Consider the following 105,690-nt stretch of genomic DNA (forward strand, 5'->3'; position numbering starts at 1 on the left):
GCCGCTCACGCGCGGCACCTCGGCAGGCACGAGCGTACCGACGAACGCCGGAACGTTCGCCGCTGACAGTTTCCGGCTCCTCGATCCCGAGGACGCGCAGCGGGTCGATACGCCGAACACCTTCTACTCGATCATGCAGGGGACCGGGACCTCGAAGACACTCTACGAGCACCCGCTGATCAACGACGCGGGAGACGGCATCGGTTTCAACAAGCTACCCGGTTTCGCCGATGTCGGCGCGCTGCTCGGGGTTGCCAGCATATTTCCCGACATCGGCAGCGCGCTGCAGATTCCATCAACTGACGGTCTGCCGCTGAAGGGCGATGGCTTCACCAGAACCTACACCTGGGGGCCGGGCGCCAGCCCGCCCACGGCGGCACCGCCCGATCGCGCTGTTCTGGATATCGCCATCGTTCACCTGGTTCTCTCCTACAGCAAGTTCAAGGGCACGTTGACCCTCGACGCGAGCACCACTCCAACGAATTGGTCGCTTACGCTGGAGAACCTGGCTTTCATCGGCAACGTCGACGGCTTCGGCACGCTTCTGACGATCACTGGCGGCTTCCAGGCCGGCTCTACGATATCGCCCGGCTTCACCAACTTGAATGTCGTCTACGGTCCCTCGCTGGATCCGATACAGGCGATCCTCACCGGGCTCAGCGGTATCGCCAAGAGCCTGGGGGGCGATGCCGAGCTTGATGTGGGATTCTCCGGAAACACGCTCACGGTGCAGCAGGGATTCACGCTGCCGACAATTCCACTCGGCTTCGGCGAGATCACCGATCTCGGCCTCGATCTCGGATTCAGCGCGACCATCCCGAGCGACCTCTCGTTCAGTGTGGGGATCGGCAGCAAGCAGGACCCGTTCCAATGGGTGGTCTCGCCGCTGGCCGGAACGGGCGCCATCGTGCTGGGCGTGCAGGGCGGCGGCCTCGATGTCTATCTGGAGGCCGGCCTCGGGCTTGGACTGTCGATCAGCGTCGCGGTGGCGTCGGGAAGCGCATCGATCGTCGTCAGCCTGAGTCTCGACATCGGAACCACGCAGATCCAGATCGCGGCTGCACTGACCGGCAACGCGCAGGTGGATGTGCTTGGTGGCCTCGCCAGTGCGTCGCTGACGCTCACCGCGGCGATCGTGATCACCCTGCCGGCTCCGCTCCCGCCCAGCGAAGCCGATCTGTCGGCACAGGTCTCGGTCGGAATCCACATCAGCATCTGCTGGGTCATCAACGTCTCGTTCGACGGGTCGTGGGGATTCAGCGAGACGATTTCAATCTAGTGGAGGTGCCTGATGGCCGACGCACTTCGCCTCGCACTCACCACCTTCCCACAGCACTGGGATGGCAAGGGCACGCTCACGCTCAACGTCGTGGTGATTCCGGCCGTCGACCCTCTGCCCGGCTCGCTGATCGGACCGTCATCGCCGTCCTTTGCGAACGGCGCTCCGACCTTCACAGTGATCGTCAACAAGGGGCTCGGCGCCTTGCCCGTCTCGACCGGCGCGAATGCGATCGCGCTCAGCCCGACGATCCTGTCCGCGCCGGCATCCCCGGCGGCGACCTTCGCGCTGTTGCAGAGTTCCGTGACAGCGAGCGGCGCCACGCTGGGGACTCAACCCATCCTCGCAATTCCGCGCATTCGCAAGTCGCTGCCGCCCTCCTATCTGGCAGTCGGAGGCGGCCCGCCGGACGGTAATCTCACCACCACCGATGACGAGTTTGGCTGCGCGGTCCGCGGAAACCCGGCAAAGCCGATCCCGGCGGCACCATTAAAAACGGTGAGCTGGGGTCAGGTCATCTCCTACGCGCTCCGCCAGCCGATTCTGGCGGAAAAGCTCGGCCTGATTTACCAGCTTTCGATTACGCTGCCGGCGAACGACGCCGACGCGTTTGTGGCTGGTGGATACGTCTTCGTCGCGCTCGCCGCGAGCGATCCATGGGCGGTTGCCGGGGCCGCGGTTGCCGGATCGATCCGCACTCATGCCGCACGAATCCCACCACTCTCCGCGGCCGCCCGCGCGCTGTTTGCCCCTGTCGAGTTCCCGGTCGATGGCGCGGGTGGCGCTCCCTCCGATTCTGCGTTCCAGGTGGCCGACGTGTATGCGGACGGCTTCGCGAAGCTCGTCCACTGCGCGCAGCCGGCGAACTCTGCGGCGGCAGTGGGTGATGGCCTGCTCGCACCGGGCAACGACCTCGGCATCGAGCTCGGCTGGGACGACGAGCAGGTGGTCCGGTGGCACAATGATCAGCTCGCGCTGCTCAGCGCACGCACCGGCGGGACGCTTGGCAGCGCGACCCAGACACCGCTCGGCGTTCAAGGCTATCGCGTCGACGTTGCTGACGTAACGCCCGCAGTGCAAGGCGGGCCATTCAAGACGCCGCTGTGGCAATCGCTCTGCAAGGTTACGACGAAGCTCCCCTCCTCGCTTGGAACCTTCACGGGCGAGCTGTGCGTCGAGCCGGCTCCGACCCAACCCTTTTCCACCACGCCCGCTGACGCGTGGCTGCCGCGCTATTTCGCGAACTGGCGCGGCGGCTCGTTGTGCGAGCCGGACCCCATTCCGCAAGCGCTCACCACCCGCACGGCGCCCGGGATACCGACGCGGACGGCGGTCGACCTGACGACGCTGTTGTCCTATGGGCACATCTACTCGTTCCGCGTTCGGCTCGGCGATCTGAGCAGCGGCGGGCCGGGCGTCAGCGACGCGGCGATCAATCCGGGCCCGGCATCGATTGCAACGCTGCCTTTCCAGCGTCTGGTCCCTCCCAAGGCACCACTCGTTCAACAGCTCGACAGCAACGGCAAGCCGATTGTCCCCGCACCGGGCGCCGCGAGCGCTCCGGCGTCGCTCTTGGTCAAGCGGCCGAACATCATCTATCCGGAAGCGCTCTACACCCACCTTGGCGATCAGCCGGCGTCGCGCGACACCATCCGCGCGACCCTCGTGACAACGGCGAAAACTACCAAAGGCATCGCCGGACTCCCCGATCCCGATGTGACCGCGGTATCCATCGAGGTGGCGATACGCCATCCGCTTCACGACACGGGCACCGAGGACGGCCCCTATGTGACGCTGTACACGACGTCGCGGGCGCTCAATCCCACGACTGGCTCGCCGCCGCTTGCTAGCGACCCCGGAACAAAGATTTCCGTCATTTTCATCGATGAGCCGTCGATCGTGAACTGGTCGCCGATCGGCCAGCCGGTCACTGGAGCGCTGCTTATCCCGCGCGGCCGCGACGTGCGGATTACGTTGCGCGGCATGCTGCGCACCGACGAACCTGGCTATTTCGGTCCGCAGGCCGCGCAGGCGATGGCGACGACGATCCAGGTACGCGTCGGGCCGACCGCCGAGCCGGTCCTGTTGGGCCAGGCGGATGCGGACGAACCGATCACCGCCTATTTGTTTCGGCGGCCCGCCGACGTGGCCGCGCCTTCGCTCGTCTCGCAGCTTGCCGAACAGCTTGGCGTGATGGCCAACGGCAACTCACTTTCCGCGCCACCCGGTACGCGCATCGTATTTGGTGGATCGCGCGCGCTGCGCGCGATCATCTCGGCCGACGGTGAGACACTGACATTCGGCTCGACAAGCGAACTGTTGCGCTTCTGGATTGTGGCCATCATCCTCGATCTGGAGCGCGACTGGACTTGGGACGGCCTCACCGACGCGGGCCTGACGATCCTGCGCGGCGGACCGGCTGACGGCGAAGCTGCCGCGGTCGCAGTCGGCACGGTGGCTATTCCGCGCGTGCTTGGAACTGCGGCGACGGCGCAGCCGAGCGCGCTGGCGCGCTCGCGTACCAGGTTGATTTTCTTCGACGCTATTGACCCCCATGAGCCGGTCTCGGGAGGTTTCCCGCAATCGCTGCAGCATCGCTGGTTCGTCAAGCCGAACCGGATCGCTGCCGGACCGCCACTTCCACCTTCGCCGCCTACACCGGTCTTTACGACGCCGCCTCCACCGCTGCCCACCACCGAGTTTGCCGATGCGCCACTCGACCTGCGTCTGCCGATCGCAATCCCGCCCAAGCAGGTTCCGGCGATCGCGTCGGTCGGGCTCGCGCTCTCGCCCTACGTGGCCGGGGCACTTTACGCATCGACGGTGGCGCGGCAGCGATCTCTCTGGATTGAGCTGACCGAGCCGATCGCCAATGCCGATGGCGATGCGCTGTTTGCGCGGGTGCTCAACCACGGCGCCGATCCACTGCTTTACGACGCCAAACCGCAGGTCGTTGCCGACAGCAATCCGCCGTTGCCGCTCGATCCCGAACTGGTGCGCGTCATCATCCCCGACGACACCGACGACCGCGCGGGGCTCAACGCCATGACAGAGCTCGTCGCAGCGCCAGGCTCCAACGTTCATTTCCTGCTTCCGCTTCCGAATGGCATGGACCCAGACGATCCCGAGCTCTTCGGCTTCTGGACCTACGAATTGCGGATCGGCCACGCTGGAAAGCCAGGCGATCTGCGTTGGTGGTCGACGGCGAATGCACGGTTCGGCTCGCCAATGAGAGTGGTCGGCGTGCAACATCCGTCGCCAGCCCTCGTCTGTCATGCGGGGCGCGTCAACCTTCCTGCAGGCTCCGCTGCCGCAGTCCTGTCCGCCATGACGGCAGCCGCTTGTCCATTTCAACTCCAGCAGATCATGCCGCCACTGGTACCGCCGGTCACGGCGAGCAAGGGAACACCGAGCCTGGTCGTCGCGACCGCGCCCTACGCAACGCCGATGCTCAACGGAAGTTTCCTTGTCACGCCCAGGCAACCGCCGCACACCTCGATGTGGTTCCTGCTCTATGCGCAGGCCGTTCAGGCGGACGGCGCCTCGATGCGGAACGTCCTGATCGCGTCGGAACCAGGCGTGTTTGTCAACAGGGCGCTCGACACAATCGACCCCGCACTCAGGCCCTACTTCACGACGTTGGTAGCAAGCTCGCTGAAATCGAAAACGCCGAACCGGACCGCGGTGGTCGCCTTCCATCAGGCCCAGATTGAAGCCATCCTGGCGTCGGTTCATCTGCCAACCAGTTCGTCGCTGAGCATAATCGCGGTGGAAATGCTTCCCGGAGGCACCAGCAGCGTGACCCAGGACTTTGCCGGAGTGGCAACGGATACCATCGCCGCAAGGGGCAATGCGAGCTTCCCGTTTGGTCGCATCCTGCGCGCCTCGCCACTCGCTCCGATCGCGCCGTTCTGTTGAGCCTGGCGTCTGGGCGAGGATTTCCAACACTGCGAAGGGCCGCGGCATGTCCGCTTTTCGACAATGCTCGCTCAGCCGTTCTGTGAAAATCAACAACGGAGCGCGGGTCGACAGGCGGCATGCTGTGGCTGCCGGAAGCCAGCTACAATTCGCCGTCGCCTCTGGCCTCTTTGATGCCGGGAGATGTCCGCACATTGCCTACGTCAAATTCTTAACAGTAGGCCCCGTGACGGACATCCCCTCCTCTATGCGACGTTGATTTCGTTGCGCTCGGTGGCGATCATCCGAAAAGCTACGGTTGGAATCCACGGTACTCGGGCAAATCAGGATCGTGTGGGGTTCGGCTGGCTGAGCAGATCGACGACATTTGACGTGTCCCAAAAGTAGCGCCGTCAGTGGTACCCGGCCGCATACATCGACCGACAGGCGTCGAGATAGGTGGTGAGGTGCCCGTGCGCCCTGATCAGGCCCGCAACGTCAATGTCCGTGCCAGCGAACTCGATCCCTTTCCGGTTGGAAGGGTAGCGATACCGGTCCCCCTCCGGATCGACTTCGTGAATATGAGCCACTAGTTCTCGGCACTTGATACCCCAATCGTCATTCGGCGGGGAGCCATACCGGTCCATGACCTTGTAAAGCTCGTCCCAGAGGTCGAGAAGCCGGTGCCCGACCAACTGTGGGGCGTTGTCGTCCACCTGGGCGAAGTCGGCTATGGTCGCCTTCAGCGCCAGCTCAATCGAGTGCCTCGCCAGGAAAAACAGAGGCTCAATGAGGTGCATACCCCTTGCCCCGTCCTCGTACGCCCTCCTCGCTAGCCGTTCGAAGGCCCGTTCATACGAGAACGCGAAATAAGCCCAGGTCCCGTCCCATCGCTCCCCAAATTCCCGCGGATGGATAAACTTCGAGACGGCCGAGTCCAGGTTTTCTATCTCGTTATAGAAGTCCTCAAACGGGTCACTCATGCGTCAATCCCCGGACGGTCGTGAAATCCCGTCGCGACAAATCCGCGATGCACCAACTTCTCGGTAAGGATGCGTATGATCGGATCAATCTCTTGCTCGACGCCAGGCTCCTTTGACTTCAGAAGCGCGATGCCGTCACGGCGCGAGTAGTATGCGATGAGGTCCGCGAGCTGGATTGCGCGGCAGGCCACTATGTTCGCCGGACCCAACACGATAGCCATCAAACTTGGAAATTACCTGTAGGGCACGGCCGAAGGGCCGCTGGGTATAGGAGCGCTGCTGATAATTGTGTTCTGCATCTTAGTGATCGTCTTGATGACTCGCCGGGCATGAACCCGCGCAGCGTGAATTCTCGCACCGCGCAGCAAGCTCGAGCGGCTCGCCGACGTCGGCCCGTCCGGGGCGCGTGGGATGGGGGTCATTTGTCCCGCCTTCGCGCTAACATCCCAGCACCCATGAATGCAGTTATGCGGGCAGCCATTCCAAGGGCGTCGTGACGGATGGCCGATGGCGGCATACCGAAGGCAGTATGTGCCAGATAGGCCGCGGCAAAGGCGGTAACGCCAGCAACGACCAACATGGAACTTCTCGAAGCAGGATTATTCATGCGCCGAATATGCGCCCCACGCCGCACATTTTCCAGTCGCGGACCTTGCAAGGGCGCCAGAATGCCCCCCGCCACTCTGGCGAGGCTGCTCGCGCGCGGTTCGCCCAGCGGGCGGATGTGCCCGGTCGATTGGCGCGAGCAAATGGGGCGGCCAAGCTGGCCCAATGAAACCATTTTCCCAGACCGCGAAGTCGTCCCGCAACAGATCGGGGTTTAGCATTGATGGTGTCGAACAACGGGGTTCGGCCATTGTAATCTAGCTCACACGCACCACGAGCAGTCTGAGCTAGACAAGTGGTCAGATCCTCATCATGAGGCGACGCCGATGCTCTCAGAGAAATTCATTGTTCTGCTGGAAGCCGTTATCAGATCCCCAAGGACATGTTTATCCGGACGGAAGCCCGCGGGTGGTGAGCAGCTCTCCGCATGTCCCTGTGAAGCTGCCTGCAAAGTAGCGCACGAAGCAGGCCCGGCAACAAACCGGGCATCACCTCCTGTCATTAGACAAAGGGGATTCGGCTATGTCTGAAGATCTTCATTTTGAGGATTTAGCAGATGTCTTGAAAGACGCTCACCTTCGACGATCCGCTGATTTGGGCAGGTGGTTGAGGGAGTTTTTCCATTGGCGGCGCGAGGAGCGAATGGCCCGCGATGAACAGCGAGCGCGCGCCTTGCCGCAATCACAGCGAGGGCTGGCGACGTAGGTTTCGCCCGCCTCTGTGATGCCGGCGCGCATGTGATGCTCAAGGCTAAGGGCGCATAGAACCTTTACTTGTTGGCCTTGGCGAGCTCCTCCAGCTCCTGCGCGATCTGGCGCAACTCTTCCATTTGAAAAGGTCTCTAGGGCCTTTCCGACCCGCTCTCGCAATTGCTCGATCTCCTTTTCGTCATCCTGCGTCATCGCCGGCCCCCGCGCCTGAATGCAGGACAAATACGCGCCAGAATCGGAAGGGTTCGGCCCAAAACAGTATTTCAAGGCCCGCCCCCAAATTGACATAGCTCAAACTTGGAACGCGCCGGCCTGGGCCTCGCCAAGCCGCTCCACCCAGGAGATTTAGGCCTGAATTGACTCGCAATCCTGCCTACGTGAGCGCCTAGTGCTTGATATGGCTCAGCCGACGCCTCCGGAAGCACCGTTCGCCTCACTCATCGTGTGTCCGGTGTGCAGCATCGAAATGCGGTTATTGGGGATTGAGTCTGAGACCGCTACCCGCGACCTGTATACCTTCGAATGCAGGAAATGCGGGCGGCTTGAAGCGCGCGGAATCAGCACGATCTAGGTAAGGTGCATCGCAGTTTCGTGAACTGGATTGCTCATGAACGAGCATCGAGGAACGTCACGTCATCGCGTCCTCAAGGCCGGAACCATTGAGTTCGGCGGCGGCGCGATCGATTGCATGGTCAGGAACATTTCAGAGACCGGCGCAGCGCTTGAGGTTGTGACGCCGCTTTCCATCCCGGACAAGTTCACGCTCTATGTGCCCAGCGATCAGCTCAAGCGGCAATGCCGCATCGTTTGGCGAAAGGAAAAACGGATCGGCGTCACGTTTGAATAAGACCGCTCAGTCGCCGCCCTCTGTAATTCTACTGTCATGAACATAGCCGTCGGCGGCGCATCGTTTTGGGACTAGCGGGACAAGCCGGCGGGCGTGTGCAGCCAGGCCGCTACCGGTTGTCCGGTGCGAGCGTTTGCGGCGCTGTGTCAGCCGAGACGGTCGCCCCGTGCAGGTGCCTGCACGCGACCCTCGGGGCAAAGAAAACCCGCCGGCGTGAACCGGCGGGGCCTTCATCAATCCGTGGTTAGCCCGCGCTTAGAGCTCGGCGGACTTCGACGGCAAGCTCCGCCGATGGGCGTCCGCGGCGTGCTGATCTACTGCGCCGACTACAAATGTAGCCATTCGATTGCGCTGATGGCCGACCGCTGGGATGACGACGTGAGGCTATCCCACCTCGAACCTCGCTTCGTCTGTGGCGCCTGCGGCAATCGTGGCGCAGACATGCGGCCAAACTTCAACTGGAACGCCAAGGGACCGATCGGCGGCATGGGATATCGGGTGCTCTCAAGTGCCTGAGTCCGAGGGGTGTGTTTCCTGCCACGCCGTGGAGTGCTCAGCAATCCACTTAACCGCGTCGTGTTCGGTAACAAACCCCTTAACGACTTCCGTTTCCCCGTCGGGCCACAGGATATCGATTCCCCAACCGGTACCGGGATTTTTTCGGGCTATGAACGTTGGCTGCTGTTCCAGCATTAGTTGAGTATGAGCCTGCGGCGGCCAGGTTCAAGCCAGCAATGCTGCCATAGCCACAGGCTGCCGCAGAGAAATGGTTCGAGGAGGCACAGGTATCCTGCATTGACGGCCGTGATCGCCGGTGTCCATCATCCCCCTTTGGTCGGTGGTCCCTGGGAGGGTAGCCATGGTCGAACTAATGGAGAAGATAACGGTTTCGGACAAGCCGTCCGAAACTATGAAGAACATCGTCGCCGGACTTGTCGCAGTGGCTTTGATTGTACTCGGTTCGCTTAGCTTCGCCCAAAAGCACCACCAGTGCAGGCAGGGGTGGGTGTTCAAACATTGGCACGCGCACGCGCTCAAAAAAAACCATGAGTCCTGCGGATCGGTCACCCCTTCAATTTAGCCCACTGGCCGCGCCGTATCGAGCGCTCTAGCCCTCAATGCGATGGCAGCGTTGTGGAGTCGGAACAACCTGTTAGAGTGGCAAAATAAATCGTTGATCAGTGGTTGCTTACATCTCGATAGAACCCAAGGGCTTTGCCATGCCCACGCTGGAAGAATTCCGCGAAGAAGTTGAGGCTCAAATATCTCGGGCGTCCAAGCAGGGGCGCTCACATGTGGAAATCAACGCCGGGGAAATCCACCGGATCGTCAGCCCCGATGAGAACCGGCACCCGTTGGTGTGCAACGCGATGCGCCAGCTTATGGGGCCTTCTGACGGGGTAATTCACGCCCCGCCAGCCGGAGACGGTCCTTCGTTCACCGTTCGATACGCGCTACCTCGGTGACCCAGGTTCACCGGCGAGACGAGGATCGCAGCCGGCGTGCCCACCCCACATGCTCCTGAACCATATGCCCACCGGGACGAAAGCTGCGGGTGAGCGAGGGCATCGTCCATATGGAACGCCCAGCAAGGTCCGCCTGTGCGTGTGGTAGGGTGCGGGCATAGCGCCAGCTGGCGCCACGCATTAGCCCCCCGCCCCCGAAGCAATAGAGCTATTTGAGCTGATGAAATGAAAATCTGGATCTATACGGATACGAGCAAGATTGTCGGCGACCCAGAGCACCTGAAGGTCTTCGCGGCCAACAACACGGCGCGTGATTGGTTTGAGCAGAACGACCCCGAGGGTCGAGCATTCGCTTACGAGATCATTTTAGGGCGACGCTACTTGGCTAAGACGCTCCTGGTGCTTTCCGTCCTGCTTCTCGGAGTCGCCGACCTCTACACAACGAACACGATTCTGAACCTCGGCCTCGGCGAGCTGAACCCGTTCATGCACGTCGCTCAGACATGGCTCGGTCCTTTGTGGCTGATCCCCAAGCTCGGCTTGACCTATTTCATGATGTGGCTGCTTTGGCGCAGCAACAATCCTTACAATATCGCTATCGTGGCGGCGTTCTGCTGTACGCCTGTTCTAAATAATCTTCTGATCATCGCCGGCACGAACTAAATCGCGCAGCCCGCGGCCGTCCTGAGCATGTCCAGTGACCATGCAATCTCCAAAACAGTCCTTGCCGTATTCTAGCGGCCAAACTCTCGCGCTAGTTTGGCGTCAGCAATCTTTCCCTTGCCGTCGCAGGCCGTACATTTGGCAGGATAGACTTTGTGGCCCGGCCGCACCGTCTGCATCACCCGTTGGAGGCCCGTTCCATTGCAGGCCGGGCAGTTATGTTCTTTGATCTTCGGCGTCATGTTGAGCCTTTCAGAGGGACCGCCACTCACCTGCGCGCCAACGGCGCGAGAAACCACATTGGCGCAGCGCGCCCCGTAAGGGCGTGCGCCCTCCAAAAAGAAGCCCCGCCGTGAGGGTTCTACGTCGAGGCCAAAGTAAGCGCTTTCACTTCCGCCCTGATCACGCGAACAGCTGCAGCGCGGAGCTGGCGGCGTAGGCGCCGGAGCCGTCCCGTCTCATGGCGCTCCCTCCGAGCGCGATCCACTCTATCGGGAAAGCGTGGCAAAAAGAGACGTCATCCCGAGGTACCCCATTCTGGTATATGTGTCGCCCTTCCGTAGTTGTCCGGTCGTGAACACGGCTCGAGTTGCGGCGACCATGCCGGCATGGCTGGGAAGGGTTGGCGGCGAGTTTGACGATGTAATCGAGTTGCCGGATGGGCGCACGCTCGTCACGCTGCACGATGCTGCGACCTACATCACAGAGCTACCGAAGAAGGAAGCCGCGGCGCCTGAGTGGCAGACCCGGTCTACGTGTTCCGGGCCAAGCGTGCGGACCGGATCAAGCTAATCTTCTGGGATGGTACGGGTCTGTGCCTGTTAAGACATCAGGCGATGGCACCTGCCCGACGCCCAAGCCGCCAGAAACCCTCTGAATGTTCTCAGGAACATGAGCGTCCTCGCTGCACTAAGCTGCGGAAGTTGGTTGGTCGCCCGAACTAACAGAGCGTCTCGCTGGCCGTGGCCTAGACCGTAGCTTTTTGAGGGTAGATCTGGAAAACGCGAATAGATTCAGAAGGATTGACAGGACACCTCTTCCGCCATTTCCCATTGAAAGTGTTAAATAAAAGCGAGTTTTCGATTTTTCTACCCACAACCGGTCCCACTCGCGGATTCGGTCGGACTTCGATTTTCGTGAGACGTCCAGACGGCTGCAAGTCATGCGCCGCATGCATTTCTCGCCCAGAATTTTCCACACCCGCGACGGCGGGTAGCCCGGCGCCGTTCTGATCCCCCACAGGGCCAGATGCCGACATGCCGAGTGTGACAGCCATACGACCTAAACTCGCGTTTCACTTTCCGGGACGCCCTGTGCTTCGCGACGCCACACGCCCGGGCTCACGCCAACCAGGGTCGAAAATACTCGCGTAAAGTGGCTTTGACTGGCAAACCCGGCCGAAATTGCGATGTCAGCAAGTGGCAGGTCACGGACGGGACCGTGCCCGCTCCGGACGGCGGTCCCTATCAGGAGTATGTGCTGACCGAAAAGGGCCGCGGCTTGTTTCCCCTTCTGGTCGCGGTTCGGCAATGGGGCGAGGACTTCTTCTTCGAGCCTGATGAAGCGCATGTGCTGCTCGTCGACAAGAAAGCCGGCCTGCCGGTGCGACGGTTGGAGCTTCGTGCGCAGGACGGACGCATCGTCGGTGCAGAGGATACTTTCGTGCGTTTGCCGCCGACATCGCCTGAGACGGAATAGCGTTGAGGCTGACCACGGCGCGCGTTTCCGGTCGGCAACCAAATATTAACCCTCACTGCCGCACCCTCCGGCCGTGGAGGGTTCGACCAATGCAGACATTCCGGATTTCGCTGAGTGATGGAACGCGGAAATTCCACACGGTGATTCAGGCTCCCGATTCCGCGTCCGCGCACATCAAGGCCACCTACTTCTTCGATACGTCGAAGTGGCGGATTTTGAGTGTGGCGCTCACCGGAGCGGTGGCGGCGTAGCCGAAGCTCGACGCACGACCTGCTGGCAGTCCAGAGCGACCGGCCATACGTTTCTCATCATACCCGTGTTCGCAATCGTCGCCTGCAAGGCGCGCGAATCATTGCGGCTGGAACGGCAGACGGACACCAACGGCATTGTCGAGCGCGGCTGGAACAGGAACCTGCTGCTCAACTTGTGAGCATGCTGCGGTTCCCTTGCACGCAGCCTACGCTGACGTATAGCGGCTCCTACCCGGTTTGAGCTACAATGGCCGCAGGTGCGGAGGTGTGGCGATGGCGAAAGCGGGAATCACCGGCCACGACGAATGGGTGGTCACTGAGGCGTTGGCGACGGCGCTGGTTGCCCTCGAGCAGCTCCCGTCCAAACATCAACCGCGCGCGCATATGGAGGATGTCCTGAAGCTGCTGACCGCCAAATGCAAATCCGGCGCGGTCACACTGCATCTTGCGCAAGCCAAATGCAGATTGTTTCCCGACACCGATCCGCTGGCGATCTACGAGCAATACGGCCTCAAGGACGGACAAGGCTAGCGGGCTGCGTTCATCAGGTGCCTGAACCCGCGGTCTCGCTGAAGAACTTCTCGAATTTGCCATCCACGCCCTGGAAGTCGTCGGCATCCGCAGGCGGCTCCTTCCGGTCGGAGATGTTCGGCCAGATTCCGGCGAATTTGGCGTTGAGCGCGAGCCAGGTCTCGAGCCCCTGCTCGGTGTCCGGCTTGATTGCGTCAGCCGGACATTCGGGCTCGCACACGCCGCAGTCGATGCATTCCTCGGGATGGATCACGAGCATGTTCTCCCCCTCGTAGAAGCAATCGACCGGACACACCTCGACGCAGTCGGTGTATTTGCACTTCACGCAGGCTTCGGTGACGACGTAGGTCATCTCAGGCGCCTGCCCTCGCCTTCCCAGCCGCGATCTGCTGCAACGCCCAACGCGCGTTCTTGCGCACTTCGGGGTCGCTGTCGCCTACGACCAGGGCGAGGTACGGCTCGCCGGCGGGATCGGCGATCTCGCCAAGGGCTGCCGCCGCCTCCTTGCGCAGATTGGCCTGCTCATGGGTGATGCAGCCGCCGATCGGCCGCACGGCGCGGTCGACTTTCATCTTGCCGAGGCTGCGGATCGATTTCAGCCGCACCTGCCAAAACCCGTCGGCAAGGGCCTCGATCAGCTGGTCTGTGGCAACCGAACCATTGGCATTGAGCCCCAATGTCTCGGCGGCCATCTCGCGCACCATCCAGTCGTCGTCCTTGAGGGCACGAGTGATCGACTCGGCCGCGGATTTCATCTGCGAGAAGGCCAGCGCGCTGACGGCCGCGCGCCGGACATGCGAGTCGGAGTCGTTGATCGACGCGGTCAGCGCCGGAATCGACTCTTCCAGCTTGAGGAAGCCGATCACGCCGATCGCCTGGACGCGCACGGCGGCGTCGCTGTCTTGTAGTGCTTCGAGCGCGGGTTTCAGCGTGTCCTTGCGTCGCAGTTCCTTTAGGCTGCGCAGCGCGCCCATCCGGACGAAGGCATGGCTGTGCCTGACCAGCGGCAGGATTGCATCCGCACAGGCCGCGTCCTTCAACTCGGCCAGGCTGTCGGCGGCGGCAGACGCCACGATTCTTTCCGGGTCGACCAGCAACTGCACCAGCGCGATCGCACTCTCCGGCCCGTCGAATTCGCCGAGCGCCATCGCCACCTGTTGGCGCACGCCGGCATCGGGATCGGAGACCATGCCGGCAAGATGCGCGACAGCCGCCGGATCCCCGGAATGGCCGAGCGCGATGATTGCGACGCGGCGCTCGGCCGGGTCCGCGGCCTGCAGCCGCTCGTCGGCGTCGTCGAGGTCGTCATAGGATTCGAACGGGCTCGACATGATCACCTCAACAGATAGGGAATGTTGACGGTCACGGCGCCGGTCGGGCAATCCGCTTCGCAGGGCATGCAGTACCAGCACTCGTCATAGGCCATGTAGGCCTTGCCGGTCATGTCGCTGATGCGGAGCACGTCGAGCGGGCAGACGTCGACGCACACAGTGCAGCCCTTGTCGGCAATGCACTTGGCGTCGTCCACGACGACGGGCACCGAGGTCTGGTAGGTCGCGAGGGGCATCGTTCAATCTCCTGTCAGTTATGGCTGGCATCACGCGGTGGCGCGGATGCGCTGCTTGTCGTAGAGGTCCTTCTCGTCGTCTGCGATCGGAACGACATAGGGCTGCACCTCACGCTTCTCGCTGGTCATCCGGCCGTCCTTCTTGCTCAGCAGCGTGTGGCAGAACCAGTTCTCGTTGTCTTTCTCCGGGAAATCCGTGCGCAGGTGATAGAGGCCCCAGCGGCTCTCCTCGCGGTAAAGCGAGGAATGGGCTGCCATGTCGGCACAATCGAGGATCGACTGGGTCTCCAGCGCGCGCAGAAGTTCGTGGGAGTTGCGCGCGATCATGCGCTGCTCCATGTCCTCGCGCACTTCGGCGAGGCGCCGCTGGCCGAGCTCGAACTTGCGGGTGACCTTCGGCGGCTGCAGATAATCATTCACCAGGCGGCGCGCCTTGTACTCGATCTGGTTCGGCGGGATGCCGTCGTCGCGCTTGGTCGGTGCCATCACGCGATCGCGCTCCTTCGCGACTTCGGCAGCATCGAAATCCGCAAAATCGTGATTGTCGGCGAACTCCATCGCATCGGTGCCGGCAACCGCGCCGTTGGTGAAGGCGCCCAGCATGTAATTGTGCGGCACGCTCGCCATGTCGCCGGCGGCATAAAGGCCCGGCACGGTGGTGCGGGCGAAATCATCGACGAAGACGCCGGAGGCACTGTGGCCCGAACAGAAGCCGATTTCGGAGATGTGCATCTCGATCGATTCGGTGCGGTAGTCGTTGCCACGTCCCTTCTGGAACAGGCCCCGCGTCGGCCGCTCGACCTTGTGCAACGTCGACTCAATCTCCTCGATCGTCTTCTCGTGGAGATGCTTGAGCTGCAGGAACACCGGTCCCTTGCCGGACAACAGCTCGTTGTAGAATTCGAGCATCATCTGGCCCGACCAGTAATCGCACTCGATAAAGCGCGAGCCTTCATTGTTGGCGGTATAGGCGCCGAAAGGGCCGGCCACATAGGCGCAGGCCGGGCCGTTGTAGTCCTTGATCAGCGGATTGATCTGGAAGCATTCGAGGTTCGCGAGTGCTGCACCCGCATGATAGGCCATCGCGTAGCCGTCACCGGAATTCGCTGCGTTCTCGTAGGTGCCGAACATGTAGCCCGACGTCGGCAGGCCGAGACGGCCCGCCGCGCCCATGCAGAGGATCACGGCCTTGGCCTTGATCACCAGCAATTCGGCGGTCCGCGTGTTGACGCTGATCGCGCCGGCGACGCGGCCGTCGCTTCCCGTCAAAAGGCGCGTCGCCATGTAGCGGTTGGAGATCAGGATGCGGGCGCGGCGGAGCTGGCGGTAGAGTGCCTTCTTCACCGTGTCGCCGTTCGGCATCGGCAGCACATAGGTGCCGATGTGATGCACCTTCTTGACCGCGTAATCGCCGTTCTCGTTCTTGAGGAAACGGATGCCGAAGCTGTCGAGCTCCTCGATGATCCCGTAGCAGTTCTGCGCGTATTTATAGACCGCCTTCTGGTCGACGATGCCGTCGTTGGCGATGGTGATTTCCTTGGTGTACTGCTCGGGCGTCGCGTAGCCGGGAATGACGGCGTTGTTCAAGCCGTCCATGCCCATCGAGATCGCGCCGGAGCGCTTGACGTTGGCCTTCTCCAGCAGAACGACGTTGGCCTTGGGATTCCTGAGCTTCGCCTTCAACGCCGCCATCGGGCCAGCGGTACCGCCGCCGATCACCAGCACGTCGCAGGACACCTCCGACATTCCATCGACTATCTCGTCCATTGCCATCATCAGCTCCTGGTTCGCAACGTGGCGGCAGCTTTGTTCAGCGCCATCACGCGCGATAGCAATTAGTTGTCATGGACGAGAGAATGATGAGGTTTGGCCCAATTGATCAAATCGGAGTCAGCCGGTTGAGCAACAAAGCAGCAAACGCAGTTCGCGTGTTCGATGCGCCCAAGGCGAATCTATCCTTCGCGTCATCAATCCCATGGCTTGTCGTTCTCCAAGGCTGGAGGATTGCAACCGAGTCATTGCTATTTGCGCCTTGCGTGCAATTAGTTGCTATCGCAGCGACCGTTCCTCTCCTATTTTACGCGCGAGGAGATGGTCGTGATGACGATGACGGTTGCACCGACTGTGACGGGGTATGACGTCAGTCCTGGTCAGGACTCGTTGTCGATGGCCACATCCCTCGGCGACAACATTACGCTGTCGGCCGAAAAGTTACGGACGGCCTGCAAGTGCGCGCATTGTCTCCGTGCCCGTTATGACGATCGCTTCCCCGCGGGTTTTCCGGGCCTCGCCATCGTCGAGGTGGCCGATCTCGGCTACGGATTGAACATCGCTTTCTCCGATGGCCATAACCGTGGAATCTATCCGAAGAGCTACCTTCTGGATCTCGCCAGCCATTGATTTTGCTGGCCTTTCAGTCACGTTTCGAACTTGCTTCGCGGCGGTTCGCCGTCCTTCGTCTGGCATGAAGCTTGCTGCTTTTTGGATCAGTTCCAGATGATCCGGAGGCAGGTCATGTTGCTCCATGCGGCCAATGCTATCAGCGGCAGCGTGACTCCCGGCGCCGCCAAGACGCCCGGCGGCACCTCGCTGCTGCTCACCGAGAATCAGCAGGCGATCGGCGGCCCGCCGCCACTGATGGACAAGCTGACGCCGCGCGAACGCGACCTCGTGCTCAAGTCGGGCCGCCGCAAGGTGCTCAACCGCGGACAGACCTTGTTCAGCCAGGGCGCCAAGCATGACGGCATCTATCTGATTGAGAGCGGCCGCGTCCGCGTATTCTATATCTCGCCGCTCGGTCGCGAGATCACGCTGGCCTATTGGCACGTCGGCAATTTCGTCGGCGGACCGGAAGTGTTCGAGGGCGGCACGCATCAATGGTCCGGCGTTGCCGCCAGCAATTGCGCTGTCGTGCAGCTTCCGGGACGCGAGCTGCGGACGCTCGCCACCGAAATCCCCAATCTGGCAATCGGCCTGATCGAGGGACTGACCTTCAAGGGCAAATGCTATTCCGCGCTTGCCCAGATGCTTGGAACACGTTCGATCACCCAGCGCCTGGCGCACCTCCTGCTGCACCTGATGGATCTCTATGGCGTCGAGGATCCCGACGGCACGCTGATCGCGGCGGCCTTCACGCATGCGGATATCGCACACATGGTCGGCGCCACCAGGCAATGGGTGACGATCAGCCTGAAGCGGATGCAGGACAAGCAGGTCGTGCTGACCAAGCGTTCCCAAATCGTGGTCTGCCGGCCCGACCTGCTGGAGGAGATGCGTGGCCAGGCGGCAGATTAATTCCTGTGCTCATCGAATTGGCGCCCCGCAGCAAATCTGCCCAACCGGTGTGCATCGGCCCTTTCCCGGCAACTAATCGACCGTGAGGACAAGTCCGCGTTTGCGGGGATCACCGGGTCAACCAATCATGGCAGCATCGGCATATCCAACCGAACGAGGATGAGAATGCTCCGCCATCTACCAGCACGCGCGTTCGCGCTGTCGGCGACGGCCCTGGCCCTGATGCTTGCCGGCCCCGTGGCCGCGGAGACCGTCACCGTCGGGATCGGCACCCAGGACACCACGACCAACACGGTGACCACGGGCGTCGTGATCCGACAGTTGCATCTGCTCGAGAAGTACCTGCCGACGTCAGGCAAATACGCCAACATCAAGTTCGAGCTCGAATGGCAGAACTTCACCTCCGGTCCACCCGTCACCAACGGCATGATGGCCGACAAGCTGCAATTCGGCGCGATGGGTGACTATCCGCTCGTCGTCAACGGTTTCACCTTCGAGAACAATCCCGAGAGCAAGAGTCGCCTGATCGCGGTCGCCGCCTACAGCATGTCGGGGTCGGGCAACGGCATCGTCGTCCACAAGGACTCGCCCTATTACGAACTCGCCGATCTGAAGGGCAAGCTGGTCAGCGTTCCCTTCGGCTCGGCCGCGCATGGCATGGTGCTGAAGGCGATGCAGGACCGCGGCTATCCCTCCGACTTCTTCCAGCTCGTCAGCCAGAGTCCCGAGGTCGGCTCGACCAATCTGCAGGAGAAGAAGATCGACGCGCATGCCGACTTCGTCCCGTTCGCAGAGCTGCTGCCGTTCCGCGGCTTCGCGCGAAAAATCTTTGACGGCGTCGAGACCAACCTGCCGACCTGGCACGGCGTCGTCGTGCGCTCCGACTTCGCCGAGAAATATCCGGAAGTCGTAATCGCCTACATCAAGGCGATCATCGCGGCCGATCAGTGGCTGCGCGCAGACCCGAAACAGGCCGCCGAGAAGATCCAGGAGTGGACCGGCATCAGCAAGGAAGTGGTCTACATCTTCCTCGGTCCAAGCGGCAACATGACGACCGATCCAACCATCAAGCCGGCCCTGATCGATGCCGCGGCGACCGACGTGAAGGTGCTGCAGAATCTCGGGCGCATGAAGGAGTTCGATCCGAAAAAATGGGTCGACGATTCCTACATCCGCAAAGCCTATGCCGAGATGAAGCTCGACTATGACGTACAGCTTGCCAGCACGGAGAACTACGAGATTTCAGGTGAAGATACGTTCTGCAAGAAGCCGATCACCGAGTGGCGCAAATCCGGCGAGGTCTGGGTCGACGGCGAAGGCATCCTGCCGTTCTCCAGCGCCATTTGCACGCTTGGCGCCTATGCCGACTTCAAGGCCAAGGGCAAGAAGATCAATGTCGCCTATGTCTTCGACACCACGCGCGGGATCAAGCTGTTCGCCGACCAGGCCTTCTTCGCGGTCGGCGGCGGCGACATTGCACCTTTCCTGCTGAAGAAGGACGCCGAAGCCTATGCCGCCAAGAGCGGCGGCAAGGTCTCTGGCTTCAAGGTCTTGGGCTTCGAGGACGCGGTGAAGTCGGCGGTCGGAGGAGGCAAGACGTGAGCAGCAGCCCCGCACTTGTCCGTCACGAGGAGGCTGCCGTGGTGACCGCGACCGAGCCGCGGGCCCCGGCGTCCGTTGCCACCCCGGCCGGCATCGGCGTTCTTGCCGGCCGGTGGTACCGGCTCAACCAGGACCGGATCCGCGCGATGCTGATCGGCATCGCGTCGCTCGTCGTGTTCCTCCTGGTCTGGCATCTTCTGACCAAATACCGCGTCGTGTTCTTCGTCCGCTTCACCAACGTGCCCTCGCCGCTCGCGGTCTATGACAGTTTTGCCAGAGCGATCCACGACCCCAAATTCCTGATGCACATCGTGCTGAGTTGCGGCCGCATCCTGCTCGGCTTCTCGCTGGCGGCGCTCGTCGGGGTCCCGCTTGGCCTGGTGATGGGCCGCTTCAAGCTGGTTCATGAGGTGATCTTCCCAGTCTCGGAAGTGTTGCGTCCGATTCCGGCAATCGCCTGGGTGCCGATGGCGATCATGCTGTGGCCGACCAACGAGCAGAGCATCGTCTTCATCACGTTCCTCGGCTCGTTCTTTCCGATCCTGGTCAACACGCTGCACGGCATGACGCTGGTCGATCCGGTGCTGGTGCGGGCCGCGCGCTGTCTCGGCGCCAGGGAAACCTCGATCTTCCGGGAGGTCTATTTCCCCGCCTCGCTGCCGCACATCTTCACCGGGCTGACGATCGGCATGGGCGTCGCGTGGGTCTCGCTGATCGCCGCCGAGATGATCTCCGGCCAATACGGCATCGGCTACTTCACTTGGGAGGCGTATTCGCTGGTCCAGTATCCCGATATCGCACTCGGCATGATCGCGATCGGCGTGCTTGGGCTCGCATCGAGCCTGCTGATCCGGGCCGTTGGACGGCTCGCTATGCCTTGGGGGCGCGCATGAGCGTGGTTGAGACCAGACCCGTCCGTGGTCGCATCGAGGTCAAGAACTTTGCGCTGAGCTACGAGACCATCGACGGCTCGGTCGCGGCGGTCACCAACACGGACATCCATGTCAATCCCGGCGAGTTCGTCTCGATCGTGGGGCCGTCTGGCTGCGGGAAGTCGACGTTCCTGAACGCGGTCGCAGGTTTCCTGAAGCCGACCGAAGGCACCATCACGGTCGATGGCGAGCCGGTCAAGGGACCGAGCGCGGAACGCGGCATGGTGTTCCAGCAATATTCGCTGTTCCCGTGGAAGACGGTGCGGGAGAACGTCGAGTTCGGCCTCAAGATGCGCGGCATGGCACGGTCGCAGCGCGAGCGCGCGGCGCGCACGCTGCTCGGGCTTGCCGGCCTTGAAGCGTTCGAGAAGCACTATCCGGAACGGCTGTCCGGCGGCATGAAGCAGCGCGTCGGCATCGTCCGCGCGCTCGCAACCGGCCCCAAGGTGCTGCTGCTCGACGAGCCGTTCGGTGCGCTCGACGCGCAGACGCGCGTCATCATGCAGCAGATCCTCACCAACATGTGGCAGCGGCTGAAGATCTCGGTCCTGTTCGTCACTCACGATATCGACGAGGCGATCTTCCTGTCCGACCGCGTCTACTGCATGACGGCGCGTCCAGGCTCGATCAAGGCCGAGATTCCGATTCCGCTGGAACGGCCGCGACAGCAGTCAATGATGATGTCTTCGGAATTCCTCGCCCTGCGACGCGGGCTGATGTCACTGATCCGCGAGGAGAGCCTGAAGGCGATGGGCGGCGAGATCAGCGATCTCGGCATGCAGGGCCTCAACATCGAGCTGCATGGCCAATCGCTGGCGGACGTGATCTAGCGATCGGCGAAGGCGTCAGCGGTTAGTCGTGGCTGATGCGCCAGATCGTCCCGTTGCCGTCTTCGGAGACAAGCAGCGCGCCATCGCGTGTCACGGTGACGCCGACCGGGCGCCCCCAGACCTCATTGTCGGCGACGACAAAGCCGGTGACGAAATCCTCATATTCACCGGTCGGCACTCCGTCCTTCAGGCGGATGCGGACGACCTTGTAACCCGTCCGCTTGGATCGATTCCACGAACCGTGCTCGGCTGCGAAGGCATCGCCGCGATAGTCAGGCGGAAAATTGTTGCCGGTGTAGAAGGTCAGACCGAGCGAAGCCGAGTGTGGCTGCAGCAGGACGTCGGGGATCGTCACCTTGTCCTTCAAGTCCGGCCGTTCGCCGGCATGCGCGGGATCTTCGTTGGCGCCGATGTAGTACCACGGCCATCCGTAGAACGCGCCCTCGCGCACGCGCGTCACATAATCAGGCACGAGGTTGTCGCCGCGGCCGTCGCGCTCATTGGTCGAACACCACGGCGTGCCGCTTCCGGGCTGGATCGCCAGCCCCACGCAATTGCGGATTCCGGTCGCGAACAGCTTTTGATTCTTGCCGTCGGGATCGAAGCCGAGCACGGCGGCGCGATCGGTTTCAGAACCCCAGGCGGCGCCGAGCGCGCGATCGCGGCTCCAGGCCTCGATGCCTTCCGATGGCCGGCCAAGCCCCTCGCCCGCGTTGCCGGCAGAGCCGACCGACACCAGCATCCGCTTGCCGTCGGATGTGAACACGATGTCGCGCGTGGAATGGCCGTAGCCGTGTGGAAGATTGGCAACGATCGTCTCCGGCTTCCCCGAAGCCTTGAGGTCGCCGCTTCGGTACGCAAATCGAACGACGCCGTCCGTATTGGCGACATAGAGCCATTGCGGATTAACTCCGCTTGGGAAGAACGCGATGCCGAACGGCTTGTTCAGGCCGCTGGCGTAGATCTCGTTGGTTGCGGGTTTCGTGGCACCGTCGGCGCTGCGCAGGATGCGGATGCGGCCGGGGCCGGTTTCGACGACGAAGATATCGCCATTGGGCGCGGTCCGCATGATCCGCGGGCCGCTCAGCCCCTCAGCAAACAGCTCGATCTTGAACCCTGCCGGTACCTGCGGAACGGCGGACGCAGGCCTCGGCACGATGCGGGACGCGTTGCTGCTGGACGCCGTCGCGCCGGGCTTGGGCAAATCCAGCGGCGTGATCAATCTGACGGTGCCGGGCTTGTCGCGCTGCCAGTCACCAAAGGCGTCTGCGCCCTTCAATACCGGCTCGGCACTCGATCGCCCGATGGTCAGCGCGGCGATGGCGAGGGCGAAAATGCTCGTGCCGGCAAAGTTCAGTCCTGGCATGCGGTTCCTCGCGCGATTGCGTCGTCGTTGCGGCAGGTGGTAGCGCAGATTGGCCGCAAGCTCCGATCACGATCTCGTCTTTGGCTTCAATGTGAGTTCGTGCACGCGCGGACGATGGCAATCGCCCTTTGGTTAACCGCTAGGTCCCACGCTCAGCTACGGCTCAATGAAGTTACTAGAGCGTTTTCGAGCGAAGTGGATACCGGTTCGCGTGAAGAAAACGCGTCAAAACAAGAATCTAGAGCTCTGTTCCGATTCCATCGGAACGGAAAAAGCTCTAGACCGCCCTCGAGGTCAGCACAGGCCGCCGCTCAGGTGTCGCCAGATCGCGATAGGTCGCGCCTTCCGGCATACTGGTCTTGAGAGGAACGGTCAGGCGGCAGATCAGACCTTCAGTTCGCCAATCGAAATCCGCCTGTCCGCCAAGCTGAGTCTCGATGCTCGCGATGACGCTTCGTGTGCCGAAGCCCTTTTGCGTCGGCTTGGTCACCTTGGGTCCACGAGATTCCACCCAGACCAGGATCAGGGTCTCGTCCTGCACTTCCCAGGTGATCGCGAGCCGGCCCGGCAATGCCGACAGGCTGCCATATTTGGCGGAGTTGGTGACGAGTTCATGCAGCGCCAAGGCCAGCGTTTGCGCGGTCGCGGGCTGCAACTGCACCTCGCCGCCCTCGATCTGGATTTGCCCGGCCTCGGAGTAAGGTGCGATTTCCTCGTTCACCAGCCGCCGGATCTCGGCGCCCTGCCAGCTCGACAGCGACAGCACCGTGTGGACTCGCGCCAGCGCGGTGATGCGCCCCTCGACCGCCCGCACATACGCGTTCATGTTCTGCGCGCGGGTCAGCCGCACGATCGATTGCGCCAGCGCGAGTGCGTTCTTGGCGCGATGATCGACTTCCCGGGTCAGGAGGGTCTGGCGCTCTTCGGCGCGCTTACGCTCGGTGATGTCGACGGTGACGCCGCTCACCCGGACCACCTTGCCGTTCCTGTCGCTGGTGGCCGCGGCCGTCCCGACGCACCAACGGACCTCGCCGTCCGGCCGCATCACCCGGAATTCGGCTTCATATGACGTCTTGCCGTTGCCGAAGCCGGCCCAGGCCTGCCGCAATTCGTCAACGTCCTCGGGGTGAAACAGCCCCTCGATATTGTCTGAGGTCAGCGTGAAGGATTTGGGGTCGACCCCGAATATCTTGTACTGGCCCTCGTCCCACATCCAGTCGCCGTTGACCCAATCCCAGTCCCACGATCCCATCTTGCCGGCCGCGATCGCCATGCTGCGACGGGCCTCGCTCTCGACCAGGCGCGTGGTCGATTGCTCGAGCTCGGCGGTACGCGCACGCACGCGATCCTCCAGCTCTGCGTTGAGACGCTCCAGTTGTCGGGTCTTGCGGTAGAGTTCGGCGAACACGCGGATCTTTGCGCGCAGCACTTCGGGCACAACCGGCACCGGCACATAATCGACGGCGCCCATCTCGTAGCCGCGAAGCCGGTCGATGTCGCTGACCTGGATCGCCGAGATGAAGATCATCGCGGTCTTCTGAAAGCGCGGATGCTCGCGGATCATCGCGGCGAGCTCAAAGCCGTCGAGCTCGGGCATGCAGACGTCGACCAGGATAACCGCGACTTCGTTCTTGAGAAGGAATTCCAGCGCTTCGCGGCCCGACGTTGCTGCGACGAGGGTTTCGCCGAGCTCTTTCAGGATGACCTCATAGGCCAGCAGCTTGGCCGGTTGATCATCGACCAATAGAATGTTTATCTTTTCGTGATCCATCATTTTCGATCGCCGATCAGCGGTGTAGCCACATGCGGATGGCGAGCAGCAGTTGCTCGGTGTTGACGGGTTTCGCCAAATAGTCGGACGCGCCTGCCTCCAGGCATTTCTCGCGGTCGCCCTTCATCGCCTTGGCCGTCAGCGCAATGATCGGCAGCCGCGCGAATGTCGGGTTCTGCCTGATCGCGCCCATGGTCTGGTAACCGTCCATCTGCGGCATCATGATGTCCATCAGGACGATCGCGATCTTCGGATTGGACTCGACCAGCGCGATCGCCTCGTGACCGGTTGTCGCAGTCAGCACCTTCATGCCGCGCCGTTCCAGCACGCTGGAGAGCGCGAAGATGTTGCGGGCGTCGTCGTCGACCAAGAGCGCTGTCTTGCCAATGAGGTCATCGTCGGAACTATTGAGCTTCTCCAGCATCCTCTGTTTTTCGACGGGCAATTCCGTGATCACACGGTGTAGGAACAGTGACGTTTCATCGAGCAGCCGTTCCGGCGATTCCACACCCTTGACGACGATGCTTCGCGCCATGGTGTGAAGTTCCGCATCCTCCTCGGCCGAAAGTTCCCGCCCCGTGAACACGACTACGGGAACATTCGAGAGCGTATCGTCCTTGCGGATATGGTCGAGCACCTCAAAACCGCTCATATCGGGCAGACGCAGGTCGAGCACGACGCAATCACAGGGATGATCGCGCAGAGTCGACAATGCCCCTGCCCCGGTGTCGCTGGTGACGATCTCGATGTCCTCGTGCCCGAGCAATTCCCGGATGCTGAGCTGCTCCGCCGCATTGTCTTCGACGATCAACAGGCGCTTGCGGCGCGGCCTGGCGTATTCCTTGATCTGCGAGAGCGCCGCGCTGACGCCTTCGGTCGTGGTTGGCTTGTTGACGAACGAGAAGGCGCCGCGAGCCAGCGCATGCTGCCGGTCTTCGTCGAGGGTGATGATCTGGACCGGAATGTGGCGGGTCAGCGGATTGTGCTTGAGCTGACTCAGCACCGTCCAGCCGAGCATGTCAGGCAGGAACACGTCGAGCGAGACCGCACTCGGCTGGAATTGCTTGGCGAGGTCGAGCGCCTCGGCGCCACGGTTTGCGACCAGAACTTTGAAGCCCTTGTCGCGCGCCAGATCGATCAGCACCCGCGCGTAGTGCGGGTCGTCCTCGACGATCAGCAGGATCGTGTCGCCGGGTTCGAGATTGAGCCGGTCGTCCGGAAGCTGCTCGATCACGCGCTCCTGCGGGGACGCCTGCAGCGTCGGGGCGGACGTGTTTTGCATCGGTACTGCCTGAGCCTGGGGACGAAGCGCCACCGTCGGTCCGGAATATTTCAGTGGCAGATAGAGCGTGAAGGTAGATCCCTTGCCCGGCGCACTGCGCAGATGGATCTCGCCGCCAAGCAGGCTCGCGAGTTCACGGCTGATGGCAAGGCCGAGGCCGGTGCCGCCGTATTTGCGGCTGGTGCCGGCGTCTGCCTGCTGAAACGCCTCGAAGATCAGTTTCTGCTTGTCCTGGGGAATGCCAATACCGGTATCGGACACTTCGAAGGCAACGACCGCCGGTGCCGTGTTGAGGATCGGATGCTCGGCGCTCCAGCCGCCGACGGCGGCCGTGACAGTCATCTTCACGCCGCCTTCGGCTGTGAACTTAAACGCGTTCGACAGCAGATTCTTGAGGACCTGCTGCAACCGCTTGGAGTCCGTGACCATGCTTCGCGCGAGATTATTGTCGACCTCGATGCCGAACGCGAGATGGCGGTTGTCCGCTTCGTGCCGGAACGGACGCCCGACGGTTTCGAGCAGGCTGGATGTAAGGATCTCTTCGGCGTCGACCGTCACCGTGCCGGACTCGATCTTGGAGAGATCGAGGATGTCGCTGATCAAATTGAGTAGGTCGGTGCCGGCGCCGTGAATGGTGCGGGCAAATTCGACCTGCTTGCCGGTCAGATTGCCGTCCGGGTTTTCCGTGAGCTGCTGGCCGAGGATCAGGATCGAATTCAGCGGCGTTCGCAGTTCGTGCGACATGTTGGCGAGGAATTCGGACTTGTACTTCGAGGTCAACGACAGCTCGGTCGCCTTTTCTTCCAGCGCGCGCCGCGCCTGTTCGATTTCCTGGTTCTTGCGTTCGACGTCGACGTTGCGCTCGGCAAGCTGCTGGGCCTTCTGCTCGAGCTGATCGTTGGTCTGCTGCAGCTCCTTCTGCTGGGTCTGAAGTTCGCCCGCAAGCTGCTGCGACTGTTTGAGCAGAGCCTCGGTCTGCATCGTCGCCTCGATGCTGTTGAGCACAATGCCGATGCTGTCGGTCAATTGTTCGAGGAAGGTGATCTGTGACGTCGTGAAGGACGAGATCGTCGACAGCTCGATGACGGCCTTGACCTGGGTCTCGAATAGCACCGGAAACACGACCAGGTTCTTTGGCATGACCCGTATCAGCGCCGAATTGATCGGCACCGCATCGCCGGGAATGTCCGAGACGAAGCGTTGGCGCTTGTCGAGCGCGCATTGCCCGATCAGCCCCTCGCCGAACTGCACGATCTGCGGATGCGGATTGGAGCTGTCATTGGCATAGGCCGACAGCAGGCGCAGCTGCGGGACCTCCGGATTTTCGACCTGGTAGATCACGCCCATATGGGCGTTGATCAGCGGCGCAAGCTCGGACAACAGCAACCGGCCGACGGTCGCGAGGTCGCGCTGGCCTTGCAGCATGTTGGTGAAGCGCGCCAGATTGGTCTTCAGCCAGTCCTGCTCGGTGTTGCGCTCCGTGGTGAGACGGAGGTTGCCGATCATGGTGTTGATGTTGTCCTTCAGCTCGGCCACCTCGCCGCGGACGTCGACCTGGATCGATCGCGTCAGGTCGCCCTTGGTCACGGCGGTCGCCACTTCCGCGATCGCACGCACTTGAGATGTCAGGTTGGCGGCGAGCAGGTTGACGTTGCCGGTCAGGTCTTTCCAGGTCCCGGCCGCGCCGGGCACGTTGGCCTGACCGCCCAGCCGTCCCTCGACGCCAACTTCGCGCGCCACGCTGGTCACCTGGTCTGCGAAGGTCGCAAGCGTCTCCGTCATGTTGTTGATGGTGTCGGCGAGCGCGGCGACCTCGCCCTTCGATTTCACCGTCAGGTTCTGCTTCAGGTCGCCGTCGGCAACCGCGGTCACCACCTTGACGATGCCGCGCACCTGCTCGGTCAGGTTCGCCGCCATCACGTTCACGGTATCGGTCAGGTCCTTCCAAGTGCCGGCGACGCCGGGCACTTCGGCCTGTCCCCCGAGCTTGCCCTCGGTGCCGACCTCGCGCGCCACGCGCGTCACCTCGCCGGCGAAGGCGTTGAGCTGGTCCACCATGGTGTTGATGGTGTTCTTCAGTTCGAGGATCTCGCCCTTCACGTCGACGGTGATCTTGCGCGACAGGTCGCCGCGCGCCACGGCCGTGGTGACTTCGGCGATGTTGCGGACCTGCGTGGTGAGGTTCGCAGCGAGCAGGTTCACGTTATCGGTGAGATCCTTCCAGGTGCCGCCGACGCCGGGCACCACGGCCTGGCCGCCCAGCCGGCCCTCGGTACCAACCTCGCGCGCCACGCGGGTCACTTCGGCCGCGAACGAGCGAAGCTGCTCGACCATCGTATTCAGGGTGTCCTTGAGCAGCAGGATCTCGCCACGCACGTCCACCGTGATCTTCTTCGACAGGTCGCCGCCGGCGATCGCGGTCGCCACCTCGGCGATGTTGCGGACCTGCGCCGTCAGGTTCGACGCCATGAAGTTGACGTTGTCGGTCAGATCTTTCCAGGTGCCGGCGACGCCGGGCACCTCGGCCTGGCCGCCGAGCTTGCCTTCGGTGCCGACCTCGCGTGCGACACGCGTCACTTCGCCGGCGAAGCCGTTGAGCTGGTCCACCATGGTGTTGATGGTGTTCTTCAGCTCGAGGATTTCACCCTTCACATCGACGGTGATCTTGCGCGACAGGTCGCCGCGCGCGACGGCGGTCGTGACTTCGGCGATGTTGCGGACCTGGGCGGTCAAGTTGCCCGCCATTGAGTTCACGGAATCCGTTAAGTCCTTCCACGTTCCGGCGACGCCGGGCACGTTGGCTTGTCCGCCGAGACGGCCTTCGGTGCCAACCTCGCGCGCCACGCGCGTCACCTCGCCCGCGAAGCGATTGAGCTGGTCGACCATCGTGTTCAGCGTTTCCTTCAGCTGAAGGATTTCGCCGCGGACGTCGACGGTGATCTTGCGCGACAGGTCGCCGCCGGCGATCGCGGTCGCCACCTCGGCGATGTTGCGAACCTGCGCCGTCAGGTTACCTGCCATCGAGTTGACGCTGTCGGTCAAGTCTTTCCAGGTGCCGGCGACGCCGGTGACCTGGGCCTGGCCACCGAGCTTGCCGTCAGTGCCGACCTCGCGCGCCACGCGCGTCACTTCGCCGGCAAACGCGTTGAGCTGATCGACCATCGTATTGAGCGTTTCCTTCAGCTGAAGGATTTCGCCCGACACGTTCACCGTGATCTTCTTCGACAGGTCGCCCTTGGCGACCGCGGTCGCGACCTCGGCGATGTTGCGCACCTGCCCCGTGAGGTTCGAGGCCATCGAGTTGACGCTGTCGGTCAAATCCTTCCAGGTACCGGCGACGCCCCGCACCAGCGCCTGGCCGCCGAGCTTGCCTTCGGTGCCAACCTCGCGCGCCACGCGTGTCACCTCGCCCGCGAACGCATTAAGCTGGTCCACCATCGTGTTGATGGTGTCCTTCAGCTCGAGGATTTCGCCGCGGACGTCGACCGTGATCTTCTTCGACAAGTCGCCGCCGGCGACCGCCGTCGTCACCTCGGCGATGTTGCGGACCTGCGCGGTCAGGTTCGAGGCCATCGAGTTGACGCTCTCGGTCAGGTCCTTCCACGTGCCGGCGACCCCGAGCACGTTGGCCTGGCCGCCGAGCTTGCCTTCGGTACCGACTTCGCGCGCCACGCGCGTCACTTCGGAGGCGAAGGCGTTGAGCTGGTCGACCATCGTGTTGAGCGTTTCCTTCAGCTGAAGGATTTCGCCCGACACGTTCACCGTGATTTTCTTGGACAGATCGCCGCCAGCGATCGCGGTTGCGACGTCGGCGATGTTGCGGACTTGCGCCGTCAGGTTCGACGCCATGAAGTTGACGTTGTCGGTCAGGTCCTTCCAGGTGCCGGCGACACCGGGCACCTGCGCCTGGCCACCGAGCTTGCCTTCGGTGCCGACCTCGCGCGCTACGCGCGTCACTTCCGAAGCGAACGAATTGAGCTGGTCCACCATGGTGTTGATGGTGTCTTTCAGCTCGAGGATTTCGCCGCGCACGTCGACAGTGATCTTGCGCGACAGGTCGCCACGCGCCACGGCGGTGGTCACGTTGGCGATGTTGCGGACCTGCGCGGTCAAATTGCCGCACATCGCGTTCACGGAGTCGGTCAGGTCCTTCCAGGTACCGGCGACGCCGGGAACGATCGCCTGGCCACCGAGCTTACCGTCGGTACCGACTTCGCGGGCCACGCGCGTCACTTCCGAGGCGAAGGAGCGCAGCTGATCGACCATCGTGTTGATGGCCTCCTTCAGCTGCAGGATTTCGCCGCGGACGTCGACTGTGATCTTCTTGGACAGGTCGCCATTGGCGACCGCGATCGTCACTTCCGCGATGTTGCGGACTTGGCCGGTCAGATTGTTGGCCATCGAGTTGACGCTTTCGGTCAGGTCCTTCCAGACGCCGGTCACCTCCGGCACCTGAGCCTGGCCGCCGAGCTTGCCCTCGGTGCCGACCTCGCGTGCCACGCGCGTCACTTCCGAGGTGAACACCGAGAGCTGCTTGATCATCGTGTTGACGATGTTGGCCGACTGCAGGAATTCGCCGCGCAGCGGCCTGCCCTCGACATCGAGCTGCACGGTCTGCAGCAAATCGCCTTGCGCCACCGCGGCGACCGCGCGAGTGACTTCGCGGGTCGGCCACAGCAGATCGTCAATCAGCGTGTTGACCGAGCTTTCCATGTCGGCCCAGGAGCCGCTGGCGAGCCCGAAATTGACGCGCTGGCGGGTCTGTCCCTCGCGGCCGACGACCTGGCCGACGCGCGCGAGCTGCTGGGCCATCCGCTCGTTGGCGGCGGCGATCTCGTTAAACGCGTCAGCGATTTTGCCCTCGACGCCGAGGTAGTCGCCCCGCATGCGAACCGAGAAATCGCCCGCGCGCATCGCCTGCAGCGACTGCAGCAGATCCTGCGAAGAATCGACGGTCCCGTTGTTTCCGTTTGGTGGTTTGGCGCGGCGACCTTCGGCACGAGAGCGTGGTGCGGAACCGAGATCGGTCATGGAAATTCCCCTGCACACCGGAGGCGAATCTGCAGACTCGCGCGAACCGGCGAAACTATAAGAGTGACTGCCCCTGATCTAATCAAGCGAGAAATCAGCGACGACCATCTCTGCAATGAGACCGAGCAAGTTAATCGCGCTCGCAAAATAAGGTTCCCGCGGCACGGAACTTTTCTCGCTTGCGGCGGCAACTAGCTCTGAGCCGGCCAGGTCCGCCGGATCAAGAGCACCCGCTCGATCCGGCCGCACTCCCCGCAGCGGTACTGAAGGATCTCCTTACCCTGACTGTCGGGAGAGCAGGTCTCGAGCCGCATGGTGATGTTACAGCTGACGCAGGACATCAGCGTCAGGAGCGGACTGCGATCGTCATTCATCGATGCCCGCGTTGAAGCGGTCGGATCGGCGATCATGGCGTTGGACAATGCAACGGAAATTGGGCGGCTCACCCCGAGGCAATGCCGATCCCGCGCCGCGGTTCCCGATCAGAAACCGCGCTGACGCCGGCTGAGGCGATATGGCGCAACTCTTAAATTGCAGTCCGTGCGATCAGGGCCGGATGGTGACGCGGCCCGACCCGGACTTGCCCTTGTCCGGCTTCGTCAAGGGACGCTCTGCATGGCTTCGGGTCAGGCGCTCGCGGACGGTCGGCAGCCGATCGCCGCCGCCGGCGGCCTTCCAGCGGCCGATCAGTTCCGCCACCACGGCCCGCATTGCTAACAGCCGATAGGACGCCTCGCTGCAGTCGAGATCGCGATTGACCTGATCCCGGATTGCAGCCTCGACCAAGGTCATTTCGGCCCGCAAAGCGCTGATCTTGCGTCGAATTTCGTTGATCTTGTTGTCCATGGCTTGTTAGAACAAAAATAGAACATATTGTCAAGTCAGCATACGACGATGAGGTCAAACATGAGCATGGCAGCGGTGAAATTCGGCGGGGTCGCGGAGCGTCTCGGCGGGCAAATGACCCGGGCGCAGGCCGCCCGATTGAGGAGCCTTGCCGAGGAAGCCTATCAGCCCAGGCAGTACGCAGGTGACCTGACGTTCGAGGAGGCCGAGCGGCGGATCGGCGCCCTGAAAGCGGAGATCGCACTGGCGGACTCGTTCTGAAGCGCCTACGCCACGGCGGCCGGAAGCGGCCTGTTCCTTTCGGTTACCGTCTGCCCCGGGGGAACCTCACGTGCTGGAACTGGAGAAGCGGTCGCCGCTCGCGTTTTCGATCGCCCTGAAGGGTGGGCGGACGCTTGAGACTGTCGGCGACGCTGCAGACTACCTGTCCAAGCTGAATGCGGACCAGCGCGAGCGCTCGCACTGGAAGACCGCAATCATGATGTTCAACAACGCGATGCGCGAAGCACGCTACCTCAAGATCGCAACCATGAATCTGCGGTCGGCGTTGCTCTACGATCGGCTGCTCGACGACGCCGGCGCCTGACTGTGGTGTCGGCGCTACAGCCGAATCGATCGCCGTTTCGTAAGGGCGTTTTCGTTATGGCCGCAAACAAGGTAACGGCGGTACACATCGCGGCTAGAGGCTGATTGCGCTTCAGCCGCCATCTTGGGGCCGCCTCGGAGGGCCAAGGCGGCCCATTTCTTTGTCGAAGCAGTTCAGAGCAGCTTGGCGCGGACGAACAGCATGCGTAGCGCGCTGGTCGCCTGCACCGTCAGCATGGCGTTGCCAGCCGCCTTTTCGAGCGCGCTGACGGCATCTCCGTGCAAGGTCCGGAATTCCATCCACTCGACCGCGCTGAGATTGGTGATGAAGCGATAGGCCTGGCCAACGGTCGCAAGCGTCACCGTCTCGCCGTTCAGCCGCAATTTAAACGTCGCCTTCAGCGGCGTGTCGGAAGTGGATACGTCACCCATGGCGCGGTTGTGCAGCGCGCGGCGTTAATGTCAATCTAATTTCTTGACCACGCGCCGGCGCGTCAGTCCCAATCGGCGTGATGTCTGTTAGCGTCAGGCAGGGGTGATTCGTGCCTGATATTGCCAACACAGCCTATCTGGATGCGCTCAATCCCGAGCAACGCCGCGCGGTCGAGCACGGCGTCGGGATCGACGGAACCATCGGTGCGCCGCTGCTGGTGATCGCAGGTGCCGGCTCGGGCAAGACCAACACGCTGGCCCACCGTGTCGCGCATCTGATCGTCGCCGGTGCTGATCCACGCCGCATCGTGTTGATGACCTTTTCCCGCCGCGCCGCCGCCGAAATGGCAGGCCGCGTCGAACGCATCGCGCGCCGCGTGCTGGGCGACAAGGCTTCTGTGATGACGGACGCGCTGAACTGGTCCGGCACGTTTCACGGCATCGGCGCGCGGCTGTTGCGCGAATTCTCCGAGCGCATCGGGCTCGATCCGGCCTTCACGATCCACGATCGCGAGGATTCCGCCGATCTGATGAACCTGGTCCGCCACGACCTCGGATTCTCCAGGACCGAAAGCCGGTTTCCGACCAAGGGCACCTGCCTCGCGATCTATTCGCGTTGCGTGAACGCGGAGATGGGAATCGAAGCGGTGCTGGGTCAGTTTTTCCCCTGGTGCGCGGGCTGGGCCAACGAACTGAAACAATTGTTTGCGGCCTATGTCGAGACCAAGCAGCAGCAGAACGTGCTCGATTACGACGACCTGCTGCTCTACTGGGCGCAGATGGTCACCGATGCCAGCCTCGCAGACGAGATCGGCGGCCGCTTCGATCATGTGATGGTCGACGAATATCAGGACACCAACCGCCTGCAGTCCTCGATCCTGCTTGCACTCAAGCCCGCCGGCCGCGGGCTCACCGTGGTCGGCGACGACGCGCAGTCGATCTATTCCTTCCGCGCTGCGAGCGTGCGCAACATCCTCGATTTTCCAAACCAGTTCAGCCCGGCGGCGGAGATCATCACGCTCGACCGCAACTATCGTTCGACCGAGCCGATCCTGTCGGCCGCCAACGGCGTGATCTCGCTTGCCAAGGAGCGCTTCACCAAGAACCTGTGGACCGATCGGACCTCGACCCGCAAGCCGCTTCTCGTCGCAATCCGTGACGAGGCCGATCAGGCCCGCTACGTCGTCGAGCAGGTGTTGGCCAACCGCGAGGAAGGCGCGTTGCTGAAGCACCAGGCCGTGCTGTTTCGTACCTCCTCGCACTCAGGACCGCTCGAGGTCGAGTTGACCTGCCGCAACATTCCGTTCGTGAAATTCGGCGGCCTGAAATTCCTCGATGCTTCCCACGTCAAGGACGTGCTGTCGCTCTTACGCTTCGTCGCCAATCCGCGCGACCGGGTCGCCGGTTTTCGCATCCTGCATCTGTTGCCGGGGGTCGGGCCGGCCTCGGCGCAGCGCGTGCTCGACCGCATGGCGGAGGCCGCCGATCCGATCGCCGCGCTGACATCCCTCTCCGGACCGCCGCGGGCCGGCGAGGACTGGCGGCTGTTCGTGCAGGCGATCAAAAACCTCCGCTACTCGGAATGGCCCGTCGACATCGAACGCGCGCGGCTGTGGTACGAGCCGCATCTCGACCGCATCCACGAGGACAGCGAAGTCCGCCGCGCCGACCTGATCCAACTCGAGCAGATTGCTGCGGGCTATCCCTCGCGCGAGCGCTTCCTCACCGAGCTCACGCTCGATCCGCCGGACGCGACCAGTGACCAGGCCGGCGTGCCGCTGCTGGACGAAGACTATCTCATCCTGTCGACGATCCATTCCGCCAAGGGCCAGGAATGGAAGTCGGTCTACGTGCTCAATGTCGTCGACGGCTGCATGCCGTCCGATCTCGGCGCCGGGACGTCGGCGGAACTCGAAGAGGAGCGCCGCCTGCTCTATGTCGCCATGACCCGCGCCAAGGACGATCTGCACCTGCTGGTGCCGCAGCGCTTCTTTGTCCACGGCCAGGCCGCCAAGGGCGATCGCCACATGTACGCCTCGCGCACCCGCTTCATCCCGGACCGTCTGCTGCCGACGTTCGAGCGCACCACCTGGCCGCGCGCGGCCGCCGAGCCCCCCTCGTCAGCCAACCGCGCACCGCCGATCGACATCCGCGCCAGGATGCGCGGTATGTGGCGCTGACACCTTCTCGAAAATTTTCAGGGTGCCGGAACGAACCTGCCGTCGCCGCGTTGAGGCGATGTTCGTAATCGGCAAACGACCATCCCAGACGGCTTCGGCGCGTAGTCCCCGCACAACGGCTTCGCCTTTGTCGCTGGAGGACGCGCCGGAGCCGTCTTTTTGCGTTGCGTCAAATCACGCAGAAAACAACGTGACCGGTTCGGCAAAGCCCTTCAACGCATAATCGGAGCCGGTTGCAGAGATCATGTCCCGGGTTCGATCCCGCACAGCCGCCGTGACGAGGATCTCGCCCGATTTCGCAGCCGCCTGGACCCGGGCGGCACGATTGACGACGGTACCAACCGCTGTCAGATCCCGATGGGTCTGACCGAACTCACCGAAATTGGTATCGCCGCTGTCGATCCCGATGCCAATGCCGATCTCGACATCGCCCGCACCGATGGCCTGCACCAGTTCGTCGCGTCTGCGGCGGAAGCTCTCCTGGATTTCGCGAGCGGCCAGCAAGGCCTGCGCGGCATGATCCTGCTGCCGAACCGGAAAATTGAAAATCGCCAATACGGCATCGCCGATTGTCTTGTTGAGGATGCCGTCATAGCGCCAGATCGCGGCAGCGCAGTCATCGTAGAACGCGTCCAACAGCATCGTCAGTCCGTTCTGTGCAATGATTTGCGTCAGTGTGGTGTAGCCACGCAGGTCAGCGAACATGATGGTGGCGTCGATGGTCACGGCGCGCGCCTTCATGACCTTCGAGAACGCCATCTCGCAGATCGTGCATGTGTTCGGGTTCATCCGGCTCGGCTTGATGCCGAACAGCCGGAATGGCACTGACAATGGCCCGCGCAGCGGGATCGGCACGTGCAGATTTTGCCAGCAGCCGAGACAGATCGTTGCAGATTCCGGAGTCATTGACGCACCCTGCTGTTCCAGCAGCGAAACCGGGGCAGCCTAGCACTGTTCCCGGCGCCCGGCAGAGATTTGCGCGCTCACGCGGCATCCACGAAACTGACGCCGACCCGGGTCTTCTTGGTCCAGATCACCCGGCACTCGTAGACTTCAGAGGCATCATTCGCCATCACCAGGCGGAAGCGGTGCGGCACGAAAGCGGGGTTCTCGACTTCGATCGCTGCCCCTTCAGCTGATATGTTCACGATCACGCAATGCATGACCGAACCGCCCGACGAGACATAGCCGGGTTCATTGACCTCGGTTCGCGGATGCTTGCGCTTCTCGTCCATCCGGCTCGGCCTCGAACATCTTGACGCAGGCTTGGCGTCTCGCCCCGGATTAGTCAACGGTTCGGACCTATCGCATCGGGCTTTCGCACCGCGATTTGTGCGCAAAAGCGAACCTTCGCGTGCATCGACTGGGCGCAGGTGAGCCCCGCGCAAGCCTGGGCTTGTGGTTCTCGACGCCGGAAGGATAGCCTCGGTCGATCGGCGGTGCGGCGGCGCGACGCCCGCTCTGGACAAAAATGAACAGGCGCCCAGGGGAGACGCCATGTTCGAGATTCTCGATCGCCGGACCAGTCTGACCGGCAACCAGATCAAGATCCTCGTTGCCGCCATCATGGGCGACGCGCTGGAATTCTTCGACTACTTCCTGATCGGCTTCGTGCTCGCGTTCCTGATCGGGCCCTGGAAACTCACATTCGGTCAGTCTGCCACGGTGCTGATGAGTTCCGGCGTCGGCGCCATCCTCGGCGCCTTTCTCTGGGGCTGGCTCGCCGACCGGATCGGCCGCCGGATCGTGTTCATGGGCACAGTGCTGAACTTCTCGATCGCGACCGGCCTGCTCTATTTCACCCCCGACAATGGCTGGGTCTATCTGACCGTCCTGCGCTTCTTCGTCGGCACCGGGGTCGGAGGGCTCTATTGCGTGGACCTGCCGCTGGTCCAGGAGTTCATGCCCTCGCACAAGCGCGGCTGGGTCGGCGGGCTTGTCACCTGCGTGATCCCGCTTGGCGTCGGACTCGGCGCCGTACTCGGCGGGACGATCGGGAGCGACCAATGGCGGCTGCTGTTCGCAATCGGCGTGTTGCCGTCGCTGCTGGTGCTGCTGGTTCGCCTGTGGGTCCCGGAGTCGCCGCGCTGGCTGTGCCGCCAGGGACGCTATGAGGAGGCCCGCAAGTCGCTCGCCTGGGCGCTGCAGATGCAGCCCTCCGAACTGCCGCTGCCGAGCGCGGCCGATGCCGGTCCGATCGTCAAGTCGAACTGGCTCGATCTGTTCAAACATCCCCGCAGCCTGATCGTCTCCTGGCTGGGCAATGCCGGCGCGCAGACCGGTGTCTACGGCATCACGCTGTGGGCTCCCTCGCTGTTCGTGCTGCTCTTGAAGGTTTCGCCCCAGGAAGCCTCCAGAATGATGGTCCTGCTCAGCGTCTCCGGCTTTGTCGGGCGCATCTCCTTCTCTTATTTCTCGGAACTGTTGGGGCGGCGCACCGCCGGCGGCCTGCTCGGCTTCGGCGCCGGCGCACTGACCATCATCGCCGGCTATCACTACGACTCGACGCTGTTCGGCATGTCCGCGTTCTGGCTGTTGCTGGCCGCGGCGTTCTTCTTCGCCGATGGCGGGTTTGCCATCGTCGGCCCCTATGCGGCCGAGGTCTGGCCCTCGCATCTGCGCACCTCGGGCATGGGCTCGGCCTATGGCTTCGGCGGCATCGGCAAGATCATCGGGCCGCTCGGCCTCGCTTTGATCGTCGGCTCCAACAATTACCTCAAGCCGGACGTGCCACTGACGCAGATTCCGACCGCTTTCGTCTATCTCGGCTGCTGGTTCCTGATGGCGGGCGCCGTCTATTACTTCTTCGGCCTTGAGACCCGGGGCAAGTCGATCGAGCAGATCGACAAGGAGCTGACCGGGTCCGTTGAGGTGGCGGCTCCCGCGACGGTCCGGCAAGCCTAAGCAATTGCAAGGCCGGCTCAGCCATTTCGAAACCGTCGGTGCCCGGATGCTAGGCGCCGACGCGGACCTCAGCTTCGTCATGGCCGGGTACGGGCTTGCGCCGCCGGGTTCCCGACAAGGCCCCGACTCGGCCATCACTCGGGCGCGATCCGGTCCGCTTTTCTTCAACATTGAATGACGATCTAGCCGGGCCGCGCCGCTGCGGCAGAATAGCCGGGTGCCGCGCCTTCAACCTACCCCAGGGCCTGGTGGCCCGGCTATTCGTCCCCATTTCGTCGTCAGTGGATCCTCAATCGAGGCCGCGCTCGTGGCTGAGGCGGACCATTTCATTGATGAATATCTGTTTCTGTTTGTCGTCGAGGCTCGCATATAACGGCTCGGCTGCGTCGGATACGTTGCGCTGATCGACCGCGCGGTCGTTGAGGAATTGGGCCTCATTGCGCATCTGCTCGATGATGTCGTCGGGCGGATCGCGCTGCGCGCGCGCGATACGCAGGTTGAGGCGGTCAGCGCCGTTGTGGCCGAGATAGTGCATCGCGCTGTTGAATCCGGCCCACTGTTTCTCCTGATCCGGCGTCAGGTTCAGCTCCTTCTTGATCCGCTCGATATTGGCGTCGCTGTTGGCGACCATCTGCTCGGCCGTGAGCTGTGGCGCCCCCTCCTGGGTCAGCACGGCAGCCTGCTTGGCGCCCTTGTCCTTGCCAGCGTCCTTGGCAGATTTGGCCGACTTGGTGCCCTTGGCGCCTTGCTTGTCGCCGGGCGCCGCCGGCTGGGACTGCGGGTTCTTGCCGTTGGCAGCGTTGCTGTTGGGGGTGTTTGCGTTGTTGCCGGTGAACACGCTGGTCACGCCGGTCACCACCCCGACCACGCCGCCGATGGCGCCGCCCAGGACTCCGCCGACCGGTCCTGCCGCCTTGTTGCCTTCACGCGCCCCCTTCTCGACGCCCTGCGCGATTTGCGCATCGACGATGTGGGGGGCCGCGACCAGCATCACGGTGGCGGCTCCAAGCGCGACGCACAGTTTCCACCGCACACGCATCTTCGCTACCGGGCTACGCATTATCGGCTCTCCATGATCGATCGTGGGTTTGAGGATGGTTGAATCCATGCGGGGCAAAAGTGCGCGTCAGCGAATCCGGACTTTATCGTTTCCAGCTTCACCGAGTCTATCGGCTGATTGGCAAGACGACAAAACGCCCGTCGTTGAGACAGCTTGCCCCGTTCGCGGGGAACCTGCGACGCAACCGCGCACGATACGCGACGGAGATCATAATCTCGCCAGCGTGCGGCGCAGCATGAGCGTGAAAGATGCTGCAAACGGCGCAAGTGTGGCCGCGCCAACCGCGCTGCCCGAGATTTGACCACAACGTTAGTTCTACGCGCGGAAGCATCTGGTTTCTCGACAGGGGCCGGCAATTCTGTTCTGATCGGCATCGATGAAATCTCATGACGCCGCGCAAACGCGACGCACAAAAACATAACAACGAGATTTCCGAAGCCTTTTGTCCGTTGGCTCACCAGGGAGGGAACGCCATGTTACGGAGGAAGCTTTCACGCCGACAATTCGTTGCTGCGACAGCGCTGTCATCGGCCGCGCTGATATCAGCGCCATACGTCCGCGGTGCCTATGCTGCCGGAAAGCTCTCGATCGGCTTCTGGGATCACTGGGTGCCGGGTGCCAACGACGCGTCGAAAGCCCTCGTCAAGGAATGGGCCGAGAAGGAAAAGGTCGACGTCGAGATCGATTATGTCACCAGCCAGGGCAACAAGAATTTGGTGACGATCGCCGCCGAAGCGCAGGCCCGATCCGGCCACGACATTTTCGCTATGCCAACCTGGTGGTGCCACTCCAATTCCGAGCAGCTAGAGCCGGTCAACGACATCATGGGACCGATCGTTGCCGAGAACGGCGAGGTCAACGGCACGGTCAAATATCTCGGACAGCTCGATGGCAAGTGGCTCGGCGTCCCGGCCTGCTGCGGCAGCCAGATCAAGGGTCCCTGCTCGCGCATCGACCTGATGAAGAAGCATGCCAACATCGACGTGCAGGAAATGTACCCGGCCGGCAGTCCGCCGAAGGCCGACAACTGGACGCTCGACACATTCCTCAAGGCGGCGGAAGCCTGCCAGAAGGGCGGCTTCCCGTTCGGCATCGGCCTTGGCGAGACCAGCGACAGCGTCGACACGGCGGGTGCGATCTTCCAGTCGTTCGGTGCCCAGCTCGTCGATGCCAAGGGCAACCTGACCGTCAAGACCGACGCGGTGCGGCAGGCCCTCGACTATTACAAGAGGCTGATCGCCTTCCTTCCGCCTGACGTGTCGGCATGGGATGACGCCTCCAACAACAAATGGCTGGTCTCCGGCAGAGGCGCCCTCATCATGAATCCGCCGAGCGCCTGGGCAGTTGCCAAGCGCGACGCACCGCAAGTCGCCGAGCAATGCTGGACGCACGGCTTCCCCGCCGGGCCTAAGGGACGTTTCGCGCCTTATCTGCCCTATTTCTGGAGTATCTGGAACTTCTCGAAGAACAAGGAAGCGGCCAGGAGCCTCCTTATCCATCTGTCGAAGCCGGCTTCAATCGAGAAGCTGGTGGTCGCGAGCGGTGGCTACGACCTGCCGGCTTACGAGAAGCTCACGACCTTGAAGGTCTGGCAGGAGGAAGGGCCGCCGAAGGGCACGCTCTTCCACTACCCGAACCCCTACAATCACCAGATATTGTCGATCGCGGCCTCGCCGGCGCCGCCCAAGATCGCCCAGCAGATCTACTTCCAGGCCACGCTGACCAAAATGTGCCTGAGATACTATCAAGGCGAGAAATTGGAGACGACGCTCACCTGGGCCGAGGGCGAGTGCGAAGGCTTCATGCGAAGCTGAGGAACCTGCGCTCCCGCGCGGCGCCGCATTCAGGTGGCCGCGCGGGGTATTGCCTTCATCGCGGCGTCCATCCGGCGCACCGGCACGTTCGACCAACCCGCGCGAGGAACCTGCGTCATGGTTGATGTCACCTTCCAGCCCAACGGAGTTGCAGCAGCGCGGACTGCGCGTAAGCGTGGCGGCCTTCGCAACGCACTGAGGCGCAAGTCGACTTCGGCATTCCTGATGACACTGCCGCTGATCGTTCTCATCGCAGTCCTCGTGATCTACCCCGCCTTTTATTCATTGCACCTGGCGACGCTGAACAAGTCGATGTCGAGATTCGTCGGCTTCGGCAATTTCGAGTTCCTGTTCAAGCGCGAGACCTTCTGGCTGGTGGTCAAGCAGTCCTGTATCTTTGCGATATCGGCGGTGCTGTTCAAAGCGCTGATCGGCTTCATTGTCGCGCATTTCGTGCACAACGTGCCTGCCAACAAGCAGCGCAAATGGCGCGGCATGCTGCTGGTGCCATGGGTGATTCCGCCGGCGATGTCGACGCTCGCCTGGCTGTGGCTGTTCGATCCGTCCTACAGCGCCTTCAACTACACGCTCTCGTTCTTCGGCATCGGGCCGATCCCGTGGACAGGCGACGCCGTGTGGGCGCGCTTCTCGGTCATCCTGGTCAACGTCTGGTACGGCGCGCCGTTCTTCATGATCATGTATCTGGCGGCGCTGAAGTCGGTGCCCGAGCAACTCTATGAAGCGGCGGCGATCGACGGCGCCAATTGGTGGCAGCGGATCTGGTATGTGACGCTGCCGATGATGCGAAACATCATCGCGATCACGACACTGTTCTCGCTGATCGTCACCTTCGCCAATTTCGACATCGTGCGCATTCTCACCGCAGGTGGTCCGCTCGATCATACCCACATCTTCGCCACCTGGGCGTTCCGCGTCGGCATCGAGGGCAGCGACATTCCGCTGGGCGCCAGCGTTTCGCTCTTCATGGTACCGATCCTCGCCGTCGCGGCCGTCTTCATCCTCCGTGATATCAACAAACGCGGGAACGAAGCCTGATGAGCACGCTCGCAATCGACAAGTCCGGACCGACCCGCAATGTCAAATATGGCAGCATGAGCCGTGACCGCACCTGGGCGCTGCGCTGGTCGTATTTTTTCCTCACCCTGTTTGCGATCTTCTCGCTGGTGCCACCGCTCTACATGCTGATCACGTCATTGAAAGGCAGCGCGGAGATTTCGGCGGCGACAAATCCGTGGTGGATCTATCACCCGACACTCGAGAACTACGTTCAGCTATTGACCTCGAACCAGTTCCTGCGCTTCTTCTGGAATTCGGCGTGGGTCTCGATCATCGTCGTGACGATCACCATGCTGATCAGCGTACCCGCGGCGTTCGCGCTGGCGCGGATGAAGTTCTGGGGCTCTGCGACGCTGGCGACCGGTGTGTTCCTGACCTACCTCATTCCCGACACGCTGCTGTTCATCCCGCTGTTCAAGATGTTTGCGACGATCGGCGACTGGACCGGCATCCAGCTGATCAACCGTTGGTACGTCCTGCTCTTCATCTATCCGACACTGACGGTGCCGTTCTGCACCTGGATCATGATCGGATATTTCGCGTCGATCCCGAAGGAGCTGGATGAGGCCGCCATCATCGACGGTGCGAGCTGGTTCCAGACGCTAACGCGTATCTTCATTCCGGTGGCACTGCCCGGCCTGATCGCCGCGACGATCTTCGCCTTCACCGTCTCATGGGCCCAGTTCCTCTATCCCCTCGTGTTCACGACCTCGACCGATCAGCTCGTGCTGCCGGTCGGCATCATTACGACCCTGATCAAGGGCGACGTGTTCAACTGGGGCCAGATCATGACGGGTGCCCTGCTCGGCGCCGCGCCGCCGCTGATCATCTACGCCTTCCTGATGGACTATTACATTGCCGGCCTGACCGCCGGTGCGACAAAGGGTTGAACACGACAAAGGGTTGAACTCATGGCTGACGTTACGTTGCGCAAGGTGGTGAAGCGTTACGACGACGTCGAGGCGGTGCGCGGCATCGATCTCGACATCGCCGACCATGAGTTCGTAGTGCTGGTCGGGCCAAGCGGTTGCGGCAAGTCGACGACGCTGCGGATGATCGCCGGGCTCGAGGACATTTCGGATGGCGATATCATGATCGGCGGCGATGTCGTCAACGACGTGCCGCCAAAGGATCGTGACATTGCGATGGTGTTCCAGAATTATGCGCTCTACCCCCACATGACCGTCGCCGAGAACATGTCGTTCGGGCTGCGGCTGAAGCACTATCCGAAGGCCGAGATCAAGAGCCGGGTTGCCGAAGCGGCCCGCATGCTCGACATCACCGAGCTGGTCGATCGCAAGCCGAAACAGCTCTCGGGCGGCCAGCGCCAGCGCGTCGCGATGGGCCGTGCCATCGTGCGCAATCCGAAGGTGTTCCTGTTCGACGAGCCGCTGTCGAATCTCGACGCCAAGCTGCGGGTGCAGATGCGGATCGAGATCAAGAAGGTGCACCAGAAGGTCCGCACCACAACCGTCTACGTCACCCACGACCAGGTCGAGGCGATGACGCTGGCCGACCGCGTTGTGGTGATGAACCACGGCCGCATCGAGCAGATCGGCACGCCCAACGAACTCTATCACCACCCGGCGACCCGGTTCGTCGCGAGCTTCATCGGGTCGCCCGCGATGAATTTCCTGCCGTGCCGCCTCGAGGATACCGCAGGTCAGCTGTCTGTGAGGCTGACCGACCGCATCGCCTTCCCGCTGCCGCCGCAGCGCGCGGCGCGCTACCAGGCGGTGCCGCGCACCGACAAATTGCTGCTCGGCATCCGGCCCGAGCATGTCACGGAGTCCAAACCGCATGTCGAGCCGGGCGTCGAGCCGTTCGATGCCGTCCTCGACGTCACCGAGCCGATGGGCATGGAGACGCTGGTTTATTCCACCCTTGAAGGCACCCAGATCTGCGGCCGGGTCAACCCCAATGCCGGCGCGCGGGATGGCGGCCCGCTCCGAATGGCTGTGGACCTCAACAATATGCATTTGCTAAACGAGGTGACCGGCGCCGTCCTTTGACGGCCGACAAGAACTCAAGGGCAGGAAATGGCGACCAACAAGAAGAAGATTTTCATCACCCAGACCTTCTCCCCGGGCGCACGGGCTCTGCTCAACGAACGGGACGATGTTGAAATCGTCGAATTTCCGAACATGATTTCCGCCGAGGCCTTCCAGACCATGCTGGCGCAGCATGCGCCGGTTCATGGCGTCGCGCTCGGCGCGACCCGCTTCGGCGAGCCAGAGCTCGAAGCCTCCGGGGATATGCAGGTGGTGACGCGGATCGGTGTCGGTTATGACGCGGTCGACGTGCCGGCGCTGTCGCGCCGCAAGGTGCCGCTGATGGTCGCGGGCACCGCCAACTCGCCGTCGGTCGCCGAACAGGCGCTGTTCATGATGCTGACGCTGGCCAAGCGCGCGCGGGAAATGCACGCGATGGTGAAAGATGGCACCTGGGCGAAACGGCTCGGCGTACTGCCGTTCGACCTCTACGGCAAGACGGTGCTGATCGTGGGCTTCGGCCGGATCGGCACCCGCACCGCCAAGCGCTGCCTCGCGATGGAAATGCAGGTGCTGGTGTACGATCCCTACAAGCCGGCCAGCGAAATCACCGCGGCCGGCTGCGAAGCGGTGCCGGACCTCGATGGAGCCCTGTCGCGTTCGGATTTCGTCACCATTCATTGCCCGAAGACGCCCGAAACCGTCGGCCTGTTCAACGCTGACAGGCTCAAGCACATGAAGCCGGCGGCCTACCTGATCAACACCGCGCGTGGCGGCATCGTCGACGAGAAGGCACTGCATGACGCACTGGTATCGGGCAAGCTCGCCGGCGCCGGCCTTGATGTGTTCGAGGTCGAGCCGCCGCCGGTCGGCCAGCCCCTGCACAGCCTGCCGAACGTGATCATGGCGCCGCACGTTGCCGGCGTCACCGTTGAAGCGGTCGATCGGATGAGTGAGCAGACGGCCCGGAATATCCTGAGCGTGCTGGACGGCAGTCCGTTGCGCCAGAACGTGATCAACCAGGACGTTCTCGGCTGAACTTTCGGCCTTAGTCATTCACGCCGGGACTGAACCTCAAGATCGGTCCGGCGATGCGGGAGCATGCAAATGGGTTTCAAGGAATTCGGCAATTATGATGCGGTCGGTCTCGCCGAGCTCGTCCGCAAGAAAGACGTAACGGCGAAAGAGCTGCTCGACGAGGCCATCGCCCGCACGGCGAAGGTCGATCCGCCGATCAACGCTGTTGTCGTCAAGCACTATGATTATGCCGAGCGGCAGATCGCCAAGAGCTTGCCCGACGGCCCCTTCACCGGCGTGCCGTTCCTGCTCAAGGACCTCGATTTGCTCGCAGGCACGCGCACCACGTCAGGCGCGAGCCTGCTGAAGGACTTCGTCGCCGACCACAACGGCACGCTGGCCCAGCGCTTCCTCGATTCCGGCTTCACGATCTTCGGCAAGAGCGCGAGCCCGGAATTCGGATTGATGCCGACCACGGAATCCCGCCTGTTCGGCCCGACTCGCAATCCCTGGAACCTCGAGCATTCGTCGGGCGGCTCGTCCGGCGGTGCTGGCGCCGCGGTTGCCGCGCGCATTCTCCCCGTCGCGCATGCGAGCGACGGCGGCGGCTCGATCCGCATCCCGGCATCCGCGTCCGGCGTATTTGGCATGAAGCCGACGCGGGCGCGCAACCCGCTCGGTCCTGACCGCGGCGAAGGCTGGGGCGGCTTTTCGGTTGGCCATGTGCTCAGCATCAGTGTCCGCGACAGTGCCGTGATGATGGACGCGATCCACGGCGCGGAGCCGTCGAGCCCCTATGTCGCGCCGCCGCCGGAACGGCCGTTCTCGCAGGAGGTCGGCCGCGACCCCGGCCGGCTCCGCATCAGCTTCACCGACAAGTCACCCTATGGCGATGCCATCGATCCCGAGATCGCCCAGGCGGTCCGCGACATCGCCAAGCTTCTGGCGGGCCTCGGCCATCATGTCGAGGAGCGCGCGCCGCCGCTGGCGGCCGATCCTGGTCCGCTGATGACGACGATCGTCGGCGGCAACACGGCGTTGACGGTGCGATTGCTCGAGCAGCGTGTCGGCCGCAAATTGACCTCGGACGATGTCGAGCGCCTGACGCTGGCCAGTGCGGAGAATTCGCTGAAGCTGACGCCGGCGGATTATGTCGCTGCACAGCTCGCCGCGTTCCAGATTTCGCGCGGGCTCGCGACCTTCTTCGAGGCTTGCGACATCTTCCTCAGCCCGACGCTGTGCACGCCGCCGCTCCGTCTCGGCGAGCTGAACACGATGTCCGAGGATCTGAGCCACATCGCACCAGTCCTGCGCCGCTACATGCCGGGCACCTCGATGTTCAACATGTCCGGACAGCCGGCGATGTCGGTGCCGCTGGCCTGGAACAACGCCGGACTGCCGCTCGGCATGATGTTTGCGGCCAAGCTTGGCCAGGAGGGACTCCTGTTTCGCCTCGCCGGCCAACTCGAGCAGGCCCACCCCTGGAAGGACAAACGCCCCCCGGTCTGCGCATAGGCTGACAAACTCCAGCCGCATCAGGTAGATAGGGAGTCGTATCGACGCCACGGGCTGGCGTCCTGTCTGGAGATCGAAACCGTGAGTAAAAACGACCCGACCGACAATGCGCTCGCGGCCATCGCGAGCATTCTCGATCAGACGATCTCGCCGCCCGAGCCGGCTAAATCGGTAGACAGGGAATTCGCCCCGGTGGAGGAGCCACCGGTGGCAATGCCGCCGTCTTTGCCGCAGTCGATCGCAGCGGAGCAAGTCGAACCGGAGCATGTCGAACCGGAGCATCGAGAGCCGGAACCGAGCGAACCGCCGCCGATCCAGCCGATCGAGGCCAACGGCTATTCCAAGGCCGGTCCCGGCCCGATGGCCGCGCTGCGCTTTCGATGGACGGTGCGCGAGGACGACGGCCGTTACTACGTCGACGAGACCGTCGGCGAAGGATCGACCCCGCTCGTCAACGGCCCGATGGACAAGGACTCCGCGATCAAGTTCGTCGACGACCGCGAGGCTGCGGCACGGCAGCGCTTCGAGCATTTCAAGCACGAGATGATCAGCCGCACTGAAGTCGCCAGCCTCGCGCCCAGGGATAGCGACGAAAACTAGCCTTAAGCCTGCGGCGGCCGCGGTGGTCCCAGAAAGTCCTTCTTCGCGAGATTGACGCCGGCATGGCGCAGGATGTCGTAGGCGGTGGCGACATGGAAGAAGAACTGCGGCACGCTGAAGGTCAGGATCAGCGATTGGCCGGTAAAGGACCTGGTGGCGCCGCTGCGGAACGTGAACACGACCTCCTTGTCGGCAGCCGCATCGATGGCAGCCGGCAGCAGGCATTGCGCGAAATCGATCGTGGCCAAGATCCGGGATTTCAGCTCGGCGATATCTGGCTCGGCACCGGGCAATACCAACGGCTCACGGCCTGCCAGCAACGCGCAACTGAGGATGGCGTGGCGGAGCGCCTCTCCGACCTGCTGGCGAAGGCTGTACATGTTTGGTGAGAGCCGCATCGCCAGCAGCACCTCCGGATCGATCTTGCGAACCTTGGCATGAGCGTCGGCGTGATCAAGCAGCGCCGAAAGATTGCGGAGATACGGCACATAGACGCCGATGGATGCGTCGTGGAGTGAGATGGTCACTTCGGCTCCCGGTGGTCTGGCTCAATTGCGCCATCTGGTCTAAATGCTGGACAACGACATGTCATCGGAATTGACGGAGAAATTGATGTTTCGCGCTTTGGCCGCCCTTGCTTTGGCATTCCTCGTGTCCTTGGCGCACGCCCAGCAGGCCCAAGCCCCGTCGCGCCTCGACGAGATCGTCAAGCGCGGTACGCTGCGAGTCGGCATGACCGGCGACTATTTGCCCTTCACCTCTCTCGACAAGGAGGCGAAGACGTTCCGCGGTTTCGATGTCGACATGGCGCAAGCGCTCGGCAAGGCGCTCGGCGTCAAGGTCGAGTTCGTGCCGACGGCATGGCCGCAAATGATGAAGGACTTCGAGGCCGACAGCTTTGACATCGCGATGGGCGGCGTCTCCATCACCTTCGACCGGCAGAAGAAGGGCCTATTCTCGACGCCGATTATGCGCGAGGGCAAGACCCCGATCGCGCGCTGCGCCGACAACGGCAAGTACGACACCATCGCCGAGATCGACAAGCCCGGCACTCGTGTCATCGTCAATCCCGGCGGCACCAACGAGCGCTTCGCCCGCGCCAATGTGAAGAGTGCGGACATTCGCGTGTTCAACGACAACACCAAAATCTTCGACGAGATCGCCAAGGGCGACGCCGACCTGATGATGACCGACTCGTCCGAGACGCGCTACCAGCAGAAGCTGCATCCCGGCGTGCTCTGCGCGGTACATCCCGACACCCCGTTCGATTTCGCGGAAAAGGCCTACTGGATGCAGCGCGATGTGGCGCTGAAGGCCTTCGTCGACCAATGGCTGCACATCGCGATGGAAGACGGCAGCTACAAGAAGATCTACGCCGCATGGTTTGAATAGGCCGCGGCAAACGCGCCTGCTTCCGTGCGGAAAATTGACCGCCTGGCGGTCCGAAACTAGACTGCGGTCCAGTGATTGAACCAAAGCCGCTACTCCACGACTTATGATTTGAAAGTGACCTGGGTCACGCTCCGCAGAGCTACCGCCGGATAGTTTGGGGACGGTATTCCCTGCACTGGAGGTCGAGATGAAGAAGCTTCTGGCTATCGCTGCGCTTTTGTTGGCGAGCACGGCCGCTGCGCAGGCGCAATACAGCTTCGATTATGGCGGCCGCACCATCCGGATCGATCCGGATCGCGGAACGGTCTCGATCCCCGGCGTCTACGACAATAGCGGCCACCGAACCCGGCGCGCCAAGGGCGACGACGCCGACCGGAAACGCAAGCCGGCCGCGCCGCAGGAGGCCAAGACGGACACCAAGACCGATCCGCAGGCACCGCCGAGCGAAGCCCCTGCTGCGGCAGCATCGCCGGCACCCGCTCCAGCCGATCAGGCTACCGTTCCGGCGGCGCCTGCCCTGACTGCAACGGAGCCCGCCAACACGACCGTGGCGGTCGCGCCATCAGATACGGCAGCGACCACGCCGCCTCCGCCCGCCCCACCACCCGTGCAACAGCAGGCTGCGCCGCCGGCGCCGGCTGCCGTTGCCGCGATTCCGCCCCCGCTGGCTGCCGCACCCAAGCCGGCTCCGAACGCCGTGCAGGCGGCGAATTCGCCGCTGGGCGTCTGGTTGACGGAAGAGAAGGAAGGCAGGGTCCGCATCGAGCAATGCGGCGCCAATCTCTGCGGCTACGCCGTCGACAAAAAGTCGAGCGAGAACGGCGAGCAGGTCCTGATCAACATGAAGCCCGCCAAGGACAAATGGAGCGGCCGGATCCTCGATCCGAACACCGGGAGCACCTACGATTCCACTATCGCGCTGAAGGGCTCCGACACCCTGCGGGTGCAAGGCTGCGCGTTCGGCGGCATGTTCTGCGGCGGCCAGACCTGGACGCGGTCGAACTAAGCGCTCTCACCGGGAATCAAAAAGCCCCGCTGTGTGCGGGGCTTTTCGTTTGGGTATCAGCTACGGCCCTACCCGAGATTGCCGCCGTATTCCTCGTCGGTGACGTGCTCCATCCAGGTCGAATAGACACCGTCAAGCGCCTCCTGCATGGCGATGTGGGTCATGCTGTTGCCCGGGGACGCGCCGTGCCAGTGCTTCTCGTTCGGCGGGATCCAGACGGTGTCGCCGGGCCGGATTTCCCTGATCGGGCCGCCCTTGGCCTGCACGCGGCCGACGCCTGAGATCACGTAAAGCGTCTGGCCGAGCGGATGGGTGTGCCAGGCGGTACGCGCGCCGGGCTCGAACGAGACACGCGAGGCGTTCAGCCGCGCCGGCGCAGGCGCCATGTTGATGGGGTCCTGCAGCACCGATCCGGTAAAGTTCTCCTGCGGCGCGCGGCGGGTCGGCCGCGAGCCGGAAACGTGGATATCCATGGACTTACCTCGGTTTGTTGAAGTTATTTCTTGCTTGCGGCGTAGCGTGCCTTGGTCTCTGCGTTCATCGGGTAGAGGCCGGGCAATGGGGCGCCATTGTTCACCTCGTTGACGATCCACGCTTCCATCCGTTCCTGCTCCGGCCCTTCCGCCAGGATCAAGTCGACGAAGGCCTGCGGGATCAGCACGGCGCCGTCCTGGTCAGCGACCACCACGTCGTTCGGAAACACCGCAACGCCGCCGCAACCGATCGGCTCACCCCAGCCGACAAACGTCAGCCCCGCGACCGACGGTGGCGCGGCATAGCCGTCGCACCACACCGGCAAACCGGTCCCGAGCACGCCCTCGAGGTCGCGCACCACGCCGTCGGTGATCAGCGCCGCCACCCCGCGCTTGACCATGCGCGCGCAGAGGATGTCGCCGAAGATGCCGGCGTCGGTGATGCCCATCGAATCGACCACAGCGATGGAGCCTTCCGGCATCGCCTCGATCGCGGTGCGGGTCGAAATCGGCGACGACCAGGATTCCGGCGTCGCCAGATCTTCACGCGCCGGCACGAAGCGCAGCGTGAAGGCGGGCCCAACCAGCCGCTTCTGCCCGGGCTTCAGCGGCTTGGTGCCGCGCATCCAGACGTTACGCAGTCCCTTCTTGAGCAGGACCGTGGTGATGGTGGCGGTGGACACGTGCGACAGCGTCGCGATCGCTTCGGCGGACAGGGACATCTGGGAGGATAGCTCCAGTGGGAGGAATGAGACGGGGCGCATCTTGCGGGGCCAGCCCCTCGCGTCAAGGGCTGCGCGCGAATTCTGCGATCACCAGATCTTATCGCTTGCATGCCGATTAATTTATTGAAGTTGCTGCATCATTTTGCACGAAGCGAATTCCACTCGGTGCCGAAACACGCTAGCTTGATGCACCAAGAGTCCGCTCAATCCGATGCCCGAAACCTTAAACCCTCCCCGCCTTTTGCCGAGTGGCGACAGCGCCATCACGGTGGAATTCAGCCGCACCATCGACGAGGCCGCCAACCGGCGGGTGCTGGCGCTCGACCGCTTCATCGCCGCCGAACCGATCGCTGGCATCACCGAGACGGTGCCGACCTATCGGTCGCTGCTCGTCCACTACGATCCCGTGCAGATCGATTTCGGCACGCTTGGCGAGCAATTGCTTGCGCGCGCGGAACAGGCGCTGCCGACTGCGGCCGGCACGCGGCGCTGGCGCATTCCCGTCGCCTATGGCGGCGAGCACGGCGCCGATCTCGAGGACGTGGCGAAGACGCTCAACACGACGCCCGACGACATCGTCGCGCGCCATGTTGCGGGCGACTATCGCGTCGCCATGATCGGCTTCACGCCCGGCTGGTCCTATCTCAGCGGACTGGAGACATTCCTGCACATGCCACGCCGCCAGAATCCGCGTCTGCTGACGCCGGCCGGCACCGTCTCGATCGGCGGCATTCAGACCGGCGTGCAATGCCTCGCCGGCCCCAGCGGCTGGCACCTGCTCGGCCGTACCGCTGTGCGAACCTACCAGCTGCATCGCGACCCGATCTTCCTGCTGGAGCCGGGCGACGCCATCACCTTCACGGCGATCGATGCCAAGACCTTTGCCGACCAGGACCGCGCGGCCGAGGCCGGCGCGTTCATCGCCGAACTGGTGACGCCATGAGCAAGCTTATCGTCACCTCGATCGGCCCGGCGAGTTCGGTGCAGGACGGTGGGCGCCCGGGATCGCAGCGCTACGGCCTGACGTCGAGCGGCGCGATGGACCGGCTGGCGCTGGCCGCCGCCAACACGCTGGTCGCCAACGACCTGTTTGCGGCAGCCGTCGAGATCGGTCCGTTCGGCGCCAGCTTCACGGCGCATGGCGGCGCGGTGCGCGTGGCGCTCGCCGGTGCGCCCCGCAACGCCGACATCGGCGGGCGCGCGGTTGCCTTCGACAGCTCGGTAACGCTCGCCGACGGCGAAACGCTCACTCTCGGCTTTGCCCGCGGTGGCTCGTTCAGCTATCTGGCGATCGAGCATGGCATTGCAGGCGAGCCGATGTTCGGCAGCCTCGCGGTCAACGCCCGCGCCGGGCTCGGCAGCCCCTATCCGCGCCCGCTGCAGAGTGGCGACGAGTTGAAGACGCAAGCCGCGAGCGGCGCGGCCGAGCGCCGGATCGAGCTACCGGCGACTCCAGAAGCGCCGATCCGAATCCTGTTCGGGCCGCAGGACGACGAGTTTTCCGACGAGAACAAGAAGCTGTTCGTGGACAGCGAGTGGAAGATTTCCGCCACCAGCGACCGCATGGGCTACCGGCTCGAAGGTCCGCAGATCAAGCATCTGCACGGCCACAACATCGTTTCCGACGGCACCGTGAACGGCAGCATCCAGGTGCCCGGCAACGGCCAGCCGATCGCGCTGATGCCGGACCGCGGCACCAGCGGCGGCTACCCGAAGATCGCGACCGTGATATCGGCCGATTTCGGCCGCTTCGCCCAGATCTCCGCCGGCCGCCCGTTCCGCTTCAAGGCGGTGACCATGGCGGAAGCGCAGGCGGAGACCAAGACGTTCCGCGACCTGCTGCGGTCCCTGCCCGATCGCCTTCGCGGGATCGAGGAGTTCGGGCTCAACATCGAGGCGCTGCGAGATGCTAACGTCGCTGGCCAGGCGGTCAGCGCCACCGACGCCGCGACGTGGCAGGTTGCCGCAGCCGGCTAGATCAAGATCAACAACAACGGACCTGTTGTCATGACCACAACCATCGACCTCAATTGCGATCTCGGCGAGAGCTTCGGCCCCTGGGAAATGGGCAATGATGCCGCGATGATCGAGCTTGCGACCTCGGTCAACGTCGCCTGCGGCTACCACGCCGGCGATGCCGACATCATGCGCCACACGGTCGAACTGGCGAAGGCCCGCGGCGTCAGCGTCGGCGCGCATCCTGGTTATCGCGACCTGCACGGCTTCGGTCGCCGCCCGATGCCAGGACTGACCTCGTCGGAGATCGAGAACCTCATCGCCTACCAGATCGGCGCGCTGCAGGCGATCGCGACCGCGGCCAGCCACAAGGTCACCCATGTCAAGGCGCATGGCGCGATTTCCAACGTCGCCTGTGAAGACGACATGACCGCAAAGGCGATTGCCAATGCGATCAAGGCGGTCGATCGCAACCTGATTTTCGTGGTGCTCGCCAATTCGAAACTGGTGCGCGCCGGCGAAGCCGCCAATCTGCGGATGGCGCATGAAGTGTTCGCCGACCGCGCCTATGAGGACAACGGCAATCTGGTCTCGCGCAAGAAGCCCGGCGCGGTCCTGCACGATCCCAAGCAGATCGCCGATCGCGTCGTGCGGATGGTGCAGGATGGCGCCGTCGTCTCCGTCACCGGCAAGGTGATCAAGATGCAGACCGACACCGTCTGCATCCATGGCGACACGCGTGGGGCCGTCGAGATCGCGCGCGGCCTGCGCCAGGCGCTGAAGGATGCGGGCATCGCGGTTGCGCCGTTCAAGACGGCGCATTGAGAGGAGCGGTTGACGGCCCGCCGGCGACGCTGCCGGCCCTTTAGATTCTGTTAAGAGTCTTCTTAAACCCAAACTTGCCGATTGGTTGCTAGGTGCAGTTTCCGAGCCTTGTCCTCTCAGGAAATTGGGTACGAAGCATGTTCCGCACCTCCATCTCGCTTGCCATTGCCGCGATTGCCACGGCCGCCTTCACCAGCGCGGCGTCCGCCGGCTGCTCCAGCTGCTACACGCCGCCGCCCCAGCCCTGCACGACCTGCTATCAAGTACAATCGGTGCCGCCGCAGTACCGCACGGTGCAGGAAACCGTGATGGTGTCGCCGGGCCGCGTCGTCGCGCATCGCACGCCGGCGCAATATCGCACCGTGATGGTGCCGAGGACCGTGATGGTCGCGCCCGAGGGCGTCGCCTATGAGCGCATCGCGCCGCAATATGCCATGCAGGAGCGCACGCAGATGGTCTCGCCGGGCTATTCCTACTATGCGCCGGTCCAGCCGACCTGCAACACCTGCGGCGGCGGATACAGCTACGGGTATTAATGCGTAGGGTGGGCAAAGGAGCGCAAGCGACGTGCCCACCATCCTTGCCGTGCACGTGAAGCTGGGCACGCTTCGCTTTGCCCACCCTACGGATTCGCAAAACAAAAGCCGCCGCCTGAGAATATCAGACGGCGGCTTTTTCAATGTCTCGAAACGTCAGAACGGGTGGATGGACAGCGTGCCGAACACAATGGCCGCGATCACCGCAAAGGCGCTGTACAGCGCCACGGTATGAACTCCGCTTCCGGTCTTCCGGGAAAGATTTCGCGCGTGAAGGTGCAGGCGGGCTTCCGCCGATAGTTCGCGCATGGTCGATCTCCAACGCCCCATTAGACGACATATGGAATATCGTTCGCGTGCGGATTCAAGCGCGTGGCAAAAATAGCGATGCCACCTCCTTCGAGGACTTGGTTCCCAGTGAAAAATTCTTCGCCACGGGCCGGCGCGAGAATTTCATTCGCTCGAATTTGAGGCGCCGGGAACCGGCCTAATACACGTCCTGCTGGAGCCGGCCCTTCTTCTTCAGGTCGGCGACGAAGCTGATCGCCTCGTCCGTGGTGCGCGCACCATGCTGGGCGACGATGTCGACCATTGCGCGCTCGACGTCTTTTGCCATCCGCTTGGCGTCGCCGCAGATATAGACGTTGGCGCCTTCGGCGAGCCACGTCCACAGTTCGCGGCCGACTTCGCGCATGCGGTCCTGCACATAGAATTTCTTCTCGCCGTCGCGCGACCATGCCAGCGACAGCCGCGTCAGCAGACCTGCGGTCTTCAATGCGTTGAGTTCGTCGGCATAGAAGAAATCGCAGTCCGAGCGCTGGTGGCCGAAGAACAGCCAGTTCTTGCCGGGTGCGCCGGTGGCGCGGCGATCGAGCAGGAAGGCGCGGAACGGCGCAATGCCGGTGCCCGGCCCGATCATAATGATCGGAATCTTCGGATCCTGCGGCAGCGCAAACCCGTGCGCCTTCTGCACATAGACCTTCAGCTCATCGCCGGGATTGATCCGTTCGGCGAGGAAGGTCGAGGCCAGCCCAAGCCGCCTGCGCTTGTTGACGAGGTAACGGACGCAATCGACGGTCAGCGACAATTTTCCGGGCGTCGCATTGTGCGACGACGAGATCGAATAGAGCCGCGGCTGTAGCGGCTCCAGCGCCTCGACGAAGGCCTCCGGATGCGGCCGCACCTTCGGGAATTTCTGCAGCACCGCCATCACGTCGAGCGTTGCGGCATCGCCATCGGGGTCTTCGCCCTGCGCCATCGCGCGCGCCTTCTCGCGCTGTGCGCCACCGGTCAGGTACGACAGCAGTTCGAATAGCGAATCCGGTGCCGGTGACAACGAGACGTCATCCTGCAACACCTCGCGCAACGTCTTGCCGCGGACCTCGGTGGTGTGCGAGGCGCCGAGCAGCGCGATGATCTGGTCGACGAGGCCGAGATCATTGCGCGCAAAAATGCCGAAGGAGTCGCCGACGACATAGTCGAGGCCGCAGACCGCGAGATCGAACTCGATATGCCAGGTCTCCTTCTCCGAGCCCTGCTTGTTGAGCAACCGGCGCGACAGGAATTTTGCTGCAATCGGATTGTCGCGGGAGCGGCCGGGGTCGCCGAGCGGCGGCGCCGCCGCGGCCGGTTCGGCTGCCGCTGGCGTCGAGGCTGGCGCCGGCGCCTTGTCGATATCTTCATAAAGCGACTTCAGCATCCGCGCGGTTTCCTTGCCGCCGGGAACACAGAGGTTGAGCCGCGCCTCGCTCTTGCCCGCGATGGCCTCCGAATAGTCGTGGCAATTGTAGCCGCACTGGCCGCAATCCTGCTGCGCCATCGCCGCCATCATGCGTCGCCGCAATGGGCGGCCCTCGGCGAGCTTCATGCGATCCGATATCGGCATGGTCTGGTCGTGCCACGGCGCTTCGCCATCATCGCCGCCGTCGGCACCTTGCATGATGCCAGCGCCCTGCTCGGCTGACAGCGGTGTCGGTGCATCCGACAGCAGACCTGCAAAGAAACCGTTGAGCCAGGAGCGTTGCGCCTCGGAGAACGGCGCGCTGGCGGGAATGATGTCGATCTTCGGCGGAGGAGCGATCTGGTTCATGCGGAGACCTCGGCATCGGCGAGCTTGCGCAGCGTTTCGCCGTCATGGCGGCGCGCAAATGTGAGAAAAGTTTCGTCGGGCGAAGCGCGATTGTTGACGTAGGCCTTCAGCAGCCGCTCGACATAGCGAGGAGCGTCCTCCGCCGTGACGTCGTGAAACACCTCCTGCCCGACATCGGCGTCCGGACCGAAGCCGCCGCCGGTGAAGACATGAAAGCCATCGACCGTGTCGTCAGTATCGCCGACCGGGATCCGCGCGCCGATCATGCCGATATCGCTGATGTAATGCTGCGCGCAGGAATGGTGGCAGCCGGTGAGATGGATGTTGATCGGCGTCTCGATCGGCACCCGCGGATCGCACCAGTCTGCAATCCTGGCGGCGTTAAGCTTGGTATCGGCAAGGCCAAATTTGCAACCGGCGCGGCCAGTGCAGGCGATCAGCCCAGCGCGCAGTTCAGAGGTTTTGATCGCAAGTCCGATCGCCTCGATCGCGGCGGTGGCCAGCGCGAGTTTGGCGTCGGGCACGCCCGATATAAGCAGGTTCTGCCATACCGTGAGGCGGATATCGCCGTCGCCGAGATCGCGCGCGATTTTGGCAAGGCCACGCATCTGCTCACAGCTCACCTTGCCGAGCGGCAGTGCCACGCCGATCCAGTTCAGGCCGGTCTGCTTCTGCCGGTGCACGCCGATATGGGCGGTGCGCTCGAATGCCGGCCGCGGCGCCATCGCTTCGGCGGGTACGCGCGTGAAGGGCTGGCCGAGCCGTTCCTCGACGAGGGCCAGGAACTTTTCCATCCCCATGCCGTCGATGACGTATTTCAGACGCGCCTTGAGCCGGTTGGTGCGGTCGCCGAGATCGATGAAGACACGAACGATGGCATCAGACACTTTTGTGGCATCGGCCGGCTTGACGATGATGTCGGAGTATTTGGCAAAATCCCGGTGTCCGGTGATGCCGCCGATGCCGAGCCGGAACCAGACGCCGGGCTCGACGCCAAAGCCCTCCTTCACCTCGACCGCGCTGAATGCGATATCGTTGGTCTCTTCCAGCACCGCGATCTTTCCGGCGCCGTCGAAGGCGACGTTGAACTTGCGCGGCAGGCCGTACAGCGAGCGGTCGTTGAGGATGTGGTAGTGCCACTCCCGGGCATATGGTCTGGTATCGAGCAATTCCTGCGGATCGATACCCGCGGTCGGCGTGCCCGTGACGTTGCGGATGTTGTCGGCGCCGGAGCCGCGCGAACAAAGCCCGAGATCCTGGATGCCCTCGATCAACGCCACCGCGTTCTTCGGCGGAATCTCGCGCACCTGGATGTTGGCGCGCGTGGTGACATGGCAGAATGGTCCGCAAAGCTCTTCCGTGAGATCGGCAAGACCCGCAAACTGCCAGTGCTTCAGGATTCCATTCGGGATGCGCAGCCGGCACATATAGGAATCCTGCGCGGGCGCGACATAAAAGATGCCGAAATAGCGCCAGCGGAAATTGTCCGCGGGCGTCGGCGGCGCATTATCAAGCGCCTGCTGCTTCAGGCGCGGATAAGCGTCGAACGGATGCTCCTCGCGCTTGAACTTCTCCTGGTCGGCGAGCTTCTTGCCCGATGCGGTGACCTTGTCCTGCGCCTTGATGTGCGCAGCGTCGGGGCCGACAGGTTCGGCGCTGGCCTTGCCTGCACCGCCGCCAAGGCCGCGGCCGACGCGGCTGATCTGCAGGCCGGTGGTAAAGCCTTCCAGATAGCGCTTCTGCTCGTCGGTGAAGTCGACTGAGACTGGCTCGATTTTCATGATTGAGACGAAGCTCCTGCGGCCACCTTGCGGGTGGGCTCAACGAAACGGGTTTGACCATTGAGGGCGCGAATTCGGCGCTGCCGCCGGTTCGTTCCCAAAACGGTCCGAACAGCCTCGTTGCTGCGGAAATCCATCTTGGATATTGCCAGCCGCCTTCGGCGACGGGTGGCTGCACTGCAACATACAAGTCGCGTGCCACACCGAGTCGCGGAGAATATCCAGACATTTCAGTGAGTTAGAAAATGGCTCAGAACGGCCCAATCCGGCGATGGCCACGGAATCTGGGCATCCCGCTCAGAAAATGAGCTAAAACAACCAAGTGCCCAGAAGAGCGTCACCCCTGATTCAGGGCTTCCAGCGTCCGATCTTGAAGGCCGCCAGATGGCCGGGGACATCATTCGGATCGAAGGGCGGGCCTGCGAAGGCGCCGATGGCATTGGAGGTGCTGGCGAGCCGTCCGGAGGCTGCGTCGTAGAGGTCGGGCCTGAACACCGCCATTGCGGCCTTCAGCGCGTCGGGTCGGAACGGCGTCTGGCCCCAGCGGACCATCTGCGCATAGAGCCAGGCCGCCTGCACCGGGTCAGGCCTCGCCGCCGCCTCCCGCCCGACTAACAAATAGCGGTTGCTTTCGCGCATGGTGCCGTCGGGCGAGATCTTCAACCGGCCATCCAGCGTGCGCTGGATGACGTTGGCGTCGACGCCGATCCGCTCGGGTGAGCTGAGGATGCGCGCCACCTCGGGCCGATTGTTCGGCTCCTCAATAAACTCGGCAGCGCGCAGATGCGCACGCACCAGCGCCGCCACAACATCCGGGTGCTTCTCCGACCAGTTCTGGCGCAACGCCAGCACCTTCTCGACCGCGCTGAGCAGGATATCGGCGACGAAATGCAGGATGTGGCCGATACCGAGATCGACCGCGATCGAATTCCAGGGGGCGCCGACGCAGAACGCATCAATGTGCCCATTGGCCAGGCTGTCCACCATGTAAGGCGGCGGCAGCACCACGAGCTGGACGTCCTCGTCGGGATCGACGCCGCCGGCGGCCATCCAGAATCGCAGTTGGTAATTGTGGGTCGAGAACGGGAAGGTCATGCCAAAGGTCAACGGCTCCGCCCCACTCTTTCGCCGCTTCGCCACCACGCGGGCGAGCGCGCGCGACGTCGCCATCGGATCGAAACGATCGCCGTCGATCTCCTCCATCAAGGCCGCGTGCAGCGCCGGCGACACCGTGATGGCGTTACCGTTGAGCCCGAGATTGAACGGGGCTGCGATCGGCACTTTGACGTGGCCGAGCCCGAGGCTCGAGGCGATCGCGACCGGGGCCAGCAGATGGGCGGCATCGAACAGCCCGATATTGAGCTTGTCGCGAACGTTCGACCACGACACTTCCCGCACCAGCGTGACGTCGAGGCCTTCGGTCGCGGTAAATCCCTGGTCGACGGCAACGATCAGCGCGGCAGCGTCGACCAGCGGAATGAACCCGATGCGCAATGGTGTGGTCATTTGAGTAGCTCCGACGCCGTCAGGATCGATTGCGCGATCTCGCCGATCTTCTTTTTCTCGCGCATCGCTGTCGAGCGCATCAGCACATAGGCCTCGTCCTCGGTCAGCCCCTTCACTTTCATCAGGATACCCTTGGCGCGGTCGATCACCTTGCGCTCCTCAAGCGCATGCTTGGTGCGGTCGAGCTCGTCCTGCAGCTTGGAGAAGGCGTTGAAGCGGGAGACGCAGAGATCGAGCAGCGGCTTGATGCGCTCCTTCTTCAGCCCGTCGACGATATAGGCGGAAACGCCCGCCTCCACCGAGGCCTGGATCGAAGCGGCGTCACTCTGGTCGACGAACATCGCGATCGGCCTGCGGACGGCGCGGCTGACCTGGAACATCTGTTCCAGCACGTCGCGGCTCGGGTTCTCGAGGTCGATGACGATGATATCCGGGTCGAGCGCATAGATCCGCGAAAGCAGGCTCTGCATCTCGCTGATGTGGACGACGTCGGTGTAGCCCGCCTCCCGCAGTCCCTCCTGGAGGATGGCCGCGCGGATCGGGCTCTCGTCGACGATCACGATCTTGGGAGACGACTCAGCGCTCATCAGCCACTCGCAGGACCCGGCAAGACGCATCCATAACACGCCATTCGGCCCGGCAAAGGGTTGTAATTGTCGGCAATTGGGACTAGCTCCTGCCTATCCATCAGGCAGATTCAGATATGCAAGAGGCCGCCGCGCCGAAAGTGAGTTTTGTGTCCTTGGGGTGCCCCAAGGCGCTGGTCGATTCCGAGCGCATCATCACCAGGCTACGCGCGGAAGGCTATGAGCTCGCGCGCAAGCATGACGGCGCCGATATCGTGATCGTCAATACCTGCGGCTTCCTCGACAGCGCCAAGCAGGAATCGCTCTCGGCGATCGGCGAGGCCATGGCGGAGAACGGCAAGGTCATCGTCACCGGCTGCATGGGCGCCGAACCCGAGCAGATCGAGGCGGCCTATCCCGGCGTGCTGTCGATCACGGGTCCGCAGCAGTATGAAAGCGTGCTGGAAGCGGTGCACCGCGCGCTGCCGCCGGCGCACAATCCGCATCTCGACCTGGTGCCGCCGCAGGGCGTCAAGCTGACGCCTCGGCACTATGCTTATTTGAAGATTTCCGAAGGCTGCAACAACCGCTGCAGCTTCTGCATCATCCCGAAGCTGCGCGGCGATCTGGTGTCGCGCCCGGCCAATGATGTGCTCCGCGAGGCCGAGCGGCTGGTCAAGGCCGGCGTCAAGGAACTGCTTGTGATCTCGCAGGACACCTCGGCCTACGGCGTCGACATCAAATACGCCGAAAGCCCGTGGCAGGACCGCAGCGTCCGCGCAAAATTCTTCGACCTCGCCAAGGAGCTTGGCGAGTTCGGGGCCTGGGTCCGCCTGCAATATGTCTACCCCTACCCCCATGTCGACGAGGTCATCGGCCTGATGACCGAAGGCAAGGTGCTGCCCTATCTCGACATCCCGTTCCAGCATGCGAGCCCGGACGTGCTGCGCGCCATGAAGCGCCCGGCCGCGCAGGAGAAGACGCTGGCGCGAATCCAGAAGTGGCGCGAACACTGCCCCGATCTGACGCTGCGCTCGACCTTCATCGTCGGCTTCCCCGGCGAAACCGATGCCGATTTCGCCTATTTGCTCGACTGGCTCGATGACGCCGAGATCGACCGCCTCGGCTGCTTCAAATACGAGCCGGTGGCCGGCGCTCCGGCGAATGCGATCGGCAATGTGGTGCCCGACGAGATCAAGCAGGAGCGCTGGAACGCGCTGATGGCGCGGCAGCAGAAGATTTCCGCCAGGCGCCTGAAGCGCAAGGTCGGCACGCGGCAACAGGTGATCATCGACGAGGTCGGGCCGACTGTTGCCAAGGGCCGGTCAAAGGCCGATGCACCTGAGATCGACGGCGCGGTCTATCTCACGAGCCGCCGCCCGCTTAAGGTCGGCGAGATCGTCACAGCGAAGATCGAACGCTCCGACCAGTACGACCTGCACGGCAGCGTCGCGGGATTCTAAGCCGCGAGCGCCGGGTCCAGCGTGCGAAGCACGCGATGGATTTGCACGGAGCTGCGGATGCCGGCATTGCGCACATAGGCATCGATAACCTCTTCGCTCTCGACCACGACGAGCCCGAACAGTTTGCGGTCAGCAGTCGCATAGGTGCACAGCCAGTGCATCTTCCCCTGGGTCGCGACGATGGCATCCAGCGCAATCCGCGCATGACGCGCCGCCTGGGCGTCATCAGTCACATTGAAATTTTCCGGAAGATCTCGTTCGATCAAAAGCTTTATCACGGCGCCACCTCCAGGATTATCCGGTCGCGGAACGACGACAGCCTAGCATCATCTACGCCCCAATGTGCGCTGTGACGGTCAACTCCCGCTTGACATCTCCGGCCGATCAGCTGTATGGCCCTCCGCCATGAACCTGAACCGGACCAACCGCCGCGCCATCAGCCGTCGTCGCACCCGCGACGATGATGGGCCGCGCCGTGTCCGACGCCAGCGCTGATTAGATAGATCAGCCAAGGTTTTCGAGAAGGCCGCGCCCCAAAGCGCGGCCTTTCTCGTTGTTCGGCCTGCCCATTCCCCACACTGACCTCAGAGGAGACTGACATGACCAACGCCGCCCATCCGTTCGATGCGCTGATGGACATCACCGCCCGCCCAGAGGTCGTGTTCGTGCGCGGCGCGGGCTCGTATCTGTGGGACGATAACCGCAACCGCTATCTCGATTTCGTGCAGGGTTGGGCCGTCAACCCGCTCGGCCATTCGCCGCCTGCGGTGGCGGAAGCGCTGGCCGCACAGGCCAAGCGGCTGCTGACGCCGAGTCCGGCATTCTACAATGAGCCGAGCCTCAAGCTCGCAAAGGCGCTGGCCGAGCAGAGCTGCTTCGACCAGGTGTTCTTCGCCAATTCCGGCGCAGAGGCCAATGAGGGCGCCATCAAGCTCGCGCGCAAATTCGGCGCGAAGTACAAGAACGGCGCGCACGAGATCATCACCTTCGAAGGTGGTTTTCACGGCCGGACGCTCGCGACCATGTCGGCGTCGGGCAAGAAGGCGTTCGAGCCGCTGTTCGAGCCAAAGGTCTCCGGTTTCCGCAAGGCGAAGCTGAACGACATCGAATCGGTGCGGCGGCTGATCTCACCGTCGACGGTGGCCGTGATGCTGGAACCGATCCAGGGAGAAGCCGGCGTATGGCCCGCGACCGACGCATTCATGCAGGAATTGCGGGTGCTAACCCAGCAGCGCGGGCTGCTGCTGATCGTCGACGAGATCCAGACCGGCATGGGCCGGATCGGAAAACTGTTCGCCTACCAGCATGCCGGAATCGAGCCCGACATCATGACGCTCGGCAAGGGCATCGGCGGCGGCGTGCCGCTCGCCGCTCTGCTCGCGACCGAACATGCCTCGTGCTTCGATCACGGTGACCAGGGCGGCACGTTCAACGGCAATCCCTTGATGTGCGCTGCTGGACTTGTCGTGCTCGATCAGATCGGCCAGCCCGATTTCCTGAAATCGGTCGTCGATGCCGGCCTGGTCCTCGAGCGTGAATTGCAGCGGCTGTCGGCGCGGCATGGGCTCGGCGATATCAGAGGCCGCGGCCTGCTGCTCGCGCTCGACCTCAAGATGCCGATTGGCGCCGCGATCGTCGCCGAGGCTTTCGCGGCCGGTGTGCTCGTCAACTCGCCGCAACCGGATGCGTTGCGCTTCATGCCGGCGCTCAACGTCACGCGAGAGGAGATCGCCGAGATGGTGGATTGCATGGATACGGTGCTGACGAAGGTGGGCGCGGCACGGCGCGTGGCGTAGTGGTCACCGTCATTGCGAGGAGCGAAGCGACGAATCAATCCATCTATCCCCCGGGTGGAGAAGTGGATTGCTTCGCTTCGCTCGCAATGACGGGGTGAGACCTACGGCCGCAAAATCGCCGCGCCCGTGGTCGCCCGGCTCTCCAGGTCGATATGCGCCTTGGCGACGTCCTTCAGTGCATAGGCGTGGTTGATCGGCACGTGCAGCTTGCCGTTGATGACGGCCGCGAACAGCGTGTCGGCGCCCTCGAGCAGTTCCTTGCGGGTGCCGACATAGTCGTTGAGCTTCGGCCGGGTCGCAAACAGCGAGCCGTGGGTGTTGAGGTCGGCGAGCGCGAACGGCGGCACCGGACCCGAGGCATTACCGAACGAGACGAACAGGCCGCGCGGCCGCAAGCACGACAGCGATCCCGGGAACGTGGTCTTGCCGACGCCGTCATAGACGACGTCGCACAGCTCACCGCGGCTGATCTGTTTGACGCGCTCGACGAAATTCTCTTCGTTGTAGAGGATGACATGGTCACAGCCATTGGCGAGCGCGATGTCGGCCTTTGCCTTCGAGCCGACGGTGCCGATGACATGCGCGCCGAGCGCCTTCGCCCATTGGCAGGCCAAGAGCCCGATGCCGCCGGCCGCGGCGTGGATCAGCACGCGATGGCCGGGCTCGACCTTGAAGGTCTTGTGCAGCAGGTACCAGACCGTGAGGCCTTTCAGCATCAGCACGGCGCCCTGCTCATAGGTGATGTGGTCGGGCAGTTTGACGAGTTTGTCGGCCGGGATCACACGCTCCGACGCATAGCCGCCGAGATTGAAATAGTACGCGACGCGGTCTCCCGGATGGAAGTTGGTCACCCCCGGGCCGACAGCCACCACCTCGCCCGCAGCCTCGTTGCCGGCGATGAACGGCAGGCCGGGCGCCTTGTAGAGGCCGGTGCGGAAATAGACGTCGATGAAGTTCAGCCCGACCGCATGCTGGCGGATGCGCACCTCGCCGGCGCCGGGCGCCGGCACCTCGACGTCCTCATAGGTCAGGACTTCCGGGCCCCCCACCTTGTGCACGCGCACAGCCTTGGTCATGTCAGTCGCTCCCCTTGGGTCTCACGTGACGCGAGCGAATGCCATCGGGGCCGCCTTGTCAACAGAGCGGCCCGGAACCAGTCTATCGCACTGCCTTTTTGCGGTTGCGCCGCGCCAGCACGTTGAACATCTCGACCGCGGCCGAGAACGCGATGGCGAAATAGATGTAGCCGCGCGGGATATGGAAACTGAATCCGTCCGCCACCAGCGCCACGCCGATCAGCACCAGGAACGCCAGCGCCAGCATCTTGGTGGTCGGATGCTCCGCGACAAATCGCGCCACCGGCCCAGACGAGACGTACATGATGACGCAGGCGATCACGACCGCCGCGATCATGATCTCGATATCCTGCGCCATGCCGATCGCGGTGATGATCGAATCCAGCGAGAATACCAGGTCGATGATGATGATCTGCACGATCACCCAGAAGAACGCACTGGCGTTCGGCCCGGCCGTTTCATCGGCCTCGCGTGCCTCAACCTCGCCGTGGATCTCGTGGGTCGCCTTCGCGATCAGGAACAGGCCGCCGCCGATCAGGATGAGGTCGCGCCAGGACAGCGCGATGCTCTTGATGGTGATGACGGGCTCCGTCAACCCGATCAGCCAGACCAGGATGCTGAGCAGCAGGATACGAAACACCAGCGCCAGCAACAGCCCGATCTGCCGCGCGCGCTTGGCCTGCGCGGGCGGGATCCGCGACACGATCACCGAAAGGAAGATCACGTTGTCGATGCCGAGCACGATCTCCAGCGCGGTCAACGTCAGCAGTGCAGCCCAGGCTTCCGGGCTGGCGATCAATTCCATCATGCCTTGAATGCTCTCAATCTGCGGATCACGCTGTCGCTGCCGACGATGTAGGCGGCGATGACGCAAAGCCCGAATGTAATCGGCGCGCCGACCATGAAGTCGTGTGCCAGGGTGTAGGCGGCAAGCACGGCCCAGGCGCCGAGCAGCCAGAGCGTCAGCCAGCGTAGCCGCACCACACGGAGCGGGTGCACCACGTGAAACGGCGCGAACGTCAGCGCGATCAGGACCGCGACCAGCAGCGTCGACATGACAGGCGGCAGATGCAGCAGGAACAGATAGAACGCCGCGGCATTCCACAGCGCCGGAAAACCGCGGAAATGGTTGTCGTCGGATTTCATCCGGCGATCGGCGAAATACAGCGCACTCGAGACCACGATGCCGATGCCGAGGATTGGCGCCGCCACCGGCAGCAGCAACCCGCTCGCGGTGATCGCATAGGCCGGCACGAACACATAGGTGACGAAATCGACCACCAGATCGAGCACCTCGCCGGACCAGTTCGGCTGCAGCCGCACCACGTCGAGCCGGCGCGCCAGCGGCCCGTCGATCCCATCGATGATCAGTGCCACCCCTAGCCAGCCGAACATGCTGGCCCAGTGATCGCGCACCGCCTCCAGCATCGCCAGCAGCGCGATTCCGGCCCCGAGCGCCGTGAAAATATGAACGGAGAATGCGGCGGTCCGCATCCGCTCGGGCAACGCTTCCGGCTGGCTGGTCTGGTCCATGTGGCCGCAGTGCTATCAGGAATCGCCCCGGTTTGCATATGCACCGTTGCGGCGTTCCGTCGCGCAAATGGCTTGAAACTCTTAACGGTGACCGGTGGCTTGAAATTGACGTCAACAATGTCAATTGTCCTGGGATGACCGACACACTGCAGGTTTATGACGTTCTTGTAATCGGCGGCGGCCCGGCCGGGCTGACGGCAGCGATTGCGCTGGCCGACACTGGGGCAAAAACCGCGCTGCTTGCGCGCCGCGCACCCTATGCCGACAACCGCACCACGGCGCTGCTCGGCGCCTCCACCGATCTGCTGGAGCGGCTGGACGTCTGGCGGCGCTGCAGCGACAAGGCGGCGGCGCTGAAGACCATGCGTCTCGTCGACGACACCGGCCGCCTGATCCGCGCGCCGGAGGTGCGCTTCTCGTCCGACGAGATCGAGCGCGACCAGTTCGGTTTCAACATCGACAATCGCTCGTTGGTGGCAGCCCTCGAGGCGCGTGCCGGCGAATTGACCGCGCTGACGCGGATCGACGACGAGGCCGCCGCGATCCATCCTGAAGATGCCGCGGTCGCGATCCAGACGCGCCAGGGCCGATCATTGTCGGCGCGGCTTGTGGTCGGGGCCGATGGGCGCCATTCGCTGTCGCGCGAGGCCGCCGGCATCGAGATCGTCAGCCGCAAGCTCGGCCAGTCCGCCCTCACCTTCAACATCACGCACTCAAGGCCGCACCGGAACATCTCGACCGAATTCCACACCGAACACGGCCCCTGCGTGTTCGTGCCCCTCAGCGGCAACAGGAGCAGCGTGGTCTGGGTCTGCACACCGAAGGAGGCCGAGCGGCTGATGGCACTCGGCGACGACGAATTGTCCGCAGCCGCGGAGACGCAATCCCATTCGATCCTCGGCCGCGTCACCGTCGAGCCCGGGCGCCACGTCTTTCCGCTCGCCATCGAGCGACCCAGGCAATTCGCCAAGGACCGCATCGCGCTGGTCGGGGAATCAGCGCATGTGCTGCCGCCGATCGGCGCGCAGGGTCTCAATATGGGACTGCGCGACGCCGCAGATATCGCCGACATCGTCGGGCAAGCGCTCTCGCGCGGCGAAGATCCGGGTGTGCCGGCCGTTCTGTCGCGCTATCACGCGGCGCGGCGTCCCGACGTCGCAAGCAGGAGCTGGGCGATCGACATTGCCAACCGCTCGCTGCTCAGCGATTTTCTGCCCGTGCAGACGATGCGCGCGGGCGGCCTGCATCTGATCGGTTCGGTCGGCCCGCTGCGGCGACTCGCGATGCGTGAAGGCCTCTCGCCGTCGTGGCGGCGGTGATCACCGAAGCGATCTAGGGAAACGCCAGCCGTCCAGTCTGGATGACCCACATCACGCTGGTCAGCGTGACCACGGATGCAAAAGTCCCGATCAGTACGGCGACCGACGCCGGCTCGATCCAGGTATCGTTCTGCCGGGCGATCACGAACGCGTTCAGCGCCGGTGGCAGCGAGGCCATCAGCACCGCGGTCGCCGCCCAGGGCTGCGCGAACGGACCGAACAGCAGCATCAAGCCGAACGCCAGCAGCGGGTGGATCAGGAGCTTGATCGCGATCACGCCGGGGACTTCCCACGGCACCCGCTTGAACGGCCGCAACGCGACCGTGACCCCGAGCACGAACAGCGCCATCGGTGCTGCGGCATTCTCCAGGAACTGGATGGTCCGGTCGAGCGCGACCGGCAGCGGGATATGGAGTGCGGCAACCAGCGCGCCCAGCACCGCCGACATGATCAGCGGGTTCTGCACGATCTGCCGCAGCACCACGCCGAGCGCATGCAGCAGCGAGGGATGGTCGCGGTCGCTCAGCTCGATCAAGAGCGGTACGATCGAGAACAGGAAGATGCTGTCGCAGCAGAAGATCAGTGCGGTCGGCGCCGATGCCTTGGTGCCGAGCACGGCGAGCGCCAGCCCCGGGCCCATATAGCCGATATTGCCATAGGCGCCCGACAGCCCCGCAAGCGTAGCCTCGCGCAACGTCAGCCTTCCGAGTGCCTTGCCCGCGACCATCGCCAGGAAGAAGGCGATCACGGTTCCGAGCGTGGTGGCGATCAGGAATGGCGGGTTGTTCAGCTCCGAGAACGGCGTCTTGGACATGATCCCGAACAGCAGCGCGGGCAGCGAAACGTAGAGCAGGAAGAAGTTCATCCAGGCGAGCCCGCTCTCGGGCAGGCCCTTGGCCTTGCCGCAGGCAAAACCAATGAAGATCAGGCCGAAATACGGCAGTGCCAGGTTAAGGATATCGATCATTCTGAAAGTGTTTTCTTAGGGTCTGGTCCGGGGACGGTTCGGCCCGGCTAGAATCGGTAAACCGGGGGTTAATTCACGTTCCTGCCCCCTAGCATCGGCCACAATGTTGGTCTATCGAACGAGACATGATCAAAGCACGGACCGCCAAATTTCAGATCGGGCAGATCGTGCGCCACCGGGTGTTCTCGTTCCGGGGCGTGATCTTCGACATCGATCCGGAGTTCAACAACACCGAAGAGTGGTGGTTGTCGATCCCTGAGGATGTGCGCCCCCACAAGGACCAGCCGTTCTATCACCTGCTCGCGGAGAACTCGGAGACCGAGTATGTCGCCTATGTCTCCGAGCAGAACCTGCTGCCCGACGACTCCGGCGAGCCGATCCGGCATTCGCAGGTCGCCGAGATCTTCGTGAAGGACAAGGCAGGCGGCTACCGCCCGCGCAACCCGTCGCTGAACTGACGGCCTGCGCTTTCGATCGTGGCGCATGGCACCGTGATCACGGCTGCTTAGACCCCCTCATGCGCTGATAGCGCCGCCGCGACCGCCCAGACGGCGAAGCCCGACAGCGCCAATCCCGCGCCGACCAGGCCGGTGGATGCCCATCCATAGCCCGCGGCGACGGCCATTCCGCCCAGCCACGGCCCCAGCGCATTGGCGACGTTGAAGGCGGAATGGTTGAGCGCAGCGGCGAGGCTTTGCGCTTCGCCTGCCACGTCCATTAGCCGGGTTTGCAGCACGGTGGCGAGCCCCCCGCCCAGCCCGATCAGCAGCACATCGATGAGCAGCGTCCAGAAATTCGCCGCCGCCAGCGGATACAAGGCCAGCGTGGCCGCCGACCACAGCAAAAGCCCGCCCGCCGTTGCCATCAAGGCGCGGTCGGCGAAGCGTGGCACGATGATGTTGCCGGCCGTGAGACCCGCACCGAACACGCACAGCGCCACCGGCACCAGCGCCGGCGACACGTGCGTCACCGCCAGCATGGTCGAGGCAAGATAAGTGTAGACGGAGAACAGCCCGCCGAAGCCCACGGCGCCGATCGCCAGCGTCAGCCAGACGTGCTTGCGTCCGAGCGCTGAGAGCTCGCGCAACGGGCTCGCCCCGGTGTTGACGGTGTCACGCGGGGCGAACACCGCGACCAGGATCGCGGTCAGCAACGCGAGGCCAGCGACGATCGCGAACGCCCAGCGCCAGCCGATCATCTGGCCGACCCCGTTGGCGAGCGGGACGCCGATGGTGGTTGCGATGGTCAGGCCCAGCAGCACGCGGCCCACCGCGCTGGTACGCTTGTCCATTGGGACAAGCGAGGCGGCGACCAGCATGGCGATCCCGAAATAGGCGCCATGCGGCAGCCCGGCGAGGAAGCGCAGCGCGAGCATGGTGTGATAATCCGGCGCCAGACCTGAGAGGCCGTTCATCAGCGCGAAGAAGCCCATCAGCGCGATCAGCAGCGTCCGCCGTGTGACGCGCGCCGACAGCACGGCGATGACGGGCGCGCCCACCACGACGCCAAGGGCGTAAGCGCTGATCGCGTGGCCGGCCATGGGCTCGCTGATGTGCAGATCGCGTGCGAAGAACGGCAGCAGGCTCATGGTGGCGAATTCGGCGATGCCGATCGCGAAACCGCCCATCGCCAGCGCGAGATGAACGATGCCCGGATGGAACACCTTGGCAGTGGTGTCACGGGCAGCGGTCTCCCCGGCAGCGGTGTCCGGCTTCACACTGGCGTCACCATCGAGCGAGGTGCGCCGGGCCAGCTGCTCCATCGGGAGGTCCAGCGGTTCCCGCCGCTGCTTGTTGAGACGCTGGGACATTGACCGAATTCCATGAATGCGAACGGCGGCCAGGGTTCGCAGAACGCACACGCGCGCGTTTGCGCATCGACGGCGCGTGAACGCGCTTTCGTCTGGCCTCCCGCGTTGATTCCTTGATTGTGCTTCGACGCCGGGGTCGCACACGAAGCGCAGGACCACCAGAGCGACAAATCGCTATCAGCCAGACACTATCGCATGGCGCCGCATCTTGAATGAAGCCACAGACCTCAGGTGCTGCGGCCGTTCCGACAAGCTAAAGGCGCCCCTTCGGGCGCCTTTTGATTTGCGGCATTCCCGCGCGCTAATTTTACTTGCGCGCTTACTTGGCTGCCGGATTGGCCGGAGCCGGTGCAGCCGAACCCTGCCCGCCGGCTTCGAGCTTCTTGCGTTGCTCTTCGGCACGCTTCTGCAATTCTTCCTGCAGCTTCTTCTGGGTTTGCTCGAACTCCTTCGGATCGGTCGGTGGGCCGTCATAGGCCTTCGCGAACTCACCGTTGAGCGGCAGCGGCAGCGTCAGCGGCGCGCCGTTGGAGTTGATCGCCTGGACCACCAGGTTCTGGCCCTTCTTCAGGTTGGCGATCATTTCCGGCGTCGCCTCATAGTCCGACATGCAGCCGTTCTGGAAGCAGATCACATAGGGGGACTGCTGCGGCGGATTGCCGTCGATGATGATGCGGGTGCCGTGGACGAGTTGCATGCCGAGCGGCAGCGTCACGCGCAGGATCTTCTTCGGCTCGCCTTCCGGCTCGATGACGACTGCGGCGATGACAGGTTGACCCGACTCGATGCGGCCGTCCTTGCCGGTGAAGCAGACCTGCTTGGCGCTGGCTTCCTGGCCCTTCAGGCAGAACTTGGTCCAGGGCGCGTAGATCAGCTGGATCTGCTGATCCGGCGGTGGCGGCTGTGCTCCCGCGACGGGCGGCGGAGCGGCCTGGGACTGCTGCGGAGCCGCGGGTGCAGGGGCCGGCGCAGGCGCTGCCTTCTGGGCCGCCTTCGGTGCCGCCTTGGGCGCAGCCTTCGGTGCCGCGGGCGCCGGCGCTGCGGGCTGCTGGGCCTGAGCGGCAGGAACCAGGAGCGCTGCGGACAGTGCCGTTGCCGCCATCAGGGCGACAATTCGCCCATGCGGCCGAACCGGGGCGGCCAAGATACGGAAATTCATTGCGGAAAACCCTTTCTGAACGGCAGCGCCCGAAACCGCTGCAGGCGCCGACACATAGCCGCGAAACACAGCTGCTCGCGCGGCTGTCTCCTAGTCAATTGAGGCGGATACGTGACAAGTGTTCCCGCCGGATCAATTGCACGCCTTCAATACAGCGGCGGACGGAAAGATCAATGGCGACAAGCGTGTTTGCGTGGATGTCACGGCGAGTTGCGGCAGCCTGTGGTAAAGCTCCCCGCGTGACGTTTCGCGAATCAAATCCGGCGCCTCACCCGCGTATCGGACGCCGCGCATTCGCCTGCCTCGTTCTCGCCCTGTCCTTCGCCTTGTCCCTCATGACAATGCGACCGGCCCCTGCGGCCGCGGCCGAGAGCACCGCAATCGCAATGCACGGCAAGCCGGCGCTGCCGCCCGACTTCGACCATCTGCCCTACGTCAACCCCGATGCGCCCAAGGGCGGCCGGCTGGTGCAGAGCCCCCGGGAGGGCACCTTCGACAGCCTCAATCCCCTGATTGTCAGGGGTCTCGCCGTGCAACAGGTCCGGGGCTACGCCTACGAGCGCGGCTATGTCTACGAAAGCCTGATGGTGCGAAGCAATGACGAGGCCTTCACCCTGTACGGCCTGCTCGCCCGCAGCGTCGAGACTGACGATTCACGGCGCTATGTCACCTTCCACATCGACCCCCGCGCCCGCTTTTCCGACGGCCAGCCCGTCACCGCCGACGACGCGCTGTTCTCTCTGGCATTGTTGCGCGACCACGGCCGCCCGCTGCATCACCAGTACTATTCCAAGGTCGCAAAGGCCGAGGCGCTCGATCGGCTCACGGTGCGGTTCGATTTTGGCGGCGTCCCGGATCGCGAATTGCCGCTGATCCTCGGCCTGATGCCGATCCTGCCGCGCCACGCCACTGATCCCGCGACATTCGAGGAGACGACATTGGCTCCGCCGATCGGCTCCGGCCCGTACCGCGTGACTGATGTCAAGCCCGGCACCAGCGTGACCTTCACCCGCAATCCCGATTATTGGGGGCGCGACCTGCCCGTGAACCGCGGCCTCTGGAATTTTGATGAGATCAGGCTTGATTACTACCGCGACGCCAACGGCCAGTTCGAGGCGTTCAAGCGCAGCCTCTATGACTTCCGGACCGAGCCCGAGCCGCTGCGCTGGCACGACGGCTATGACTTCCCGGCGGCGCGCAACGGCGAGGTGATCCGCGACACCATAAAGATCGGCGTTCCCTACCCTTCCGAATTCCTGGTGTTCAACACCAGGCGGCCGCTGTTTGCCGACGTCAGGGTGCGCCAGGCGCTGACGATGCTGTTCGATTTCGAATGGATCAACCGCAACTACTATTTCGGACTTTATGCGCGCTCGGGCGGCTACTTCGCCGGATCGGAGCTGTCGGCCTATGGACGTCCCGCCGACGACCGCGAGCGCGAACTGCTCAAGCCATATCTGTCGCATGTTGACCCGGACATCCTCGAAGGCCGATACCATCTCCCCGTCACGGACGGCTCGGGTCGCGACCGCGACGTCCTGCGCAAGGCGCTCGCGCTGTTGTCCGACGCCGGCTACGAACCCGACGGCACGGTGTTGCGCCAGCGCTCGACACGAGCGCCGCTGTCCTTCGAGATCCTGCTGACGTCACGCGAGCATGAACGCATTGCGCTCGCCTATCAGCGCGACCTGAAGCGCGCGGGTATCGACGCCGCGGTGCGGGTGGTCGATGCGGTGCAGTTCGAGCAGCGCAGGGTCAGCTATGAGTTCGACATGATTCCCAACCGTTGGGACCAGTCGCTGTCGCCAGGCAATGAGCAGTCGTTCTACTGGGGCAGCAAGGCCGCCGACATTCCGGGAACCCGGAATTACATGGGTGCCAGGGATCCGGCCATCGACGCCATGATCGCGGCACTGCTGGCGGCACGGGAACGGCCTGATTTCGTCTCGGCGGTGCGGGCGCTGGATCGGACGCTGATGTCCGGCTTCTACGCTATCCCGCTTTTTAACGCCGGAGAACAATGGATCGCACGCTGGAATCGGATAGAACGACCATCGACCACCGCGTTGTCGGGCTATTTGCCGGAAACCTGGTGGCAGAAGGCCGGCCCACCGCAGTGATACGACCTGATCCGATCCAAATGACACAACGGACGTTGAACCCGTGACCCAGCCGATCGCCTCGCCAACGCTCGATACCCTGTTCAAGCGGATCCTGGTGCGGCAGCCCGAGGCGCTGGCGCTGGTCGATCCGCTCAACAAGCAGCGCATCACCGGACAGACGCGCAAGCGCCTGACCTATGCCCAGGCCGACCGCGCGATTTCGGCGATCGCAGCCCATTTCATCGAGAGCGGATTGCCCGCCAATTCAGTGATCGCCGTCCAATTGCCCTCTACGGTCGAGTTCGCGCTGACGGTGCTGGCGGCCCATCGCGTCGGATTGATTGTGGCGCCATTGCCGCTGCTGTGGCGGCAGGCCGAGCTGACGGTCGCGCTCAACCGCACCGCGGCGCGCGCGATCGTCACCTCCAGCAAGATCGACGGCGTCTCCTATGCCGACTTCGCCATGAACGCCGCAGCAGAGGCGTTCTCGATCCGCCATGTCTGCGGCTTCGGCGACGACCTGCCGGAAGGCATGGCCTCGCTCGATCAGGCGACCCTGCAGGATTCCAGGACATCGCGTTCGGTGATCCAGGACGGACGCAAGGCCGCGATGATTTCCTTCGACGTCACCAGCGAAGGGTTGCGTCCGGTGCCGCGCGCGCATTTCAGCCTGATCGCGGGCGGACTCGCAATGTCGCTGGAGAGTGACCTGGCGCAGGGCGCCACCATCATGTCGGCTTTCGCCCCGATGTCGTTTGCCGGCCTCTGCTCGTCGCTAGTTACCTGGCTGTTGTCGAGCGGAACGCTGGTGCTGCACCACCCCTTCGATGAAGAGGTGCTCGAAACCCAGGTCAACGACCACGCCTGCGACACGCTGATCGCTCCCGCACAGCTCGCCTTGCGGCTTGACGAACACGATCTGTCGGCGCGGATGCCGAGCCTGCGCAACGTCATCGGCCTCTGGCGCGCGCCGGAACAGGTCGCCGCCAGCGCAGCCTGGACCGCCCAGCACGCGCCCCTGACCGATGTCTATTTGTTTGGCGAAGCCGGGCATTTCTGCGCCCGCCGCAACGCGGAGGATGGATCGCCGGCCCCGATCCGGCCGGGCCCGCACGGCGCGCCGCGCGACGTGCCGGGCGCGTCGATTGCCGGCGACATCCTGCTGACGCCGAAGGGTACGCTGGGACTGCGCGGACCGATGGTTCCCGCCGCCGCCTACGCACCATTGCCTCCGCCGGGTGACACGCTGATCGCATCGGCACCGCGCGATTTCGCCGACACCGAATATGCCGCCCGGATCGACCGGGCGACCGGCACCATCAGCATCACCGCGCCGCCGTCCGGCATCATGGCGGTCGGCGGCTACCGCTTCCTTGCGCAGGATTTGCAGGAATGGTCGCGGCGGCTCGGCCACGGCGCGCTGTTGACGGCGTTACCGGATCGGCTCAGTGGTCATCGGCTGGCCGGGCGGGCGCAAGACAATGCGCGGGCCCGTGATGCGCTGACGGAACTCGGGCTTAACCCATTGATGGTCGAAGCTTTTCGCGATCGTACGAACGGTACGCTGACGTAATTCTTAACCTCGCGTTGACGCTGTATTAAGCCGGCCGGACTAGCATTGCGGCCTTTGCTGATCCGCGCATCGGTGTCGAGCTTTCGCATGTCCCAACAGGGTCCGGTTCTCATCGTGTCGACCGCCAAGCGGCCGTCATTCGCTGCTGTGCTCGATGAAGCCAAGCTGTTTCCGGTGGTTGCGACCGATTGGAACGACGCCGGGCGCGCCATCGAACAGGTGCAGCCGGCGGCCGTGATCGCCGCGCTTGATGGCATCGATGCTGCAACCTTGGCGACGCTGGCCCGGCGTGCCGCCGCCCGTGCGCCCTATCTGCCGTTGATCGCCGTCGATCCCGCGATCGCCCTGCCCGGCACGGCGATCCCGTTCTTCCAGCGTCGCAGCCATCCAGATCGCCTGGTCACGCGGCTCAACGCATCGCTGCGCGTGCGCGGCCTGCATGCGACGGTGATGCGGCGCCAGGTGCCGCCGGTCCCGATCGCGCTGTCGGATATCGATCCGGTCGGGGAAGCAACCGCGCTCCTGATCGGCCGCGGCGGCGCCTACCCGGCGCTGTCGGTCGCACTCGGCGAACGCGCCGGCGTGGTCGGCGCGCTCAGCATCGAGGCTGCCGCCAAGCACCTCAGCAACCGCGACATCGACGGCATCGTGCTCGGCGAAGGATTTACGCCACGGGTGATGGATGCGTTCCTGACGGTGCTGACCGAGGACGTCCGCTTCCGCACCTTGCCCGTGGTGGTTACCGCGAGCGACGTCACACCACGGTACGACCTCGCCAATCTCGAGATCGTCCCGGCCGAGCCGTCGCGCATCGCCGACATCACATTGCCGCTGATCCGGCAGCACGCTTTCGAAGCGCGGCTCAGCCGCATGCTGCGCGCGATCGACGCCAAGGGCCTGATCGATGCCCGCACCGGGTTGCTCACGATTTCGGCGTTCGAGCGCGATTTCGCGACCGCCGTGTTCCAGACCGGCGAACGCGGCGGCGGCCTCTCGGTGGCGCGGTTCAGCTTCGACAGCGCCCAACCCCGCGCGCAGTTCGATGGCGCCCGGATCATCAGCCGCCTGATGCGCCAGAGCGATTTTGGCGCCGTGCAGGCCGACGGGTCGATCGTCGTCGTGTTCACCGCAACCGACCTGCGCAGCGCGCATGCGATCACGCGTCGGCTGTCGAGCGTGATGCGCCACACCCACCACGGCCGGCGCGACAGCCAGGAGCCCATCGTCAATGTGGTTGCGCTGCAGCCGAACGACTCGGTAAAATCGTTGCTGGCGCGACTCAGCCAGGACGCCCAGCGCGTGGCGTCGTAGCCGTCCGGACGCTGAATCGTCAGTCCGGCAGCAGTCCCATGCCTGTGGCCAGCAGCACGAGCGCTTCCATGATCATATGGGCGCAGAGCTGGGCGGCCATCCCGTTGACATCCTGTGGCGGACTGACGGTGTTGAAATCCATCGCGACGATGTTCAAGCCTGAGAGACTGCGCAGCAGCTCGATCCCCTCCCGGGCGGACAGCCCACCCCAGGCGGGGGTACAGACGCCGGGCGCGACCGACGGATCGAAAACATCCATGTCCCAGCACAGATAGACCGGCCGCCCGCCGACCACTTCGCTGAATTCGGCGATGGTCTGCGCAAAGCCGCGCCGCATCAGCTCGTCGATCGTGACGACCCGGAAGCCGAGCGATCGCGTGTGTTCGAGCACGCCGGGGCAATAGGTGAACCCGCGCACGCCGATGTGCCAGGACCTGGAAGCATCCACCACACCTTCCTGCGCCGCGTTGGTGAATTGCGTCGCCGCATTGTAGCGATCGTCGGGCGTGTAGGGGTACGCGTCGGTGTGGCTGTCGATATGCAGTGCGACGAGATCCTTGTGATGCCGGGCGGCTGCGCGCATCAGCGGAAGCGAGACCGAGCCATCGCCGCCGATCCCGACCGGCACCGCACCAAGCTCGAGAATGCGAGCGGCGCTTGCCTCGATCCTGACGAAAGCATCATCAATGCGCCCCGGCACCAGCGCGACGTCGCCGGCATCGACCGCGCCGAGCAAGGTCAGCACGTCGACATCCGCAAGCGAGGGATGATAGCGGCGAATGAGCCGCGACTCCCGCCGAACCTCCGACGGCCCCTGTCGAGCGCCGACACGAAACGGGTGCGTGCCGCAATCGAACGGCACGCCGAGAATGGCGGCCCGGCTGCCGGGGCGCGGCAATCCCGCCGGCAGCCCCATGAACGTTTCCGGCCCCACAAAACCCGCCGCGTCACTCATTTTCTATTCTCTCTTGTCAGCATGTCGAAGGCCGTGAGTGCATGCACGCGGGATACGATCGCCAGTTCGGCAATCTCTGCGTATTCGTCCGGCGCGCCCATATTGTGCGGTGTCGGCCCGTAGACGACCGTCGGGATTCCGGACATCCGGAACCAGCGCGCGTCGGAGCCGCCGACACGCATGTTGACGGCCGGGGCTGTCCCGATGATTTGCGCGGCCGCTGCCGCACAGCAGGTGACGATCTCCTCACCGGGGTCGGTGTGATTGGGCTCGAAGCAGCGCAACACCCGCCAATTGATTCCAGGGAGATCGAGCGCTTGTTGCAACGTTGCGAGAACGGCTTTCGACGTGACCCCGACCGGCAGGCGCAGGTCGATCGCTGCGCGTGCGCTTGATGGCACCAGGTTCGGCGAGACCCCGCCGGTCACGATTCCGGTGTTGACCGTGATGGTCGACAGGACCTCGGCCTCACCTGCGCCGCACAGTGGTTCCGAGATTGATTTGGCATGAGCAATCGCATCGCGAACGGCAACGGGCATGGCGACGGCAAGTCCGCGCAGCGCGGTTACGCGATCAAGAGCCTCGCGCAAGCGGTCGATCGCATTGACGCCAAGATGGACGTGGGCGCCGTGAGCTGCCCTGCCCTCCGCCGTGATCTCGATCCAGATGAATCCCTTCTCGCCGAAGCGCAGCACCATCGGCGAACCGGCGTCTCCGATGATCGTGGCATCACCCGTGGCATGCGGGATCTCGTCGAGCAGATATTTTGTGCCGCGAGCGCCCATGCTCTCCTCGTCACCGGCGAGTGTCAGCACGACTTCGCCGGCCCATTCTGCGCGCTGTTCGGCCAAAGCCGCCATGGCGGCCATTGATGCAGCGATGCCGCCTTTCATGTCGGCGGCTCCGCGGCCATACAGGCGGCCGTACGCGATCTCACCTTCGGGGCTGACCGACCAGTTCATCCGGTCTCCCACGGGATAGGTGTCGAGATGGCCATTGAACACGATCCGCCGTCCCGGCGCGCGGCCCCTGACCCGGGCGACCACGTTGACGATGTCGGCCGATCCCGGATGCAGGTCGACCTCGACGCCGGGGACATGGGCCCTGAGAAGGTCGGCCGCGAGCGCCGCCACCGCACGGGTGTCGCCATCCGGATTCGGTGATGGCGTTGCGATCAGCCGCATGGCCAGGTCCACCATCTGGCTGGTGCGGTCGTTCGAGATGGCGTGGCGAATGTGATCAACGTCGTGCAAGGCGAGATTCCCAGATACGGATCGAGTGGGTCAGCGGCCAGCAGATCACGAAATAGATCACCGCGATGAAGGTGAAGATTTCCAGCGGCCTGAAGGTCGATGATGAAAGCTCCATGCCGCGCCGGGTGACTTCGCCGACCGACACGACGGACGCCAGGGAGGAGTATTTGATGAGCTGAACGAAATTGGCCGCGAGTGGCGGCAGCACGCTGCGAATGGCCTGCGGGCCGACGATCCGCACAAAGCTTTGCGTCGGTGACAGGCCGAGGACCTGCGCCGCCTCACGGTGACCGATGGGCACGGTCTGGATACCCGCTCTGAACACCTCCGAAATGAACACCGCGGAATACAGCGACAGGCCGAGGATCGACGCGGTCAGCGCATCGATCCTCACGTTGAAGACGATCGGGAGCACGTAATAGACCCAGAGCAGCTGCACCAGGATCGGCGTATTGCGCACGATTTCGCCGACCGACAATGCGACGATGCGTGCAATCCGGAAGCGCGATATCTGCATGATCGCGATGACGAGCCCCAACAGGGTCGCCACCACGAGCGTGACCGTCGAAATGAACAGGGTCATTTCGATGCCGGAGGCGAGGAAGCCCAGATTGTTCGGGATGACGTCCCAGCGGAAGCTGTAGCTTTGCATCTGACGGCTCAGGGCGCGACGATCGAGCCGAGCTTGTTCTTCTCGGCGGCGGCCTTGAGCCGACCGTCAAGCTTGATCGTTCGAACGAACAGGTTGATGTAGTTGAGCCAGATCTGGTCGCCCTGGTTCATAACGTAGGCGTAGGGTGTCACCGACAGCGTTTCCGGTGGCGCCACCGTGATGGTCCAGTCGAACTGGGCGTTCATTTTGATCGAGGCCGGATAGTCGGTCATGACGACGTCGACCCGTTGTGCCATCAACTCGGCCGGGGTGGTGGCTGGCGCCGCGACGGCGACGGTCTTGGCGTTCTTGAAGTACGAGCGCATGAAGGCCTCGATATAGCTGCCGAGCGAGACGCCGGCGTTGACGCCCGGTTTGTCGATATCCGCCCAGGACGTGATCGGGCCGCCCTTGCGCACGACGGCATAGACGCCGCTGGTGAGATAGGGATCGGAGAAAGCCACGGCCTGCGCCCGCTTCATCGTCGCGCCGACGCCAAACATGCCGAGATCGCATTTGTTCGCCTGCAGATCGGCGATGAAGCTGCCGAAGCTGGTCTCGACATATTCCAGCTTGACGCCCATGTCCTTCGCAAGCTCCCTGGAAAGATCGATATCGATCCCCTCGAGCTGTCCGCTTTCGGGATTGCGAAACGAAATCGAATAGTACATCGGCCAGATGCAGACCCTGAGCACGCCGCTCTTGGTGACCTCGTACAGCCGCGACTGAATCTGCTGGGCAGCAACCGGCTGCACCGAGAGAAAAACCAGGCAAGCAATTGCAAGTCGATACAGGTTTCGCATGGCCATCAATCCCTTTCGTGCGTGATCACTCGTCAAACTGATTGAGAAAGCGCTGGGCGCGTTCGGTCGTCGGCTTCTCGAAGAAGGCTGTCGGAGCGCCGTGCTCGACGATCACCCCCTCGTCCATGAACACGACCTGGCTGGCCACACGGCGCGCAAAACCCATCTCGTGCGTCACCACCAGCATCGTCATGCCCTCGAGCGCCAGCGTGCGCATGACCTGCAGCACCTCACGACGAAGTTCCGGATCGAGCGCCGAGGTCGGCTCGTCGAACAACAGGATTTTGGGCTGCATCGCGAGCGCACGGGCAATCGCCACGCGCTGTTGCTGCCCGCCGGACAGTCGGGCGGGATAGGCATCGCGCTTGGCCTCCATGCCGACCTTCTGAAGCAGTCGTTCAGCGGTGGCGACCGCCTCGTCCCGGCTGAGGCCCCGTACGCGCATCGGCGCCTCGATGATGTTTCCCAGCACCGTCATGTGCGGCCACAGGTTGAACTGCTGGAACACCATTCCGATTTCAGGGCGCACCTTCCTGGCGGCACCGCGCACGTCGGACGACGACTGAGCCTGCGACACGGTCGCGCCTTCCATCAGGATGCGTCCATCGGACGGCGACTCGAGCAGCGCCATGCATCGCAGAAGGGTGGTTTTTCCCGAGCCACTCGGCCCGATGATGCAGGTCGACTGCCCGGGGCCCAGCGCAAGGTCCACGCTGTTTAGGACGGTGTGGGCGCCAAAGCGCTTGACCACCGCCTCGGCCGCCAGCACGGGCCCGATGCCCGAATGCGATGCGTGGCTTGTGTTCATACGAACGAACCTCCGGGTGACTTTCCACCGATACATAAGCAATAATGATGCCAAATGTAATCATGCTCAGATTCGCGGTATTATCTGCTGGGTATCGGTAAGCGAGGTCGACCTAATACCCCTATTTTACGGCATTATTAGCGACATTTATGATATGTAAAGGCGCAAGTCGATATATAGATATGAATTATGGATAGACGCCTCATAGAGATCTTTCATGCTGTCATGCAGCATCGCTCGGCGACCGAGGCCGCCCGCGCGCTCGGTGTGTCGCAGCCTGCCGTCAGTGCCGCACTGAAGCGGCTCGAGGCGGATGTCGGATTTGCGCTGTTTCGCCGGGAAAGCCGGCACATCGTGCCGACGCCCGAAGCTCATCTGCTGCACAACGAAGCGATCCGGGCGCTCGCCGGCTTCGCCGAGCTGGAGGACGCTGCTGCGGGAATTTCGGCCGGAAAGCGCGGCGTCCTGACCATCGCGAGTCCTGGCCCTGGGATCGTCTGGCTTCCTGGTGTCGTCAGCCGCTTCCAGCGGGAGCGCGCGTCAACCCAGATCAGGCTGCTGACCCGAAGCTCGGAAAATGTCCGCAGCCTGGTCTCGGCACGTGCGTTCGACATCGGCGTCGCCGAGCCGCCCTTCGACCGCACCAACATGGTGTTGCGACGTTACCGGATGTCTTTGGACTGCGTGATGCCTGCAACGCATGCACTCGCTGGCCAGAAGATCATCACTCCCGACCTGCTCGAGCGACATGATCTGATCATCACCTCGCAGAGCCGGACGACCTATGCCGGCGTTTCGCGCGCCTTTGAGGCCAGCGGCACGCCGTTTCATCCGGCGATCGAATGCGAATTCTTCGCCGTCGCGCTCAACCTCGTGATCGATGGCGCAGGCGTCTGTCTCGTCGATGCGCTCAGCGCATCCGAGACCCTCAGGCGCACGGGCAATGCGAGCCCGCTGGTCGTGCGCCCCTTCGCGCCGTCGATCCACTACGAGGTCGGCGTCCTCAAGCCGACGATCGGCGACCTCAGTGTTCTCGCCGAGCAGTTCCTGAAGCTGCTCGACGAGCACGTCGCTCCATACCTTGTCCGATCCTGACCTGGGCTTGCGTTGGGCTGGCTGTCACGCCGCCTTGTGCGATGCTGAAGGCGACCATAGAAACAGCGGTGATGAGGTGTGGGGTATTAGAAATGAAAAGTGGGCGAGCGGGGTCGAGGGTGATTGTGCTGCACGGCGCGCACGGAGGGCCTGACACCAACTGGTTTCCTTGGCTTCATGCCGCACTGAACGCGGAAGGCATCGAAGTATTGCGTCCTCAATTCCCTACGCCGGAGGGGCAATCTCTAGAGGCGTGGCTCAATGCCTACGATCTTGCTGTTAGTTCGTTGTCATTGGCTCCGACCATCCTTGTTGGACATAGTCTGGGGGCCGCACTGGCGCTGCGCTTGGTTGAGCGAGCAGTCGAGCCATTTGACGGCCTATTTCTGGCCGCGCCGTTCATCGGCGCACTCGGCCTTCCCGACTACGACACCATAAATCAGTCGTTCTTTGCCGGCTCATTCAATTGGGCCGGTATTCGCGAGCGAAAAGGAAGCGCGTGCCGCTGTTGGGCGGGCGATAACGATCCCTATGTTCCACTGTCGCGTTCGCAAGATGTAGCTGACTGCTTGAAAGCTCCCCTTGAGATTGTGCCAGGAGGCGGCCATCTTAACGGCGAGACAGGATTTACTGCTTTCCCTCAACTGCGCGACGCCATTCTCACTGAATGCGCCAGCACACGAAGTTGAGTGATTTGTTCTACACAGGACCTTGTCCGATCCTGACTTAGATATGCCCGGGGCTGCCTGTCACGCCGCCTTCTTGCTCTCCGCGAGATTGGCGAGCTGCCGCAGGATCTCGGTGGTGCCGGCGAGCCGCTCTTCCGGCGTTTCCCAATCCTGCAAGAACACCACCTTCATGTCCGGCCGCACCTTGGCGGCCTGGCCGTGCTGGCGGATGAAGCCGACCAGCCGGTCGGGCTGCGCGAACTTGTTGTCGCGGAAGGTGATGACGGCGCCCTTCGGCCCGGCGTCGACCTTCTCGACATTGGCGCGGCGGCAATAGGCCTTGATCGCGGCGACCTTGAACAGATAGCGCACCTCGTCCGGCAGCACGCCGAAGCGGTCGCGCATCTCGGCGGCGAAATTGTCGATCTCGTCGTCGGTCTCGAGATCGGCGAGGCGCCGATAGAGCGACAACCGCACGCTGAGATCGTTGACGTAATCCTCGGGGATCAGCACCGGCATGCCGATCGTGATCTGCGGCGACCAGCGTTCGGCGGCAGGCTCAACCACACCGGCCTTGAGGTTGATGATCGCCTCCTCCAGCATAGATTGATACAGCTCGAAGCCGACTTCCTTGATATGGCCGGACTGCTCTTCGCCCAACAAATTGCCGGCGCCGCGGATGTCGAGGTCGTGGGAGGCGAGCTGGAAGCCGGCGCCCAGTGTCTCCAGCGACTGCAGCACCTTGAGCCGCCGCTCGGCCTGCGCGGTGATCTTCTGCTGCGCCGGCAACGTGAACAGCGCATAGGCGCGCAGCTTGGAACGGCCGACGCGGCCGCGCAGCTGGTAGAGCTGGGCGAGACCGAACATGTCGGCGCGGTGCACGATCAGCGTGTTGGCGTTCGGGATGTCGAGACCGGACTCGATGATCGTGGTCGAGAGCAGGATGTCGTATTTGCCGTCGTAGAATGCGGACATGATGTCCTCGATCACGGTCGGCGGCATCTGGCCGTGCGCGACCGCGACCTTCATCTCCGGCACGTTTTTGTCGAGGAAGTCCTTGACGCCGGCGAGGTCCTCGATCCGTGGCACGACGTAGAACGCCTGCCCGCCGCGGTAGCGTTCGCGCAGCAGCGCCTCGCGGATCATCAAGGGATCATGCGGTGCTACGAAGGTGCGGACCGCGAGACGGTCGACTGGGGGTGATGCGATGATCGAAAGCTCGCGCACGCCGGTCAGCGCCAGTTGCAGCGTGCGCGGGATCGGCGTCGCCGACAGCGTCAGCACATGGACCTGGGCGCGCAGCTGCTTGAGCCGCTCCTTGTGGCTGACACCGAAATGCTGCTCCTCGTCGACGATCAGGAGGCCAAGATCCTTGAACTTGATCGCCTTGCCGAGCAGCGCGTGGGTGCCGACCACGATATCGACATGGCCCTCGGTGAGCCCCTTCTTGACCTGGTTCAATTCCTTGGTCGGGATCAGGCGCGAGGCCTGAGCGACATTGACCGGGAAGCCGCGGAAGCGCTCGGCGAAGTTCTTCGAGTGCTGCCGCGCCAGCAGCGTGGTCGGCACCACGACCGCGACCTGCTTGCCCTCCAGCGCCACCGCAAAGGCCGCGCGCAGCGCCACCTCGGTCTTGCCGAAGCCGACGTCGCCGCAGATCAGCCGATCCATCGGTCGGCCGGTCTCGAGGTCCTTCAAGGTCGCGTTGATCGCGCCCAGCTGGTCCTCGGTCTCCTCATAGGGAAAGCGCGCGCAGAACTCGTCATAGATATGCGGCTGCAGCGGGAATTTTGGCGCCTCGTGCAAATGCCGCTCGGCTGCGATCTTGATCAGCTCGCCCGCGATCTGGCGGATGCGGTTCTTGAGTTTGGCCTTGCGCGCCTGCCAGCCGCTGCCGCCGAGCCGATCGAGCTCGGCATTGGCGCTGTCGGAGCCATAGCGCGATAACAGCTCGATGTTTTCGACCGGCAGGAACAGCTTTGTCTCGGCGGCATAATGCAGCTCGAGGCAGTCATGCGGCGCGCCGCCGACTTGCAGCGTCTGCAGGCCGACGAAGCGGCCGATGCCGTGCTCGACATGGACGACGAGATCGCCGGTGGCCAGACTCGTGACCTCCGAAATGAAATTGTCGAGCTTGCGGCTCGCCTTGCGCGTCCGCACCAGGCGGTCGCCCAGAATATCCTGCTCGCTGATGACGGCGAATTCGTCGGTCTCGAAGCCGGATTCCATGCCGAGCACGGCCAGCATGGTCTCGTTGCGCGGCGTCGCCTGCACGATCCGCCAGGTGTTGGTGCTGGTTGTGTTGAGCAGCTTGTGGTCGCGCAGCATCGCGCCCATGCGGTCGCGCGAGCCCTCGCTCCACAGCGCGATCACCACCTTCTTGCGCTGCGATTGCAGCGCGCCGACATGGGCAACGACGGACTCGAACACGTTGATGTTGCCGTCGGCGCGCTCGGGCGCGAAATTGCGGCCCAGCCGCGCGCCGGCGTCAAACACGTCAGTGGTGCCTTCGGGCACCGCAAACGGGGTCAGCCGCGCCAGCGGCGTCTCGCCGAGCAGCTTTGTCCATTCGGTCTCGGTCAGATAGAGCCTATCGGTCGGCAACGGCTTGTAGATTGCGCCGCCGCCGGGATGATCGAGCGCCTCGCGCCGCGCCTCGTAATAGTCGATAATCTGCTTGAAGCGCTCGCGCGCGGCGTCCTCGCCCTGCGGCTCGATCGCGACCGTGGCGCCGTCGAGATAGTCGAACAGCGTGTCCATCCGCTCCTGGAACAGCGGCAGCCAGTGCTCCATGCCCGGATGGCGGCGTCCTTCGGAGACGGCTTCATACAATTGGTCGTCACGCTCCGGCGCGCCGAAGGCGGCGACATAGCCCATCCGGAAGCGGCGGATGGTCTCCGTCGTCAGCTGGAATTCCGACACCGGCACCAGGTCGAGCCCGCGCATGTCCAGTAGCGTGCGCTGCGTCTCGGAATCGAAGGTGCGGATCGACTCAAGTGAGTCGCCGAAGAAGTCGAAGCGCACCGGCTGGTCGAGGCCGGCGGGAAACAGATCGAGGATGCCGCCGCGCACGGCATACTCGCCGGGCTCGCGCACCGTCGATGAGCGGGTGTAACCGTTGTGCTCGAGCCAGGCGACGATCGAATCCATCGGCACGACAAGACCGGGCGCGACCGACAGCGCCTGCGCCGCGACGAGGCCGCGCGCCGGCACCCGTTGCAGCGCCGCATTCACCGTGGTCAACACGATCAGCGGCTTGTCGGAGCCAGCGAGCCGCGACAGCTTTGCCAACGCGGTCAGGCGCTGCGCCAGAATGCCGGCATGTGGCGAGACGCGGTCATAGGGCTGGCAGTCCCAGGCCGGAATCTGCATTACGCCGATGTCAGGCGCGAAGAACTCCAGCGCACGCGCAAGCTGCTGCATCCGCGCGCCGTCGCGGCATACCACCGCAAGGCTCACCGCCGATCGTTTCGGCTTCGCCGCGATCGCGCGCGCCAGATCGGAGATGACGAGCCCCTCGGCGCCCTCGGCGACATTGGCGATAGTCAGTACGCGGCCGGGTGTGAGCATCGCGGCCGGAGATTTCGCAGCCAGCTTCATGCGTCGTTGTCCACGACCCGAAACGCCTTGATACGGGCGAACAACGGAGTGGCGTATTCGGCCGCCAGCGCCTTGTCCCCGGTCAGCGCCGCATAGAGATCGGGATCGGGCAGCTCGATCAGGTGCTCGAGCTGGCCCAGTTCGTGGTCGGATAGATCGGCGATCGCGGCATCGGCGAAACGGCCGAGGATCAGGTCCATTTCCTTGGTACCGCGATGCCAGCAGCGAAACAGCAGCCGCTTGCGGCGGTCATCGAGCCCGCTGCTCGATCGTGTCGATCCCGTCATGTCCCGATTCCATCCAACGCCAAAAGCCCGGACATGCCGGGCGGGGTTGATATAACGATGGGAAACGCGAATGTCAGCATGCGTTGTGGAGCCCGGAATCGCCAAAATCGTCATGGCCACAAAAAAAGACGTGGATGCCCGGCACAAGGGCGGGCAAGACGGTGAGAAACGGTCTTAGGTTTCCCGAATGCGCCCCAGCCTGCTCAATCCCCTGTTTGCGCCGGTCACGACCCTGCCGGGCGTCGGACCGAAGCAGGACAGACTGCTGCGCTATCTGCTCAGCCGCAGCGAGACCCCGCGGCTGGTCGATCTGCTGCTGCACCTGCCAGCCAGCGTGATCGACCGCCGCGCGCGGCCGAAGATCCGTGACGCCGTCGTTGGAACCATGGTGACGCTGGAGGTCACCGTCGACCGTCATCGCCCGCCCCCGCCGCGCAATTCGCGCGCGCCCTATCTGGTCTATGCCAGCGACGACACCGCCGACGTGGTGCTGACCTTCTTCCGCGCCCAGCCCGGCTATGTCGAGAAGCTGCTGCCGGTCGGCGAGAAGCGCTACGTTTCCGGGACGCTGGCGATGTATGACGGTATCCCGCAGATCGTGCACCCCACCAACATCGTGGACGAAGCGGCGTTTGCCAAACTCTCAGGCATCGATCCGGTCTATCCGCTGACCGAGGGACTTGCGCTCGGCTCGCTCCGCCGCGCCATCGCGCAGGCCTTGCTCAAGCTGCCGGAGCTGCCGGAATGGCTCAGCCCGGAGGTGATCCGGCGCTGCAAATTTCCGCCGATCCGGGAAGCGCTGACGCGTGTGCATGTCCCGGTCGAGCTCACGGACATCCTGCCCGACGGTCCGTTCTGGTCGCGGCTCGCCTTCGACGAATTGCTCGCCGGCCAGCTCGCGCTGGCGCTGATCCGCGCCACGCTCCGCCGCCCGGCCGGGGTGCGCAATGCCGGCGACGGCCATCTGCGCAACAAGATCATCGATGCCCTTCCTTACGCGCTCACGACATCGCAGCGCGATGCGGTCGCCGCCATCATCGAGGATCTGCGCCAGCCGGTGCGGATGCTGCGGCTGGTGCAGGGCGACGTCGGCTCCGGCAAGACCGTCGTCGCGCTGCTCGCAGCCGCCGCCGTCGCGGAAGCCGGCAAGCAGGCCGCGCTGATGGCGCCGACCGAGATCCTGGCGCGCCAGCACATCAAGACCATCACCCCGCTCGCCGAGCGCGCCGGGATGCGGGTTGCGATCCTCACCGGCCGCGAGAAGGGCAAGGAGCGCCGCGAGCTGCTGGCGCGCCTCGAATCCGGCGAGATCGATCTGTTGGTCGGCACCCACGCGCTGATCCAGGACGACGTGGTCTACAAGGCATTGGCGCTTGCCGTCGTCGACGAGCAACATCGTTTTGGCGTGCGCGAGCGCCTCGCGCTGACGTCCAAGGGCGAAGCTGTCGACGTGCTGGTGCTGAGCGCAACGCCAATCCCGCGCACGCTGGTATTGACCTATTTCGGCGACATGGACGTCTCCGAGCTGCGCGAAAAGCCCGCGGGGCGGCAGCCGATTGAAACCCGCACCATATCGATGAGCCGCCTCGACGAGGTCGCGGATAGCATCGGCCGTGCGCTCGAGGCCGGCAAGCTGGTCTACTGGATTTGCCCGCTGGTCGAGGAATCCGAGGCCGAGGGCACCGACCACCTCACCAACGCCACCGAGCGTTTCGAGTCGCTGCATCAGCGTTTCGGCGACCGCGTCGGCCTGGTTCACGGCCAGATGAAGGGGACGGAAAAGGATCGCGTGATGACGCAGTTCGCCGCGCACGAGATCAACCTCCTCGTTGCGACCACCGTCGTCGAAGTCGGCGTCGACGTGCCGGCTGCGACCATCATGGTGATCGAGAACGCCGAGCGCTTCGGGCTGTCGCAGCTGCATCAGCTGCGCGGCCGCATCGGGCGTGGCTCGGAGGCCTCGACCTGCCTGCTGCTCTACAAGGAGCCGCTCGGCGAAATGTCGAAGGCGCGGCTCAAGGTGATCCGCGAAACCACGGATGGATTCAGGATCGCCGAGGAAGACCTGAAACTGCGCGGCGAAGGCGACGTGCTCGGTATCAGGCAAAGCGGCCTGCCCGGCTACCGCATCGCGCGCTCCGAGGTGCACGGCCAGCTGATCACGCAGGCCCGCGACGAGGCGCTGCGGATCATGAAGGACAATCCGAAACTGAACGGCGAGCGCGGCGAAGCGCTGCGCTGCCTGCTCTACCTCTACGAACGCGACGAAGCCGTGCCGCTGATCGGCGCGGGGTGAACTTTCGCTATCGTCATCGCGCGCCTTGTAGGGTGGGCAAAGGCGCGCTTGCGCCGTGCCCACCATCACGAGCAGTGCAAGAAGTGGTGGGCACGCTTCGCTTTGCCCACCCGACGACCGCAATGACGCGGAGGGGGCTGTCAGCCTTTGGCCTTCACGCCCTCCGCGAACGCGGTCAGTTGCGCGACTTCGGTCCGGGCGCCCCTCTCGTCGGCGGCGATGTGCTCGAACAGGCGGGCAAAACCCTCGTAGACGAGGTTTGCGGGGTGATCGGGGCCGAGGAATGCTGCGATCTCGCGCATCTCGGCGACCCAGCGATAGGCTTTCGGCACCATGTCCGGCAATGCGCCGTCAATCTTGGCGAGCAGCTGCGGCTGGCTTCGCGCGAGCTCCTCGCGCAGCGCGTCGGCTGCGCCGGCGCGGGTGGCGGCGAGCACCATCGCGGCAGCAACCGCGGTCACGCCCTTGTTGATGCCGGCGTAGGACATTTTCAGCGCCGAGGCCGCGCCGACCGGCCCCTCGACCACGCGCAAATCGAGGCCGAGCTCTTCGAGCACCGCGACATCGCCGGTGTGCTCGCCCGAAACGAAGAACGACGGTCCCGGATGGCCTGGCCGCGGCGGAAAGCCGATGATCCCGGCATCGACGAAGCGCGCGCCTGAGGACTCGACGATCTCCTCGACCTTGCGGACGGTCTCGACGCTGATGGCGTTGCAATCGACGAATATTGGTGTGGTCTGCTGCCTGGTAATGGCCGCGGCAAGCCGTTCGGCCAGCGCCAGCGCCTCACCCGGCGGCACGATCGACAGGATGATGTCGGCACCCGCGATCTCGGTATCGTCGGCGGCGATCATGCCTGTTGCGGTAGCCCGCTGCGCGGTGGCGGCGCTGCGTCCGGCGAGCGAGGTCAGCACGCGTGCGCCGTGTTCGGTCAGGCGCTGTGCGACCGCGCTGCCCATGGCACCCGGCGCGAGGACCGCAATGGTCGTAGGCATCCTTGATCTCCGGTTCGAAGGCGTCAATCAGCGCGATGCGCCCAATGCTTTGACAAAGGAGGTTCTGTCGGCTCGCGGCCGTCAGCCCTCGACCTTCACCGGCGACGTCGTCGGCTGCAGCGAAGCCTGGTTGGCGACGCGCGCAGCATTCGCCATTCCGGCAAGCGCCGCGACGCGCTTCTGCTGGTCGGAGGCGCCTGGCTGCACCACGCCGGCCGACATGATCAGCGTTGCGGCATCCTCGGTGCTCATCTCGATCTCGATGATCTTGCTCTTCGGCACGTAGAAGAAGAAGCCGGTGGTCGGGTTCGGCGCGCAGGGCAGGAACACCGAGATGTGCTCTTCGTCTCCGGGCAGGCTGGCGGCCAACTCAGGATTCGGCGACTGCGAGATCAGCACGATCGACCACATCCCCGGCGAGGGAAATTCGACGAGGCCGACGCGGCGGAAGCTCGACCCGTTTCCGGAGAACAGCGTCTCGAACACCTGCTTCAGGCCGCGATAGATCGCCCGCACTGCGGGAATCCGCCCCAGCAGCCGCTCGCCGAGATCGACCAGGGTTCGCCCGATCAGATTGGCGGTCAGAAAACCAAGCAGCGTCAGCGCGATGACGGCGACGATCAGTCCGGAACCCGGCAAGCCGAACGGCAAATAGGTTTCCGGCCGATAGGTGACCGGCACGAACGGCCGGACCAGATTGTCGACCCAGTTCACGAACCACCAGGTCAGATAGAAGGTGATGGCAATCGGACCTGCAACCACCAGGCCGGTCAGGAAATAGTTGCGAAACCGCGCCATCAGCCCGCGTGGGGCGTCCGGAGGCAGTTCACCTGACGTGGCGGGAGGCAGTTGATTGGAGGTCATTGCGGTTCCAGGTCGTCGAAGCGGCGTCGAAACGGCCGAAGCCCAATCAACCAGCTAAGCCATCCTAGCAGGTTTTTGAAGGGCCTCGATGACTTCAGCGCTTGCGACTATTCGACCGTGACCGATTTCGCCAGATTCCGCGGCTGATCGACGTCGGTGCCCATGATGACGGCCGTGTGATAGGCCAGCAACTGCACCGGGACGGCATAGACGATCGGCGCAAAGGTCGCCCCCATGTCGGGCATCACGATCGTCACCAGGGACTGGATCGTCGCCTCGGCCGCCCCCTTGGCGTCGGTCATCAGGATGATCTTGCCGCCGCGGGCCGCGACCTCCTGCATGTTGGAGACCGTCTTCTCGAATACCTTGTCGTAGGGCGCGATCACCACGACCGGCATATGCTCGTCGATCAGCGCGATCGGCCCGTGCTTGAGCTCGCCAGCGGCATAGCCCTCGGCATGGATGTAGGAGATTTCCTTCAGCTTCAGCGCGCCTTCCAGCGCCAGCGGATAGCTGGTGCCGCGGCCGAGATAGAGCACGTCGCGCGACTTCGAGATCTCGCGCGCCAGCTTCTCGATCTGCACTTCGGTGGTCAGCGCTTCCGACATCAGCCGCGGAATCTCGACCAGGCTATGCACCAGCTTGGCCTCGTCGGCATCGGACAGCTCGCCCCGCGCCTTGCCGGCGGCGACCGCGAGCGCGGCCAGCACCATCAGCTGGCAGGTAAAGGCCTTGGTCGAGGCGACGCCGATTTCTGGGCCGGCCAGCGTCTGCAGCACGGTCTCGCTTTCGCGCGCGATCGTCGACGCCGGGACGTTGACGACCGACAGCGTGTGCGTGCCTTGCGATTTGGCGTAGCGCAGCGCCGCCAGCGTGTCGGCGGTTTCGCCGGACTGCGAAATGAAGATCGCGAGATCGCCCTTGCGCAGTGGCGCCTCGCGGTAGCGGAATTCGGAGGCGACATCGAGTTCGACCGGCACGCGGCCTAACTTTTCCAGCCAGTATTTTGCGATAAAGCCGGCATAGCTCGCGGTGCCACAGGCCGTGATCGAGATGCGCTGGATGTCCTTGAAGTCGAACGGCAGCTTGACCGGCATCGCGACACGCTCGGTCGCCATGTCGACGTAGCGGGCGAGCGTGTGCCCGACCACTTCCGGCTGCTCGTGGATCTCCTTCGCCATGAAATGGCGATAGTTGGCCTTGTCGACCAGCGCGGTTGCCGTGGTGTGCTTCATCGCCTCGCGGTGGACGATCGCATTGTCCTTGTCGTAGATGGTCGCGCCTTTGCGGTTCAAGACCACCCAGTCGCCGTCCTCGAGATAGCTGATCGTGTCGGTGAAGGGCCCAAGCGCGATCGCGTCCGAGCCCAGATACATCTCGCCATCGCCATGGCCGATCGCGAGCGGCGGGCCGTTGCGGGCACCGATCATCAGATCGTCCTCGCCGGCAAAGATGAAGCCGAGCGCGAATGCGCCGCGCAGCCGCGTCAGTGTCGCCCTCACCGCCTCGATCGGCGCAACGCCGCCCTTGAGCAGATCATCGACCAGATGCAGCACGATCTCGGTGTCGGTCTGGGTCGAGAACACCGTGCCCTTGGCCTCGAGCTCCTCGCGCAGCTCGCGGAAATTCTCGATGATGCCGTTATGCACCACGGCGACGCGCTCGGTCGAATGCGGATGCGCGTTGTTCTCGGTCGGCTTGCCGTGGGTTGCCCAGCGGGTGTGGCCGATGCCGGTATGGCCGCCAAGCGGTTTGGCTTCGAGCCGGGCCTCCAGGTTCTTCAGCTTGCCCTCGGCACGGCGGCGCGCGAGCACCCCGCCCTCCAGCGTGGCGACACCGGCGGAATCATAACCGCGGTATTCCAGCCGCTTGAGTGAATCCACCAATTGCTCCGCGACCGGAGCGCGTCCAAGAATGCCGACGATGCCGCACATGCGGTTCAATATCCCCAAATCGCCGAAAATTTGCCAAAGCAGCGACACGGTCCCTTAACGGGAATCGCCGTGCGCAAGATACTCAATAATTATTGCGGATTGCGACAGTCTTAAGCGGAAAGGTTGACGCGTAAGACTGGTTAATCCCCCCGTCTCCATTTTTACGAACTGTTAGCAAATCGACTTCTGCATCGCGCAGCTCTCCCTGCCATCAAGATGAAGTTAACCCGTTTCGGAGAGGCTGCCCGCCGCGGGAGGTACCCCGATGCACGAAATGCAAGATTCCGAGGCGCGTCGCCTCGACGTCCTGGCCAGGCTCGATATCCTCGACACACCGCGCGAACTCGCGTTCGATCGGCTGACGGCACTGTGCCGGAAGATTTTTCGCGTACCGATGTCGACGCTCACCTTGATCGACGGTCACCGGCAATGGTTCAAGGCCTCCGAGGGCATGGAGGATCGCGAGACCGCGCGCGGACCCGCGCTCTGCAACTATGCGATCGGGCAAGGCGACACGCTGGTGATCCCGGATACGCACAGAGATCGACGGTTCGCGGACAATGTCTTCGTTCGCGGCAAGCCGTTCATCCGCTTCTATGCGGGCGCGCAGCTGCGGATATCCGGTGCGACCATCGGGACCCTGTGCGCGATGGATACGCGGCCGCGCGAATTCGACGGCGAACAGATCGGCATGCTGACCGATCTCGCCGCCATCGCCGTCGACGAGCTGTTGCTGCGCAATCTCAGCATGCAGGACAGCCTCACCGGCGTGTCGTCGCGGCGGGCCTTCCGCAGCGAAGGCGAGCGCCTGGCCGCGCTGGCGATGCGGCATGCGAGCCCGCTGGCCTGCGCGGTGCTCGACATCGATCATTTCAAGTCGATCAACGATCGCTACGGCCACGCGGTCGGGGACATGGTGCTGGCGGCTGTCGCGGATGTCGTGCACGATTCGCTGCGGGCCTCTGACGTCATCGGCCGGATCGGCGGCGAGGAGTTCGGCCTCCTGTTGCCGCGCACCCACCTGGTGCAGGCAATGAGTGTGCTCGAGAAAGTGCGCGCCGCCGTTGCGGCGACGCGGATCGAGACGCCGGCCGGCACGATCAGCGTCACCTGCAGCCTTGGCGGATCGGAGTTCGGCCTCGGCCAATGCTTCGACGACATGCTGCGCAATGCCGACCTTGCGATGTATGGAGCCAAGCAGTCCGGACGCAACCAGGCGCTGGCCTGGATCCACCAGACGCCGGCGCTTACTCTGATCGCACGGCGTGTGTTCAAGGCCGGCAAGATCAGCTTCAACGCCGGTCATTCGACCATCGACTGCACCGTGCACGGACTGTCCCGCGAGGCCGCGACGATCGAGGTGACCACGACCGCCCACATTCCCGAGCAGTTCAAACTCGCGATCGCAGCCGAGGCGCTGACGCGCGCCTGCCGGATCATCGCGAAAGCCGACAATCGGATCGATGTCGCCTTCACCTGACCGGCCGCGCGCAGCAAGCGCAGCCCGGATGAGCGAAGCGACGTCCGGGTGCTAATCCCGCATATCGCGTTGCTCATGCGGGCGAGCTCAACCGTTATCGCCTGCTTCAGATCGGCTCGACGCCCTCGCGATAGCTGTCGACCGTGGCATCGTCCGTCGGCACATGCCCCATCCGCTTCGCCCAGAAGCCCGTCAGGATCGGAACGAGGATTGCGGTCACGAGGCAGGATGTGGCGACCAGCGCGGTCGCGGCCGGTGCCACGGCTTTGAAGCTTGGAATCATGTTGGCGATCAGAACCGGATTTGCGATGGCGGCGCCTGCCGTGCTGGATGCGGCGAGGCCCGCCGTGCCGTTGCCGCCTGCGACGAACCGATCGGCGAGCATCAGCGGAATGCCCGTCACGACGATCACGATCAATCCAAGCAGGATGCCGCCGAGGCCGGTCTGCGCGATCACGTTCAGATCGATGCCGTTGCCCAGCGCAAAGCCGAAGAACGGAATCAGCGGATGAACGCATCGGCCGAAGAATTTGCGCAGATCGCTGTCGAGATTGCCGAGCGCGAACCCGATCAGGAACGGCAGCACGGCACCGACAAACAGCCGCGGCTCGAACACCGCAACGCCTGACGCACCCAGCACGAGCATGCTCACTAGCGGGCCAGACTCGATCGACATCAGGACGAAGGCTCCGGCCTCCTCCCTGGTGCCATATTGCTGCATCATCGCCGCGTAGAGACCGCCATTGGTCATGTCCATCGCCGTTGTGATGGCCAGCACCGACAGACCCGCGAAGATGCCGGTCGCGATCCCTGCCTCAGGCAGGAAACGCGCCGCGATCATGGTCGCGATCCACGCCACGATGATCTTGGTAACAAGCAGCGTTCCAGATTTCCGCAGCACCGTGCCGGTCGCCCGCAGATCGATGGTGGCGCCCATGCAGAAGAACCAGACCGCCAGAATCGGGACCGTGCCGGTGATCAACCCGTTGGTGAACGCCCCAAGATAAGCCCCCGCACCCGGGGAAAATGTCTTGCAGGCTGCGCCGAGCAGCAGGGGGATCAGCATGATCCCGCCAGGAACCTTCTCCAGGAATTTTAGAATTTTCACGCTGCCTCCCAGCCACCGAGTTTACGATTCGATTTTCTTATCCACGGCAATAGCCCGCTCCGCCATGCGTCACAACCGGCAGGCGATCATGGCTCAATTCTCCGCGTGGTGTGTCTTGGTAGTTTGTCTTGGGCGGGAGGCCGCCCTTGGCACTGAGTTGCCCGACGGCGCAAGGCCACAAGCAAGACTCGGATAATTCATGTCGCGAGAATGCGAAGCTGCGTCTCTATCCACAGATGTCATCGCCCGGCCCGTGCGCAATTGCGCACATGGACCGGGCGACCCAGTACGCCGCGGCCTATCGGCTCAATAACGACCCTCTCTGGAATACTGGATCGCCCGGACAAGCCGGGCGACGACACCGAGGTTTGGGCGCGAGTGGTTCGCAATTGTGCGATGACATGGAAATGCCGGTGACCGCGACGCCCTCACTTCCCCTTCTTCTCTTTGGCCTTCATCTTGATCTCGCGGTAGCGCTTGGCGCCGCCTTCGCGGATGGTCTGCTGGTTGCGCTCGACGGCCAACGCGTCGTCGGGCACGTCCTTGGTGATGACGGAGCCGGAGCCGATATAGGCGCCGTTGCCGATCTTGATCGGGGCCACCAGCGAGGAGTTGGTGCCGATGAAGGCGCCCTCGCCAATCAGCGTCTTGTGCTTGGAAAAACCGTCATAATTGCAGGTGATGGTGCCGGCGCCGAGATTGGAATTGGCGCCGATATGGGCATCGCCGACATAGGACAGATGGTTGACCTTGACGCCGGCCTCGAGCACCGCGGCCTTGGTCTCGACGAAATTGCCGATCCGCGCGCCGTCGCCGAGCGAGGTGCCGGGCCGGATCCGCGCATAGGGTCCGACGGAGACCTTCTTGCCGATCTTGGCCTCGACGATGTGCGAGAAGGCATGGATCACCGCACCGTCGGCGATCGACACGCCGGGACCGATCACCACGAACGGCTCGATGGTGACGTCCCTGCCGAATGTGGTGTCGGCGGCGAGATAGACGGTGTCGGGCGCGATCAAGGTGACGCCGGCGTCGAGCGCGGCCTTGCGCAGCCGCGCCTGCATCACGGCCTCGGCCTCGGCAAGCTGCGCCTTGGTGTTGATGCCACGCACTTCGTCTTCGCTGGTTTCAATCACGACGGCCTCCAATCCCAGATCCCTGACGACGCTGACGGCGTCGGTCAGATAATATTCGCCCTTGGCGTTGTTGTTGCCGATCTTCTCGATGATCGCGAGCGCGCATCCGCCGTCGAACGCCATCACGCCGGCGTTGCACAGCGTGATCTTGCGCTCGTCGGTGCTGGCGTCGGCGTGCTCGCGGATCGCAACCAATTTGCCGTTCTCGACGACGAGCCTGCCGTAGCCGGTCGGATCGGCCGCCTGGAAGCCCAGCACCGCGAGTGCCGCGCCCTGCCGCAGCGGCGCACGCATCCGCGCAAAGGTCTCGGCGGTGATCAGCGGCGTGTCGCCGAATACGACCAGCAGGTCGTCGGCGCCGCGCGCCAGCGCCTCGCGCGCCGCCAGCACCGCATGCGCGGTACCGAGCCGCTCGTGTTGGACGAAGACCTGCGCGTCGGGCCGTATGCGCCGCGCCTCGGCGGCGACGGCTTCATGGTCCGGGCCGATCACGACCGCGAGCGACGATCCATCGGCGGCGGCGGCGGCATTGAGCACATGCGCCAGCAGCGACTGCGAGGCCACGGGGTGCAGCACCTTCGGCAGCGACGAGCGCATCCGCGTGCCCTCGCCCGCTGCAAGCACCACCGTCAGGCTCGATCGCGCAGTCATCCTCTATCCTCAACCTCTCGCGCAGCGCTCTGCGCCGGGCCGTCTTTAATTGTTTTCCCGGGGAGAAGAAACCGATTCGCCTCCGTGCGCACCCGGATTCAAGTTCCCGGTCGATTTCCTGTTAATCTTTGCCCTGTGATTCGGCGGGCCTTGAGGAGGGCCAAGCGCGCTTTGGCCAAAGATCCCGACAACCTTGCGGCGGATTTCGACACGGACAGCTCGACCGGCCTGCTCGCCGAGGAGCACGAGTCCGGTCGCAGCATGCTGTGGCGGCTCGGATCGTGGGGCCTCGCCGCGGTCGGTGCTGTGATCGTCGCCGTGATGGCCAACCAGTCGTCACTGACAATCAAGCGCGACCAGGTCGCGGCCATCGACGTCGCCCGCCAGGCGCAGCAGCTTCAAACGCTGGCGAAGGAGAGCCACAACGAGACGCGGCGACTCGCTTCGGCGATCGATACGCTCAACAGCGACCGCGACCGGCTCTATTCGCGCGTCAGTACGCTGGAGCAAGGGCTGGATTCCGTCACCGGCGCGATCGCCAAACAGCCGCCCCTCGTCCCGCCGATGTCGGCACCGGCAGCTGCTGCGCTGGTCGCTCCGACAGCCCCACCGGCACCGGCGCAGCCGTCGGCAGCAGCCCCGGCCGTCGCACCGGTTGCCACCGCACAGCCCGCCCCGTCCGACAAGCCTACGCCATCAGACAAACCGGCGACATCGGACAAGGCGGCTGCACCGGCCGAGAAGCCCGCCGCCGTGACGGAGAAGCCCGTCGCGGCAGCGGACAAGAAATCAATCCCCGTCATCAAGCCGCAGCCGGCTTCAGACGCCAAACCGCAGGCGACCTCCGACACCAAGCCCCTGGTTGCCGACAAGCCGCAGGCTGCGTCAGACAAGCCGGCGACGGCAGTGCCAGGCAATTCCCAGTCCTCGTCCCAGTCCTCGTCCCAGTCCTCGTCCCAGTCCGCGTCACAAGCCGCGGCTGCGCCCGCCCCGGCCGTTGCGGCGAGCCCCGCTGCCGCCGCGGCGCCGGCCGGCGCGAACGCCGGCAAACCTTCAGCGCCGCCGTCCCCGGCGACGCTGACGGCCGATAATTCCATGATCGGGCCGCCGGCGCCGGCCGCCGGCAAGCCGCTCGAACCGATCAAGCCGCCAACGGCCAACGATGTGAAGACCACACCGATGCCCGAGCTGGCGACCGCGGCTCCCGATGACGACGCTGAGGCGGACGACGCCGGGGCACCGAAGGCGCAGATCCAGCGCACTGAGTTCGGCGTCGACCTCGGCACCGCGAATTCGGTCAACGGGCTGCGCGCGCTGTGGCGCGGCCTGTTGAAAGCCAAGGCCAACGCGCCGCTCGCCGCGCTGCGCCCGATCATCGTGGTCAAGGAGAACACCAACGGCCTCGGCATGCAGCTTCGCCTGGTGGCCGGACCGCTCAACGATGCCGGCACTGCCGCAAAAATCTGCGCCGGGCTCAGTCTGACCCAGCGGACCTGCGAGACGGCGATCTATGACGGCCAACGCCTCACCATGAAGCCCGCCGACGCGCCGGCGGCGGGCAAGCCGGTTCAGCCGCAGCGGCGGTTTGCGCCCAAGCGCGCTGCTGCGCCACCGCCGGTTGCCGAGGAGAAGAAGCCGGAGCCCACAACGTTCTCCTCGATGTTCCGGCGCAACGGCCAATGATGATCTGCGGCAATATGTTGCGGTCAAAATCTCAACCGATTTCACCGGTCCGGGCGACCTTGTCCCGCATCCCGTTCCCGACCATAATGGCGCGATGACAAAACCTCCGTTCCGCCTCTCGCCCTACCAGGTCCAGTTCCTGCTGGTCATCGGCTTCATCACCGTCGGCTACGCGCTTTATGTGCGCTATTTGGCGATCGAGCTCTCGACGGTGGCGCTGGCCTGCGACGGCGGGCTGCAGACGCTGCTCTGCCAGGCGCGCGTGCTGTCGACGGTGCTGTTCAAGAACTCGGTATTCGGGATCACGGCGCTGGTCATCGCGGCGCTGCACGTGATGCGGCCCTCGATCGTGCTGCTGACTGGCGGGCTGATCGCGGCCGGGCTCGGCATCGTGCTCTACAATGTCGCGCTGTCGGGGATCGCGATCGGCCTGCTTATCCTGGGTTTTGCGCGGCCCGCGCCCGCCACAGCGTAGCTGCGAGCAACAGATACATCGCGCAGGTCCAGTCCGATTGCCAGTTGATCGTGCCCTCGTTGAACAGCATGTAGGCCGTCGCGACCACAAAAAGGCCGGCGAACACGGACTCGGCGATCGGGCGGACGCCCTCCTTCGGGCGGTTGAGCATGGTCAGCAGCGCGAACGGCACCACCGCCATGGTAAGCGAGGCAAACGGGAAATCGCGGTAGCGCGGATCGAAGGTGAAGCCGAGCGCGGTCTCGGCGGCGATCACGGTGGTTGCAACAAGCACGATCGCCAGCAGCGCGCCGAGCACGCCCTTGCCGCGATAGTCGCGCGGCCCGACCAGTTCCAGGAAGGTCGGCAGCGCCCGCCCGGCGATCAGCGCAGGCGCCGACAGCAGGGGCGCGGCGATGCCAACTGCCAGCAGCGCGCCCCACAGCAGCCAGCCGCCGGCGCCGTAGCTCTCATAGGACATCTTGTCGATGGCAATCCCGAGCAGCGCGCCGGCCACCGTCGCGGAGATGCCGACTGCGATCCAGGCCGAGGGCCGCGGCGTCCAGGGCCGGCGCCGCCAGGTCAGCCACGCCACAAGGAAGGTCAAGGCGCTGAGCGCCATGCCGACGCCCATCTGCAGCTTCCAGGCGGGATAGTTGCTGATGGCGATGCCCGGCGGATACTTCACCTGCCGTTGCACGGAATCGAACAGGCCCCAAAAGCCGCCGACGGTGCCCTCGAGCCTGCGCTTCCAAGGCTGGTCGTAGGCCTCGATCAGGTTGACGCGAAACCCCTCGCGCTTGGCCAGATCAAGGATCTCCGAGACCACCCGCGCCTGGTTGGTGCGCGACGGCAGCGCGCCTTCCCGCATCCGTCCCGCGCTCGGCCAGCCGGTCTCGCCGATCAGGATTTCCTTGGCCGGAAACGACACCGCCATCCGCTTGCGGATCTCGTCGACATGGGCGGCGGCGAACTTGGCCTTGACCGGCGTGTCCTCCCAATACGGCAGGATGTGAATGGTGACGAAATCGACCGCGTCATAGATCTCGCGGTTCTTCAGCCAATATTCCCAGACATCGGCATAGGTCACGGGGACATTGGCCTGCGCCTTCACCGCGCGAATATTGGCGGCGAGGTCGGCGGCCGTCATCTCGCCGCGCAACAGCACCTCATTGCCGACGATCAGCGAGGTGATCACGCCGGGATATTCCTTGGCGAGCCGCACCGCGATCGCGATCTGCTGCAGATTCTTGAAGCGGTTGCTGCCGAGCCAGATGCCCTGCATCACCTTCAGGCCAACCTTGGCGGCGACGCCGGGCACCAGGTCGAGGCCGTTCTCGATCGAATAGGTGCGGACACAATCGGTGACCTTGGCGAGGTCGGTCAGGTCCTGCTCGATCTGCTCGACCGGAATTTGTGTGCTGGGGTCAAGAGGCGTCTGGGCGCCGCGGAACGGCGTGTAGGACACGCATTGCAGCTTGGCGTTGGGATCGATCGGCGCGCGCGCAAGCGTGATCGGCGTGGCAAGCCACCACCACACGGCTGCAATCGCGGAGAGCGAGATCAGGAGAAGCGCCAGTGGCGTACGAAGCGAAATCGGTTCCATCCTCCGGGGGAACGTCGAATTAGCCGGTCGCAGCCCGTCTGCCAAGAGCGGGAATCGGTCAATACCATGGTTGTCCTGCGACAGATTTGCGCTGCGGCTATAAAGTTGTGAGTTTGCTGGACAAAATACCAAATTCCAGTCATGGGATTTTGCCAGAGTCTCCGCCGCACTGGAGACTGATTTGGACGGCATCACGCGAGCCGTTAGGATGATCCCGCGGGGCTGGAACATATCGGGGACTACATGCGTCGACGGCTGCTTGAGTTGAAGAACACGGGTTTGCGCCACCTCGCCGTCACCGGCCTCGTGCTGCTGATCGGGGCCGGCGGCGCGTTTGCCCAGAGCGGCACCCCCAATCCGCAAGACCAGGCCAAACCGCCGGCCGGCAACGCGGCCGACGCCAATGCAAATGCCGCGAAGGAAGCCAACCAGCGCAAGACCGACGAACTTGGCGAGGCGCAGCAGGCCATCAACGGCCCGGCCGGCAATCCGGAATGCGTCTGGCTCGGCCGCCGTGTGGTTCGGCTGATGTGGAACGACGACCTCGATACCGCCTTCCGCCATCTCGACCTCTACGACCGGTTCGGCTGCCCGGGCGGCCATGTCCAGGCGGCGTTCCGCTGCCTGACCCGGTTCGGAGCCCAGATCGACGACAAGGTGCCGCGCAGCCTCGATACCCGCATCCACGCCTGCTGGATCAATCCCGGCGCGCAGCCGCAGGCCGCGGCCGCCGCCGCGCCCACTCCGGCGCCGTCGACGGCCGGCAACGCCGCACCTGTACCGGCTGCGTCGCCCTCGCCGGCTCCGTCTGCTTCGCCGTCACCTGCGGCGCCGGCGAAATAGCAATCGTGCAGTTCCGCCTGTCGTGATTTTTTGCGGCTGGAACAGCCCGCGCCCTTAAAACGCCATCGCCGCATACCAGTTGTTAAATCGCGCGGTGGAGATATCCTTAAGCCCACCGCCGTTTGGTCGAACCCAGGGGACGGGTTCGCTTCGTCCTCAATCTCAGGCCCCGTATGGTTTAGTCGCGATGCGCGCCGTCGTCGCCGTCCTGTTGCTTGTCACCGCCGCCCACGCTGCGCTTTGGGGTCTGTTCCAGGAGAAACAGGCGGCGCCCGACTTCCGCGGCACACTGCCGAGCCTGTCCTATACGCCGTTCGAGCCGAAGCACACCGTCGTCGACGGCGATGCCGACAAGGTGCGCGCCGATCTGAAGAAGCTCTCCACGGTCACGCGGGCGGTCCGTGGATACTCGTCGACCGAAGGAAACGAACTGGTACCGCGCATCGCCGCCGAGTTCGGCATGAAGGTGATGATTGGCGTTTGGATCGATAAGGATGCGGACCGCAATGGTCGCGAAATTGCAGCCGCTGTCGATCTTGCCAAGAGCAACGGCAATGTCACGGGCATCGTGATCGGCAACGAAACCATCTTTCGGGGCGAGCAGATTCCGATCGAGAACCTCGGGCCGATACCGCCGATACTGAAGACCAATGCCACCGCTGAAGAGAAGGAGCGATTTCTTGAAGAGAAGGACCGCTTTCTCAATGAATCCGCGCGCTTCCTTCGCGAGGAAGCCCCGCGCATCGAACAAGAGGAAGAGGGACGGCTTCAAGATGCCAAGGCGCAGCCCGAGGACAAGCGCGATGAAGCGATAAAATGGGCGGTAGACGAAAACAACGTTCAGCGGCTGATCAAGGTGATCCAGCGCGCCAAGAAGTCTGTCAGCGTCTCCCTCACTCCCGTCACCACGGGCGAAATCTGGAACATCTGGCGTGACCATCCGCAGCTCGCCAATTCGGCCGATTTCATCGCCGCGCATGTGCTGCCCTACTGGGAAAACTTCACCGATGGCCAGGCGGTGGATCAGGCCGTCGACCGCTTCAATCTCCTGCGCGACAGCTTCCCCGGCAAGCGCATCCTGATCGCGGAATTCGGCTGGCCGAGCCAGGGCTACAATCTGCGCAACGCCGAGCCCGGCCCGTTCCAGCAAGCCTCGGTTCTCCGGAATTTCGTCACCCGCGCCGAAGCCATCGGCATGGACTACAACATCGTCGAGGCAATCGATCAGCCCTGGAAGTTCTTCGAAGGCGGCGTTGGTCCCTACTGGGGCGTCTTCACCGCCGACCGCGAGGCAAAATTCTCCTGGACCGGCCCGATCGTGAATCCGGACTACTGGAAGATCGCCACCGTCGCCGTCCTGGTCGGTCTGTTCATGTCGCTGCCGATCCTGCGGCTGGCGTCCCCGACGGTGATGCAGGCGCTGCTGCTCTCGGCCACCGCCAACGGCGTCGGCGCCTGGGTGGCGACGGTGTTCGACTATTGGACCGTGCACTATTTCGTCTGGGGCTCGGCCTTCGCGCTTAGCCTCGGCCTGACGCTCCTTGTTCCCCTCGTACTTATCGCGATGGCGCGGATCGAGGAGATCGCGGCGGTGGCCTTCGGCCGCGGCCCGCGCCGGTTGATCAGCGAAAGCGCGACGCTGGCGCCGGCCACCATGGGCGAGAATGTCTCGTTCCCGAAGGTCTCGATCCACATCCCCGCCTATTTCGAGCCGGTCGAGATGCTGAAGCAGACGCTCGACGCGGTGGCGCGGCTCGACTACCCGAATTTCGAATGCGTCTGCATCATCAACAACACGCCCGATCCGGAATTCTGGCGGCCGATCCAGGATCACTGCCGGACGCTCGGCGAGCGCTTCAAGTTCATCAACGCCGAGAAGGTGCAGGGCTTCAAGGCCGGCGCACTGCGCATCGCGATGGAGCGCACGGCCGTTGATGCCGAGATCATCGGCATCATCGATGCCGACTATGTCGTGCATCCGGATTGGCTGAAGGACCTCGTGCCTGTGTTCGCCGATCCGCGCGTTGGCCTGGTGCAGGCGCCGCAGGAGCACCGCGACGGCGATCGCTCGCTGATGCACTACATCATGAACGGCGAATATGCCGGGTTCTTCGATATCGGCATGGTCCAGCGCAACGAGGCCAATGCGATCATCGTGCACGGCACGATGTGCCTCATCCGCCGCTCGGCGATGGACAAGGCGGGCGGCTGGTCCAGCGACACGATCTGCGAGGACACCGATCTCGGCCTGACGATCCAGCAGCAGGGCTGGCTCACGCACTACACCAATGTGCGCTACGGCGAAGGCCTACTGCCCGACACCTATGAGGCCTTCAAGAAGCAGCGTCATCGCTGGGCCTATGGCGGCTTCCAGATCGTCAAGAAGCACTGGCGGCGCTTCCTGCCCGGCGCCAGCCGGCTGACGCCCGATCAGCGCCGCGAGTTCTCGCTGGGCTGGCTTAACTGGCTCGGGGCCGAAAGCCTCGGCGTGGTGGTCGCGATCCTCAATCTGATCTGGGTGCCGATCGTCGCCTTTGCCGACATCGCGATCCCCGACAAGATCCTGACCTTGCCGATCATCGCCTCCTTCATCGTCTCGCTGCTGCACTTCGTCGCGCTGTACCGGCTGCGGGTGAACATCAAGGCGGGCCAGATGCTGGGCGCCATGATCGCCGCGATGAGCGTGCAATGGACGGTGTCGCGTGCGGTGGCGCAGGGCCTGATCACCGAGCATCTCGCGTTCGCCCGCACCTCCAAGGGCGGCCTGTCGCGGATGTCGATCGAATTCCAGGCGTTCTGGGAAGCCGTGATCGGCGCGCTGCTGTTGCTTGGAGCCGCCGTGCTGATTACCGTGAACGGCTCCAAGCAGGTGCGCGAGATCTACATTTTCGCGGGCGTGCTGGTGCTGGAGAGCCTGCCGTTCCTCTCGGCGGTTGCGATCGCAATCCTGGAGAATTCGCGCATCAACGAGTTCGCCTTCTGGCGCAACAGCGCGATCCGCACCGCGGAATTGATCGGCCTGCGCCCGGTCAGCCTGCCCTCGGTCGCCGCACCCGCCCAGCCCGTCGCCTCCGAAATGCGCCGGGACGGCTGAGCCGGACCGTCGGAGCGCAGTGGACGACCAGTCGGGCCGACTTCAAGAAGTCGCCCTAACCGCCGGTGGTGCAAAGGCAATTCCCCAATGCGCCGGCACATGATTGCGCCACCTTCCGCTATTGACCCGATGCGCCCTGCCCCCTACACAGCCCGGGCTGGAGCATGATCCGGAGACGCGGGTAACCGCTGGCGTCAGGACCGGTTGCTCAGGTGAGTGAGCGCGTAGCTCAGGCGGTAGAGCACGTGACTTTTAATCATGGGGTCGTGGGTTCGAGTCCCACCGCGCTCACCAAGCAAATTCAACGGCTTAGACAGAATATTGAAGAACCGACGAAATACCTGTGTGGGCACTGTGTTGGCAAAACGACTGCTCTGCTCGATGGCCGCGGCTGCTGTGCGGTATCTCTCAGCCATGACGAGCAGCGTGCGCCTCGTTTCCGGCAGCACAGCACGCTCCGCAACCTCACGGCAGACCCGCTCCAGGCGGCGATAGTCGTCCATCTCTTCTCGCAGGGCTGTTCGCATGGCGCGCATCAGACTCCGGCCGGGATTCGCGGGTCAAGCGGCTCCTTGTGTTCACTTTGGAACTGATGGCTGGGCGACCGTATATTAGCGTCGGAAGTGCAAACCCTGCGGTTAGGACCCGTAAGCACGAGGTGTGTCATGCAGCGTCGCCGACGATCCGCCCCCCACACATTTGAAGATCGGATTGCAGCCGAGAAATCCCGCCTAGAAGCGGAGATCGCCAATCTCCCGCCAGGTCCACAAAAGGACGTGCTGCTCAAAAAGCTCCGGCAGGTCGAGACCGCCTTGCACATGAACGAATGGCTGACCTCCCCGGGGCTTCAACCACCCAAGATCGCATAGGCACGGCTGCCGCTAGAATGCCCCTCCATGACTCTGGCGAGGCCGGTGGTGCGTTTAGCCAGCCGGCCGTCGCGGGGGGACCCGCCTGGGAAATTACCGCCTCCCCGTCGAGCTTGGATTCCCCCGGGAAAGAACGGTGTTCCGGGCGACATAGAGCCATTCCAAAAGCGGGACGATCTTCCGTACCTTCCCGGTGCAGCCGTAGCGAGCGATTTGATATCGCTCGCGCATGCCCGAGATCTTCACCCATAAAGGCGTCACGTTCAGCGTGACCCGCAAATACGATGATCAGTTCGAGATTATCATCCTGTTGGATGATCAATCGATACGAAGCACCGTGCGCACGAGGTTGCTCGAATTGGCAAGGCGCCGCGCCGAGATGCTGATCAACCGCAAGCTGAAAGAGAGAATTCGGCGCGTGTAAGCCTGCCTCGGTCGACTCCTCCGCAGGCCCGCTCGGATGCCCCGCCGTGACTTTCGCCGGGCCGCTGGTGAGTTGGCCCGATCGAGCGGTGGATAACTCGGGCGCCTGCGATTGCTGCCCTAACCGCCCCGCATCTCGTGCTCATCCTGATACCGGGACGGGGCCGCGTGGGGGCAACTGCGGTCTCGTGTCAGAGAGGAGCCGCCTAGCCCCAGCCCCGTGGGCGGCTCCTCTTCTCTTCCAGGAATCGGAAAGGCCGCCGGTTTGATCCGCGCGGCCTCTCGTCCGGGAAATGAAATGATTTCGAGATGAAAGCCCCTTACCCCCGGAAGGCTCATTGAGCATGTGCGAATGCTCGCGCTTTTGAAAGAATGAAGTTGTGTTCCAAGATCGATTGGCAACCGCGCGTTGCATGCAAGGCACTGCTGTGAAGCACCCCCGTGCACCGGCGCGATCACTGGACACCGCGGTCACCCCAAAAGGTACGGCCCCAGTCTTTGGGGACCGAGGCCGCGCGCTTGGAGTGTCGGGGTTGGGGGCA

93 protein-coding genes, 1 tRNA gene and 1 pseudogene (1 of these 95 running past the window's edge) are annotated in these 105,690 nt (G+C 63.7%); 51 read left to right on the forward strand and 44 right to left on the reverse strand.

Translation table 11 applies throughout. The annotated features are described in order from the left end of the window. On the forward strand, positions 1 to 1,279 hold the 3' portion of the coding sequence (locus tag UP10_RS15545; RefSeq protein ID WP_044588178.1) for a hypothetical protein. It extends 2,972 nt beyond the left edge of the window; only the last 1,279 of its 4,251 coding nucleotides appear in the window; its start codon lies beyond the left edge, outside the window; it ends in the stop codon at positions 1,277 to 1,279. Between the two features lie 12 nt (positions 1,280 to 1,291). Further along, positions 1,292 to 5,197 carry a hypothetical protein gene (locus UP10_RS15550; RefSeq protein ID WP_044588179.1) on the forward strand — a complete coding sequence of 1,302 codons (3,906 nt, stop codon included), beginning with the start codon at positions 1,292 to 1,294 and terminating at the stop codon, positions 5,195 to 5,197. Between the two features lie 392 nt (positions 5,198 to 5,589). Here the strand turns inward: UP10_RS15550 and UP10_RS15555 are convergent, their stop codons facing one another. Both UP10_RS15555 and UP10_RS15560 read right to left on the reverse strand, forming a co-directional pair. Further along, positions 5,590 to 6,159 carry a hypothetical protein gene (locus UP10_RS15555; RefSeq protein ID WP_044588180.1) on the reverse strand — a complete coding sequence of 190 codons (570 nt, stop codon included), beginning with the start codon at positions 6,157 to 6,159 and terminating at the stop codon, positions 5,590 to 5,592. Continuing rightward, positions 6,156 to 6,380, reverse strand: coding sequence for a hypothetical protein (locus UP10_RS15560; RefSeq protein WP_044588181.1), 225 nt, complete (start codon positions 6,378 to 6,380; stop codon positions 6,156 to 6,158). The genes UP10_RS15555 and UP10_RS15560 overlap by 4 nt, the downstream gene beginning before the upstream one ends. A 1,702-nt stretch (positions 6,381 to 8,082) precedes the next feature. On the opposite strand from UP10_RS15560, the gene UP10_RS15565 reads away from it, so the two are divergent. The 4 genes from UP10_RS15565 (at position 8,083) to UP10_RS15580 (ending at position 10,451) form a co-directional block, all read left to right on the forward strand. Beyond that, complete coding sequence (locus UP10_RS15565) at positions 8,083 to 8,322, forward strand: PilZ domain-containing protein (RefSeq protein WP_044588182.1); 240 nt, start codon at positions 8,083 to 8,085, stop codon at positions 8,320 to 8,322. A 291-nt stretch (positions 8,323 to 8,613) separates the two neighbouring features. Further along, positions 8,614 to 8,838: a hypothetical protein gene (locus UP10_RS15570; RefSeq protein WP_245321750.1), complete on the forward strand. Its 225-nt coding sequence runs from the start codon at positions 8,614 to 8,616 to the stop codon at positions 8,836 to 8,838. A 343-nt stretch (positions 8,839 to 9,181) separates the two neighbouring features. Continuing rightward, positions 9,182 to 9,403, forward strand: a complete 222-nt coding sequence (locus tag UP10_RS15575; RefSeq protein ID WP_245321751.1) for a hypothetical protein — start codon at positions 9,182 to 9,184, stop codon at positions 9,401 to 9,403. A gap of 610 nt (positions 9,404 to 10,013) precedes the next feature. Then, positions 10,014 to 10,451: a DUF5658 family protein gene (locus tag UP10_RS15580; protein WP_044588184.1), complete on the forward strand. Its 438-nt coding sequence runs from the start codon at positions 10,014 to 10,016 to the stop codon at positions 10,449 to 10,451. Positions 10,452 to 10,522: 71 nt separating this feature from the next. On the opposite strand, the gene UP10_RS46680 is transcribed toward UP10_RS15580, so the two are convergent. Continuing rightward, on the reverse strand, positions 10,523 to 10,693 hold the full coding sequence (locus UP10_RS46680) for a zinc finger domain-containing protein (protein ID WP_502692193.1): 171 nt from the start codon (positions 10,691 to 10,693) through the stop codon (positions 10,523 to 10,525). A 513-nt stretch (positions 10,694 to 11,206) separates the two neighbouring features. Between UP10_RS46680 and UP10_RS46685 the strand changes: the two genes are divergently transcribed. Continuing rightward, positions 11,207 to 11,395, forward strand: a complete 189-nt coding sequence (locus tag UP10_RS46685; protein WP_502692196.1) for a hypothetical protein — start codon at positions 11,207 to 11,209, stop codon at positions 11,393 to 11,395. A gap of 337 nt (positions 11,396 to 11,732) precedes the next feature. Here UP10_RS46685 and UP10_RS43080 read toward each other — a convergent pair. Then, positions 11,733 to 11,885, reverse strand: a pseudogene (locus UP10_RS43080) (helix-turn-helix domain-containing protein); the annotation flags it as partial. 6 nt (positions 11,886 to 11,891) lie between these two features. Between UP10_RS43080 and UP10_RS15585 the strand changes: the two are divergent. From UP10_RS15585 to UP10_RS15590, 3 genes are all read left to right on the forward strand, one after another. After that, entirely contained in the window at positions 11,892 to 12,149 is a 258-nt protein-coding gene (locus UP10_RS15585) for a winged helix-turn-helix transcriptional regulator (protein ID WP_245321760.1), read from the forward strand. 89 nt (positions 12,150 to 12,238) lie between these two features. Continuing rightward, a complete protein-coding gene (locus UP10_RS45250; RefSeq protein WP_197082771.1) occupies positions 12,239 to 12,400 on the forward strand; it encodes a hypothetical protein in 162 nt (53 codons plus the stop codon). Between the two features lie 273 nt (positions 12,401 to 12,673). Then, positions 12,674 to 12,931, forward strand: a complete 258-nt coding sequence (locus UP10_RS15590) for a hypothetical protein (protein ID WP_044588185.1) — start codon at positions 12,674 to 12,676, stop codon at positions 12,929 to 12,931. Positions 12,932 to 12,944: 13 nt separating this feature from the next. On the opposite strand, the gene fdxA is transcribed toward UP10_RS15590, so the two are convergent. The 4 genes from fdxA to UP10_RS15610 are packed head-to-tail and all read right to left on the reverse strand — an operon-like array spanning position 12,945 to position 16,271. Further along, positions 12,945 to 13,283: a ferredoxin FdxA gene (gene fdxA, locus UP10_RS15595; protein ID WP_044588186.1), complete on the reverse strand. Its 339-nt coding sequence runs from the start codon at positions 13,281 to 13,283 to the stop codon at positions 12,945 to 12,947. Between the two features lies 1 nt (position 13,284). Then, positions 13,285 to 14,262, reverse strand: coding sequence for a HEAT repeat domain-containing protein (locus UP10_RS15600; RefSeq protein ID WP_044588187.1), 978 nt, complete (start codon positions 14,260 to 14,262; stop codon positions 13,285 to 13,287). Between the two features lie 2 nt (positions 14,263 to 14,264). Beyond that, a complete protein-coding gene (locus tag UP10_RS15605) occupies positions 14,265 to 14,498 on the reverse strand; it encodes a 4Fe-4S dicluster domain-containing protein (RefSeq protein WP_022724287.1) in 234 nt (77 codons plus the stop codon). Between the two features lie 30 nt (positions 14,499 to 14,528). After that, positions 14,529 to 16,271: a fumarate reductase/succinate dehydrogenase flavoprotein subunit gene (locus tag UP10_RS15610; RefSeq protein ID WP_044588283.1), complete on the reverse strand. Its 1,743-nt coding sequence runs from the start codon at positions 16,269 to 16,271 to the stop codon at positions 14,529 to 14,531. A 327-nt stretch (positions 16,272 to 16,598) separates the two neighbouring features. Here UP10_RS15610 and UP10_RS15615 point away from each other — a divergent pair, with 327 nt between their 5' ends. The 5 genes from UP10_RS15615 to UP10_RS15635 all read left to right on the forward strand — a co-directional run bounded on the left by UP10_RS15615 (position 16,599) and on the right by UP10_RS15635 (position 21,156). Further along, positions 16,599 to 16,898 carry a gamma-butyrobetaine hydroxylase-like domain-containing protein gene (locus UP10_RS15615; RefSeq protein WP_044588284.1) on the forward strand — a complete coding sequence of 100 codons (300 nt, stop codon included), beginning with the start codon at positions 16,599 to 16,601 and terminating at the stop codon, positions 16,896 to 16,898. Between the two features lie 114 nt (positions 16,899 to 17,012). After that, the gene (locus UP10_RS15620; protein WP_044588285.1) at positions 17,013 to 17,792 is read left to right on the forward strand and encodes a Crp/Fnr family transcriptional regulator; all 780 of its coding nucleotides are present in this window, start codon (positions 17,013 to 17,015) and stop codon (positions 17,790 to 17,792) included. 165 nt (positions 17,793 to 17,957) lie between these two features. After that, positions 17,958 to 19,394 (forward strand): ABC transporter substrate-binding protein, encoded by a 1,437-nt coding sequence (locus UP10_RS15625; RefSeq protein ID WP_044588188.1) that lies wholly within the window; start codon positions 17,958 to 17,960, stop codon positions 19,392 to 19,394. Beyond that, a complete protein-coding gene (locus UP10_RS15630; RefSeq protein ID WP_044588189.1) occupies positions 19,391 to 20,287 on the forward strand; it encodes an ABC transporter permease in 897 nt (298 codons plus the stop codon). Before UP10_RS15625 ends, UP10_RS15630 begins: the two co-directional genes overlap by 4 nt. Further along, entirely contained in the window at positions 20,284 to 21,156 is an 873-nt protein-coding gene (locus UP10_RS15635; protein ID WP_044588190.1) for an ABC transporter ATP-binding protein, read from the forward strand. Before UP10_RS15630 ends, UP10_RS15635 begins: the two co-directional genes overlap by 4 nt. Positions 21,157 to 21,178: 22 nt before the next feature. On the opposite strand, the gene UP10_RS15640 is transcribed toward UP10_RS15635, so the two are convergent. The 5 genes from UP10_RS15640 to UP10_RS15660 all read right to left on the reverse strand — a co-directional run bounded on the left by UP10_RS15640 (position 21,179) and on the right by UP10_RS15660 (position 31,452). Next, entirely contained in the window at positions 21,179 to 22,522 is a 1,344-nt protein-coding gene (locus tag UP10_RS15640) for a PQQ-dependent sugar dehydrogenase (RefSeq protein ID WP_044588191.1), read from the reverse strand. 277 nt (positions 22,523 to 22,799) lie between these two features. After that, on the reverse strand, positions 22,800 to 24,293 hold the full coding sequence (locus UP10_RS15645; RefSeq protein ID WP_044588286.1) for a sensor histidine kinase: 1,494 nt from the start codon (positions 24,291 to 24,293) through the stop codon (positions 22,800 to 22,802). Between the two features lie 16 nt (positions 24,294 to 24,309). Next, complete coding sequence (locus tag UP10_RS15650; protein WP_044588192.1) at positions 24,310 to 30,606, reverse strand: HAMP domain-containing protein; 6,297 nt, start codon at positions 30,604 to 30,606, stop codon at positions 24,310 to 24,312. 191 nt (positions 30,607 to 30,797) lie between these two features. Next, positions 30,798 to 30,980: a hypothetical protein gene (locus tag UP10_RS15655; protein WP_245321752.1), complete on the reverse strand. Its 183-nt coding sequence runs from the start codon at positions 30,978 to 30,980 to the stop codon at positions 30,798 to 30,800. A gap of 172 nt (positions 30,981 to 31,152) precedes the next feature. Further along, positions 31,153 to 31,452: a hypothetical protein gene (locus UP10_RS15660; protein ID WP_044588194.1), complete on the reverse strand. Its 300-nt coding sequence runs from the start codon at positions 31,450 to 31,452 to the stop codon at positions 31,153 to 31,155. A gap of 60 nt (positions 31,453 to 31,512) precedes the next feature. Here UP10_RS15660 and UP10_RS15665 point away from each other — a divergent pair, with 60 nt between their 5' ends. Beyond that, positions 31,513 to 31,713 (forward strand): DUF3072 domain-containing protein, encoded by a 201-nt coding sequence (locus UP10_RS15665; protein ID WP_245302284.1) that lies wholly within the window; start codon positions 31,513 to 31,515, stop codon positions 31,711 to 31,713. A 70-nt stretch (positions 31,714 to 31,783) separates the two neighbouring features. Next, positions 31,784 to 32,038: a hypothetical protein gene (locus UP10_RS15670; RefSeq protein ID WP_044588195.1), complete on the forward strand. Its 255-nt coding sequence runs from the start codon at positions 31,784 to 31,786 to the stop codon at positions 32,036 to 32,038. A 173-nt stretch (positions 32,039 to 32,211) separates the two neighbouring features. Here the strand turns inward: UP10_RS15670 and UP10_RS15675 are convergent, their stop codons facing one another. After that, complete coding sequence (locus UP10_RS15675) at positions 32,212 to 32,469, reverse strand: hypothetical protein (protein ID WP_044542155.1); 258 nt, start codon at positions 32,467 to 32,469, stop codon at positions 32,212 to 32,214. 110 nt (positions 32,470 to 32,579) lie between these two features. Between UP10_RS15675 and UP10_RS15680 the strand changes: the two genes are divergently transcribed. Next, a complete protein-coding gene (locus UP10_RS15680) occupies positions 32,580 to 34,649 on the forward strand; it encodes an ATP-dependent helicase (protein WP_245321753.1) in 2,070 nt (689 codons plus the stop codon). 174 nt (positions 34,650 to 34,823) lie between these two features. On the opposite strand, the gene UP10_RS15685 is transcribed toward UP10_RS15680, so the two are convergent. Further along, complete coding sequence (locus UP10_RS15685; protein WP_044588196.1) at positions 34,824 to 35,555, reverse strand: adenylate/guanylate cyclase domain-containing protein; 732 nt, start codon at positions 35,553 to 35,555, stop codon at positions 34,824 to 34,826. A gap of 77 nt (positions 35,556 to 35,632) precedes the next feature. Beyond that, positions 35,633 to 35,884: a PilZ domain-containing protein gene (locus tag UP10_RS15690; protein ID WP_044588197.1), complete on the reverse strand. Its 252-nt coding sequence runs from the start codon at positions 35,882 to 35,884 to the stop codon at positions 35,633 to 35,635. 262 nt (positions 35,885 to 36,146) lie between these two features. Here UP10_RS15690 and UP10_RS15695 point away from each other — a divergent pair, with 262 nt between their 5' ends. Further along, on the forward strand, positions 36,147 to 37,553 hold the full coding sequence (locus UP10_RS15695; RefSeq protein WP_044588198.1) for an MFS transporter: 1,407 nt from the start codon (positions 36,147 to 36,149) through the stop codon (positions 37,551 to 37,553). A gap of 289 nt (positions 37,554 to 37,842) precedes the next feature. Here UP10_RS15695 and UP10_RS15700 read toward each other — a convergent pair whose 3' ends face one another. Then, positions 37,843 to 38,613, reverse strand: coding sequence for a Spy/CpxP family protein refolding chaperone (locus tag UP10_RS15700; protein ID WP_044588288.1), 771 nt, complete (start codon positions 38,611 to 38,613; stop codon positions 37,843 to 37,845). A 473-nt stretch (positions 38,614 to 39,086) separates the two neighbouring features. On the opposite strand from UP10_RS15700, the gene UP10_RS15705 reads away from it, so the two are divergent. The 7 genes from UP10_RS15705 (at position 39,087) to UP10_RS15735 (ending at position 46,627) form a co-directional block, all read left to right on the forward strand. Continuing rightward, positions 39,087 to 40,427, forward strand: coding sequence for an ABC transporter substrate-binding protein (locus UP10_RS15705; RefSeq protein ID WP_044588199.1), 1,341 nt, complete (start codon positions 39,087 to 39,089; stop codon positions 40,425 to 40,427). A gap of 117 nt (positions 40,428 to 40,544) precedes the next feature. Beyond that, positions 40,545 to 41,483 carry a carbohydrate ABC transporter permease gene (locus tag UP10_RS15710; protein ID WP_044542160.1) on the forward strand — a complete coding sequence of 313 codons (939 nt, stop codon included), beginning with the start codon at positions 40,545 to 40,547 and terminating at the stop codon, positions 41,481 to 41,483. Further along, the gene (locus UP10_RS15715) at positions 41,483 to 42,394 is read left to right on the forward strand and encodes a carbohydrate ABC transporter permease (RefSeq protein ID WP_044542161.1); all 912 of its coding nucleotides are present in this window, start codon (positions 41,483 to 41,485) and stop codon (positions 42,392 to 42,394) included. The genes UP10_RS15710 and UP10_RS15715 overlap by 1 nt, the downstream gene beginning before the upstream one ends. A 21-nt stretch (positions 42,395 to 42,415) precedes the next feature. Continuing rightward, on the forward strand, positions 42,416 to 43,516 hold the full coding sequence (locus tag UP10_RS15720) for an ABC transporter ATP-binding protein (RefSeq protein ID WP_044542162.1): 1,101 nt from the start codon (positions 42,416 to 42,418) through the stop codon (positions 43,514 to 43,516). Positions 43,517 to 43,543: 27 nt separating this feature from the next. Then, positions 43,544 to 44,533, forward strand: a complete 990-nt coding sequence (locus UP10_RS15725; protein WP_044588200.1) for a hydroxyacid dehydrogenase — start codon at positions 43,544 to 43,546, stop codon at positions 44,531 to 44,533. A 69-nt stretch (positions 44,534 to 44,602) separates the two neighbouring features. Further along, positions 44,603 to 46,027: an amidase gene (locus UP10_RS15730; RefSeq protein WP_044588201.1), complete on the forward strand. Its 1,425-nt coding sequence runs from the start codon at positions 44,603 to 44,605 to the stop codon at positions 46,025 to 46,027. Between the two features lie 81 nt (positions 46,028 to 46,108). Beyond that, positions 46,109 to 46,627, forward strand: coding sequence for a hypothetical protein (locus UP10_RS15735; RefSeq protein ID WP_044588202.1), 519 nt, complete (start codon positions 46,109 to 46,111; stop codon positions 46,625 to 46,627). A 2-nt stretch (positions 46,628 to 46,629) separates the two neighbouring features. Here the strand turns inward: UP10_RS15735 and UP10_RS15740 are convergent, their stop codons facing one another. Further along, positions 46,630 to 47,154 (reverse strand): DUF1993 domain-containing protein, encoded by a 525-nt coding sequence (locus UP10_RS15740; protein ID WP_044588203.1) that lies wholly within the window; start codon positions 47,152 to 47,154, stop codon positions 46,630 to 46,632. 85 nt (positions 47,155 to 47,239) lie between these two features. On the opposite strand from UP10_RS15740, the gene UP10_RS15745 reads away from it, so the two are divergent. Both UP10_RS15745 and UP10_RS15750 read left to right on the forward strand, forming a co-directional pair. Beyond that, positions 47,240 to 48,019 (forward strand): transporter substrate-binding domain-containing protein, encoded by a 780-nt coding sequence (locus tag UP10_RS15745; RefSeq protein WP_245321754.1) that lies wholly within the window; start codon positions 47,240 to 47,242, stop codon positions 48,017 to 48,019. 187 nt (positions 48,020 to 48,206) lie between these two features. Continuing rightward, positions 48,207 to 49,025, forward strand: coding sequence for a DUF2147 domain-containing protein (locus UP10_RS15750; protein WP_044588204.1), 819 nt, complete (start codon positions 48,207 to 48,209; stop codon positions 49,023 to 49,025). 68 nt (positions 49,026 to 49,093) lie between these two features. Here the strand turns inward: UP10_RS15750 and UP10_RS15755 are convergent, their stop codons facing one another. Together UP10_RS15755 and UP10_RS15760 are read right to left on the reverse strand one after the other, a co-directional pair. Further along, the gene (locus UP10_RS15755; RefSeq protein ID WP_044588205.1) at positions 49,094 to 49,498 is read right to left on the reverse strand and encodes a (R)-mandelonitrile lyase; all 405 of its coding nucleotides are present in this window, start codon (positions 49,496 to 49,498) and stop codon (positions 49,094 to 49,096) included. 23 nt (positions 49,499 to 49,521) lie between these two features. Next, complete coding sequence (locus tag UP10_RS15760; protein WP_044588206.1) at positions 49,522 to 50,220, reverse strand: ribonuclease activity regulator RraA; 699 nt, start codon at positions 50,218 to 50,220, stop codon at positions 49,522 to 49,524. A 214-nt stretch (positions 50,221 to 50,434) separates the two neighbouring features. Between UP10_RS15760 and pxpB the strand changes: the two genes are divergently transcribed. The 5 genes from pxpB to UP10_RS45635 all read left to right on the forward strand — a co-directional run bounded on the left by pxpB (position 50,435) and on the right by UP10_RS45635 (position 53,775). After that, positions 50,435 to 51,166 (forward strand): 5-oxoprolinase subunit PxpB, encoded by a 732-nt coding sequence (gene pxpB, locus UP10_RS15765; RefSeq protein WP_044588207.1) that lies wholly within the window; start codon positions 50,435 to 50,437, stop codon positions 51,164 to 51,166. Continuing rightward, a complete protein-coding gene (locus tag UP10_RS15770) occupies positions 51,163 to 52,200 on the forward strand; it encodes a 5-oxoprolinase subunit C family protein (protein ID WP_044588208.1) in 1,038 nt (345 codons plus the stop codon). The genes pxpB and UP10_RS15770 overlap by 4 nt, the downstream gene beginning before the upstream one ends. 30 nt (positions 52,201 to 52,230) lie before the next feature. Further along, positions 52,231 to 53,004 (forward strand): LamB/YcsF family protein, encoded by a 774-nt coding sequence (locus tag UP10_RS15775; protein WP_044588209.1) that lies wholly within the window; start codon positions 52,231 to 52,233, stop codon positions 53,002 to 53,004. A 137-nt stretch (positions 53,005 to 53,141) separates the two neighbouring features. After that, positions 53,142 to 53,540, forward strand: coding sequence for a hypothetical protein (locus UP10_RS15780; protein ID WP_044588210.1), 399 nt, complete (start codon positions 53,142 to 53,144; stop codon positions 53,538 to 53,540). Positions 53,541 to 53,571: 31 nt separating this feature from the next. Next, positions 53,572 to 53,775 carry a hypothetical protein gene (locus UP10_RS45635; RefSeq protein ID WP_210167970.1) on the forward strand — a complete coding sequence of 68 codons (204 nt, stop codon included), beginning with the start codon at positions 53,572 to 53,574 and terminating at the stop codon, positions 53,773 to 53,775. A gap of 252 nt (positions 53,776 to 54,027) precedes the next feature. Here the strand turns inward: UP10_RS45635 and UP10_RS15785 are convergent, their stop codons facing one another. The 4 genes from UP10_RS15785 to UP10_RS15800 form a co-directional block, all read right to left on the reverse strand. After that, positions 54,028 to 55,629 carry a sulfite reductase subunit alpha gene (locus UP10_RS15785; RefSeq protein ID WP_044588211.1) on the reverse strand — a complete coding sequence of 534 codons (1,602 nt, stop codon included), beginning with the start codon at positions 55,627 to 55,629 and terminating at the stop codon, positions 54,028 to 54,030. Continuing rightward, the gene (locus UP10_RS15790; RefSeq protein ID WP_044588212.1) at positions 55,626 to 57,410 is read right to left on the reverse strand and encodes a NirA family protein; all 1,785 of its coding nucleotides are present in this window, start codon (positions 57,408 to 57,410) and stop codon (positions 55,626 to 55,628) included. The genes UP10_RS15785 and UP10_RS15790 overlap by 4 nt, the downstream gene beginning before the upstream one ends. 348 nt (positions 57,411 to 57,758) lie before the next feature. Beyond that, positions 57,759 to 58,916, reverse strand: a complete 1,158-nt coding sequence (locus UP10_RS15795; protein WP_044588213.1) for a CmpA/NrtA family ABC transporter substrate-binding protein — start codon at positions 58,914 to 58,916, stop codon at positions 57,759 to 57,761. Further along, positions 58,913 to 59,503: an ANTAR domain-containing response regulator gene (locus UP10_RS15800; RefSeq protein WP_044588290.1), complete on the reverse strand. Its 591-nt coding sequence runs from the start codon at positions 59,501 to 59,503 to the stop codon at positions 58,913 to 58,915. The genes UP10_RS15795 and UP10_RS15800 overlap by 4 nt, the downstream gene beginning before the upstream one ends. 116 nt (positions 59,504 to 59,619) lie before the next feature. Here UP10_RS15800 and rimO point away from each other — a divergent pair, with 116 nt between their 5' ends. After that, positions 59,620 to 60,945: a 30S ribosomal protein S12 methylthiotransferase RimO gene (gene rimO, locus UP10_RS15805; protein WP_044588214.1), complete on the forward strand. Its 1,326-nt coding sequence runs from the start codon at positions 59,620 to 59,622 to the stop codon at positions 60,943 to 60,945. On the opposite strand, the gene UP10_RS15810 is transcribed toward rimO, so the two are convergent. Further along, the gene (locus UP10_RS15810) at positions 60,942 to 61,178 is read right to left on the reverse strand and encodes a hypothetical protein (protein WP_156180030.1); all 237 of its coding nucleotides are present in this window, start codon (positions 61,176 to 61,178) and stop codon (positions 60,942 to 60,944) included. The two genes, rimO and UP10_RS15810, sit on opposite strands and share 4 nt — an antisense overlap. Positions 61,179 to 61,544: 366 nt before the next feature. Between UP10_RS15810 and UP10_RS15815 the strand changes: the two genes are divergently transcribed. Continuing rightward, positions 61,545 to 62,741, forward strand: coding sequence for an acetylornithine transaminase (locus UP10_RS15815; RefSeq protein ID WP_044588216.1), 1,197 nt, complete (start codon positions 61,545 to 61,547; stop codon positions 62,739 to 62,741). A 101-nt stretch (positions 62,742 to 62,842) separates the two neighbouring features. Here the strand turns inward: UP10_RS15815 and UP10_RS15820 are convergent, their stop codons facing one another. The 3 genes from UP10_RS15820 to pcsA form a co-directional block, all read right to left on the reverse strand. Further along, the gene (locus UP10_RS15820; RefSeq protein WP_044588217.1) at positions 62,843 to 63,817 is read right to left on the reverse strand and encodes a quinone oxidoreductase family protein; all 975 of its coding nucleotides are present in this window, start codon (positions 63,815 to 63,817) and stop codon (positions 62,843 to 62,845) included. 82 nt (positions 63,818 to 63,899) lie between these two features. Beyond that, a complete protein-coding gene (locus UP10_RS15825; RefSeq protein WP_044588218.1) occupies positions 63,900 to 64,625 on the reverse strand; it encodes a TerC family protein in 726 nt (241 codons plus the stop codon). Then, positions 64,622 to 65,350, reverse strand: a complete 729-nt coding sequence (gene pcsA / locus UP10_RS15830) for a phosphatidylcholine synthase (protein WP_044588219.1) — start codon at positions 65,348 to 65,350, stop codon at positions 64,622 to 64,624. The genes UP10_RS15825 and pcsA overlap by 4 nt, the downstream gene beginning before the upstream one ends. A 134-nt stretch (positions 65,351 to 65,484) precedes the next feature. Here pcsA and UP10_RS15835 point away from each other — a divergent pair, with 134 nt between their 5' ends. Next, positions 65,485 to 66,669, forward strand: a complete 1,185-nt coding sequence (locus UP10_RS15835; protein ID WP_044588220.1) for a UbiH/UbiF family hydroxylase — start codon at positions 65,485 to 65,487, stop codon at positions 66,667 to 66,669. A gap of 13 nt (positions 66,670 to 66,682) precedes the next feature. Here the strand turns inward: UP10_RS15835 and UP10_RS15840 are convergent, their stop codons facing one another. Beyond that, entirely contained in the window at positions 66,683 to 67,636 is a 954-nt protein-coding gene (locus tag UP10_RS15840) for an AEC family transporter (protein ID WP_044588221.1), read from the reverse strand. Positions 67,637 to 67,761: 125 nt separating this feature from the next. Here UP10_RS15840 and hspQ point away from each other — a divergent pair, with 125 nt between their 5' ends. Next, complete coding sequence (gene hspQ, locus UP10_RS15845) at positions 67,762 to 68,094, forward strand: heat shock protein HspQ (protein WP_044542184.1); 333 nt, start codon at positions 67,762 to 67,764, stop codon at positions 68,092 to 68,094. 47 nt (positions 68,095 to 68,141) lie between these two features. Here hspQ and UP10_RS15850 read toward each other — a convergent pair whose 3' ends face one another. Further along, positions 68,142 to 69,398, reverse strand: coding sequence for an MFS transporter (locus UP10_RS15850; protein ID WP_502692197.1), 1,257 nt, complete (start codon positions 69,396 to 69,398; stop codon positions 68,142 to 68,144). Positions 69,399 to 69,765: 367 nt separating this feature from the next. Continuing rightward, a complete protein-coding gene (locus UP10_RS15855; protein WP_044588292.1) occupies positions 69,766 to 70,605 on the reverse strand; it encodes an invasion associated locus B family protein in 840 nt (279 codons plus the stop codon). Positions 70,606 to 70,940: 335 nt separating this feature from the next. Here UP10_RS15855 and UP10_RS15860 point away from each other — a divergent pair, with 335 nt between their 5' ends. The 3 genes from UP10_RS15860 (at position 70,941) to UP10_RS15870 (ending at position 75,591) form a co-directional block, all read left to right on the forward strand. After that, entirely contained in the window at positions 70,941 to 72,725 is a 1,785-nt protein-coding gene (locus tag UP10_RS15860; protein WP_156180033.1) for an extracellular solute-binding protein, read from the forward strand. Between the two features lie 43 nt (positions 72,726 to 72,768). Next, entirely contained in the window at positions 72,769 to 74,280 is a 1,512-nt protein-coding gene (locus tag UP10_RS15865; RefSeq protein WP_044588222.1) for an AMP-binding protein, read from the forward strand. 87 nt (positions 74,281 to 74,367) lie between these two features. Next, positions 74,368 to 75,591 carry a hypothetical protein gene (locus UP10_RS15870; protein ID WP_044588294.1) on the forward strand — a complete coding sequence of 408 codons (1,224 nt, stop codon included), beginning with the start codon at positions 74,368 to 74,370 and terminating at the stop codon, positions 75,589 to 75,591. Positions 75,592 to 75,610: 19 nt separating this feature from the next. Here UP10_RS15870 and UP10_RS15875 read toward each other — a convergent pair whose 3' ends face one another. From UP10_RS15875 to UP10_RS15895, 5 genes are read right to left on the reverse strand one after another with little or no spacing between them, the layout of a single operon-like run. Next, a complete protein-coding gene (locus UP10_RS15875; RefSeq protein ID WP_082077143.1) occupies positions 75,611 to 76,546 on the reverse strand; it encodes an arginase family protein in 936 nt (311 codons plus the stop codon). Beyond that, positions 76,543 to 77,799 carry a M20/M25/M40 family metallo-hydrolase gene (locus UP10_RS15880; protein ID WP_044588224.1) on the reverse strand — a complete coding sequence of 419 codons (1,257 nt, stop codon included), beginning with the start codon at positions 77,797 to 77,799 and terminating at the stop codon, positions 76,543 to 76,545. The genes UP10_RS15875 and UP10_RS15880 overlap by 4 nt, the downstream gene beginning before the upstream one ends. Further along, positions 77,786 to 78,451 carry an amino acid ABC transporter permease gene (locus UP10_RS15885; RefSeq protein ID WP_044588225.1) on the reverse strand — a complete coding sequence of 222 codons (666 nt, stop codon included), beginning with the start codon at positions 78,449 to 78,451 and terminating at the stop codon, positions 77,786 to 77,788. The genes UP10_RS15880 and UP10_RS15885 overlap by 14 nt, the downstream gene beginning before the upstream one ends. An 8-nt stretch (positions 78,452 to 78,459) precedes the next feature. Further along, positions 78,460 to 79,254: an ABC transporter substrate-binding protein gene (locus tag UP10_RS15890; RefSeq protein WP_044588295.1), complete on the reverse strand. Its 795-nt coding sequence runs from the start codon at positions 79,252 to 79,254 to the stop codon at positions 78,460 to 78,462. A 25-nt stretch (positions 79,255 to 79,279) separates the two neighbouring features. Further along, entirely contained in the window at positions 79,280 to 80,062 is a 783-nt protein-coding gene (locus UP10_RS15895) for an amino acid ABC transporter ATP-binding protein (RefSeq protein WP_044588226.1), read from the reverse strand. 189 nt (positions 80,063 to 80,251) lie between these two features. Between UP10_RS15895 and UP10_RS15900 the strand changes: the two genes are divergently transcribed. Together UP10_RS15900 and UP10_RS43090 are read left to right on the forward strand one after the other, a co-directional pair. After that, positions 80,252 to 81,157 carry a LysR family transcriptional regulator gene (locus UP10_RS15900; protein ID WP_082077144.1) on the forward strand — a complete coding sequence of 302 codons (906 nt, stop codon included), beginning with the start codon at positions 80,252 to 80,254 and terminating at the stop codon, positions 81,155 to 81,157. Between the two features lie 119 nt (positions 81,158 to 81,276). Then, positions 81,277 to 81,846 carry an RBBP9/YdeN family alpha/beta hydrolase gene (locus UP10_RS43090; RefSeq protein WP_197086825.1) on the forward strand — a complete coding sequence of 190 codons (570 nt, stop codon included), beginning with the start codon at positions 81,277 to 81,279 and terminating at the stop codon, positions 81,844 to 81,846. 60 nt (positions 81,847 to 81,906) lie between these two features. Here UP10_RS43090 and mfd read toward each other — a convergent pair whose 3' ends face one another. Next, on the reverse strand, positions 81,907 to 85,425 hold the full coding sequence (gene mfd, locus UP10_RS15905) for a transcription-repair coupling factor (protein ID WP_044588228.1): 3,519 nt from the start codon (positions 85,423 to 85,425) through the stop codon (positions 81,907 to 81,909). Then, the gene (locus tag UP10_RS15910; RefSeq protein WP_044588229.1) at positions 85,422 to 85,712 is read right to left on the reverse strand and encodes an FAD assembly factor SdhE; all 291 of its coding nucleotides are present in this window, start codon (positions 85,710 to 85,712) and stop codon (positions 85,422 to 85,424) included. The genes mfd and UP10_RS15910 overlap by 4 nt, the downstream gene beginning before the upstream one ends. A gap of 187 nt (positions 85,713 to 85,899) precedes the next feature. On the opposite strand from UP10_RS15910, the gene recG reads away from it, so the two are divergent. Further along, a complete protein-coding gene (recG, locus tag UP10_RS15915; RefSeq protein WP_044588230.1) occupies positions 85,900 to 88,008 on the forward strand; it encodes an ATP-dependent DNA helicase RecG in 2,109 nt (702 codons plus the stop codon). 140 nt (positions 88,009 to 88,148) lie between these two features. Here recG and UP10_RS15920 read toward each other — a convergent pair whose 3' ends face one another. The 3 genes from UP10_RS15920 to glmS all read right to left on the reverse strand — a co-directional run bounded on the left by UP10_RS15920 (position 88,149) and on the right by glmS (position 91,801). Further along, positions 88,149 to 89,003, reverse strand: a complete 855-nt coding sequence (locus tag UP10_RS15920; protein WP_044588231.1) for an NAD(P)-dependent oxidoreductase — start codon at positions 89,001 to 89,003, stop codon at positions 88,149 to 88,151. 81 nt (positions 89,004 to 89,084) lie between these two features. Next, entirely contained in the window at positions 89,085 to 89,867 is a 783-nt protein-coding gene (locus UP10_RS15925; RefSeq protein ID WP_044588232.1) for a DUF502 domain-containing protein, read from the reverse strand. 107 nt (positions 89,868 to 89,974) lie between these two features. Further along, complete coding sequence (glmS, locus tag UP10_RS15930) at positions 89,975 to 91,801, reverse strand: glutamine--fructose-6-phosphate transaminase (isomerizing) (RefSeq protein WP_044588296.1); 1,827 nt, start codon at positions 91,799 to 91,801, stop codon at positions 89,975 to 89,977. A gap of 265 nt (positions 91,802 to 92,066) precedes the next feature. Here glmS and UP10_RS15935 point away from each other — a divergent pair, with 265 nt between their 5' ends. Next, the gene (locus tag UP10_RS15935; RefSeq protein ID WP_044588233.1) at positions 92,067 to 93,281 is read left to right on the forward strand and encodes a GGDEF domain-containing protein; all 1,215 of its coding nucleotides are present in this window, start codon (positions 92,067 to 92,069) and stop codon (positions 93,279 to 93,281) included. A 106-nt stretch (positions 93,282 to 93,387) separates the two neighbouring features. Here the strand turns inward: UP10_RS15935 and kdgT are convergent, their stop codons facing one another. Further along, a complete protein-coding gene (gene kdgT, locus UP10_RS15940; protein ID WP_082077146.1) occupies positions 93,388 to 94,389 on the reverse strand; it encodes a 2-keto-3-deoxygluconate transporter in 1,002 nt (333 codons plus the stop codon). Between the two features lie 428 nt (positions 94,390 to 94,817). Continuing rightward, positions 94,818 to 96,176, reverse strand: coding sequence for a bifunctional UDP-N-acetylglucosamine diphosphorylase/glucosamine-1-phosphate N-acetyltransferase GlmU (glmU, locus tag UP10_RS15945; RefSeq protein ID WP_044588234.1), 1,359 nt, complete (start codon positions 96,174 to 96,176; stop codon positions 94,818 to 94,820). 171 nt (positions 96,177 to 96,347) lie between these two features. Between glmU and UP10_RS15950 the strand changes: the two genes are divergently transcribed. Together UP10_RS15950 and UP10_RS15955 are read left to right on the forward strand one after the other, a co-directional pair. Continuing rightward, a complete protein-coding gene (locus tag UP10_RS15950) occupies positions 96,348 to 97,859 on the forward strand; it encodes a hypothetical protein (protein ID WP_044588235.1) in 1,512 nt (503 codons plus the stop codon). Positions 97,860 to 97,953: 94 nt separating this feature from the next. Further along, positions 97,954 to 98,334 (forward strand): hypothetical protein, encoded by a 381-nt coding sequence (locus tag UP10_RS15955; RefSeq protein ID WP_044588236.1) that lies wholly within the window; start codon positions 97,954 to 97,956, stop codon positions 98,332 to 98,334. Here UP10_RS15955 and UP10_RS15960 read toward each other — a convergent pair. Then, positions 98,294 to 99,919, reverse strand: a complete 1,626-nt coding sequence (locus UP10_RS15960) for a glycoside hydrolase family 17 protein (RefSeq protein WP_044588237.1) — start codon at positions 99,917 to 99,919, stop codon at positions 98,294 to 98,296. The genes UP10_RS15955 and UP10_RS15960 overlap by 41 nt on opposite strands. Positions 99,920 to 100,162: 243 nt before the next feature. Between UP10_RS15960 and UP10_RS15965 the strand changes: the two genes are divergently transcribed. From UP10_RS15965 to UP10_RS15985, 5 genes are all read left to right on the forward strand, one after another. Beyond that, positions 100,163 to 100,762 carry a hypothetical protein gene (locus tag UP10_RS15965; RefSeq protein ID WP_044588238.1) on the forward strand — a complete coding sequence of 200 codons (600 nt, stop codon included), beginning with the start codon at positions 100,163 to 100,165 and terminating at the stop codon, positions 100,760 to 100,762. A gap of 187 nt (positions 100,763 to 100,949) precedes the next feature. Beyond that, complete coding sequence (locus UP10_RS15970; protein ID WP_044588239.1) at positions 100,950 to 103,856, forward strand: glycosyltransferase; 2,907 nt, start codon at positions 100,950 to 100,952, stop codon at positions 103,854 to 103,856. A gap of 218 nt (positions 103,857 to 104,074) precedes the next feature. Beyond that, positions 104,075 to 104,150, forward strand: a tRNA-Lys gene (locus UP10_RS15975). Between the two features lie 371 nt (positions 104,151 to 104,521). Continuing rightward, the gene (locus UP10_RS15980) at positions 104,522 to 104,725 is read left to right on the forward strand and encodes a hypothetical protein (RefSeq protein ID WP_044588240.1); all 204 of its coding nucleotides are present in this window, start codon (positions 104,522 to 104,524) and stop codon (positions 104,723 to 104,725) included. A gap of 229 nt (positions 104,726 to 104,954) precedes the next feature. After that, positions 104,955 to 105,149 carry a hypothetical protein gene (locus UP10_RS15985; RefSeq protein ID WP_044588241.1) on the forward strand — a complete coding sequence of 65 codons (195 nt, stop codon included), beginning with the start codon at positions 104,955 to 104,957 and terminating at the stop codon, positions 105,147 to 105,149. The last annotated feature ends 541 nt before the right edge of the window (positions 105,150 to 105,690 follow it).

Origin of the sequence: Bradyrhizobium sp. LTSPM299, from assembly GCF_000938235.1 — a bacterium.
In the GTDB taxonomy this organism is placed as follows: Bacteria; Pseudomonadota; Alphaproteobacteria; order Rhizobiales; family Xanthobacteraceae; genus Bradyrhizobium.

Excerpts from the sequence above, each read along its gene's own strand:
- UP10_RS15895 (WP_044588226.1), bottom strand. The coding sequence starts at position 80,062 with ATGAACACAAGCCACGCATCGCATTCGGGCATCGGGCCCGTGCTGGCG.
- hspQ (WP_044542184.1), top strand. The coding sequence starts at position 67,762 with ATGATCAAAGCACGGACCGCCAAATTTCAGATCGGGCAGATCGTGCGC.
- UP10_RS45250 (WP_197082771.1), top strand. The coding sequence starts at position 12,239 with ATGCAGACATTCCGGATTTCGCTGAGTGATGGAACGCGGAAATTCCAC.
- UP10_RS15615 (WP_044588284.1), top strand. The coding sequence starts at position 16,599 with ATGACGATGACGGTTGCACCGACTGTGACGGGGTATGACGTCAGTCCT.
- UP10_RS15625 (WP_044588188.1), top strand. The coding sequence starts at position 17,958 with ATGCTCCGCCATCTACCAGCACGCGCGTTCGCGCTGTCGGCGACGGCC.
- UP10_RS15725 (WP_044588200.1), top strand. The coding sequence starts at position 43,544 with ATGGCGACCAACAAGAAGAAGATTTTCATCACCCAGACCTTCTCCCCG.
- UP10_RS15645 (WP_044588286.1), bottom strand. The coding sequence starts at position 24,293 with ATGGATCACGAAAAGATAAACATTCTATTGGTCGATGATCAACCGGCC.
- UP10_RS15565 (WP_044588182.1), top strand. The coding sequence starts at position 8,083 with ATGAACGAGCATCGAGGAACGTCACGTCATCGCGTCCTCAAGGCCGGA.
- UP10_RS15970 (WP_044588239.1), top strand. The coding sequence starts at position 100,950 with ATGCGCGCCGTCGTCGCCGTCCTGTTGCTTGTCACCGCCGCCCACGCT.
- UP10_RS15705 (WP_044588199.1), top strand. The coding sequence starts at position 39,087 with ATGTTACGGAGGAAGCTTTCACGCCGACAATTCGTTGCTGCGACAGCG.
- UP10_RS46680 (WP_502692193.1), bottom strand. The coding sequence starts at position 10,693 with ATGACGCCGAAGATCAAAGAACATAACTGCCCGGCCTGCAATGGAACG.
- recG (WP_044588230.1), top strand. The coding sequence starts at position 85,900 with ATGCGCCCCAGCCTGCTCAATCCCCTGTTTGCGCCGGTCACGACCCTG.
- UP10_RS15780 (WP_044588210.1), top strand. The coding sequence starts at position 53,142 with ATGTTCCGCACCTCCATCTCGCTTGCCATTGCCGCGATTGCCACGGCC.
- UP10_RS15960 (WP_044588237.1), bottom strand. The coding sequence starts at position 99,919 with ATGGAACCGATTTCGCTTCGTACGCCACTGGCGCTTCTCCTGATCTCG.
- UP10_RS15775 (WP_044588209.1), top strand. The coding sequence starts at position 52,231 with ATGACCACAACCATCGACCTCAATTGCGATCTCGGCGAGAGCTTCGGC.
- UP10_RS15855 (WP_044588292.1), bottom strand. The coding sequence starts at position 70,605 with ATGAATTTCCGTATCTTGGCCGCCCCGGTTCGGCCGCATGGGCGAATT.
- UP10_RS15870 (WP_044588294.1), top strand. The coding sequence starts at position 74,368 with ATGTCCCAACAGGGTCCGGTTCTCATCGTGTCGACCGCCAAGCGGCCG.
- UP10_RS15575 (WP_245321751.1), top strand. The coding sequence starts at position 9,182 with ATGGTCGAACTAATGGAGAAGATAACGGTTTCGGACAAGCCGTCCGAA.
- UP10_RS15695 (WP_044588198.1), top strand. The coding sequence starts at position 36,147 with ATGTTCGAGATTCTCGATCGCCGGACCAGTCTGACCGGCAACCAGATC.
- UP10_RS15580 (WP_044588184.1), top strand. The coding sequence starts at position 10,014 with ATGAAAATCTGGATCTATACGGATACGAGCAAGATTGTCGGCGACCCA.
- UP10_RS15800 (WP_044588290.1), bottom strand. The coding sequence starts at position 59,503 with ATGAGCGCTGAGTCGTCTCCCAAGATCGTGATCGTCGACGAGAGCCCG.
- pxpB (WP_044588207.1), top strand. The coding sequence starts at position 50,435 with ATGCCCGAAACCTTAAACCCTCCCCGCCTTTTGCCGAGTGGCGACAGC.
- UP10_RS15795 (WP_044588213.1), bottom strand. The coding sequence starts at position 58,916 with ATGACCACACCATTGCGCATCGGGTTCATTCCGCTGGTCGACGCTGCC.
- UP10_RS15785 (WP_044588211.1), bottom strand. The coding sequence starts at position 55,629 with ATGAACCAGATCGCTCCTCCGCCGAAGATCGACATCATTCCCGCCAGC.
- UP10_RS15760 (WP_044588206.1), bottom strand. The coding sequence starts at position 50,220 with ATGTCCCTGTCCGCCGAAGCGATCGCGACGCTGTCGCACGTGTCCACC.
- UP10_RS15885 (WP_044588225.1), bottom strand. The coding sequence starts at position 78,451 with ATGCAAAGCTACAGCTTCCGCTGGGACGTCATCCCGAACAATCTGGGC.
- UP10_RS15850 (WP_502692197.1), bottom strand. The coding sequence starts at position 69,398 with ATGGAGCAGCTGGCCCGGCGCACCTCGCTCGATGGTGACGCCAGTGTG.
- glmU (WP_044588234.1), bottom strand. The coding sequence starts at position 96,176 with ATGACTGCGCGATCGAGCCTGACGGTGGTGCTTGCAGCGGGCGAGGGC.
- UP10_RS15700 (WP_044588288.1), bottom strand. The coding sequence starts at position 38,613 with ATGCGTAGCCCGGTAGCGAAGATGCGTGTGCGGTGGAAACTGTGCGTC.
- UP10_RS15720 (WP_044542162.1), top strand. The coding sequence starts at position 42,416 with ATGGCTGACGTTACGTTGCGCAAGGTGGTGAAGCGTTACGACGACGTC.
- UP10_RS15660 (WP_044588194.1), bottom strand. The coding sequence starts at position 31,452 with ATGGACAACAAGATCAACGAAATTCGACGCAAGATCAGCGCTTTGCGG.
- UP10_RS15605 (WP_022724287.1), bottom strand. The coding sequence starts at position 14,498 with ATGCCCCTCGCGACCTACCAGACCTCGGTGCCCGTCGTCGTGGACGAC.
- UP10_RS15640 (WP_044588191.1), bottom strand. The coding sequence starts at position 22,522 with ATGCCAGGACTGAACTTTGCCGGCACGAGCATTTTCGCCCTCGCCATC.
- UP10_RS15570 (WP_245321750.1), top strand. The coding sequence starts at position 8,614 with ATGGGCGTCCGCGGCGTGCTGATCTACTGCGCCGACTACAAATGTAGC.
- UP10_RS15910 (WP_044588229.1), bottom strand. The coding sequence starts at position 85,712 with ATGACGGGATCGACACGATCGAGCAGCGGGCTCGATGACCGCCGCAAG.
- UP10_RS15750 (WP_044588204.1), top strand. The coding sequence starts at position 48,207 with ATGAAGAAGCTTCTGGCTATCGCTGCGCTTTTGTTGGCGAGCACGGCC.
- UP10_RS15635 (WP_044588190.1), top strand. The coding sequence starts at position 20,284 with ATGAGCGTGGTTGAGACCAGACCCGTCCGTGGTCGCATCGAGGTCAAG.
- UP10_RS15920 (WP_044588231.1), bottom strand. The coding sequence starts at position 89,003 with ATGCCTACGACCATTGCGGTCCTCGCGCCGGGTGCCATGGGCAGCGCG.
- UP10_RS15560 (WP_044588181.1), bottom strand. The coding sequence starts at position 6,380 with ATGGCTATCGTGTTGGGTCCGGCGAACATAGTGGCCTGCCGCGCAATC.
- UP10_RS15835 (WP_044588220.1), top strand. The coding sequence starts at position 65,485 with ATGACCGACACACTGCAGGTTTATGACGTTCTTGTAATCGGCGGCGGC.
- UP10_RS15825 (WP_044588218.1), bottom strand. The coding sequence starts at position 64,625 with ATGATGGAATTGATCGCCAGCCCGGAAGCCTGGGCTGCACTGCTGACG.
- UP10_RS15875 (WP_082077143.1), bottom strand. The coding sequence starts at position 76,546 with ATGAGTGACGCGGCGGGTTTTGTGGGGCCGGAAACGTTCATGGGGCTG.
- UP10_RS15890 (WP_044588295.1), bottom strand. The coding sequence starts at position 79,254 with ATGCGAAACCTGTATCGACTTGCAATTGCTTGCCTGGTTTTTCTCTCG.
- rimO (WP_044588214.1), top strand. The coding sequence starts at position 59,620 with ATGCAAGAGGCCGCCGCGCCGAAAGTGAGTTTTGTGTCCTTGGGGTGC.
- UP10_RS15755 (WP_044588205.1), bottom strand. The coding sequence starts at position 49,498 with ATGGATATCCACGTTTCCGGCTCGCGGCCGACCCGCCGCGCGCCGCAG.
- mfd (WP_044588228.1), bottom strand. The coding sequence starts at position 85,425 with ATGAAGCTGGCTGCGAAATCTCCGGCCGCGATGCTCACACCCGGCCGC.
- UP10_RS15715 (WP_044542161.1), top strand. The coding sequence starts at position 41,483 with ATGAGCACGCTCGCAATCGACAAGTCCGGACCGACCCGCAATGTCAAA.
- UP10_RS15860 (WP_156180033.1), top strand. The coding sequence starts at position 70,941 with ATGACAATGCGACCGGCCCCTGCGGCCGCGGCCGAGAGCACCGCAATC.
- UP10_RS15710 (WP_044542160.1), top strand. The coding sequence starts at position 40,545 with ATGGTTGATGTCACCTTCCAGCCCAACGGAGTTGCAGCAGCGCGGACT.
- UP10_RS15820 (WP_044588217.1), bottom strand. The coding sequence starts at position 63,817 with ATGACCAAGGCTGTGCGCGTGCACAAGGTGGGGGGCCCGGAAGTCCTG.
- UP10_RS15730 (WP_044588201.1), top strand. The coding sequence starts at position 44,603 with ATGGGTTTCAAGGAATTCGGCAATTATGATGCGGTCGGTCTCGCCGAG.
- UP10_RS15955 (WP_044588236.1), top strand. The coding sequence starts at position 97,954 with ATGACAAAACCTCCGTTCCGCCTCTCGCCCTACCAGGTCCAGTTCCTG.
- UP10_RS15685 (WP_044588196.1), bottom strand. The coding sequence starts at position 35,555 with ATGACTCCGGAATCTGCAACGATCTGTCTCGGCTGCTGGCAAAATCTG.
- UP10_RS15770 (WP_044588208.1), top strand. The coding sequence starts at position 51,163 with ATGAGCAAGCTTATCGTCACCTCGATCGGCCCGGCGAGTTCGGTGCAG.
- UP10_RS15555 (WP_044588180.1), bottom strand. The coding sequence starts at position 6,159 with ATGAGTGACCCGTTTGAGGACTTCTATAACGAGATAGAAAACCTGGAC.
- fdxA (WP_044588186.1), bottom strand. The coding sequence starts at position 13,283 with ATGACCTACGTCGTCACCGAAGCCTGCGTGAAGTGCAAATACACCGAC.
- UP10_RS15665 (WP_245302284.1), top strand. The coding sequence starts at position 31,513 with ATGAGCATGGCAGCGGTGAAATTCGGCGGGGTCGCGGAGCGTCTCGGC.
- UP10_RS15745 (WP_245321754.1), top strand. The coding sequence starts at position 47,240 with ATGTTTCGCGCTTTGGCCGCCCTTGCTTTGGCATTCCTCGTGTCCTTG.
- glmS (WP_044588296.1), bottom strand. The coding sequence starts at position 91,801 with ATGTGCGGCATCGTCGGCATTCTTGGACGCGCTCCGGTCGCGGAGCAA.
- UP10_RS15610 (WP_044588283.1), bottom strand. The coding sequence starts at position 16,271 with ATGGCAATGGACGAGATAGTCGATGGAATGTCGGAGGTGTCCTGCGAC.
- UP10_RS15790 (WP_044588212.1), bottom strand. The coding sequence starts at position 57,410 with ATGAAAATCGAGCCAGTCTCAGTCGACTTCACCGACGAGCAGAAGCGC.
- UP10_RS15550 (WP_044588179.1), top strand. The coding sequence starts at position 1,292 with ATGGCCGACGCACTTCGCCTCGCACTCACCACCTTCCCACAGCACTGG.
- UP10_RS15650 (WP_044588192.1), bottom strand. The coding sequence starts at position 30,606 with ATGACCGATCTCGGTTCCGCACCACGCTCTCGTGCCGAAGGTCGCCGC.
- UP10_RS15655 (WP_245321752.1), bottom strand. The coding sequence starts at position 30,980 with ATGAATGACGATCGCAGTCCGCTCCTGACGCTGATGTCCTGCGTCAGC.
- UP10_RS15900 (WP_082077144.1), top strand. The coding sequence starts at position 80,252 with ATGGATAGACGCCTCATAGAGATCTTTCATGCTGTCATGCAGCATCGC.
- UP10_RS15985 (WP_044588241.1), top strand. The coding sequence starts at position 104,955 with ATGCCCGAGATCTTCACCCATAAAGGCGTCACGTTCAGCGTGACCCGC.
- UP10_RS15590 (WP_044588185.1), top strand. The coding sequence starts at position 12,674 with ATGGCGAAAGCGGGAATCACCGGCCACGACGAATGGGTGGTCACTGAG.
- pcsA (WP_044588219.1), bottom strand. The coding sequence starts at position 65,350 with ATGGACCAGACCAGCCAGCCGGAAGCGTTGCCCGAGCGGATGCGGACC.
- UP10_RS15925 (WP_044588232.1), bottom strand. The coding sequence starts at position 89,867 with ATGACCTCCAATCAACTGCCTCCCGCCACGTCAGGTGAACTGCCTCCG.
- UP10_RS15815 (WP_044588216.1), top strand. The coding sequence starts at position 61,545 with ATGACCAACGCCGCCCATCCGTTCGATGCGCTGATGGACATCACCGCC.
- UP10_RS15965 (WP_044588238.1), top strand. The coding sequence starts at position 100,163 with ATGCGTCGACGGCTGCTTGAGTTGAAGAACACGGGTTTGCGCCACCTC.
- UP10_RS15675 (WP_044542155.1), bottom strand. The coding sequence starts at position 32,469 with ATGGGTGACGTATCCACTTCCGACACGCCGCTGAAGGCGACGTTTAAA.
- UP10_RS15620 (WP_044588285.1), top strand. The coding sequence starts at position 17,013 with ATGTTGCTCCATGCGGCCAATGCTATCAGCGGCAGCGTGACTCCCGGC.
- UP10_RS15840 (WP_044588221.1), bottom strand. The coding sequence starts at position 67,636 with ATGATCGATATCCTTAACCTGGCACTGCCGTATTTCGGCCTGATCTTC.
- UP10_RS15980 (WP_044588240.1), top strand. The coding sequence starts at position 104,522 with ATGCAGCGTCGCCGACGATCCGCCCCCCACACATTTGAAGATCGGATT.
- UP10_RS15935 (WP_044588233.1), top strand. The coding sequence starts at position 92,067 with ATGCACGAAATGCAAGATTCCGAGGCGCGTCGCCTCGACGTCCTGGCC.
- UP10_RS15690 (WP_044588197.1), bottom strand. The coding sequence starts at position 35,884 with ATGGACGAGAAGCGCAAGCATCCGCGAACCGAGGTCAATGAACCCGGC.
- UP10_RS15600 (WP_044588187.1), bottom strand. The coding sequence starts at position 14,262 with ATGTCGAGCCCGTTCGAATCCTATGACGACCTCGACGACGCCGACGAG.